The sequence below is a fragment of the Bacillus sp. UNC125MFCrub1.1 genome (genome assembly GCF_000701305.1).
Classification (GTDB): domain Bacteria; phylum Bacillota; class Bacilli; order Bacillales; family Bacillaceae; genus Bacillus; species Bacillus altitudinis.
Genome location: NZ_JNIG01000009.1, coordinates 287,955 through 401,381 on the forward strand (window position 1 = coordinate 287,955; position 113,427 = coordinate 401,381).

A 113,427-nucleotide genomic window follows, 5' to 3' on the forward strand; every position below is an offset into this window, starting at 1 on the left:
AAATGGCTCGCTGATGGAGATGATATTCCCTGCCAATCATCAGAGGAAGCATAATAAGGATCTCCTTTAAGGCAAACTGCACAATAAAAGCAAACAGCCAGCCAATCTCTTCCGGAGTAAAGATGAATGGGAGACCTATCGTGAAACAGACAAGAAACAGGAACAAAATACCTTGTTCTTTAAACACAGCTGATCGGCTAAAATAAACAAGCTCCTGCCGCAGATGTGTGAAAAATGAAGAATCCGATCTGATTTTTTGGTAAGAAAACGACTTCACCTCTACCTTTAGCTGCAAAAACATCCGATTGACATAACAAGCCGCCAAGCCTTTCAGCCAAAACCACCCTGCACATAGAAAGATCATCAGAAATACAAGATAGATAGACGGCCATACGTGAATCATCTCAACCGCTTTTTGAAAAAGGAGAAACACGAAAGCACCGAGCGTCACAAATCCAATCGTTTGCAGCAGTAAATGCTCTTTTGTTTTTGATATAAAATGGCTCACACCAATGCGTATCAGCATCCAAGAAGCAAGCGTATACAGCGCCAATCCACAGCAAGTGATCCCTACCACAATGATCCAATACAAAGATAGTGTAACGCCGCTAATGATCAGTCCTAATAGGATGGGTAAAAAAAGCAGACCAAGCATGATGAAACAAAACAGCACTGGAAAGAAATACACACAAAGGACAAATGAGACACTTTGCATCGCACTATTCAAAAAGAAGAACTGATACTCTTGACGCTTCATTTTATGACGGGAAAAGACAATACCTGCTCCCAAAAGCAGCAGGGTCATTTTCACAAATTGAAGGTATAAAGCAACTGGTTCGCTCTCCCCTACTTGCATAAAAAAACGCAGGCTCATGACAACGTATATGGCGTAGATCAGCAATAAAAAAACGGCTGCGGCGAGAAGCTGCAAAGGATATTTTTTGCCGAGCTGCTTGATTTTCGTTGTGAGCATGCCCCATTCTATTTTATGAAGAACGTGTCGTGTCCAAGTCATTGAGCAACCTCTCCACCTGCATATAGTAATCTTGATTCACTTCTTTATAAATATCCTCAAGTGCTTGATGAGGGAATGTTTTGTTTGTTTCTTGACGTGACATATCCAGCTTGATATCACCGTTTCTTAAGATCATAAGGTGGTCATACAATGTCTCACCAAAGCCCAAATGATGGGTAGAAATGAGAATGCCTGCACCTTGATTTCTCAGCTTCATGAGCACCTTTTTTAAGATGATCATCATATCTGGATCAAGTCCATTTGTAGGCTCGTCGAATACATAATAATCACAAGACCTAAGGAGCTGTGAAATGATTTGGGTTTTCTTTTGATTGCCATGAGACAGCTGGGCAATTGGCTGATCCATATAAGGTCTCAGCTCAAACAGATCGACGAAGGCCTCTTCTCGAGGTCCATTTCGTTTGTCTGGAAGCTGGAGTAAATGAAAATATTCTCTCGGCGTTAAATAATCAAACAAAGCATGATCATCAGGAATATAGGAAACATGTTCTTTCAAAAAGGAGATATGTGCTGAGGATTGAAAATTCAGCTGTTTACCATCTAAAGAGACAACACCCGTAAATGGTGTCAGGCCAAACATAGACTGAATCATCGTGGTTTTTCCTGCCCCATTATGCCCCAAAAGCAGAAGCATACGTCCTTTCTCTACATTTAACTGAATATCGCGGAGAGAAAAGGTGCGGCTATACGTTTTTTCTGTTAAGTGTAATGTCAGCATCATGTCCCTCCATTTATTTCAGATAGAACAGATGACCTCGCATCTGTTCTCACCATTTGTTAGAAGCCGCATTTGATTTTAATATACAGGCCTAAAAACTTGAACTCTCCTAAAAATTTCGAGCCTTTTCCAAATGTTTTGCATGCCCAAATCAAAGCTGCAGCTGTCACAATGCCTAAGATAGCGGCAAGGACATAAATCCAAAATGCATTTTTCTGTACGTTCTTAGAAGTTAGAATTCGTTGCTTCCTTTCATCATATGCCGCCAGTAGGTGAAGGACATACATGTACACGCCTACTGGAAAACGAAGGCTAAAAGGATTCAGCATCTCATCACCCCCTAATATATGTAAAATGATACCACCCCCATGCAAATAGCATAAGTTCAATTCAGATCATATTTTTAGAAGAGTTTTCATGATTTATTGCTTATAAATCGTCAAGCTCATCGTTTCACCTCTGACTGAAGGATGATTTTTTACAAAAATAGGATATGACAAAGGAAGCAGAGCCTATTCGCTTGAGCCAGCTTTGCGTCTTTATTTCAACATAAAAAAAGCGCTGCGATACGCTCTTTTCAAAAGAGCGCACGCAGCGCGTTGCTTTACATTACTTATTCAAGTTGTAGAATGTAGCAATGCCGTGGTATTGAGCTGTTTCAGCCAATTGATCTTCGATGCGAAGTAATTGGTTGTATTTCGCCACACGGTCCGTACGAGATGGAGCACCTGTTTTGATTTGTCCAGCGTTAGTTGCAACTGCAATGTCTGCAATTGTGCTGTCTTCTGTTTCACCAGAACGGTGAGAGATAACAGCTGTATAGCCTGCACGTTTCGCCATTTCGATTGCATCAAATGTTTCAGTTAATGTACCGATTTGGTTTACTTTGATGAGGATTGAGTTACCAACGCCGTTTTTGATTCCTTCAGAAAGCTTCTTCGTATTTGTTACGAACAAGTCGTCTCCTACTAGCTGAACCTTGCTGCCAAGACGCTCAGTTAATAGTTTGTGACCTTCCCAGTCGTTTTCATCAAGGCCGTCTTCGATTGAGATGATTGGGTATTTCGATACCATATCTTCATACCAGTCAACCATTTCAGCAGATGTTTTCACAACACCTTCGCCTGATAAATGATATTTACCGTCTTCTTTGTTATAGAACTCAGAAGATGCAGCATCCATCGCAAGTTTCACTTCTTCACCTGGTTTGAAACCAGCTTTTTCAATCGCTTCTACGATTGTTTGAAGTGCTTCTTCGTTAGAACCAAGGTTTGGAGCGAATCCACCTTCGTCACCTACAGCTGTGTTTAAGCCTTTTGCGCTTAATACAGATTTCAGGCTATGGAAGATTTGAGCGCCCATGCGAAGTGCTTCACGGAAGTTTGGAGCACCTACAGGCATAATCATGAATTCTTGAATGTCTACGTTGTTATCCGCATGCTCTCCACCGTTGACGATGTTCATCATCGGCACTGGAAGCGTTTTGGAGTTGAATCCACCAAGGTATTGATAAAGTGGAATTTGTAAGAAATCAGCAGCCGCACGTGCTACAGCGATAGATACGCCAAGGATTGCGTTTGCACCTAATTTCCCTTTGTTTTCTGTTCCGTCAAGTTCGATTAACATTTTGTCAATTGCTACTTGTTCAGTGACATCAAAGCCTAAAAGCTCTGGTGCAATGATTTCGTTTACGTTGTTTACAGCTGTCAAAACACCTTTTCCAAGGTAACGGTCTTTGTCTCCGTCACGTAGTTCTACTGCTTCATATTCACCAGTAGAAGCACCACTTGGTACTAGTGCACGGCCAAAGCCGCCAGATTCTGTGTAAACTTCTACTTCAACTGTTGGGTTACCGCGAGAGTCTAATACTTCGCGTGCATATACGTCAACAATGTATGGCATCGTTATTTCTCTCCTTTTGAATCAATTTGTTATTTCTGAATCAATGATGTTCCTGTCATCTCTTTTGGTTTTTCAAGTCCAAGTAAGTCTAAAAGCGTTGGAGATAGATCAGCTAAAATGCCGCCTTCTCTAAGCGTCGCACCTTTTTTCGTTACGATGACTGGCACAGGATTCGTTGTATGTGCAGTATGCGGCTTTCCTTCTTCGGTAATGAGCACGTCTGCGTTACCGTGGTCTGCCGTGATGATGGCGTGTCCGCCTTTTGCAAGGATTGCGTCGACTACAGCTCCTAAGCACTCATCTACTGCTTCAATGGCTTTGATTGTTGGCTCAAGCATACCTGAATGCCCCACCATATCTGGGTTAGCAAAGTTCAGAATGATCGCATCATGCTTATCAGCATTGATGTCTGCAACAAGTGCATCCTTTACCTCATAAGCGCTCATTTCTGGCTTGAGGTCATAGGTTGCGACATCTGGTGAATTGATTAAGATGCGGTCTTCTCCAGGAAATTCTTCTTCACGTCCACCGCTCATAAAGAACGTCACGTGAGGATATTTCTCTGTTTCAGCAATCCGCAGCTGCTTCAATCCATTTTGAGAAAGTACTTCTCCTACTGTGTTATCCAAATTCACTGGTTTGAAAGCCACATAGCCATCTACCGTTTCACTGAAGTGTGTGAAGCAGACGAAGTGTAAATCCTTCGGATGTGCTTCCCCGCGGTCAAACGAGCGGAAATCTTCATTTGTGAATGTGTTTGAAATTTGAATCGCACGGTCTGGACGGAAGTTATAGAAAATCACAGAGTCGCCGTCGTTTACTTTTGCAACCGGCTCACCATTTTCTCTCGTAATGACAGATGGAATAACGAACTCATCGTAGATTCCATTTTCATAGGAGTCATCAACGACATCATAGATGTTTTGATAACTTGGGCCTTCACCATACGCCATCGCGCGATATGCTTTCTCCACACGATCCCAGCGCTTGTCACGGTCCATTGAGTAATAGCGTCCAGAAAGTGTTGCGACTTCTCCGACACCGATTTCTTTGATTTGTTCTTCAAGCTGTTTTAAGTACACTTTCGCTGTCTTCTGACCAACATCGCGTCCGTCTAAGAAGCCGTGAATGTATACTTTTGTTAAGCCTTCTTTTTTCGCTAGTTTCAGCAAGGCAAAAAGATGCTGGATGTGGCTATGCACACCGCCGTCTGACAAGAGACCGAATAAATGAAGCGCCTTGTCATTTTCTTTTGCATAAGTCATTGCATCTAGGAACGTTTCGTTTTTCTCAAATTCCCCATCACGAATGGCAACATTCACTCTTGTTAAGCTTTGGTACACGATGCGTCCTGCACCGATGTTCAAATGCCCAACTTCAGAGTTCCCCATTTGACCTTCTGGGAGGCCCACTGCCTCACCTGAAGCCGTTAAGGTTTGATGCGGGAATTCGTTCCAGTAGCGGTCGAAGTTCGGTTTCTTTGCTTGGGCAACAGCGTTACCGACTGTTTCGCCTCTTAAACCGAATCCATCTAAGATGATTAATGCAGCTGGTTTCTTACTCATATTGACCTTCCTCCAATAATTGAACGAAAGACTGAGGTTCTAAGCTTGCGCCGCCTACCAAAGCACCGTCAATATCGGATTCTGCCATATATTCTTTAATATTCGCAGGTTTCACGCTTCCGCCATATTGAATGCGAAGGCTGTCTGCCGCTTCTTGACCAAATTCACTTGCAACCGTTTGGCGAATGTGCGTACAAACATCGTTTGCATCTTTCGCTGTAGAAGATTTACCTGTACCGATCGCCCAGATTGGCTCATAGGCAATCACAGATTCAGCGACTTGCTGCTTCGTTAAACCAGCTAGTGCTTTCTTCACTTGATCAGCGACAAGTTCGTTTGTTTTGCCTGCTTCACGCTCTTCAAGCGTTTCACCTACACAGATGATTGGAACGATGCCATACTTGAATGCAGCATGTGCTTTTTTGTTCACTGTTTCATCTGTTTCAGCGAAGAATTCGCGGCGCTCTGAATGACCGATCACTGAGTAGCCGATGCCAAGATCTTTAAGCGCAGCAGGGCTGATTTCACCAGTGAATGCACCATTTTCTTCAAAGTGCATGTTTTGCGCACCAATTTTAAGGTCTGTTCCGTTAGAAAGGCTGTTCAGCTTTTCAAGGAAAAGGGCTGGTGCACAGACAATAGATTCCACTTTGTCAGGAGATGGAATAGATGACTTGACTTCTTCAACGAAGCTTACAGCTTCACCAAGTGTTTTGTTCATCTTCCAGTTCCCAGCTATAATTGGTTTTCTCATGATTGACACTTCCTTATAGCAGTTTTGGTCTTATTTATCGTTTAATGCAGTCACACCTGGAAGTTCTTTGCCTTCCATAAATTCAAGTGAAGCGCCGCCACCTGTAGAAATATGGCTCATCTGATCGGCAAGACCAAATTTCTCAACAGCTGCTGCTGAATCTCCACCACCAATGACAGAATATGTATCTTTTGCTTCTGCCAGTGCTTCTGCGATTGCTTTTGTTCCTTTAGCGAATGCATCGATTTCAAATACACCCATTGGTCCGTTCCAGACAACAAGTTTGCTGTTTTTAATGACATCAGCATACTTCTCTCTTGTCTCTGTTCCAATATCAAGTGCTTCTAGATCACTTGGAATTTCAGAGATTGGCACAATGCTTGTATTCGCATCATTTGAAAAGTCGTCGGCTACCAGAACATCTGTTGGAATCAGGAAGTTCACGCCTTTTTCTTTTGCACGGTCCATAAAGGATTTCGCTAAATCTACTTTGTCTTCTTCTAATAGAGATTTTCCTACTTCGTGGCCAAGTGCTTTGACAAATGTATAAGCAAGTCCGCCGCCGATGATCAGGTTGTCCACTTTATCAAGAAGACTTTCAATTACACCGATTTTATCCTTTACTTTTGCGCCACCGATAATCGCTGTAAATGGGCGATCAGGGTTTGAAATGGCTTTCCCTAGAACCTCAAGCTCTTTTTGCATGAGGAAGCCTGAAACAGCCGGAAGATACGCTGCAATACCAGCTGTGGATGCATGTGCACGGTGTGCAGCACCGAACGCATCATTGACATACACATCGGCTAAATCAGCAAACGCTTTTGATAATTCAGGATCGTTCTTTTCTTCACCAGGATAGAAACGAACGTTTTCAAGCACTAGCACATCTCCTTCTTTTAAGTCAGAGATTTGCTTTTTCACGTTGTCGCCGTAAGCTTCATCTGCTTTTTTCACTTCTTGTCCAAGAAGCTCTTGCAGACGTTTTGCTACAGGTGTCAGACGCAGTTCTTCAGTAACTTGACCTTTCGGACGACCCAAATGACTAGCTAGTAGTACCTTTGCGCCTTGTCCTGTTAAATACTCAATCGTTGGTAATGCTGCGCGAATACGAGTATCATCCGTCACTTTTCCGTCCTTCATTGGAACGTTAAAATCTACGCGGCAGAACACAACTTTACCTTTTACGTCAATGTCTTTTACTGATTTCTTATTCATGCTCGTCAGGAGATCCTCCTTTATTCTGGTTTCCTTACGCATTGGACAAGTCTCTCTTTATCCTTTTCCCATTTTGCCCTCATCAAAACGAGAAATCGTGCAGAACGGATAAATACAGAGAAAAAGGGAAAGGGATGCTTCCCCTTCCCTTGTCCGTCTTCATTATATCGTGTCTCTAGGAAAGAACCAAGTGAGTTCCTTCAGTGTGAGAAATTAAAGACCCTGTTTTGCAATGTAAGCTGCAAGGTCAACAACGCGGTGAGAATATCCACTCTCGTTATCGTACCAAGAAATGACTTTCACCATGCTGCCTTCCATTACCATTGTAGAAAGAGCATCGATTGTTGAAGAGTTTGCATTACCATTGTAGTCACCAGATACTAATGGCTCTTCGCTGTAGCCAAGGATTCCATTAAGTTCTCCTTCAGCTGCTTCTTTAAGTGCTGCATTTACATCTTCAGCCGTTACATCTTGATTTAATTCAGCAACAAGATCAACTAAAGAAACGTTAGGTGTTGGAACACGCATAGCGCCACCGTTTAATTTACCTTTAAGTTCAGGCAATACAAGTGAAACAGCTTTCGCAGCACCTGTAGAAGTTGGGATGATGTTTTCCGCAGCTGCACGAGCACGACGGTAGTCTTTGTGCGGAAGATCAAGAATTTGTTGGTCATTTGTGTATGAGTGAACAGTTGTCATCATACCGCGTTTGATACCAAATTTATCGTTAAGTACTTTTGCAAATGGAGCTAAGCAGTTTGTTGTACAAGATGCATTAGAGATGACATCGTGGCTAGCTGCATCGTATTTGTCTTCGTTTACACCCATAACGATTGTGATATCTTCTTCGTTAGCAGGAGCAGAGATGATGACTTTTTTAGCGCCAGCTTCTAAGTGTTTAGCAGCGTCTGCACGTTTTGTGAAGAATCCAGTAGATTCAACAACGATTTCTACGCCTTGTTTACCCCAGCTTAATTTCGCAGGGTCACGCTCAGCTGATACTTCGATTGTTTTACCGTTCACTACTAAGTTCGTACCGTCTACAGAAACCTCTGCATCTAGTTTTCCGTGAACAGAGTCATATTGTAAAAGATGTGCAAGCATGTTAGCGTCTGTTAGATCGTTAACCGCTACTACCTCAACTTCAGGATTGTTTAATGCTGCACGAAATACGTTACGTCCAATACGTCCAAATCCGTTAATACCGACTTTTACTGCCATGATGTTTCCTCCTTTTATAGGTCACAATGTTTTATATTGAGGGATCTATTGACTCCCTTAATAACTCTTTTGCGGCTCCTTCGTCTGTGACGAGAACCGTTCGGCGGGGTTTTTTGAAATAAGCTTCAATGGCCCCAGCCTTTGATGATCCACCTGCAACAGCAATGATGTGTGGAATGCTTTCTAAATCATCTAGCTGCATGCCGACGGAGTGCACTTTGTGGACGACCTCACCATCACGATTAAAGTAATAGCCAAAGGCCTCTGTCACTGCGTCATGCTCATCAATCTTTTTTAAATCTTCAGCGGGTGTGTTTCGTCTCATCGCCATTGTTTTTGCTTCACCGATTCCATGAATAAGCATCGTGGATGATTTAATTGTTTGAAGCACTTCTTTGACAGACGGCTCTTCAATAATGGAAGAGTAAGCACCTTCTGACAGCTGTCCTGGAACAAACAGCAGTTTGTAAGTACCGGAAGCTTTTTCAGCCATGTGGGCACAAATGGTGTTTGCCTGATTTTTTACATTCTCCCCAAGACCGCCTCTCGCAGGGACAAACATCATGTCGCGATTTTTGGCATCAGGGGTCATCATTTCGGCAACAGCTTCCATCGTCGTTCCGCCAGTGACGGCGACGATATTATTTCCAGTAAACCTTTTTTTCATACATTGGACAGCAGCTCTTCCCATTTCTTGCTTCACCCACGGGGATTCATCGCTGTCACCAGAAACAATGATGACTTCTTCCAGGCCTAATTTCCTCTTTAATGTATTTTCCAAAAAGGTTAAACCTAAAACGTCCTTCATCATTCCTTCAAGCATTTCAAGCAAAGCATGACCTTCAGTCGTCAGCATCATACCGCTCGTTTTGACATCCAGCAGATTTTGTTCCTTTAAGAACTGAACTTCAGCTCTTAAAATACGTTCACTCAGACCAAGACTTGTCGCAAGACTTCTGCGACCAATTGGTTCAGCTAATCTGATGTACTGCAAAATGTCGTAGCGTTTTTGCATAACTGTGAGAAGATCTGGTAATAATTTTTTTTGAGCTTCCAATAAACGATTCATGGCTAACGACCCTTTCTTTTCACGTTGGACTAAAAACGTCCCACTGTGACAAAAAACGTCCCGCCACAGCCAAAAAAAATCAATCCCTGCTTTCTTTAATTATTTTAACAGGATAATCTTGCATTTTCAACTCTTACAAACACATTTAGACAAAAAATAGACACATTTTGACCGATAACCTGCTTGTCATCTAGCTTTCCGCCATTTTATTTTTTTAAAACTATTTATTTTCTTCTATATTGAATGCATTTGTCTTTGAAAAGGTGCAGGCGGTCAAAAGCCGCCTGCTTATGTTTTCGGTATCGTTTCTTTCTCTTCATTAAATCGTTTCGCATCTTCCTTCGGTTTAATCTTGAGGTAGTAAATGATGTAGCAGGCGGCCATAAATGGAACTCCGCAATAAAGACCAATCCGCTGATCCTCAATAAAGAATAAACTGATAAGAACAATGCCAAATGCGATAAAGCCTGCTAATGGCACAAATGGATAAAAAGGCGTTCGGAAGACAAGATTCTTTACATCTCCGCCCTCTTTTATGAATTGCCTCCTAAAGAAGTATTGGGATAAACAAATCGACATCCAAACCACGACAAGCACCATACCCGAAATGGATATGAGCCAGACATATACCGTTTTTGGTGCTACAACACTCGTGAGCAGTGATAGAGCGGATACACCCATTGTCACCAATAAGGCATTGATCGGGATTTTACGCTTGGATAATTTTTTCGTGAAAACAGGTCCTTTCCCGTCTTTTGAAAGCGCCCAAAGCATACGTGATGATGCATATAATCCAGAGTTCGCTACAGATAAAACGGCTGTAATGATAATAAAATTCATGATATCTGCAGCGTATGGTATGCCGACCTTGTCCAACACCACAACAAACGGACTATCCACTGCGCCGGCGGTCTGCCATGGAAGAAGTGCTGCAAGAACCGCAATCGATAAAACAAAAAAGACCATCGTCCGCCAAATAATATTCCGAATAGAGCGCGGGAGTGTTTTTTCTGGACTTTCACTCTCCCCTGCTGCAATCCCTACAAGCTCTGTTCCTTGAAAGGAGAAATTGACTGTGACCATGGTTAATAAAATCGCAAAAACACCATTAGGAAAAAGTCCACCATGATCCGTCAAATGACGAAATAGAGGGGCTGGTTCCCCACCTTTCAAGTGAATCATTCCGAAAATTGCGCCAATTCCAATGATAATAAACAATAAGATCGCAGCAACCTTGATGGCTGAAAACCAAAACTCTGTTTCAGCGAAACTGCGTGCCGAGATGGCATTGATGGAAAATAAGATGACGCTAAAGGCAAGACACCAAAGCCAAACAGGGATATCTGGGAACCACCTTTGGAGTAGAATACCTGCTGATGTAAACTCAAGTCCAATTGTACATGCCCAGCTAAACCAATAAAGCCAGCCGATCATAAAGCCTGTGGACGGACCTATATATTTGGTTGCATACTCCTGAAAGGAACCAGCTGTCGGCATCGCCACTGCTAATTCACCAAGACAGAGCATCACCAAATACATGAGCAATCCGCCAATGATAAACGAAAGAATGGCTCCCCCTGGGCCTGCCTGATGAATAATGAGTCCTGACCCAAGGAAAAGGCCTGTTCCGATGACCCCACCTAAGGCAATCATAAAGAGATGTCTGCTTTTCATGGAACGCTCTAATTCATTATGCTGTTCTGGCTTCAAATCCGCTTCCCCACTTTCACTCTTCTATTCATCAACCTTTGACAAAATTCGCCGTTCATTGAAAGAGAAAGGGAGAATTTGAAGTCTTCTCCCTTGATCATTTATGCTTGAAATAACGCTTCGATATGAGCGATTGCCCAATCCAAGTCTTCTTTTGAAATGGTGAGCGGCGGTGCAAATCGAATTACTGTCTCATGGGTTTCTTTGCATAACAGCCCGGCTTGCTTGAGCTTCTCGCAATAGGGTCTAGCTGCCTCAGTCAGTTCCATTCCAATAAATAGTCCACGCCCGCGCACTTCCTTAATGACAGGACTTTGAATGCGTGACAGTTTGTCTTTGAAATATTCCCCAAGCTCCAATGAGCGCTCGGCAAGCTTCTCGTCGATTAAAACATCTAGTGCAGCTAGCGATACTGCGCACGCAAGAGGATTCCCGCCAAAGGTAGACCCGTGAGATCCTGGGTTAAACACACCTAAAATATCACGATTTGCTACAACACATGAGATCGGGAATACCCCACCGCCAAGTGCTTTACCAAGAATCAGCATATCCGGCTCAATATCTTCCCAGTCGCATGCAAACATCTTGCCGGTCCGAGCTAATCCCACTTGAATTTCATCTGCGATCAATAACACATGTTCCTTCTCACAGATCGCTTTTGCCTCTTTTATAAAGCCCTCAGGCGGCATGACAATGCCCGCTTCTCCTTGAATCGGTTCAAAGAGAAAAGCTGCTGTTTGCGGAGTGATTGCTTCGCGTAACGCCTCAATATCTCCATAAGGGATGAGCTTTATGCCTGGGAGCATCGGACCGAAACCTCTTTGATATTCTGCTTCCGAAGAAAGTGACACAGCCGTCATTGTACGACCATGAAAATTCCCGGTACATGCAATGATTTCTGCTCGATTCTCTTCGATTCCCTTGACATCATAGCCCCATCGTCTCGCTGCCTTTATCGCCGTTTCCACAGCCTCGGCACCCGTATTCATCGGCAATGCCATCTCTTTATTCGTTAATTTGCAGATCTTCTCATACCATGGGCCAAGCTGATCATTATGGAAGGCCCTTGATGTGAGTGTCACGCGGTCAGCTTGTGTTTTAAGCGCTTCAATAATGCGGGGATGGCGATGTCCTTGGTTCACTGCAGAATATGCACTGAGCATATCCATGTAGCGGTTGCCTTCAGGATCAGTCACCCACACTCCCTCAGCCTCTGAAATCACAATTGGCAACGGATGATAATTCGCCGCACCGTATTGTTCTGTTTGATGAATCAATGCTTTTGTCTGTGTCATCGTGTATTCCTCCTTCTATAAGCTTGCCTCTTTTGATTGGGTTCATCTTCACTCTTATGTTATGCAAGGATCATGCCAACTTAGTGATCGCTCTGTGTCTAGGATTGTGCTCATCTTTACCGCAAAAATATTTTGCATATGCAAATTTTTTTAGAGGAAACCGCAAAATTTTTCATGTAAAATAGAGGTAATGTCTGGAGGTGGCGCAAGTGAAAAAAGATCAGCATACCGCAAAGCTCGAAAATGAGATTGATCTATATAAACAAATGCTCGATTTAATTGATGTTGGGGTTCACGCCATTGACGAAAATGGCAATACCATTGTTTATAACAAAAAAATGATGGAGATCGAATCTTTAAAACGTTCTGATGTCCTTTATAAAAATGTCTTAGACCTCTTTGTGTTTCAGGATGAGATGCACAGTACACTTGTCCAAGCGCTGCGAACCGGGAAACAGACGGTTCATGCAAAGCAGACGTATCACAACTACAATGGAAAAGAAATCACAACGATTAACCATACATACCCGCTCGTTCGAGACGGTTTGATTCAAGGGGCAGTTGAAATTTCGAATGATGTCACGAAACTGGAACGGCTCATTCATCACAATATGAAGAAAAAAGGAAACACACGCTTTACATTTGATTCAATCATTGGGGAGAGTCCTGCCTTTTTAGAAGTGATTGAACATGCGAAACGAGCCACACGTACCTCTTCTTATGTGCTGATTGTTGGTGAGACAGGGACGGGGAAAGAACTATTTGCACAAAGCATTCATAATGGCAGCAGCCGTTCATCTGGACCATTTATTACGCAGAATTGTGCAGCACTGCCTGATAACCTGATTGAAAGTCTGCTTTTTGGAACACAAAAAGGGGCTTTTACAGGGGCAACAGATCAGCCGGGTCTATTCGAACAAGCACAAGGAGGTACACTGCTTTTAGATGAGATCAACTCATTACACCCAGCTCTTCAAGCAAAACTATTGCGCGTCTTGCAAGAGAAACGTGTAAGAAGGTTAGGCAGTACAAAGGAAATCGCCATTGATGTGAGAGTGATTGCTAATATGAATGAGGACCCTGTAGATGCGATCGCAGGTGGACGGATGCGAAAGGATTTATTTTACCGGCTTGGCATTGTCACCTTGTTTATCCCGCCACTCTCTGAGCGAAAAGAAGACATCCCCACATTTGTCATGCATTTTATTCAAAAATATAATGAACTGTTTCAAATGAATGTGAAGGCGGCTGATGAAGAGGTACTTGCCCTGTTCCAAACGTATCATTGGCCGGGCAATGTAAGAGAACTGGAGCATGTGATTGAAGCTGGGATGAATATGATGATGGACGAAACATACTTAAGCATGCATCACCTTCCTTACCATTTCCGTTTCAAGCAAGGAGAAGGACGTCCTAGTGAACACATGCAGATGAGTCCGCTTAATCTAGCAGCTGCAGCTGATACGTTTGTCTACACGAGCTCAGATCATACAACTGATTTCCAAACCCAAATGGAACGATTTGAAAAACAATACATCGTCCATTACTTAAATAAAATGGACGACAATATTTCACAGACTGCAAAGATATTGGGCATGAGCAGGCAAAGTCTGCAATATCGAATGAAAAAGCTGCATATTTCTCTTCAATAATAGAGCTGTGCCCTTATGTGGCACAGCTTATTGAATATCTGGCTTTCCTTCCTGTTCTTGCAGCACATCACCAAGAAGTTGTTCTACTGTTTCCAAATGTGTAAGCATCGCCCTCTCCGCTTCTTCTGGCTGCTTGTCCATGACAGCTTGATAAATACGTTCATGGTCTTTGTAAAGCTGACGTATGGACGCTTTTCTTGAGAATAACACGATTTTTCTTGTTTCTCGCATCGTTTCCATTAACAAGGTTGAGACCTGATTCATTAACGCCGCTAGTAAATGATTCTTTGAGGCTTTAGCGATGGCAAGATGAAATGTGAGGTCTGCCTCCTCACCAATTTCTTTATGCGCCTCTGCACGCTTCATTTGTTCTAGTGCCTCATGCAGTCGATGGAGGTCATCGTCTGTCCGCAGCAATGCTGCCTTTTTGACAGCACCTGATTCAATGATTGATCTCACTTCAAGAAGCTGCACGATATCCTGCTGCTTCATCAAAAAAGCAGGAGATAAACAAAATGTGAGCTGCTCAGGATCGAACTGCTTCACATATGTGCCTTCTCCTTGCTTCATCTCTATTAATCCGATCGCTTTCAGAGCGGACAGCGCCTCTCTCACAGCGGAACGGCTGACTTGAAAGTTTTCAGAAAGTGCTTGAACCGAGTCTAATTTTTCGCCCGGAAGAAGCTCCCCCGTTCGAATGGATTCGATTAATGCATCCGCAATTTCTTCATATATTTTTTTCGTTTTGATTTGTTTATATTTCAATTGGTCTCACCTCATCACTGTTGTCTACCCTATCGGCTCATGCCCTATCTTATACTTTACCCCAAAATTTCAAATCACACGTCTTCCCTTTTCTCAATTCTCAAGAAATCTTCTCTCACTCTTCCACTCATCAAAAAAGAAGCACGTGCCATTGTTTCTGGCATGTGCTTCTTTTTAATCATATCGCTTCCGCAGCGTGGAAGACGGAAGATTCATTTGTTCACGATATTTGGCAATGGTTCTGCGAGAGACGCGGATACCAAAGGTTTGCTGAAGCTGCGTCATGATTTGCTGATCCGAATACGGTTTTTTCTTATTTTCTGATTGAATCAGCTCTGCAATGTGGGTCTTCACTGTGTAGCTGGATGCTTCTTCGAGCGAATGCCCTTCTAGTTTCGCTTGGAAAAACTGTTTCATTTCCATTAACCCATAAGGGGTCTGCACCATTTTCCCTTTGACTGTTCGACTCACTGTCGACTCATGCACTTGTAATATATCTGCAACCCGCTTCATCGTAAGCGGTTTCATTTTATGCTTACCGGTCAGGAAAAAATCAGTCTGTTGTAAGATAATCTCACGAACGACATTTGTCATCGTTTGTTTTCTCTGCTTCAGCGCTTGAACAAGCCAATTGTACTGCTGATGCTTTTCCTTTAAATATGCATATGCTTCATGCCGCTTTTGATCTTGAATCATGGCGAAATACCCTTCATTCATTTCAATGTCCGGAAAAGCACGCTGGTTCAGCTCGAATGTGATGTGACCTCCCGCAGCTGTAATCAACACATCTGGTTCTATATACACATCCTGGTCTTCATAAGAGAAATGAAGGCCTGGTCTTGGTTCGAGAAGCGATACCTCATCTTGTATGGCTTGCAGGGTTTTCAACGGCATACCTGTTTTAGCTGCGATTTCCTTCCAAGCCTTCCTTGCGAAAAGAAAGAAATGCCCTTCGATGATCAGCTCTGCTTCATACCAGCGATCCTTTTTTCGTCTAAGCTGGAGCAGGATGCATTCTTGCAATGATCTAGCGCCAATACCGGCAGGCTCTAATGATTGAAGCTGATGAAGAACGGCCTCTACTTCTTCTGCCGAAGCCTGTAACACAGCGGCCATTTGGTCAACCGGTTCATTTAAATAGCCATTGGAATCAATGGACTCAATCATGAATTGAAAAATCCTTTGATTCTTTTCACTTAAATTCAAATCAATGGCCTGTCTCTTTAAATACATTTGCAGGCTTTCTTTTTGATGCGTACGATACGGCTCTGTCATTCGATCTTGCGTTCTTTTATGATAAACTGGTTGATAGCTGTCCGTGTCTTTCCGCTCAATCAGAGGGTTCTCAAGCGCTAACTGATCAAGATACTCACCCAGCTCTGCACAATTCAATTGCAGCAGCGTAATCGCCTGCCTGAGTTCTTGTGTGAGTACCTGCTTTAATACTAGTTCTTGTTGCAGTTTAAGGCTCATTGTCTCCCCTCCCTCTCATCATTTTACATGAAGATTGACGGACCGTATATACGAAATAGGAGTGATGTCCATGTCTGAACTTTTTTCCGTTCCATACTTTATTGATAACTTAAAACAGCACATTGCCATGAATCAACATGAAGACAAGATTCATGCCATGAACGCTTATTATCGTTCGGTGGTTTCTACACTTGTGCAGGATCAATTGACGAAAAATGCTGTTGTCTTGAAGCGAATTCAGCATCTCGATGAAGCGTACCAAAAGGTGAAAAAAGAAAGCGAATAAATGGACGACAAACAACACCCTTTGTCACGATTGCAAAGGGTGTTTATCATGTAGGAAAAGCTTTTGATCCAGCTTCGATTTGTACATCATCAAAAAGCCGGACCGCCCTACAGTATAAATGATAAAGGCAAACCATAGTCCGTGATTGTGCCATATCGGAATGACTGCCGCTTGAACAGCCACAAACAAAATCATCGCAAACAGCATTGAATTCCTGACAGGAGCAATTTCTGTCGCACCTGTAAATACACCATAAATCACCAAGCCAAAACAAGCAGCGAACGGATAAAGAACGAGCCAATCGGCATATTGCAGTGTCACATCAAGAAGCTGAGGCAAATTTGTAAACAGGCTCAAAATCGGTACTTTAAAGAAAAAGTAACCTGCCGCAATGACACATGCCATCACAACTGCCCATTGTCTCGAAAGGGTTAATGTTTTATCATAAAGCGCTCGGTCGTTCGCCCCTACTGATCTACCGACAAGGATGCTGGACGCATTGGCAAATCCATCGAACAAATAGGCCATGATGTAGTGAATTTGAAATAAAATGGCATTCGCCGCCAATTGCTCCGTTCCGAAAGACGCTCCCTTCGCTGTAAACATGTTGATCACGACAAGCAGACAGATCGTTCGGATAAACAAGTCTTTATTCACATGAAACATTTTCTTTACTGCACGTGTGTCCGTCACCTGCCGGATAGACGGCATCCGAAAACCGTTTGACGTATGCTTCAAGATGATCCAGGCACCTAACACAAAAGCAGTGAGTTCAGAGATCAATGTCGCCGCTGCCACACCTTTGACGGCAAAAGAGAACGCATGAACTAAGATCAATGCCAAGATCATATTCATGACATTGATCAAAATTTGTAAAGAAAGGGCTTCTTTCATTTTTGCCATCCCCATCAGCCAGCCGAGTATGACGTAATTCATCAAGGTAAATGGCGCTCCCCAGATCCGAATATGAAAATAGTCCGCTGCATATTCGCGCACATCAGCAGCAGGAGAGATGATCCATAATGCGGATTGAATAATGGGCCATTGAAGAGCAATAAAACAAAGCCCGACAATAATAGCCAGCAAAAAAGGCCTTAGAAAAGCAAGAACACCCTGCTCCTCGTTCTGCGCTCCGTTTGCTTGGGCGGCAAAAGCAGATGTACTTACCCGCAGAAAACCAAACAGCCAGTACAATGTACTAAAAATGAGACTGCCGACTGCGACGCCTCCTATATAAGCGGGGTTGGCAAGCTGTCCGACAACTGCTGTATCGACAGCTCCAAGTAATGGCGTGGTCATCGTTGAAATGGTTAAAGGGATCGCCAAAGCTAAATATGCTCGATGGTTCACGATGCCACCTGCCTTTCATGAAAAATAGCCTCTCTTAAAAGAGGCATTGAGGGAATGAAAAAGTTAACGAACCGGCCTGCCAATCGTTCGAGACAAAGGGTGGCTGGCGAGCGTTGCCTCCTTCATTTTCAGCACAGCTTCGTGCTCTGATATAAAGAAATCATCCTTCGATTGAAACTGAGCCACAAGCTCACCCTGATCAAGAATCGCTAATTGATCACTTAAATGATAGGCCGCTGTCAAATCATGTGTAATAAATAAGTATGCAAGCTTCAGCTCTTTCTTTAATTCGACTAACAAATCTAAAATGACTGCCTGCGTAACCATATCTAAGCTACTGACTGATTCATCCAGCACAATGAGCTTTGGCTGAAGCACCAGTGCTCTGGCGATGTTGATCCGCTGTAGCTGGCCGCCGCTAAATTGGTATGGGTACTTGGACAAATCCTGCTCACTGAGCCCCACTCTTTCTAACCAGTGAATCAGTATATGCTGACGTTTTTTTCGGGTCATTGGTTCATAGTTTTCAAGCGGCTCAGATAGAATTTGTTCCACTGTCCATCTTGGATTCACTGCTGAATATGAATCTTGAAATACCGCTTGTACATGCCGGCGGAAATGCTGATGTGTCCGCTGATCTGCACGAATGATATCCTGACCTTCAAACAGGACTTGTCCGCTACTTGGCTTCTCTAGTCCAAGGATGATGCGGCCGAGTGTACTTTTTCCTGCACCACTTTGACCTAATAATCCAAAACAAGTGCCTTCTTCAATGGTCAAATGGACGTTTTTCAGGACAGGGGCTCTCCCTTTTGTCCTCATCAGAAACGATCGGCTACCATATGAATGACTAACTGCTTTCACTTCTAATAAATGCAACGGTCTTCTCACCTCAAATCGGGCAAACAGCTGGAATGGATGGACGAGCTGCTAAAAGTTTCTTTGTATAATCATGCTTCGGGTGTTCAAAAAGCTCAAGAACTTCAGCCTTTTCAACGATTTTTCCTTGTTTCATCACCACGACCTGGTCTGCCATTTCCGCAATCACACTAAGATCGTGGGTAATGAGCAAAATCGCCGTTCCGTATTCATGACGAATTTGATTCAAGTGCTCAAGCACCAGCTTCTGATTGTGTACATCTAATGCGGTTGTCGGTTCATCTGCGATGATCAGAGGCGGATGCATACAGGCAGCCATAGCAATCATGACACGCTGGAGCATCCCCCCGCTTAATTCAAAAGGGTACTTACTCAGTAATTGATCTGGATGGGGCAGGTTCATTTTCTCTAAGGCTTCAATTGCCTGGACCCGAGCCTTCCTTTTACTGACAGATGTATGCCGGCGGATTGTTTCAATCAATTGATGTCCAATTGTCCATACAGGCGTAAAGCTATTCATTGGATTTTGCATAATATATGAGAGATCTTTGCCACGAATAGACCGCATATGCTGTTCACTCAAACCGATCAATTCTCGACCTTGTAGAGTGATACTGCCAGTCACTTCCGTTGTTTTTCGATCAAGCATGTTTAAGATCGACATACTTGTCACCGTTTTTCCGCATCCGCTCTCACCAATTAATCCAACAATTTGACCGCGCTTTACCTCAAATGCTATTTCCTGAACGAGAGAAATGGTTCCTTGCGGCGTTTTCGTATGCACATGCAGGTTCTCTATATTTAAAATAGACTCTTCCAACTGACTCATTCCTTTACACACGACGTTTGATGCCATATTTCTCTGAAAGGGCTTCTCCCAGTAAGTTGAATAGAATGACCACAGCCATAATCACAAGACCCGGATAAAGCATCAGCTGAGGATTTGTTTGAATATAAGATTTTCCTTCATGGATCATCGCTCCCCATTCAGGCGTAGGGGGCTGAACCCCTAAGCCTAGAAAAGACATGGCGGAAATGTCCATAATCGCCCAGCCCATTTCAAGTGTGCCCACAACCGCGAGTGGCGGCAGTACATTCGGAATCATATGCTTTCTCATGATATTCCAATGGGAAGTACCACTAATCTTCGCAGCTGCAATAAAGTTTTGTTCTTTTAAACTAAGGACCATCCCTCGAAAGACGCGGGCGTAATACACCCACTGAACGAGCATCAAAGCCAGCACCACTTGAGAAAGCCCCGGTCCAAAAATACCGACTAATCCGAGGATCAGTACCAAATTCGGAAATGCCATGACCCCGTCGCACAATCTCATCAATACGTGATCGATCCAGCCGCCTTTATATCCAGATATCAGCCCTACGATTAAACCGATAGATAGAGAGGAAACAAAGATTAACAACGCACAGCCTAGTGAAATACGAGCACCATATAGAATACGGGATAAATTGCATCTTCCCAATTGATCGGTGCCTAGAGGATACTCCCATGAAGAACCCTTTAGCTTCATTGCAAGATTGACAGCCGCTGGGTCATGCGGAGCGATCCATGGTGCACATATCGTCACAATGAGCAGGAGACCGAGCAGCACCACACAGATCGAGATCATCTTTTGATGATAGAAGAGGTGTTTTACTTTTGTCATCATGGCTGGCGGCCTTCCTTTCTAGAAATACGGGGGTCAATGAGCAGCTGAAGAAGATCCACTATCAAGCTGCTTAAGATAAAGATACACGCCGCCATCAACACATAAAATTGAATGACCGGCAGATCCCGGTTAAAGATCGCTTCAATAAAAAATCGTCCAAATCCAGGCCATGAAAAAACAGCCTCTACAATAATAGTCCCTGTGAGTAGCTTGCCAAGATTCACGCCAAGTCCTGTCAGCATCGGTGATATCGCCATTCTGAAGACATGTTTGAACATAATCGATTGTTCCTTTAACCCTCTCATTCTCGCATATTGAACAAAAGGCTCGTGAAGCGTCTCACTCACACTCGCTCGCAATAATCTCGTATACATCGCAATTAACGGCACAGCCAGTGTAATGGATGGCAGTACAAGATGTTCCCATGTACCAACACCTTCAACAGGTAAAAGATCGAGTTTCACTGAAAAAAAGAAGATGAGCAAATATCCCAAAACAAAGGTCGGGATAGATGCTCCTAGGAAGGAAATCATCCGGCTCACATGATCTACAACGCCGTTTTTTCTCAACCCGCTGAAAAAGCCCAGTGGAATACTGACACAAATTGCGATCAGCAGACTAGTGAACGCCAATTGAATCGTCGCAGGTATTCGATAGATCACCTCATCAAGCACAGGCTGATTGGTCATATACGACCGCCCAAAATCAAGACGGACGACTTTTTCAATCGTATGAAGGTACTGCATGTAAAAAGGTTCATCTAAACCAAATTCACTTCGTTTTTGGGCTAATACCTCATCAGTAGGCTGAATATGAGCCGCTGCTAAATATGCCTCCGCTGGATCAACTGGTGACAGATGAATCATGCCAGTTGTGAACAGTGTGGCTAGTAGAAATACAGGAATGATGGATAACATTCGTTTGATGATATAGCGGCTCATTTGCTTACCTTCCTTCTGTTACTTCAGCTTGATGCCTGTGAAAGGGTGTTCATCTCGATTCGCAGGGAAATCAAAGTCCTTCACATCTTTTTGATAAACTGCTGTCTTTTTAAAATAAGAGATTGGCACAATCGCCCCTTGATCTTGCAAGGATGATAAGACGGACGAATAAAGTGCTTTGCGTTTGTTTTCATTTGTTGTCGATGGAATCTCCGTCATTTCTTTGATCAGCTTATCTTTATTCGGATACGCTGAGATCGCCTCTTTGAATCCAAAACCATCTGATGAGACAACGTTCATAAATGTATGCGGATCATACGGCGCTCCGTAATTGCTAAAGAAGTTCATATCAAATTTGTTCGCTTTAAACCGCTGAACCTGCGTCGCCAGCTCGACACCTTCAAGTTTGACGCCAACGCCAATGGCTGCCCATTCTGCCTGCAGTGTTTCAGCCATTGTTTTTTGAATCGATTCTGCTGAGTCATACATCATACTAAACTCAAGCGTTTTTCCGTCTTTTTCCCGTATGGTTTTTCCTTTTGGAAGCGTCCAGCCCGCTTCATCCAGTAAAGCCTTCGCTTTGTCCACATCATATTGGAAAGATTTCACCCGGATGCCTGACGTATATGGCATGTTTGTCGGCAAGATGTGATCCGCTACATCCTCTAAGCCAGAGGTCACACCTTCCACCAATGATGTTTTATTGATCGCATACTGAAGGGCGTGACGCACTTTCTCATCTGACAGCTGATCGACTTTTGTGTTCATGACAAGCTGTCTAGTGGCTATGGGCTCTGACATCTTCGTTTCATACTTGCCGCTCGCCTCTAATTGTTTAAAAGCATCGAGGCTAATCGTTCCTTCTCCATAAAGTAAATCTACATCGCCTTTTTCAAATGCCATCACTCTTGTTTCGGCATCTGGAATGACCTTCACTTTGATTTCTTTGACCTTTGGTTTCTCTCCCCAGTAGTGGTCATTTCGTTCAAAAATCGCGTAATCATCTTTTTTGTACGTCTTTAATACCCAAGGACCTGTCCCCACTGGTTTTTCGATTCCTTTTGATGTATCTCCGTTTTTCGGAAAACCTGCTTCGCCTAGGAAACGAACGGGGCGCACAACAGCTAGCTCTTGAACAGTTGGATAATAAGGCTCAGTTAATGTGAGTTTAAACGTTTGCTTGTCCACTGCTTCTGTCTTTTTGATTTTCTTTATGACACCTAACCAGCTATGTACTTCTTTGTTTTTTAAAATCGTATCAAAATTCTTTTTCACAATATTCGCATTAAATTTAGATCCATCTGAGAACGTGACATTGTCTCTAAGATGGAACGTATACACCTTGCCATCCTTGGAAACATCCCATGATTTTGCTAATTCAGGTTTAAGCTTTCCATTTTTTTGATAGCTCACCAATGGTTCGTAAATCATGGATTGGGCAAACAATTGTGATGGATTGTATATGTGCGGATTCATTTCGCCAATATCTCTTGGCCATGCCATGGTGATCATATCGGGATGATCCTTGTCTCCACCTGCTCCATTATTTGCTTGAGAACAGCCTACTAGTAAGAAGATCAGTAGGATAGGTAATATTGTATTTATTTTAATTTTCGGAAAATTACTCCAAATCGACATAAGTTGGTTGCTCCTCCTAATTGATGCTGATAATCATTTTCATTTTAAGGAGGAAGGACTCTGTTGTCAATATCATATTTGAAACGAAATGACAATATATATTCCTTATTATTCCACAAATTAAGGGATTTGTTAAAAAGAGAGGCAGGCTGCTGATGAACGAGCAGCCTATGAGGAGGGTAATGCTTTCTTTTGCAGGGCGTTGTACAGTGTATCAATGACAAGCTCCTGTTCCGCGTCTGTCATGCTTGTACCAGATGGCAGGCAAAGACCTGTCTCAAATAACAACTCAGATGCAGGGACTTCATCGGCTGTTGTATAAAAAGGATAACCATGAAAGAGCGGCTGCTGGTGCAGCGGCTTCCATACACGCCTTGCTTCGATCTGCTTTTGTTCTAAAGCATCTATCATCTCTACTGGAGACATCTGTGCATGATGATCAATGGTGAATGTGGTCAGCCAGCGGTTTGATGTGGTGTCTTGATATTCTGGCATAAATTGAAGGCCTTCAATATCGGCTAAAGCATCTTGATAACGCTCGAAAATGCGGCGTTTTTGCTGAACACGCTCCTCTAACACTTCCATTTGTGCAATTCCTACACCTGCGAGCAGGTTGCTCATTCGATAGTTATATCCCTCCTCTTGATGCTCATAGTGTAGGGCATGTTCTCTCGCCTGTGACGCGAGAAATCGGCAGCGGTCGATCGCTGCTTCATCATCACTGACAAGCATTCCGCCTCCTGATGTTGTAATGATTTTATTTCCGTTAAAAGAGTAAACACCGAACCTGCCCATTGAACCGCTTTTTCTTCCTTTATATATACTGCCTAACGATTCAGCCGCATCTTCAATGATTGGCACATCATATGCCTCACACACTGCTATGATTTCATCCATTTTCGCACTTTGTCCGTATAAATGAACGACAATGACCGCTCGGGGTCTTTTCCCAAGTCGTTTTGTTTCAGCAAAGGCTTTCTCTAACGCCAGCGGACACATATTCCAAGTCTCTTTTTCTGAATCAATAAAAACAGGCGTCGCTTGTTCATATAAAATAGGATTTGCACTGGCAACAAATGTGAGAGTGGAACAAAAGACCATATCTCCCTTTTGAACGCCAAGGAGTTTTAAGGCAAGGTGAATGGCTGCTGTTCCTGAAGATAATGCTGCTCCTCTCTTCACCCCTGCATAATCCGCGACCACTTGCTCAAATTCATTTACAAGCGGTCCTAATGGTGCAATCCAATTGCTTTTAAATGCCTCCTCTATTTTCATCTGTTCTTTTCCACTCATATGAGGAGGAGATAAGTAGATTCGTTTCCTGTCTCTCATGATTTCCCACCTTCTCTTCGATCTTTGATCTCAATTGCAGGAACGCCTACAGCGACTTTCTGATCATGTATATCTCGGGTCACTGCCGCTCCTGCGCCGATTACTGCCCAGCTTCCAATGGTTCTGCCAGGTATGACAGCAGCCCCAGCTCCAATATGAGCACCCTCTCGCACAGAGACACAGCCGGTGAGCACAGCTCCCGGGGATAGGTGCGTAAAGGATTCGAGAAAGCAGTCATGCTCCACGATAGAACCGGTGTTGATAATGGCATGCTCACCGATCACTGCATCTGCTTGCACAACAGCCCTTGCCATCACAACCGTTCCCCCGCCAACCTTCGTTGACGAGCTCACAACTGCCTCTGGATGAATCAGTGTGGCAAATGCCCTCTCTTCAAATTCGAGACGTTCTTTGATCCTCTGTCTGATTTCGTTTTGCCCAATGGCAATAAGCCATTGCATATCAGGTATTTCATCTCTTACCTTTTGACTCATAGAAATCGGACCATACAGAATGCCGGTTTGAGGGTCAGCTTCCTCAAATCGATCGTCTAATACAGCACACAATGAGTACTCAGGATGCAAAAAAATCAACTCCTGAATGACCTTACTGTGTCCGCCAGCCCCTATTAAGCCAATGGGCTGCTCTTTACGTATCAGTTCCTTTGAATTTTTCAGCTGTTGCATGATTTGGCTGCTGCACCCCTTCTGTTTTGATGACTTTCAGTAAGGTCATCCATAAGATTTTCATATCGAGCCAAAACGATTGGTGCTCTACATACCAGAGGTCATAGGTGAATTTCTCCTCCCAAGAGAGAGTATTTCTTCCATTCACCTGGGCCCATCCAGTGATACCAGGCTTTACAAGATGACGCTTCGCTTGCTCCTCTGTGTACATTTGTAAATACTCCATTAAAAGCGGTCTTGGTCCAACGAGACTGATTTCCCCTTTGAGTACATTGACAAGCTGCGGCAATTCATCAAGACTGAGCTTACGAATAAAGGCGCCGGTTTTTGTTAATCGAAGATGGTCTGGAAGCAGTACGCCATGTTCATCGCGTTCCTCGGTCATCGTCCGAAATTTATAAAGCATAAACGGCTGTCCGTACAGACCAGGCCGTTCTTGTCGAAACACCACAGGCGCTCCGATTTTCCACCGAATGAGTCCATAGATGAGAAGGAAAAGAGGACTCCCTGCGATGAGCAGTGTCAGTGCCACGACCACATCTATTATTCTTTTCATCATTGCTTCTCCTTTCCACACTAGCGGGAGACAGCTCGTTCAATAGCAGCTTGTTTCACCTTACGCATGAGCTGTATCCGCTCTTGTTTTGTTCCTGCAAATTGATACAAATAGCCTAAGTAGAGAACGAAACATATTCCGCCAATACAAAATAGCTCCCACCATCTCGTCACATCATACACAGCCTGAATGCCGGCACAGATCCCCCATATGAACAGAGCCCCAAACAGCGGAACGACTGTATGTTTATAAAAGATGGTACTTTTCTGTTTCGTGATCTTGGCTGTATACAATGGGAGAAAGACGATATTTTTCATCAATAAAACAACGGCTCCTGCTGATGCAATGCCATATAACCCGAGCTGAAGTAGGTGAGTCAGTCCATAGGCGAACAGGACATTGGAACCGCCTAATATGAGTGTCACAACCGCCGGCACTTTAAATCGGTTAAAGGCAGTCGGTACATAGGTCAGCGGTAAAAACATCAACGTGAAACACAAATAAGCCGCATGAATCATCAGCAGCCATTTCAGCTCCTCAAAGGCTGGTCCAAGCCATAACAGCATGAGCGGACCGGCAAGACCTCCTAACAGAGCCGCGGGGAATGCCACAAATAAACCACTCCATTTCATGGCTTTGGCAGCGTATTGAATGAGCCCCTGCTCGTCTTGATTTGAATATAATTTTGTGATCGTTGGCGCAAACACAACCGCAAGTGTCCCTGCAAGGGTGCGCAATAATAATGGAAATTGTAAAATGGCGGCATACTGTCCAGTCGCTTCTGCCCCAATCAGTAAGTTGGTCATCAATAAATCGATTTGTAAAAACAACAAAATGCCCATTTGTTCAAATGAATGCCACACCCCTGATCGAACCAGCGTGAGACTTGAAGATAAAGAAACGTACCGCCACTTAAACGAAAACCAAGGAATGAGTTTCTTAAAATAATAGAGACCCATTCCCAAAGCGGCGAGACTCCCTATAACGGCTGCAAGCGGAATATGCCAAATGGCTGGTGTTGTCACGGTAAATAACAGAACAATCACAAGCGCCCTGCCAAACATCTGAATGGCCTGTCCAACACTCGATACATATAATTTGTTCGCATAAAATGGTGCCGCCCCAATACCAGACATGACGAAATTGAGCATAAATAAAAGACCCCCTAACACAAAGGCGATCTGTGTATCTTTTGCAAGATGAGCAGGCACATGGAGCCAGTCAACCAGCTGCTGAGACATGAATAGACAAAGTAAAAAAAGACAGATGGATAAAAAAAGAGAACTGACAAAATAGGAAGCGAGATAGCGCTGCGCTTGTTCCATCTCTCCTTTATGAGCGGCAACAGAAAAAAAACGCACCACCACAGCACTTAATGAAGCCGTAATGACCGATAAATAATTGATCATATTTTGCGTCAGATGAATCAGACCAAACGCTTCCACTCCAAGTGTATGAACAATGTAAGGCGTTAAACAAACAGACATCAGCATCATCAAGATAAACGTCATCACATTTGCACTGACATTGTAAAGAAACGCACGGTTCATGGTGATTTCACGCAGTGTTTAAGGGCCTTCATCCAGCTTCCTCTCCCTTTTGTCCGCTTGTTTTCATATGCTGATGAATGGCCTTTTTCACCGCTTCCTCCGTTGGTTCCTTCAAAAGGGTCATAAATGGCAAGTGCGCTACCCATTCATATCCTTCCATGACTTTATGATCAAACGACCTGATGACAACACACGGTGTATGTGTGATCGCACAAAAGATCATGCCATGCAGTCGATCTGTCACGACGACTTGTGCCTGTCTTAACTGCGTCCATAACGTGGATAATTCCTCTAAACGAGTCGTTCGATTCACTCGCTTCCCAATGGTTGTTGTGATAAAACCAACTTGATCATACGTTTCTTTGATATGCTCCTGCAGTTGTTCTCGTTTCTCTTTCGTGAGATATGCCTCCTTATCCTCACGCAGACAAAGCAGCACTCCTTTACGGGTTTGACTCTTTGATGTTTCGTCTAATGTCAGGACCATATCAGGCTGTTTCCACACCTCTTTATTAGGAAAATGCTGCTTCATCCATTGATAGGTGGTTTGATCTCTTGCCATCAAAAGAAGCCTCGGGTGTTGCTGATATGCTTGAATGGCGCGGCGTTCTTCTCTTTTCCCTCTCTTTGTTTCTGTAAAATGAGCAGTAGCGGGCAGCTGAATGACGGGATAGGACTTAAAGGCGTTCATGATAAATTGTCTTGTCCATTCTTCATATCGGTATAAATCGCCCATGTTGCCCCCGCCGATGATACAGACAATGTCCTCTGGGTGCCGCGCGTGCTTCAGCGGACGTGCTAGACGATACATCTCCTGCATGTCTACTTCTATGATTTGATAGTCTGGAAAATGCTTTTGTAAAAAACAGCAGCTCGCATAGGCAATCGCATGATCACCTAAGTTGTCATGTGCCGGTAGCAGCGTGAGAATGATCTTCTTCTGATGACGCAGCTCTGGCAGTCTTTGGCGGCTCAACCTATATTGAAGTGGATACTTGACCTTTAAGAGCAGCCACTCTGCGGCATGTGCTTTTAATTGCTGGAATGTCACACTCATCACCCCGATTTTCTCGTTTGATATTCAATCCATTTTTGATAGCTTGAAGCTGCGGCAGAGAGCGGATACACCCACTGCAGCCTAGCAAGGAATAAGATCATTCGCTTTCGCACAGTCAGCTTCGATGGTTCCACTTGTTTCACAGCCTTCTGAAAAGCTTCATGTGTCACCATTTCACGCATATGACCAAGCTTTTTTTGAAAGGACAGGGAATTTTGGCTCTTCCATTCATTGAGCATACAATGCAGCGTATGATTCACGATAAAAAAACAAAAAGCCTTCTCATATGGTGTCAGCTCATCATGCTCTTTTAAAAACAAACGCTGCGCGTCATAAAACGCCAGTCCATGCTGAAAATACTGCTTTTGATATCGCTGGACAATGGATGACAAATGAACCCGGTAATAATAAAGCGGCTCATGAACAAAGGCAATGACACGTGATAAAGAAAAACAGCGCAGCGTGACATATTGATCTTCAATATTCTCAAGCTCACCTCTCAACGGAAAACGGATATGATGCTTTTCGATAAATGCCCGCCGATACAGCTTATTCCATGAAAATCCCGTGATCTCACCATGTAATAACGATTCTATTAAACTTGTCTTATCGGCTTTCTGCTGAGCTAACAGCGTCGTCGGTATGATCCGTTTTGACTGTTCAAACTGAATCCAATATTCACTAACAACAAGATCGGCACCAGTGTTTTCGGCTTCTTGATATAAAGCCTCACAGTATTGAGGAGCGAGAACATCGTCTGAATCAACAAAGGCAAGATACGTTCCTGTTGCTTCTTCTATGCCCCTGTTCCTCACCGCTCCCAGCCCTTGATTGGTTTGGTGAATCACCCGAAATCGCTCATCACGCGCAGCAAACGCTTCAAGGATGTCTCCACTGTGATCGGTAGATCCATCGTTAATGAGGATGACCTCTATATCTGAAAAGCTTTGGTCTGCAATCGATTGAAGACACTGCTCCACATATTGACTAGTGTTATAGACTGCGACCAATAGACTGATAGCTGGCATGACAGCAAGCCCCACCTTTCTTCAAATCTACTTTGTAAAAATCGTTCGGTACGGTAAAACAGAAGAATCAAACGGCATCAGCATGATGCTGTACAAAATATAGCAAACCCCAATTCCGATATACATAAAAAAATTGGTTCGCTGATCAAAAATCCGTGTGAAATAAGGCAGTAAAATGAGCTGATACAGACCAAAGTAAATATGAAATCTTGCATAAATGACATCCTTCGTTGCAAGGATGCCAAACAAAAATCCAAGCAAGCAAAAATTCACAATATAATCACTCTCTGGCGTCAGCTCACGAAGTCGTTTTCGATAAAAGAACGCAAGCAATAACGGCAAAATCAAGACACCAATTTTCGTCACATTCATTCCATTCGTATTCGTTGTCAGCCACTCCTCGTAATGACCATAAGAACTCCCTTGCAGCATCACCACAAACACGGAGACAAAGCGGTCATACAGAGCGGTTAAGCCTAGAAAAATCATACATAACACAAGCATCATCCAAGACCATGCCTTTGTTCTGACGATGAAATAGACTGGAATCATAATGAGTGCCGAGGAATGAAACAGCGCGCATACAAGCACGAGCGGAAAATACCATTTCCACTGACCTTTGATGACAAATCGGATGGCATAAAAAAGAATCGCCGCCACCATATACTGCCGCATGCCATTAAACGAAGCGTAATAATGAAATGTGCCGAGAAATAGCAGCATACTAAGCTCAAATGGCCGTCCATATCGCACAAGTGTTTTGATAATAAAAAAATAGGTGATGATCCCAACTGTGATATACATGATTTGCGGCTCATGTGACAGTTGATTGAGCATCCACAAGATCAATGTAAAGCCCGGATCAGTGGCGGCCTTGTCTACACCGAATCCGAAAATATGCCAAGGCTTGTCATAGTTGACGGAGAACTCATACATTTGTCCATAGGTTACGAAATCAGTTCCTACTTTGTAGCGTATGCCCGCCACAATACAAAGAAATAAAAATGGAAAAAACACCAGAAGCTTGTTCGGCCGCCAGCCGCTTTGTATGGTATCATCACGTCTGCCATAAAATGCAGCAAAGCTCGACCATAAATAGACCATGATCATGTTCACCAAATAAACCGCCATCTGCCAATCCTTCCTTATAATCCATACACATTCATCACACGGGTGATGTTCTGTTTCACATCAAATCCTCTAATGCCAAGCTGAGAAATAATCGTCTCCTGAAGAGGAGGGTCTGCATGGTAGGCTTCTAGTATGGCTTTCATCCACTCATGTGCTGAATCTTGCAAGGACTTCCGTTTCACAAGCCCACAACCTAAATCGACTTCCTTTGTGATATGATCTGAAATCACACATGGGAGTCCAGATGCCTGCGCTTCCACTAATACGAGCGGAAGACCTTCAAACAAAGACGGCATCACAAACACATCAAATGCTTTCATATACTGCGGAACCTCTGAGACAACGCCCGTAAACACAATGTCTTCCATTAATCCTGCTTTCACTGCATACGATTCAACCACTGGCCGGAGCGGCCCATCTCCTATGAGAACTAGCTGAAAGGAGACCCCTTGTTTTTTCAGTGTCTGCGCTAATTCGATGAAAAAAACATGGTTTTTCTGCTCATGAAATCGGCCAATATGTCCAATGATCAGTTTTCTCTCGTGAAGATGGAGGTCTTTTTTCATCTTCACCTTCGCTTCTGGCTCCAACTGAAAAAAAAGGTTCAAATCAATCCCATTTGGCAAAATGTCCACTCGTCCATCGTGCATTCTTTTTTGTCCAAATAAAAAGACACCGGCATCTTCACCGCATGCAACAAGCTTCGTAGAAAAGGCAAAGATCAGCTGACGAAATCCTTTGAGCATCAAATGATCCACCCGGCTAGGAGACTGTTTCCAAGCCGTATTATGTGAATGGCAAATGCGTATCTTCACACCTGCCAGTTTCGCAGCAAGGGCAGAAAAGCCCGTTTGAAAATCTGTATGTGCATGCACCGCCTGATAAGGTCCCGTTTGCTTAATCGTCTTCGTCAACGTTTTGACAAACGTCCATGGAGAGGACGCTCCAATACTTGGGACATAAAAAATCCGCCCGCCAAGCTGACGAATTTCCTCATCGTAATCACAGACATCCTCTCGGTGGGTAATGAAATCAAATTGAAGAACATTTCGGTCGATTGCACGATAGATGTTCATGATCATCGTTTCTGCACCGCCTCTGTTCATTCCGCCCACAACATGAAGTACACGCTTTGGCTCACTCATCCCGAATCGTCCTCCTTTTCACCATAGATCCTCCAAGTTTCCGCTGATGATAAAACCTCATGATCTTTGGTGACATACAGGCACGGATGACCGGCTTAAGCGCAAAGAGATAATCAAACGGCGACAATTTTAATTGCTTGCATGCTTTTAACACAAGCCAGGCATTGTCCATTGAGTATCGGAATTTCCGGCGCTGAAAGGCCGCTTCATCCTCCCTTACAAGGTATAAGGGCTCTTGCAGATTAAAGCCTTTTCTCCCCGCAGCAAAAAAACGAATCCAAAGATCGATATCTTCCATCCGTCTGGTTGTTTTGACAGAACGATAGCCATTTAAAGCCTTGTAGGCAGACGCTCTCATCATAATCGTCCCATGACAAAAAGGCGTTCCTCTTGCTAGTACCCTTCGATCAGGCTCTGAGACAAGTGCTCGAACGCCCTTCGTCCCTGACTCATCAAACACCGTCATCGCCGTACCAACTACATCATATTCCGGATGTGCATCAAGGAAACGAACCTGTTTTTCTAATCGTGTAGACACCGATATATCGTCGCCATCCTGTCTTGCAATCAGTTCTCCATTCGTTTCAGTGAGACAACGATTTAAACTGGCGGCAAGTCTTTGATTGTGTTCATTTCGGATGAGGCGAATTCTATCGGGTTCACGCATGGTATAGTGCAGCACTTTTTCATAGGTGCCATCTGTTGATGCATCATCACATATGATGAGCTCCCAGTTTTCATAGGTTTGACGGAGAATCGATTCAATGCTTTCTTCTACTGTCTCTTGGCAATTGTAAACACCCATGATAATCGATACTTTCGGCTGACGCATGCTCACATCACCTTCTCTGTTTGATCCATATACGTTGTGTAAATTTCCTCCATTGCACTCACCGTTTGCTCCTGTGCAAATGCGTGAGCCATAGACCGTCCCGCTTTCCCCATCAGATGGAGCTGGTCCTTTTTATGATAGAGCTGCTGTAAATAAACGGCTAAACCATTCACATCATGCGGTTTGACTAAAAAGCCGTTCACTCCATGTTTGACGAGCTCACAATGCCCTCTATTTTCTGTTGCAATCACCGGCTTTTCAGCAGACATCGCTTCAAGAAGATTCATCCCAAGTCCTTCTCTCAAGCTGGTTGATACACATACATCGCTCATATGCATCCAATCTTCGATGTGTTTGCAAAATCCCGCAAACTGTACATGTTCCTCAAGATTCAGCTGACAGACCAGCTTTTCATAGGACGACCGACTTGTCCCTTCTCCAGCAAATACAATTTTCACTTGTGGTATATTCCGATACACCTGCGCGCAAGCTTTGATGAGCATTCCTTGATTTTTATTGTCATTTAATTCACCAGCACACAGCACGATAAAATCTTGCGTGGTAAAACCATATGCTTTGCGAAGGCGGTCTTTTTCTGTGTCATCAACTGGTGCAAACCGCTTCATATCGACACCCATACCGGGAACATAATGCACAGCTGCCTTCTCTTTTGACAGACGATCGGCTCTTTCATAGTCTTCTCCATTAATGGTGATGAGTGCATCTGTATATTGAACGAGCCATCTCTCAACTGGATAATAAAGCAGCCAATTTTGAAGCGGTGCCCCCTTCCAAAAGTGAAAGCCATGCGCTGTGTAAAGAACTTTCGTCCCTTTTTTGCGTGTTGTTTTCGCCGCTAGCCTGCCAATGACACTCCCCATCGGTGTGTGACAATGGATGAACTGATAATGCTCTTTTTCTAACAGCTTTTTCAGCTCCACATAAGCAAGCCGGTTGTGCAAATGAAAAGGGGAACGCTGAATCGGAATGGAATGCGCTTGATCCACATACGGCAGCTCCAGCTGGCCATTTGCCGCTGTATGCACTTCCCATCCTTGTTCCTGAAACCACCTGAAATACGGGAGATGGAACGCCTTAAAATGATAATCAACCGTTGCGCAAAACAAGACTTTTTTCTTCATTAGCAAGTGGCTCCTCCTCTCGTTGCATCGGTTCAGGCAATACATCATGCGACTCAATGGCGGCAAACAAGGCCTGTCTTAATTGATCGTCACTCATCATGTTAAATTCGTGAATAAAGCGGTTCAGCACATACGGATCACCATCCAAGGCATGGCCGATATGGATTTTCGGGAAAATTTGCTCCTGTGCTTTTTCATGCTGGTTGAGTAACTCCTCGTACATTTTCTCTCCGGGACGAATACCCGTAAATGTGATGGGAATCTGGTCTGTGGTGTAGCCTGAGAGGTGAATGAGGTTTTCTGCGAGGTCGACAATTTTGACTGGCTCCCCCATATCTAAAACAAAAATCTGCCTTCCTTCTGCTAGTGCACCAGCTTGAATAACAAGCCTTGATGCTTCTGGTATCGTCATAAAATATCTTGTCATGGCTGGGTGCGTGACGGTCACTGGCCCGCCTTTTTCAATTTGTTTTTTAAAGATTGGAATGACACTCCCCCTGCTCCCGAGTACATTCCCAAACCGAACGGCGACAAATTTCGTTTCACTGCTTGCCCCCATTTGCATAATCACCATTTCAGCAAACCGCTTTGTGGCTCCCATCACATTGGCAGGGTTGACCGCTTTGTCAGATGAGATGAGGACAAATGTTTCAACTCCGTGCTCATGTGCAGCTTCTGCCACATTTTTTGTCCCGATAATATTGTTTTTCACCGCTTCTTTCGGGCTAATTTCCATGAGCGGGACATGTTTATGAGCGGCGGCATGATAAATCATATCCGGCTGAAAATGACCAACGATTTCACTCATTTTTTGTTTATCTTGAATATCCGCAATTTGTGGATATAGGCTAATGCTATCTCCATACAATTCTTTCAGCTCTAGTAAAATAGAATGAATGCTAAATTCTCCATGTCCCACAAGCACGATCGCCCGAGGGGCAAATACACAAATTTGACGACAGATTTCTGACCCGATAGACCCGCCAGCTCCTGTCACCATAATCGTTTTTCCTTTTAGGTGAACGGATAGACGGCTTGTATCTAATTGAATCGGCTCTCTTCCAAGCAAATCCTCTGGCTGTACATCCCGCAATTGATTCAGCGCATGGGTTCCTTTTAAAATCTGTTCCATTTCCGGCATAATCTGTGTTTTGATTCCAGTCGCTACACATTCCTTATACAGTCCTTTTAATGTGTGACTGCTTTTGGATGGAATGGCGATAATGATTTTTTGAATATCCATCATCACAACAGCCGTTTGAATATGTTCTTTTCCCCCAAGAACAGGCAGCCCCATAATTTCAAGCTTATGCTTTGTTTTGTCATCATCAATGAAAGCGACCGGCTCAATATGTACATCACTCGACTGCTGAAGCTGACGAACGATAATGGTCCCGGCTGATCCAGCGCCAATGATTAGTGCCCGCTCCTTTTCAACTTGATACCGCTTCGCACCATCATGAAACAGCCTGGATGCCATACGAGATGCACCGATGAATAACACATGGAAAAGCCAGACAATAAATAAAAAGCGAAATGGCCATGTCTGCACAAAAATGTACAGCATCGTCATGGAAAATAAAAATGAACACGCAAAGGTCTTCATTAAAGAAAATAGCTCTCTAACCCCTGTATAGGCCCATACTTGCTTGTACACGTGAAAAATATACGAAAACAAATGGTGCCCGATCAGTAGACTGAGCGAAGAAATGACGAGCATTTCAAATGTATATACGGTTAACGCTGCCTCTTGAACAAATTGAAAGCCAAAAAAGACGGCTACTAAAATGAGATATGAATCTAGTGCCACGATGATTGATAATCTTTGGGCGTAAGTCAACGCTCCTCCCCCTTTTTAATGCATCACTATTCTTACATAAAATGGGCATCAAACCCGTCCTCACATCCCACTACCGATGACGAGCATCTAAGGCATATGTCATGCCCACAGCAGGATCGAGTGCCTCCGTTGTTAAAGATTAGGAGACATCACCTATCAATCTCTTTAATACATATAGTGCCTTCCCTTTTTCACTTTCTTGCCATTTAGCATCGCCCCAAGCAGTTTCCCTGTCGTCCCCTCTAATACTTCTTTTGATTTCTTCACAGCGGCAATCTTCGTTTTACCGCTTAACACCACAAGAATGCTTCCATCCGTTCGGTTCGCTAATATTTTTGCATCGGCTACAGGCAGAAGCGGTGTGGAATCAACAATCACCATGTCATACTGCTGTTCAATCTCGTAAAATAGCTGCTTCATCACAGAGGAGGAAAGCAGCTCAGCGGGATTTGGCGGAATGGTCCCACTCGGAAGCAGCTCTAAATGCTCAATCGGTGTAGGCAAAATGGCTTCCTCCAAACTGCAATTATTTAATAGCACATTGGTCAAACCGGTGTGCGGACTCAGATCAAAATATTCATGAATGGCTGGTTTACGTAAATCAGCATCCATGAGCAAAACCCGTTTTTTCTGCTGTGCAAAAACAGCTGCCAAGTTTGCAGCCGTAAATGATTTTCCTTCCTTCGGCAAGGAGGATGTGACCAATATCGACTTCAGCCTCGTTTGAATCGACGTGAATTCGATGTTCGTTCGGATCGTTCGGAATTGTTCCGCAATGACAGAGTGAGGATTTAATACAGAAATACAGGATAAATCTCTTTTTTCTCTTTTTTTCCTCTTAAAAATCAATGTTCTGTCCTCCCGTTATGACGGACTGCTTGTCTTTTTTTGCCCTCCTGTCTGCATGCATCTGATAGACACTGCCGAGCGACGGCAATCCGATCTCTTCTCTTATTTGATGTGTTCGTTTCACCGTATCATCGAGTAAATTCATTAAGAAAATGAGTGTCATTCCCCCTAATACAGAGGCGCCTAGTGCCAGAACAATGTGAACGAATTTACGTGAGTTCATCAGTATCGTGTTGGACAGCTTGGCTTCAGACAAAACATTAATGCGATCCATATTCATGGTTTTTTTGATTTCTTCTTGCAGCACCTCTGTGGCTGTATTCGCAATGGCTACTGCCTTCGCTCGGTCCTCATCTTGTACAGAAATATTTATGACCTCTGACTCATTTTCTGTACTTGTGGCAATTTTGTGTTTTAATCCTTCAGCCGATTCTGTAAGATTGAGTGTTTCTTTTACTTTTTCAATAACGATTGGACTTTTTAATAGGACTTGAAAGGTACGTGTATATTGAAGGTTCATCTGAATATCGTTTAAATTCGCTTGTGCATCACTGCTTCGTTTATGAACAAGAATTTGAGTGGTTGCCTGATATACAGGAGTCGAGACATAGAACTGATAGTAGGCTGAAATGCCCGTTACGATCAGGACAATCAGGATCAGAAGGGCCATTTTCTCTTTTATGACAGAAAACAGCTGCTTAAAACCTATATTCTCATTCATAGATACCTCCCGATTTCATCATAAAAAGGTTATATATGGTTTCTTTTTGTTAATGATTGGATTATAAAAGATAATACCCGCAAAGAAAAATGTCATAATAGGTCTTATAGTTCTTTTTAAAGAACGAAATCGTTCGTTTTCTTTTGTTTACTTCCTGTTTCTTACGTTTTTGAATTTTATAAAGAACAATTTATTTCTTATAATGAACGAAAAGGTCGCAGAACGATTCGCCGGGGAGAAGGGAGATCATATATCGAATGATAGGAAAGGTGATACGCATTTACCGAAAGAGGAAAGGATACTCAATTCAGCAGTTGGCTGAAGATGCCCATGTCTCTAAATCGTATTTGAGTAAGATTGAGCGTGGTGTCCATCGTAATCCATCTGTCCAGTTTTTAAAAAAGGTATCCTCATCACTAGACATTGATTTACAAGAGCTGTTTGATGCAGAAACGATGATGTTTCATTACGCTGAGGGCGGTGAACAGGAGTGGCGGGATCATATCGTTCATGCCGTCCAATCCGGCATGCCTAAAGAAGAACTGTATCAGCTGCTCCAAACCTACAGAAAGGAGCAGGAAGGAAAGACGTTGCATGTCAATCAGAGAAAGCTGACCGACTCAAATATGTCAGAATGGAAACGTCTCATGAGTGAAGCAAAGGCCATTGGCTTAACCATCGAGGAAGTGAAAGCGTTTCTTACCAATATGGGAGAACACCGGGCGTAAGCCACTGAGATAAAACCAATTTGCGGGGAGAAGCGCTTGTCGCTTCGATGAAATAGAGCCTTTTTGCATGAAAAGGCTCTATTCAGTTTATGGACAAAAAGCTAAAATGAACTTGATTTTAGCCCTTTGTCTTCTTTTCAGCGTGATAGAAAACCTTTGCAGTCTAGGAAGGACGAGCACCGGAGCGGAGCGAATTTGACATTCGTGAGCACCGAAGCGCAGGACTGACACCGAATGCGAGGGTTTTTCTACACGCTGATAGCCTTTTTGCATGAAAAGGCTCTGTTTTCTGTTATTCTTCTTTTTTGGTTCGTGCTTTTTTCGTAATATCATTGTTCTTCCAATAGGCCCATAGTGATGTGATGCCAAGAAAAGCTAACGTAATGAATTGCTGCACACCTTCTTCATCAATTGGAATTGGGCTTTTTCCTGCAGCGGTGAGAGCGCTGTTCACAAGTGCCAATAAAAGCAGCACAAGCCTCGCAATAGTGCCTGCACTAATTTTTTGAACCTTCAACTGTAACCCCTCCCCTTGGACGATACTGCTCGTTCCCTCTCATATGTATGCAAAAAGCGAATGAATAGAAGAATGAATCAAAAAAAGAGACATCATGCCTAGATGCGGAATGATGCCTTGATTTATGTGCTGATTATTTAGAGAACATCTTTTTTGCTTCATCCATTGCCATTTTGTTGCCTAGAGCTGAATAATCTAGCCAGGGCTGATCGGCAATCGGATACACTTGGTTTTTCTTCACAGCTTTTAGGCCTTTCCAAATCGGCGTCTGCTCTAACTGTTTGAATGCCTGTTGCGCCTTATCATCACGATTCACGACGACAAAAATAGCATCTGCATCAAAGTCAGGAAGCACTTCTTGAGAAATGACTTCAAATGGACGTTTGCTGTCCAGTTTTTTCACACCATCTACAGGTGTCAGTCCTAAATCATCGTATAAAATTGGCCCCATCGGACGTTTCATACTAAATACTCGAAGCTCTTTTGCTGTTACACGAATCGCCATCACTTTTCCATTTCCAATCTTTTTCTGGATGAGTGATTTGACTTCTTTTGCTTCTTGATTGTAGTCCTTAATATATTGATCGGCTTCTTTTTCTTTATTGACGAGCTTGCCGATTTTTTTCAAATGATCACGCCATGTGCCATCATTTAAATTAAACACTTCGGTTTTGGCAATTTTTTTGTATTTTGATAAGTCTTGTCCAGCTAGTTCTTCATCGACGTAAATGACATCTGGTTTTAAAGCAAGCAACGACTCCATATCAGGATCTGCTGCAATGCCCAGCTTTTTCGTCTGGCTGAGCTGCTTCTTCGCATGTGGAAGGAAATCTTTTAAGTCTCCCCCTACAACAGAGCCAGCAGGTTTTATACCGAGTGCTAATAAATCATTTGTTAAATGAATCGACAAGGATGCAATCTTAGGTGTTCCGTTTTCATCTTGATTTGTTGTCTTCTTTGTTTCCTGTTGACCACAAGCGGCAAGAATCAAGAAACAGAGCGTTAAACCAAACACAAGTACTTTTTTCATGATGAGTTCCTCTTTCTTATTTTGTTTTTGTTAATAAATAGAGAAAATAAGGTGCTCCGATAAAAGCCACAACCACACCTGCTGGGATGGCATTTGGGGCAAATATGGAACGTCCGATTGTATCGGCACTGACCAGAATCAACAGCCCAAGCAGGGCACTTACTGGTAAAAAATATTGGTGCAGTGAGCCGACAAGACGCCTCGCCAAATGAGGTGCAACAAGGCCAATAAAACCAATTCCGCCTGTCATCGATACACTTGCACTCGCTAGACCTACAGCTAAGGTGAGTAACAACAGACGTTTACGCTGTACACGTATTCCGACACTTGAGGCGACGGCATCACCTAACGTTAACGCATTGAGTGTGCTGGACTGCATGAGCGTAAGCGGGACAAGACATACGATCCAAGGCAGGAGCGCAAGTACATGAATCCAGTCTCTTCCCCATACATTTCCCACAAGCCACCTTGAAGCGAAGGTATATGTATCTTCATCCAGTTTCAATGACAAATATAACGTCAATGCACTAAACCCCGCAGCTACGGCAATTCCAACAAGAATCAGCCGGATAGGTACAAGCCCTTCATGCCTGTCGTACGCAAGAAGAACGATGACTGACGCCGCAAGTAGGCCTCCACCAAATGTAAAGAGCGGAATGAGTAAAGATGGATTTCCTTCTAGTACGTGAAAATACGTCACAAAGATGATTAAGCCGAATGCGGCTCCTGCATTCAGACCAATAATCCCAGGATCAGCCAGTGGATTGCGGGATAAACTCTGCAAAATGCCACCTGCGATGCCTAGACCTATTCCAGCTAGTATCGTCACGACGATTCGAGGCAGACGATAATCAAACAGCACCGTCTCACTTTGGAAATCTCCAAAGCCAAATAACGTTTTGACGACAACGAGAGGACTGAGTTTCAGCGTGCCGGTATTTAAACTATACAGCACGACAGCCGCACTCAGACAAAGCAAAACGGCTGTCACGACAAGAGCACGCCGTTTCTCTTTCATGACAGGTTCCTCCCTTCTTTTCTGGCAATATATAAGAAGAAAGGAACACCAACAAGTGCCACCATAACGCCAATGGCAAGCTCTCTTGGCGGATTTACTGTCCGGCTGGCAAGATCAGCGAAGACGAGAAGCATTGCGCCTAAAATCGCTGACATCGGAATGACGAAACGATAATTGACCCCAACCAGCTTTCGTGCAATATGTGGAATGACAAGCCCGACAAACCCAATAGACCCAACCGCCGATACAGACACGCCTGCCAGCAGAACCGCAGCAGCCATACCTAGTATTCGCACTTGCCTGGTTTTCACCCCTAAATTCGCAGCTACATCTTCACCAAGTGATAATAACGAGAGGGATCGTCCTAATAACATCGCCCAAACGATGACAATGAGAATGACTGGAGCAAGGATCATCAGCTGCGGCCATTTGACACCTGCCACACCCCCTGCATACCAAAAAGCCAGATCCTGACTGAGATCAAAGTAAATGGCGATACCCGAGCTTAGCGCATGCAGCAATGCGGCAACAACAGCTCCAGCTACAGTGAGCCGAAGTGGGGTCAGCACGCCGCCAGCCGCCCCAATGGCAAAGATCAGCAGTGTACTGAGAACGGCACCAAAAAAAGAAAATAACATCAATGCGGAATAAGGCATTCCTGGAAAAAAAGCAAAACAGAGAGCGACTACAAACATCGCACCGCCGTTAATGCCTAATATCCCCGCATCTGCCAGCGGATTTCTTGTAATGCCTTGCATCAGCGCACCTGCCACAGCAAACGCCGCTCCAACAAGCGCCGCTCCTAGCACACGAGGAAGCCTTAATTCATGAATGATCTGCTGCTCTGTCACATGAGAGTGATAGTCAAACACAGCTGTCCAGACCGTTTGCAAAGACAATGACTTTGCACCGTAGGAAACAGCCAAAAACATAGCCGCCAATAAACCAATGACAGCGAGAAAAAACAATAAAAAGAACAAAATAGGTGATGATCGTTTTTGTTGAGATGTTCGCTTATCCGGCAAAATCGGTGTCATCCTTTTCTTCATTAAAAGTCAGTTTGAAAATGAGAATCATAATCATCAAAATTATAGCCGTCAGCCTCTGAAAAATCAATGTACGGCTCAATTTTTTAATTATTGAAGGTATTGGTAGACGGCAAATAAGAGAATTCTTTCCTTCTGCTTTTTTTCGTTCTGAAAGACCTATCATTTTTTACAGTAGTTTAATAGGAAAATAGTTGACATTCCGCATGAAAATCCCCTAAAATTACAAAAGTAAGTCAAATGTTATAAAAATATTACAAACAGATGTCAAAGAAATAAAGAATGACCCGTCATGAGAGGAGAATTGAAAGTTGTGTCAGTAAAGGGAAAATGGAGTATCATCCTATTTGCGCTTGCCATCGTCATTGGAGCAGTTGCATTCTTTCAAAATCAGCAAGCAAGCGGTACAGAGAAGAAAAATGTGAAGCAGGATACGAATTATAAAAATGTTGAAATTGTCACTCTTGTAAATGACGGGAAGTTTATGAGATATGCGGTGAACTATCCACTTTTTCATCAAAAAAAGCTAGATGACAAGATTCAAAGCTATGCGAATTCAGCATTAGAGCATTTCAAAAAGACATTTAGTGAAGCAAAGGACATTGATGAAAACAAACGGTTTGAACTGAATATTGACTATGACATGGTGCACTATGCAAAACAATCTGCGGCCATTTATTTTACGACCTACACATATACAGGTCAGCAAAATGGGACCACTCATCACGTCACAATCAATTTTGATTTTCAGAAAAAAGACTTTCTTGACACAAAAGATTTATTTCAACCCAAAAAGGACTATTTGAAAAAATTATCCTATATTACATACACGGAGCTTAAAAAAGATAAAACCTTGTCTAAGGATCTATCACTCCTTCAAAAAGGAACAGCCCCTACTGATCAAAACTTCAGTCAATTCGCCTTAAAAGAGAAATATATAGAGTTCTATTTCCCAGCTTCTCAAGTAGCTGCAAAGGACTTAGGTCCGCAAACGCTGGCGATCAAAAAGACGCTGCTAAAAGATATCTTGAAGCCGGAATACATGAATAAGACCAAAAATCAGAATGAAATCAAAGAACCGAATCCAAAAAGAAAAGCCGTCAAGCTGCCGCAAAAGCCAAAGCTTGATCCGAATAAAAAAGCCATCGCACTCACATTTGATGACGGTCCAAACCCAGCCACAACTTCAACCATTTTAGCAGCGCTGAAGGAAAATAAAGGACACGCCACCTTTTTCGTATTAGGAAGCAGGGTGCAGTATTATCCTGGAATGCTTGCCGACATTTTAAAGGGCGGAAATGAGATCGGAAACCATTCATATAACCATCCTTTATTAACGAGACTCCCTCTAAAAGAAGCGGTCAAACAAGTAAAAGACACGCAGAATCTGATTGAAAAGGCCAGCGGTTATACTCCTACGCACTTTAGACCGCCATATGGAGGAACAAATCCCGACATCAATCAAGCGGTTGGCATGAACGTTTCATTGTGGGATGTCGATCCTGAAGACTGGAAAATTCGCAACAGCCAGCAGATCACAAACCATGTTCTCTCACATGCAGCAGATGGCAAAACCGTACTCATGCACGATATTTATGACAGCTCTGCTCGAGCAGCAGTGAAGATCATACATGAACTGACCAAACAAGGCTACCAGCTTGTCACAGTCAGCGAACTTGAACAATTGAAAAAAGAACGAAACGAACAGACCCCTGTGCAGTAAACACAGGGGCTTTTTTTATGACTCTAACAACTTCTTTCTTTTTAACAATGCTTGAAACGTCTCTTCAAGCTCATGAGAAGGCTCGATGCTTAAACGACTGAGCACTTCAGACAGTTGCATATCAATCAGCAGGAGCTCTTCTTCTTTCTTTGTAGCAGCTGGCTTTTCTTCCTTTTGTTTATATTCTTCATAGGTGCCATCAAAGCGTTCAATGGTCCCCTCGTGCACATGAAGAATACGATTAGCCACCTGCTCAATGAGCCGCCTGTCGTGGGAGACAAACACAACTGTGCCCGGGTAATCTTTTAAAAGTCCTTCAAGCGCTTCTACTGCCGCAAGGTCTAAAAAGTTCGTCGGTTCATCAAGCATCAGAACATTGGCATCACTGACGAGCAGCTTGGCAAGCATCGTCTTCACCCGTTCCCCGCCGCTTAATACGTTCGTCAGCTTATACACATCGTCTCCCCGAAACCCAAGTCTCGCTAAAACGGTGCGAACGATTGTCTCATCTTGAATCGCCTGTTCCAGTGCATTTTGTAAGATCGATTCATCTAGATTCAATCCTGAAAGATCTTGGCTGAAATAACCAATCTTCACGGCTTCTGAACGAAAAATCCCGGGATGACCGTTTACAAGCATTCGGAGAAATGTCGTTTTACCGCTCCCATTCTTTCCAATGATCGCGACTTTGTCTCCGCCTCTTACTTCTACATTCGCCTTTTTCCAAAGGACTTTATCTCCTGCCTTGCCATCTACATGTTCGACACGAAAAATGGTGCGGCTTGCCACTTCCTTCATGGTGTGCTGCGTCATTTGAAGAGGCTGGGCTTCCTTTACCTTCTCCACCTTTTCTAATTTTTCCATTCTTGTTTCAATAGATTTGGCTGTTTTTTGAAGCTTTTTTTGCTTGTTTGCATAATAAGGCTTTGCAATTTTAGGCCCTGAGGATTTCAGCTTTGGAGATGGCTTTGTCGCTTTGTCGGCTTTTTTCATTTTCTTTTGCAGTGCATGTTCTAACTGTTTTTTCTTCTGGGTATACGCCTCGTACGCCTCCACTTGCTGGCGATGTTCGAGTTCTTTTTGCCGGGCAAAATCGCTGTAGTTGCCTTTGTATGGTTTGAGTTTCCCATCCTCCAATTCCCAAATGTCTGTACATAACGCATCTAAAAAAGCACGGTCATGCGAGACGACAATCAGAGCACCTTGATGATAACGAAGCTTTTCTTCTAGCCACTCAATATGCTCCGTATCTAAGTGAGTCGTGGGTTCATCGGCTAATAAAAGGGCAGAAGGCCGGCTTAAAGCTCTTTCAATATAAGCTTGTGTCATCTCTCCGCCACTTTGTCTGCCATCTCCTGTCTTTAGTTGAGGAAGCAGGGTACAAGTTGTAGTGTGTGCAAATGTGCCGCTGTCTGGTTTTTCCCTCCCCGCCAGTACATGGAGCAATGTCGTTTTCCCACTGCCATTTGTCCCTACAAGGCCGATTCGGTCCCCTTGATGAATGGCAAGCTCCTCTATATCAAATAACAAACGATCCTTTCGAAATACTTTTAATTGGTGGGCTCTCAGTAACATCCAACCCTCTCCTTTCGTATCAGGAGACATGAAAAAGCCTCCCATTCTCAGAATAGGAGGCAAAATGGTGTACAAAAATAAGCGTATCGATACAGAATGACATGCGGTTCATCAAATGAGCACACATCTCCCCCGTATCCATCACTTCAATCTTTGATTCCCAAGCTGTACCATCCTATTCCGAAGCTAAAAAATGAAAACGCAGCAAACATAGCAACACATATCGTTTGCTCACTGCCTTCGTTCTTTCATTTTGCTTACAGGTCATAGGATTAGTACTTCATTGCATTGGGTCACCCTTCCGTCGTTTGTTACGTATACGATAAAAGATTGGTTATTTTTTGTCAAGCTGAAAAGGCATGAGTGAGTCTATTAGCTTGAGCGTAAATGGATGAGTCGCTTCAAACAGCTGGTCACTTTTACATTCTTCCACAAGTTTTCCCTCATGTAAAAAAAGAAGTCGATCACATAAAAAAACGGTTGCCTCTAGATCATGGGTAATCATGAGAATGGTCATATCTAACTCTTGCTTTAATGTTTCAAGAAGCTCCAATATTTGAACTTGGACAGAAACGTCAAGTGAGCTAAGGACTTCATCTAAGATGAGAATGGCTGGATTCGTCGATATGGCCCTTGCTATGCATACACGCTGGAGCTGACCGCCGCTTAGCTGATGAGCATATTGATTTAGCAAAGACGATGGAAGTCTTACTTGCTTGAGCAGGGACAACACTTTTTGATTCACATCCATGTTTCGCTTTATTATTTGCATGGGTTCTGCTATGATCTCTTTCACTGTAAAGGAAGGATGGACAGAAGATAGATAATCCTGAAAAACAACACTCATTTTCCCCCGGTTCATCTTACGCCATGTATGAGCTGGCCATCCATCTATCTTTATCTCTCCGCCGTCTAATGTTTCTAAACCAAGCAGTGTACGTGCTATTGTACTTTTACCACTGCCACTCTCACCGACTACCCCGACACATTCACCCTCTCCAATCTGAAATGAAACCTGAGCTATGCGTGCTATGGATTCCTCTTTATGAAAAAAGCGTCCTTTATCTTCTCCATGTTTAAGTAGTTGATTTGCTGTGATCAGCATGGGAATGCCCTCACTCTCTTCTGCTGCCTCAGTGCTTCAAGGGGGGTCGATAAGCGAAGCCTCGTTTCTAGTAAATGCCTCGTTTGAGGATGCTCAGGTGATGTAAATATCTCTTTTGCATGACGATGCTCAAGCATCTTCCCTTGGTGCATCACCAACAATTCATCAGCGATTGCCTGAACGACGCCTAAATCATGCGAAATGATGATCAAGGCAGCTCCTGTTTCTTCTTTCAGCCTCTGTAATTGTGTGATGACTTCGCGCCGGTTATATGCATCTAATGATGCTGTAGGCTCATCGGCAATGATCACGTCAGGAGAAAGCATGATCGTAATGGCAATCACGACACGTTGAAGCATTCCTCCCGACAGCTCATGAGGATATTTTTTCATTAACATATGCGGATTGTTTAAATGGACACGTTCTAGCCCAGTGATCGCATGTGCTGTCCCTTCTTTTCCACGTAAACCCAAATGCCGCTGGAACGTTTCAAGTATTTGATGACCAATTGTTTCAATTGGATTGAACGCATTCATAGCATCTTGTGGAATGTAGCCAATTCGCTTTCCTCTCCACTGCTGTGAAGCCTGACTTGTCAATTTTTCACCGTCAAACAAAATGGTCCCAATCATCTCTAGCGAAGGAGGGATAAGGCCAATTAATGCTTTTGCAACGGTTGATTTTCCGCTTCCACTTTCTCCAATAACGCCTAAACAACGTTGTCTATGTAATGTAAACGTGATATTTGCCACTAAATCCTTTTGTTGAATCGGATCATGTACGGACAGATTTTTTATCTCGATGAAAGGCAAACCGTCTCCCCCCTTTTTTGTTGGTAAGGTGCATGGCAGGGTTCATGACCTGCTGAAGACTGTCTCCTAAAAAATTCAGTGCCATGACCACAAATAAGATCGCAAGTCCAGGCGGGAGCATATGAGCCGGGTGCGTCACCATGACATTCTTCGCCTCGTTGAGCATCATGCCCCATTCCGGTGTAGGTGCACTCACACCTAATCCAAGAAAAGACAGAGCAGAAATATTTAAAATGACCCAGCCTGCGTCAAGTGTAGCAAAGACAGCAATCTCTCCTGAGATGCGAGGAAATAGATGTTTTCGAAGGATATAAAAAGGTGAACCCCCAGATACTTTCGCAAACTGAACAGATGGTTCATTCGTATATTGCAGGACTGACGAACGAATCATCCTTGTATACCAAGCCCATTTTGCAAGGACATTGGCCAAAATAATATTGAAAAGCCCAGGTCCCATAATGCCCACAACGGCCAAAATCATCACCTCTGCTGGAAATGACAGCATGACATCACATATTCTCATTAGAGCTCCATCAACTTTCCCTCTAAAAAAGCCAGCTACAAGTCCAAGTATCGTACCAATGAACATCGTGATACACATTGTCAGCACGGCAGCAAGCATCGTTGTCCGAATACCATATAAGAGCCGGGACAATACGCATCTCCCCAGCTGATCGGTTCCGAGGGGATATGTTAGACTCACACCAGCATATTTTTGAAGAATGTTCGTGTCAGTTGGGTCATGCGGCGCTAGAAACGGTGCAAACAGCCCAGCTAATGTGACAAGTACCAAAAGCCAGATAGACAGAATAGCCATTCGATCTTTTCTTAATTGATTCCATACGATCAAATTTTTTAGACCTCCTTTCTTAACTGCGGGTTCATGATCATTTGTATGACATCAGCAACGAGGTTGCACACAACGAACAGGCATCCCATCACAAACAAATAGGCTTGAATAATAGGGAAATCGGCATGAAAAATAGCTGTTACACACAAACGGCCAACCCCTGGCCAAGCAAAGAGATTTTCAATAATGACGGTTCCTGCAATGAGCTTTGGTACTGACATACCGAGTGCTGTTACTGCTAGTTGAAGGGCATGTCTCATCACCTTCAATTGAATGGTTCGTTCCTTTAAACCACGAGCTCTTGCATAAAAAACAAAGGGCTCGTGCTGAAACTTTAGGATTTGATTTCGAATGAGTCTCACATAGGTCGATAAGTAGCCAAGTGATAAAGTCATCGCTGGCAAAAGAATCGATTTAAATCCTTCCATTCCACTCGTGTTGACCCAGTTAAATTTGACTGAAAAAAGCCAGATAAACAAAATGCCCAACCAAAAACTAGGCATGGAAGCTGCAATAAACACAAATGCTCTCACGATTCGATCCAACCATGTATGTGCCGCATATGCACATACCATTCCGAATAACAAACTCAGCACAATAATAAACAAAAGGGACATCCCTGCAAGCTGTAAAGTCGCAGGAAGTGCCTCCATCATCAGGTCAAGTACAGGCTCATGTGTGACATAACTACTGCCAAAATCACCTGTTAATCCGTCTTTAAGCCATGTGACATAGCGTATGAAAAACGGTTGATCTAAGCCTAGCTCTTGACGCATAGATTCAACCATCTCTTCCGTTGGGGTTACTTGGTTCACACGTAAAGCGACCTCAGCTGGATCACTCGCACGCATCGCAAGTAGCACAAACGCAAAAAACGTAATGAATACAATGAGCGGCAAAAGAAGCAATAATCGTTTTATGATATAGCGTGTCATGTCTCAGCCTCCGATTTATGACGAAAAATACATTCGATCAAAGGGAATTTCATACTGAGATACATGAAAATCTACACCTTTGAGGCGCTTATTATAAACGGCCTTTGTCACAGAATAGGAAATAGGGATATACACATTTTCATCATGAATATACGTCAAAATATCTCGGTACATTTGTGCCCTCTTTTGCTCATCCGGCTCCACCAATACTTTCGTAATGGTCTCATCCAGCCACTTTTTCTTTTTCAATCCTAACTGAGCTTGATAATCAGCATGGGATGCAACACGGAATGAAGAGACGTATGTTTGAGGGTCATAAGGAAGTCCCCAAGATAGAGAGTACATAAGATCAAACTTTCCTGTTTTTTGACGATCTAAAAATGCCTGTTTTTCTTCACCTCTAATATCCAGCTTGATTCCAACCTGCTTGAAGTCCTGCTGAATCGATTCACTAATCGTTCTTTCACCTGCATTATCCGAATTATAATAAATGGTCACGCTGAGCGGCTTGTCTTTTTGATAGCGATAGCCGTCTTCTTTTAGCTTCCAGCCTGCCTCATCTAATAATGCCTCTGCTTTCTTTTTTTGATAGGTTTTCTTTTTAAGCGGAATATCTGCGTAAGGGACTGATGGGGCGAGCAGTGTATGTGCCACCTGTTCAGTTCCATTTAAAATCCCTTCTGTAATCATCTCTTTTTGAATGGCATATTGAAATGCTTCTCTTACTTTTGGATCTTGTGTTATTGGTTGATTGGAGTTGATCACAATAGATCTTGATCCAACAGGAGGACTCACGGTTACCCCATATTGACCAGCTTCTTTTAAAGCCTGAAATGAATCTCCGTCGATCATGTCACCATCAGCTCCAAATAAGAGGTCGATCTCCCCTTTTTGCAGAGCGAGTAAAATCGTTTGGTGATCCGGCATGACCTTCCATTTCACTGTTGAAATCTTTGGCTTCTTTCCCCAATAGTGATGATTCACTTCAAAAATGGCATATTGATTTTTCTTATGTTCCTTTAACACATAAGGACCTGTACCTGCATAACCTTTGACGCCTTTTGATGTGGTGCCATCAATAAAGCTTTTGGGAGAAATAAAACGGAATGGACGTGTTAAACCAAGCTCTTCTAATGTTGGATAATAGGGCTCCTTCAATGTGAGAACAAATGTATGTTCATCTACAGCCTTTGTGGATTTAATTTCTGACACGAGATTGAGCCAAGCATTTTTTTCAATATTTTTGACAACTGCATCAATATTCATTTTGACAGCCTTCGCATTAAATGGCTCACCATCTGAAAAAGTCACGTTTTCTCGAAGATGAAATGTGTAGGTTTTTCCATCTTTAGAAATATCCCAGCTTTGGGCCAGGGCAGGTTGAATGCCTTTTTCCGTATTCACAACAAGCGATTCAAACACCATATTTTGAGCGGCCATCTCCCCGCCATATAGATGGGGATTAATGTCTCTTATATCTTTTGTACTTGCATACACCAGTTCATCATCTTCTCTTCCACTTAAACTGGAAGAGGTCTTATTTTCAGAACAAGATGCCAATAGAAAACAAGCCATGACTGAAAACAGCATCAAGGTATATGTCACAAAGGACTGCTTTTTCTCGTCCTTTTTCTTTATGTAAACAGGTTGATGATTCATATGTACTTCCCCCAAATGTTCATTTTATCGTAATCATTACGATTATCAATCGAAATGATTACGAATTGAATATTAGCATACAGATCTGGGAAATACAATGTCTTTTTTCACCGAAAAAACAGACTCATGATTGAGTCTGTCAGGTTGTTGACAAAGAGCTAAAATGATCTTTATTTTAGCTCTTTGTCTTCTTTTCAGCGTGAAAGAAAACCTTTGCAGTCTAGGAAGGGCGAGCACCAGCGCACAGACCTGCGGGCGAATTCGAGGGTTTGTCTACACGCTGAGAGACTCATGATTGAGTCTGTTTCGCTTGCATAAACTGATCAATGACACGTAATGCTTTTTCTGTTCCACCTGCTGTTTGGAAACTTTCTTCAATCTTTTCAATTCCAGCACGGTACGTGTCACTTCCCAGTACACTTTCTACAGTATCTCTCAACTGCTTTGCTGTCAGCTCGTCTTTATCGAGTGCACGAGCAGCAGAGAGATCCGTCAGTCTTTTTGCCACCATCGGCTGATCTTTGTCAACTGGGATGACAACCATTGGAACATGATAATGAATACCTTCATTGACACTATTCATCCCGCCGTGGGTCACAAACACATCTGTCAGTTCAAGGACTTCAAGCTGCGGCACATAAGGCTCGATGAGAAAATGAGATGGCGCTTCTTTTAGGAGAGACATGTCGATTTTTTCACCAGTTGCGAGAATCACTTTTCCATCAAAGTCGGCAAAGGCATCAATACACATATTAAAGAATGCTTCAGTATCTCCAAGAACCGTTCCCATTGAAATAAAGACAACCTTCTCCCGCTCAAGCGCTTCTAATGGGAAATCGTGCTGGTCAGCACGTTTTAGAAAACTCGGTCCAATGAAAACAAACGAATCATCCAATGCATCAACAGACGGCTGAAAATATTCACTTGTATACACCATATTCAGCTCTCCACGGTTTTTCATGAATTGCATCAAATGCTTTGGCTGAACGCCAAAACGTTCATGTATTTCTTCTAACAGATGAGCCGCCTTCTCATCTTTTCTGTATAGAGGTGTATCAAAATGCGCCTCCTGCAGCACAAAAGAAGGATTCGAACCAATGCCTGGAATCTGTAAGTAATCCCGCACAAGCTCACCTGCTCCAAACATATCAAAATAGACCAAATCAAATGAATGCTGTTGAGAAAGAGTTTCCACCACTTCTAAAATGTCTAATGACGTTTGCAGCATGGCATGGAAAAATGGCTGCATGGACTCTAAATCGCTTTCTTCGACACTTAATGTGCGAATATAATCTGGATGTATATGTACGTGAGCGCCTAAGCGTTTGATCCGCTTTTGATAATGGACAGTTGTGACCACATGCACTTCATCACCTCGATCAACAAATGCTCTTATCATTCCTAACATTGGGTTCACATGTCCTTCAGCTGGGAACGTAATCATTAAAACCTTCGCCACAAGAATCCTCTCCTTATTGTCAATTCCCTTCCATGTTAATCATATACAGTGATCGGGCTCAACAAATACGCCTGAAAAGGGCAGAAATGAGTCTTATGGCTAGTATTTTAAGAGGATAGCAGAAAAAAAGACAAAGCCTCCTGTTTAAGTGCTTTATCTTTTTTCTATTAATTTTTGATCAGCATTTGTTTAAACGCAGCAGACTGTTTTTCAATTGAGATTGGATCAGCATAGATAAATTCATTGATTGAATAGGATAAAACATGTCCTTGTTTCACTGCTTTATTCTTCTTCCATACACCGCTGCTTGTAATATCAGGATTCGGTGCTTTTCCATCCTTTGTTGGTACAAGTAAATAGTCACCTGTATACTCATTCATCTCTTCTAATGAAATACCGAGATACCCTTCTTTTGGTAGGGCTTTCTCTGCTTTTTCAGGCAAACTGAATCCATACCCTTGATAGATAACCTCTCCTCCACGACCAAAGTCTGTACCAAATAAGTACACCTGCTTAGGCTGCACATCCATAATGGAAAACGTCTTGTCTTCACCAATTTTTGCTTTGACCTCTTTGCCGTCTTTTTTCAGCTGCTCGTCCATTTCTTGTATTTGTTTTTTCGCTAACGATTCTTTTCCAAGAATCTTTCCGATTTCAATATGCATCTCTTTGAAGCTATGCTCACTTGTTGTGAAAGTAATTGTTTTTGCGATCTTTTTATATTTCTCAACTTGATCATTTTGTGAATAAGCAATGATGAGATCAGGCTTCAGTTTGGCGATTGCCTCCACATTTTCTATCGGCACCCTCTTCACACCTGTTTCATCTAAAAAGGATGATTTAGGATAAACATCTGTCATGCCAACAGGTGTCACACCTAACTTTTTAAAATTTCCAAGCTGCGCTGTTAACACAACAATACGCTTTGGCTTGTCAGGAATGGTGATCTTTTCACCCGTTTCAGTTGTATATGTACGAGTATTTGATTCTTGTTCTTTATTGTCTTTCTGCCCGCAAGCCACCAACAATACTGCCAGCAGACTCATAAGCCAAATCATTTTTTTTCACTGACGAAACCACCTTTAATTGAGAATGATTATTAATTATAGCATAAATAGTTTGGTATAGATGTAAAGTTTTAGAAGTGAACGCCACTCTTAATGGAGAAGGGTTTGAGAGACCTTGTTCTATTGTGAACTAGGTCGAGCATGAACTCGAAGAACGTATAATTGACATTACTTGAACCAACACGATGGATGGTTATTTGAATTGAGGACAGTTATTCAAACATAGAAATTTTAGGGTCTTTATCGTAACAGTGAACAAGCATAGCGTGTACTTGCCCCCTATGATGATAAACATGTGCTAATATCTCTAACAACCATTCATACCTTGTATATGTCACACCCCAATAGGAAGTGGTACGAGACAGTAGTTCTGTGTCCGATAATTTCATATAATTATTTTTTAATGAATGAAAATTAGTCATTAAGCCATTTTCTATCGACTTTACAGTTTTATATGATACATTAGCATAAAATGTTTCCATCTCTTCTTGGGTCGCCTCATTCGCAATACGCCAGTCAGCTTCACAAATGATCGCAATGTGTTCCAGCAACTCTCCGATAGACTGCTTATGAGGTGTTGGTCTTTTTTGTAAATCAGTTTCTTCTAATTGCCTTACTATTTTTATCAATGTTTTAACAGCTACTTCAATTTGATGTAAAACACTTTCACAATTCATTAGTGCCTCCTTATGAATGAATTCTGCCCTTTTCGTTGAACAAGCTTTGAGAATATTGTTGATGCAATGATTTTACACCAATTAAACTTTATTTGATCGCTATCATAAAGAAAATTTGTCTTTTTAACAATTGTAATCTGTGTTTTTCGATAAAAAATGAACTACTTCACTTAAACGCTGATACATAGTGAAGAGTTCCTCTCAATTTACTCACACAACACCACTCATAAAAAACAAAAAACCCTTTATTTCAAAGGGTTTTCAGCTTCTTTCATAAATGATCAATCGAATCCTATCGGATACTATAGACGCGCTCGGAGGGATTCGAACCCCCGGCAGACGTGGTACCGGAAACCTATTGCGGAATTTAATACGATTCTTATTACGAAAGCCTTACGTACACTTATTTCGGATAACGGTCCGTATTATTTCGGACACGAATCCGGAATGTAATCAATGCGATTATACACCGGATTTTACATATGGTCAATTACGTTTGCCACACGATGTGGCGATCAATCCGCTTCAAGAAACGCCTCGAACGCCTCTAATTTACCACGCATTTTCCTACGTTTTGCCTCGCTTGCTGCCCGCTGGAACGAAATATACACGTAGTCATCAAAACGCATAATTTCGTTCAATTTCGCTTTGAGTATCGTCTTATGCCACGCATCTACGAAAGGCTCCGGATCATGCTCGATCATTAACGAAGGATCTACGGAAGCCTTAGCACGCAATAACAAGCCGTAATATTTATAGATTTCTGCTGCGTCAAAGTAACGACTCATAGCGTTGTAGATTTCCGTTGGCAACGAGTTTTTCAGCGCTTCAGCCGGCACCGCAGCCGTATCTTTAACGTGCTTTTGATATTTAAGATTAATAGAATCCGATGGTTCATTTTCGATTTTTGCCGTCTCAACCGTTGGTGCATCGGCATTTTCCTGCGCTGGTCGACTGGTCATTGTCGACTGGTCATTCGCAGCTAACGGTAAGATGACGATTATGTTGGCGCCCTTGCCTCCGTTGATTTTACGAGTCGTCGCGACTTTCTTTACGATGTTCAACGAGGCTAATTGATTAAGAACGCGGCGTGCCGTCTTAACGGATTTACCGATTAGGTCGGCGAGCGTTTCCGCTTTGAGATGCGCTGCGCCTGCGAACTTGACCGCATAACGTGCGATCTGCTTAAGTGCGGTTCGTGCCGTGTCGGATAGGTCGTATGAGTTTCGTTTGATGTGTTCGTAGACGGCCGTGTTTAGGGCCTGCGTCGATGAGAACGTTTGATGTTCCGCTAAGTAATGCATTTCGATTCCGCCTTTCGTAATTTACTGTTAACGTAATTATAGTTACGGAAAACAGAATTGTCAATTACGTATTGCGTAATAAATAAAAAAAGATTATACTTAGCGTAATGAATATCGGAGGTGGCTTACGTTGAGGCTTCGCATTAACGAGTTATTGCAAAAGCACGGATACACCCAGCAGAAGGATTTCGCGGAAAAGACCGGACTGTCAACACGCACTGTGAGCGAAATGTGTTCCGGAAAGATGAAAAGATACCCGAAGGATGTTCTCGAGAAGGTAATAAAAGAGTTCGAACTAACGGACGCGAACGATTTGTTTGATATTTCCGATTGATAAACGAACATATATTCGGTTATAATTTAACCGGAGGTGTCGCCTATGTGGGACGAACGGAAGGATCAGAACCGCTGGCAAATGAAGTTTATATTGCCGGAGCACAACGAAGCTTTGCGTCAGTTGCATCTTGCGAAGCAGAAAATAGAACGGCCTGTATTGAGCGAAGAACAAGTCGAAGAATTTGAGTTCGCTATTTCTTCGGCGGTGAGCGAAGACCTGCCGCTGGATTTCGAGTTATACGATGACGGCTTCATTCGCGAAGTAATTGGGCGCGTTATATACGTGGATCATCTACGGAAGGAATTTCGTGTGAAGGATAATCGAGGCGATACTAATTTCGTTAAGTTTGCGGATATACTAAACGTAAAAAACGCCCCATCCGGCTAGGGACGGGGCTTTTCGTTCAAAAGGTAATTTTTCGTTTGAAGTTTATCAAAGACTCATCAGAGGAACCGGAATCATCAAAGATAGTCACTTGTAAATCAATTTCTTTAATATTTTTATAGTCAACATCTTCCAGCGACCAGTACGTCAGACTCTCAAAAGCATCCCCTTCGTGAGCCAATTTCCGGTAACTTTTATCGTAATCAATGTAAGAAAGGTCTCTCGGGCCTAACGAAGTTTTTGAGTTCACACGTATAGCACGCGTAGCAGCAGCGATCGTATATGTATTATCTTTAGATTTATTTTGAAAAGACAAACTAACCCCTATGAGGCCCTTCGCGAAATGTACCTTATCAATAGTTATTTCCACGCCATTAATTTCACTTTTATAATTCACTTCAATAATGTGTAAATCTTTGGGTAGATCGAAATTAAGCTTACCCACCGTGCTGTCACTGAAGTCATAGCCTATATCTTCATTGAACTCAGATACTTTTACGCCTCCACACCCTGTTAGAAGTATTAGTAAACTAGTAAAAATCAAAAAATATACGGAAATCTTCTTTATATCCTCCGCCTCCCCTCCGTTTAATTATACGTTATTGTTATGTAAGACGGCTACCTACGATTTATACGTAAGCAACCGCCGAAAGTTCCGCTTATTTCTTGCCGACCTCATCTAGCGCTTTTCTTTCGCGCGCCTTCTTAGATACGTCGTTGTTTTTCCAGTACGCTAATAGCGAAGTTGCCCCGAGAAACAGCAACGCAATAAAGTCGGACACTGCCGCTTCATCTACCGGAATCGTCTGCACGCCAAACATCGTCAGCCCGCTGTTTACGAGAGCCAACGCAAGCAAAATAAATCGAGTCACCGTTCCTGCGCTAATATTCGTCTTCATACGCTATACCCCGCTTTCTTTAATGCCGCCACCAGTTTGGCGCGTGTTGCCGGTCCGTAGATGCCATCGTTTGCAATGCCGGCCTGCGTCGACTGGAATCGCTTAACTGCGTCTGCCGTTTTCGGACCGTAGATGCCGTCAATTCCATTATTCTTCGCCCCTTTGTTCGGGTAGAAATAAACGGCTGCCAGTGCGTTCTGAAGTTGCGTAACGGATGACCCACGACCACCTTGACGGATGACGCCAGTAGGTACCGTTAGTTTTTTAGCCGACGCCTTTGGTTTAGACGTTTTCACCGGCTTAGTCGCTGCGCCCGTTTTAGATGGCGCTTTGCTTCCGTTTAGCGCAGCGAGTTCTTTAGCAATCGCTTCTTTCACCGCTCCCCAACGACCTTCATCGAGTACACGGTGCGGACAATGCTTTCCGCTCCAATCTTCGTGCTTCTTCACGCGATCAACGCCCCAGCCGCGCTCTTTTAGAAGCTGCGCAATGAATTTGATCGCTAATGCTTCCGCTTTTTTGTACCGCTCGCCGCCGGATTTTGAATAACAAACCTCGACGCCAATTGACGTTCTGTTTCCGCTATTAGCGCCGCTACCGTCTCCGCAATGCCAAGCGTTTCTATTTACCGGAATCCCCTGACGAACCTCTACGTCATCCACTGCGAAATGATACGAGACCTGATTACTGTTACCGTTCATATACGAAATCTCGTTTTTTGCCGAGGCATCATTTGCAGTATTGTGGAACGTGATATACTTTGCGTCCATTGAATTCGGGCATTTAATGCCGTATTTACTCGGAGATACAAGATCCTGCGTAACTTTAATCGTCATATAATCGTCTCCCTTTTCGTTTTATCTATTTAAAAAGCGCAATGCCAACCGATAGCAATAAACCTACCACCGTCAGCATCACGCCCCATACCCATTTCGTATTTGCGCGCATGTCTGCTATGTCTGCGCGGTTTTCCTTCGCCAATGCCAGCGCTTCGTCTGCTTTCTCGTCCGCTTGGTCTGCTTTTGTTTTAACATCGTTGAAATAATCGACCTTCGTGTCAATACGAACGAGCCACTCACGAATATCCGAAATCTTTTCGTTTAATTCGGTATTGCTCGGCTCCGCCATAAGAACGTCTCTCCTTCCAAAATAAAAAGCCTACGCTTCTACGTAAGGCTCACCCGTAATTTCTTCGTATTGATCCGGCGTAATTTTCTTCATGACGACCGCGGCTGCGACTTGTTCCTTCGTCCAATCTCCGTCTGCATAAAACTTCTTGATGATCGCGAACCAATTCATTAAATCACCCCTCCCATCATTAGCGTAAAAACCAACTCGGCATGCTGCTGTCGTAGAACTTCGATTTCAGACGGCGCTGCTTCCGGAAATAGGCTGTCGATGTACTCTTGCGTTGCACCCTCGAACCACTCTTCCGTCTCCGGATCGAATGTCGCGATAAACAGACCGTCTTGTGGTTTGACGGGCGTGTATCCTTCCGGAATTTCTTCGCCGTTTTCTATATCAACGAGTATTTCTCCGGCTGCTTGCCATACATAATTTTCATCGTATTTATATACGCGTATCATTAAAGCACCTCCTATACTTTCGCCGCCCTAAAACGGAAGCCAAACGTTATAAAATCGTTCGGATTAGCCGTATTAGAACACGATTGAATGCAAACCTTGCCGTCTGTTCCGATATACGTACGGTGGTACTGCGGGACGTTTGTCGTTCCTACACTCGAAGCTACTCCGATAAAATGCATTGATTGGATCGGAAAATAATCCGGTAGCAACGTGAACGCCGCAACGTTATTGCCAAGCGCCCCACCTGCGATTGAACCGATAATCTCAACGATACCGAATGCGTCTTTCGTGTAGCGCAACGTGTGAGGAAATCCGTCCGGCGATACGTATTGCTTCCACCCATTGCCTAACGACGGCGTTTCCCAAACAACGGCGGTGTCTTTCGTATCTAAAAGGCGCCTCCATCCGCGGAAAGTGCCTGAACCGAAGGTATTGCGCCAAGTAGTTCCGTCGTTACCCATCGCCAATACTTCGCCGACATTATCCTCCGCGATCTGAAATCCGCGAAGCGAGGCCGAGTTAGGTCCGTTTGCTGACGTACTATTTCCGTAGAAAGTAGCCGTCCGAGCCGTTAGTAAATCCGTATATAAGTCCTTGCCGGCTAGGTTGAGTTTAAAAGAACCGGTATCAGCCGTTAGCTTCCGGAGCTGCCCCGCATTCCACTTCGTCTTATCGTCTGCGGTAACGTGCAGATCTAGATTGTTCGCGTGAAGATCGACTTTCTGTTGGGACCCCGACGTAGTTTCCTTCGAGTTCCATGTCGACCGCTCTTCGTTAGTTACGTGCTTTACTGCATCATTTGCGTGTGCGGTTACTTTCGCTTGGGCGCCGACCGTCGTCTCCTTGGCGTCCCACTCCGCTTTCTTCTGAGGCGTTACGTGAACATCTGTGTTTTCTGCATGCGCATCGACCTTTTCCTGCGCACCAACCTTCGTTTCAACGTTATCCAGGTCTTCAAACTTCGCTTCGATTTCCGCAACGGTTGCAACAACGTCGTCGTAAAGATCATTAATCTGACCGCGCAGTGTTTCAAAGTCATCGATGTAGTACTCCGCGACGGGGACGATGTCTTGGTCGATGAGTGACTGCTCGATGTTGAAGCCGAATTTATGAATCGAAAGCGCCTGCCCGTCCGTGTAATACAGAACCAGCTCAGCTTTTACTGCGCCGTAATGACGAATTTCGTCCGCACCTAAAACATATTCGGCTAGTCCTTCCGGCTTATTAACTAGTGTGATTGCTCGAATAAAACGGCTTCCATCCGCCATCGCAAGCACCAATTTACCTACGACCGCAGACAACGGCAAAGGGACGCCATCTTTCGTGAGTTTAAAGGACAGGCGTGCCGTGTTTATATCTTGCGTGCTGAATTGTATGGCGGCATTGATAGGCCGCTTTGTTTGCGCATTGACGTCGAAAGACAAAGCGCCATCTTTTGCTAACATCCGTTTTCCTCCCTTTAAATAACGTTCGCAGTCGAAGTGATCGGGTCGATGCTGTTGTCGTTATAGCTGTCGTCAAAGCCCGCACCTTTTACGTAATTTCCGTACGATGAAATTTGCGAGCATGTATTCGTCAGATAAATACCGTGACGCATTCCTAGACCGGTTATGTCGTTAAATGCGCACATAGATCGGGCTACGCCGGATAAGAAAATGATTCCGTCATAACCATCGCTTTCGGTCGCCCTCGTTCCGACATCTACGAGCGTATTAAAAAAGACGCGTACTCTTCGCGATTCTCCTGATACGGAGATCCCGGAAAAGCCTACGTCTTTCAGAATGTTATTTGCGACCGTTACGTTATTGCATAGGCCTTCTTCGATACGAATTCCGTTTCCTTTGACGCCCCGCAGCGTATTTGCCGTAGCCGATCCGTAGGTGCTGCGCGTTATAAGAATGCCGTGGTGTCCAACGTTATCGACTATGTTATTTCCGATCGTATAGTTGTAAACGTCGGAGATGTGTATACCGTGTCGTTCAACAACGCCGTCAATTACGTTTCCTGAGATAACTACGTCATCAATCGTCTGATAACCTTTACGGCCATATACTTGAATCGCGTGATTCTTCGTGATGTTCGTGATTGTATTTTCGGTGATAATGTGGTGCTTCGTTTTATTAACGCGCCCCGTCGGATTTCCGTTTGCATCCTGCGTATACTGCGACGTGACTCGCGGTAGTAGGATTCGGATTCCTGACGCGCAGTTGTTCAGTCTGTTTCCGCTGATTCGCGTATCATGCCACTTGTTCCCGCTTATTGCGTACTCAGTCGTGTCCTCAATCACGTTGTCTAAGATACGGATAACCGAATACCAAACGCCGTCAGTTGACGTATGAGAATCGACTGCACGAGCCCAGCCGCCGAGTTTGTTAGATTTTCCGAAATAGTTTCCACGAATGACGATGTTTCTTGTGACAGTCTGATCGTATGACCCGAACGCGCCGAAGTTTGCGGATGAGCGCATTAAATCGAGCTGAATAGCTGCCGAGAACCACCGATCGCCTACGTAGTCCGCATAGCCTTTAAATTTAACGTTCTCGATCAAGACGTTTTGGTTGCCGGCGCAGTCAAATGCATGCCCACCTACGACATCAAGTACGGTAATATCTCGAATGATAATTCCGTCAGCATGCGCAAACCCGAATACGGAGCACTGCTGCTTGATTACCGCGCCGTTACTATCGAAGGTGCCGCCGCCCTCAATTACGATGTTTCCGTGGCCGTTATAGCCGCTGAAATTATCCGTTTCAAGTCCGTTGACTAGCATAGATCCTACGAAGTTCCGTTTGATAACTGCGCCGGCCTGGACGATTAACCGCGTATTTCTGAAAATCCGAAGCGTTCGCGTTTGCGTATAGTTCCCGGGCGGAACCACAAGCGTAATAGGCGTTGATTTCGATAGGTCAAGCGCCGCTTGCATTGCGTCGTCAAAGTTTCCGTATTTCTCTAAGTACGGACGCAACGAAATAAATACGGCCATGTCTTCGATCTTTTTCAGTAGTTTAGCGAAATCATAATCGAAGCGATCTTTCGCCGTCGGGTGCGTAGATGCGTCAAGTGCCACACGCAGATCAACGACTTCTTTGACGTCCTCACCGTCATGATTAACGACTAGATTCGCAAAGCGAGCGTTTAAGTTATCAAAGCGATTAGCAGCCGTAAAAAGCCCGTGCTGTATTTGCTCGGACTTGTGTGCGGGCGATGCGTTTTTATGGGCGTTTAGCTCGGCGGTCGCTTTCGTAAAACCCTGTTCGATACTGTCGAAGTTATCGTTCAAGTTATTACGTGCAATACGATCCCAAGCCGATGCGATCCGCTTTAAAAATACGTTAGCCATTTAGTGCCTCCTTTATTTTGATTCTAGCGCGGCCACTCTCGCAGTAAGCGCCGATAAATCCGATACAAGTTTGTTAAGGTCTACGTTTGCGCCGGAAGAACTGACGATGACTTTCGATAGTTTAATGAAATCTGCCGAAGACATTAGGCCGGCTTTTGATGCGCTAGCCATGTCTACTTGCGGCTTACCGTCCGGACCGACTACAATGCTTTGTAGCTTCTGATAATCGTTCGACGTCATCAATCCGTCTGAAACCGCCGTCGCCGGTCCGTATTTCGGAATAGTTGTCGGGTCATAACCGTCGTCAAAGTTCGCATCGCTTCCGATACGTATTCCGGAACCTACCGATGTCCCTTTTACTTTTCCGGACGCATCAATCAACTTGGATACGCGCTTCTCAGTCTTCCGAAAGTTTTTCATGTCCGTTTTAATATCGCGTTTCAGCTTTCCGAATGTGTAAACTGGGGACTTATTCGGATCTGAATAGCGTTCAACTCCGACAACTTTAATCCGCTTGTTGATTCCGAACGGATCGATCATGCACCATACGTAGTCGCCTTTGCGGATGTCTTGGACGCCGAAATGTCGAAGCTCCGTATACGTCAGCGTCAAAGATAGCTCGATCGTATCCGTTAGTTCTTCCTGTAAGCGGAGTTCTAATTCGTCGGCATTCTTGTCGGTGTAAGCATCATCGCGAATAGGGGCAGCGTGCTTAATTCCGTAGATTTCGGCCAGCGGACTCGTATATTCAAGTTCGACCGCATATGCTTTCGTTTTGTCGTTCTGTTTACCGAAGCCGCGGATATACGTCTTCAACGAACTTGTATCGATCTCAACCGATTCGTCGCGCGAATTGAATTTATAACGAATCTGATAATCGGTGTCTCGAGCCAATTCCTTCGCAATGACAACCGTTTTGCCTTCGAAGGCGTATTCCGCTTTGTATTTATCGAGTATGTCTCGCAGTAAGTCGTTAGAGAAACCATCGCCGAAATCTTCGAGTTCGAACGTAGCGTCAAGGCCTTCCGGTGATATGTCGTATGAATAGCCGGACCCTTCGAGGGCGATCGCAACCATATCACCTATGGTCATCTTCTTTTTCTTGCCGGATTTGCTATAAACGTAATTGTCGGCGAGGTCAATTAACGGCTTATAGACGCCTGATGCTTCGATCTTTATCGTTTCATTAACCGTGACTGGACGCGTCTTCTTGATGACATATTCTTCGCCGTCACAAACGAGTATGTTTTCGTTCTCGATCAACCCGAATGAGTGTTCGTTGTTTCTCGTACTCAAAACCGACACGTCAAGCGATTTCTCATTCTCGGCCGTTTCCCGAACCGTACAATCGTAGTCGGTGAGCGCCTCAACTTCGCCTCTTACCGTTTTTATAAGTAGCTCCATCGCGCCACCTCCTAGAAATAATAGAATCGGAAATCGAATTTGATTTCGAAGGACCCGCTCGTTCCCGATAGTATAAATTCGTTCCAGCCCGGCTCGAGTCGAATCGTCTGCCGGTTTGTATCTCCGAAAATGCTTACACCCTCTTTTCGTGCCTTGACGCCGTCCAATACGATCGTCTCTTTAGCCGTCGAATCTCCGGTATATTGCCACGCATCCCCCGTCGTTTTGTTCGTGATCTTCAACTTAGACGAAGCGCCCTTATACGAAATGACGAACGGTAGCTCTAACGGATCAATACGAATAGCCCCCGCATTGTAAATACGGAAGCTCTTTGATGTATGTTTGTAAGTCGGAATAGTATCCGTTAGGTTTTCGCCAAACTGCCAAAGACTCGTGTCAAATGTGAACGGGTCCTGCGTCGTTCCGACCGATTCGCAATAAGGAGATGCGCTTTCGAACGTCAGTGTAAAATCGGCCACGCTTCCGCTTCTTTCCGGATCAAAAGAATCGCTCAATTCGACTCGCCATCGTTTTTTCGGATTGCCTTCCGCGACTAGATAAAACTCGGATTCCTGATAAAGAGCGTTATATATTTCGTCGCGCAGCAAGTAGAAGTCGGCTGCGTCTTCGGCATACATCGTACATTCGGCTGTGATGCGCCGATTTCCGAAATCTTTGCCTGTTCGATAAGAACCGTTTTTCCCCGGTATGTTCTCGTAGGTAATGTTTGGGGCCGGCGCCGATACAACCAAGCTACGTACTAAAACCGATAGATCCCTAGCCATATCAATGATCGTTCCATTGCGATACTGAATACGGAAGTTTGCATCCGAACGCGGGATCGCTGAAGATCGCCCGAAAACAATATCCGGCGAGAACGCATCTTCATTAAAGTTTTCGTCTATATCAACTACGGACGGTTCCGGCTTTGGTTGCGCTGGCTTATCAACGTCGGTGCTCGTATCCGTTGTCTTTTTCGTGTCATACTTCGTTAAGTTATGCGTCGCGATAATGTTGTTCAGTTTCGTCGCGTATGCTGGGTCCGTCGCATACCCGGCCTTAACGAGAGCCGCCGTCGCTTTGCGATAGTTCGTCTGACCGACGACGGCTTTATAGTGATTCGGGTCCCAACTCGTTCCGTTAATGTATAGTTTCGCGAGGTCCTGCATGGATTCGTACCAAGACGGATACTTACGGAAGTCGGCGTAAACTTGCACGTTTCTTCCGTTATACACTTCCCACGTCAACATTCGAATAGATGCGCCTTTGTACGAGCCTTTAACACCGAATAGGTTTTTCCCTTTCGTAGCCAAGCCCGAATTTCCGTAGCCGGATTCTAGGCAACCTTGCGCAATGACAAGCGACGCAAGTATATTGTAATTCCGGTATATTTTCTGCGCGTCCGGCGCTATCGCTTTAATAAAACTAGCGTTGCTCAACCGCTCACCTCCTTCCTAATAACTGCTTCGATCTATTTCGTCCATTTGCCGTCGGCTTACGTGCGGCTCGACGATACGTCCAACCACTTCGCCCTCCATGACTACCGATAGTCCTTTAAGCGACTCGATAGCAGATGCGAGGTTTGAAAGGTTCGTTTGCATTTGCGGACTATGGCCGCCGGCTGCTGAAGTTATTCGCGCCGTGTGTCCTGCATCGATGAGTCGGAATAGGTTCGCTTGCTGCGCTTCCGTTAAATACATTTCGTTTCTGAGCGCACGAATATCAACTTCGCGACTCATCGGACGATCGATAAACTTCGATGCCATTCCGCCTGAGTGAAGCTTGCCCGCTGGCTTACCAACGATTCCCCCAACATGATACTCGCCGACTGCGCGCCCACCTCCGCTGTGTACGCTAACGTCTTTGCCTCCGCCTCTATTTTGAACCGTAACAAATTCAGTTTTATTAAGCGTGATCTGCTTCGAGATGTCTTTCGCGAGTTCAGCGTTCATATTACGAGCTTCTCCGGTGATCTCTGCGACTTTAGCGCGTGCCGCTTCGAGCTTGGCGATTTCTTCTTCAATCTTTTGGACCGCACGTTTATACTCTTCACTCTTCTTCTGACCGGCTGACGTCGTGCTTATAAGCTTCTGCTTCGCCGCCTCTTGTTTTGCGATTTCTCTATCGATGACACTGACCGCTTGCTCGCGTTTGGCTTTAAGGCCAACTTGGCGCAGTTCTATATCAATTAGTTTTTTATCGACTTGGCCTAGTTTAGCTAGTTCTTTTTGGACCTCCGCTAGATTCGCTTTTTTACTCTGAAGAAGTTCCGTACTTTTAATCAATTCATTACGCATATGCTCTAGGCGTTGTTTCTCCGAGTTAAGAGTGACTAGATGTGATTGTGCCTGCGCCTCGTTCCCGCTTTTTTTAGCTTCCGCAATTCTCGATTCAATATCTTTAACTCTCGCTAGTTGTTCAGTAACGGCCTTTTCTTTCTCGACCCGCTGAGCCGCCGCTTCGTTAATATCTTTCTTTAACTGCGCCTCTTTCGCGAGGTTCCCTTCCATGTTCCGTTCGGCGATCGTCTGCTGTTTTTCGAGTTCCAAACGTAGTTCTTCGTATTTCTCCTTACTCAATGCCTTCATAGCTTCGGTATTCTTTGCGATTGCGTTACCCTGCGCAGAAAAAGCCGCTTCTGTTTCCGGCGACTTCTTGATGATTTGATCGTTTAGACGTAAAAATTCGTCGAACTCAGCGTTCGTCAGACCGGACTTTTTACGGAGTTCTTCTTGTTCCGCGTTGAGCTTCTTGATCGCTTTCGAGTCTTTTTCGTTGGCTAATTCGTCCTGTATATCTAGATAGCGCAATAACTCGTCGTTGCTCAACTGAATACGCGCTTTGAGGTCGTCGTACCCTTTGATCGTTTTGTTGATACCTTCGACTTCTTTTTGCTTCGCGTTTGCTGCTTCTAAGTTAACGGTGTTCATCGCTTTATAGCCGGCACTGACCCCGACTAATAAGCCGCCAAGTACCGAAAGGCCCGTTATGATCCATCCGGCCGGACCCATCGCTGCGAATAAGCCGCGCAATGCAAAGCCGAGTTTGACTGCCGAAGAAGCCGTCAGAGCGATCGCCGCCGACGTCCCTACCATCGCAAGACCTGTCGCTACGACGCTAGGGTTGACCTTACTGAATACTCCGACCAACTTCGTACCTTGATCGACGATTGACCGTATATGCGGTAAGAATTCGTTTCCGAGCTTAATGCCGACGCCTTCTAGTGCCGATTTAAGTTCTTCGAACGATCCCTTAAGGTTATCCATCTGCGTCTTTGCTACACGATCCGCCGTTCCGCCCGATTCTTCGAGTGCCTTCGTATATCTTCGAATCTCATCCGATCCAACCGCAAGCAACGAAACGAAGCCTGATGCCGCCTCCGTACCGACTAATGACGCAATAGCTGCAGTCTTTTCCGCCTGACCTAGATCGCCAAACTTCGAGTTTAAGTGATCGATAATGTCCGGCAACGACTTCATCTTACCATCGGCCGTTTCGACTTCGATTCCGTACCTCTGCATTACTTTGGCTGCGCGCCCTACTGGATTGGCAAGCCGCAACATGCCCGCTCTTAAAGCCGTACCTGCCATCGAACCTTGAATACCTGCGTCAGACATCTTCGCAACGGCGGCCGCTGTTTCTTCGAATGAAAATCCAAGCGCAGTAGATACCGGTGCTACGTATTTCATTGCGTCTCCGAGCTGTAATAAGTCCGTGTTGGCCGTCGTCATCGTTTTAACTAACACGTCAACTGCGTACGTTGAATCTTCCGACGCAATCCCAAAGCCGGTCATGATATTCGATACGATGTCTGCCGATGTTCCCATATCAACCGAAGCCGCAGCCGCCATGTTTAAAACGGCCGGCAGCGAGCCGACTTGATCTTTAACGCTGAATCCAGCCATCGCTAAGTATTGAAGGCCTTGCGCCGCTTCTGTCGCCGTGAATTTCGTCGTTTCACCGAGTTTCATCGCAATTTTCTGAAGGTCTTGGAAGTCCTGTCCGGTAGCGCCCGAAATCGACTGAACCTTCGACATTGCTTGCTCGAAGTCGGCTGCGGTCTTGACCGATACACCGATGCCTGCGACTACTGCGCCACCTACCGCTAGGGCTGCCGTTTGGATAAGTCCCATTTGTTTACTAAGCGACTGCGCCGAATTCCCCATCTGCTGCATTTGGTTCTCGGCCTGAGAGACGCCGGCACTAAATTGGCTTGATTCTAACGTTAAACGGGCGACGATTTCGCCTACTGTAGTACCCGACATTCGTTTTCCTCCTTTCTTCCGTTATTAAAAGAAGTTCCGCAATTGCTCGAACTTATCTCGGTCGAATTCGTTACGTTCTACATAACCGGCTTGTTTGCGAAGGTCTTTTAACATGCGTTGATAATCCGCGTCTTCCATAGCGCGCCCTTCAGTGCCGACGAGTGTCGATATCATAGAGAGCCGTTCAATTGCGTTAGACTTCGTCTTTGAACGTAGGAACTTCGGAATGTCGACCATGAAATAATCGTTTTCGATCTGTCGCTGAGTAACGCCCAGCAAGACCGCCGCGTCTATTAAGTAATCATCGATCGTGTACTCGCCTTCATCCGTTATTCTGTCGGTGCTTTCGGAAGAAGGCTTTTCAGGTTTTTTGCTACGGATTGCAGGCGGTTCTTCTCAACTACTGCGATTAGAAAATCGATTATTTCGTCAGTGCCGACGTTTTCGAGAATGTAATCTTCGTCAAGGCCGGAAAGAACCGCGACAATTTTAGCGACTTCATCCATCGCCAATTTAGCTGCGGCAACTAACGTAGAAGCGAAGTCTTCTTGTCCGCTGGTGCTTAAAACCGTAATAAATAAGTGCGGCAGACGATCGACCACCTCGAATAGCGCCTTCCATTTGACTGGCGTCAGCTTCGGAATTTGCACCGTTTTATCACCGAGTATAAGTTCGCTTGATACCTTTTTCGTTCCGATACCAAATAAGCTCATTGCGTAACCTCCTTTCAAAATAAAAAGACACCGCCGGTAAGCGATGCCTTCCGTTGTTATTCCGCCGTTTCGTCTCCCATAATAAATAGGTCGCCGTCGTTGTCCGTGTCCGGGTACGCTTTAAACGTCAGATTGGCGATACGCTCGTCGTCTGAGTTATACGTATACTCCGGATCTGACATAGCTCCCGCAAGTGGAATCGTGATGTAATCGTTTGGTGTAGTTCCGGTAGCCGTCGGCTTGATAACGAGCTTCTTGGCTGCTGCTAACATATCAAAGCCGGCTTTACCGGATACAACTAGCTTCATCTTCGCAGGGTCCGTACTATCTTTTACGAGTCGGCTATTCGGCATTGCTGCGGCTAGTCGCTCTAAGTCATGTAACGCGAACGGTACCGTCACTTCCGCATTACGGCCTTTCATCGTTGATTTAACCGGCGTGTCGCCATATTGATCAACCGTGGTATCTTGAATCGACGTTTCTGCCTTAAAGACGATGCCGCCTTTCGTGATATCAAACGTAACTAGCTCGGAACCTTCGCCAAACTCGACGATTGCCGGACCGATAGGAACGTTAATTCCTCTAATTCCTGCCGCCATCTATTTTCCTCCTTTTATATTTGCGCAAAATAAAAAGCGTCCCTAAGGACGCTCTACGCAATCGAAATTTAATGAATATATTGGACGATCGGATTCGTCGTCTCCTAAATACAATGGCGCCGAGTTATTGCAGCGCATCTGTACGATCGAGCTTTCGCCGATCTGCACTTCGGTCAAATTCGTAAGCGCATCGTATAATTCGAACGCTTTGTCTTCCGTGCCTGCGCCGTCTCTCGCTTCGCCCCGCACGAGTATTTGAAAGGACGGCCGCTTTAGTCCGGTGTACTTCGACGTCGGAAATCCACCCGTCAACTTAACCGAAATTGCGGCGCCTTTACTATCTACCGGAAATTTATTTACGTAATATTTCCCGTCGACTTTCGACTCAATGAAATCGATAAGCTCCCCCACCCGCATCAGCTCAACCCCCTATGGACTCCTTCCGCAATCCAGCGTACGTACTTCTCGGCGTTACCTTTCAACGGACGTTCAAGGTATTTGTTTCCGACTTCGTAGCCGTCGATGCCGCCTGCCGCTTGCGATGCCGGTCCAAGGTTGTAGTCCATTTCGTGGGTCCATATCGCATAGTTGAACCCACCTTCTACCGCTCGGAAAGAAACGTCCACGACCGCTTTGCCTTTCGCCAGCTTATAGTTCTTCTTGATACTCGCGCGTAAGGTTCCTTTGTCAATCGGCGCGATATTCTGCGCAATCCTGCCAAGATCGTCGCCGGAGTCACCTAGTGCCTGCGCAGCGCTTTCTAAGGCGCTTCGACTTGCGTTGTTAATGCCGGTAATGAAACTACTCGCATCAAACGTAAAACTCATAGATACACCTCCGTCAGTAACGCCTTACCGTCGATATGTCTCTTAACGTTGATTTCTTTCGGTCTCTTTTCCATCGTTTCTCCGAGTTCATTCGTATAAGAGATTACGTCGGTATAACGCACATCCGCCAGGCGATCTAATAGAATACGAGCCGATGCGACGGCTTCTTCGGATTTAACGACGCCATTGTTGCGCGCCTTGACTGCGGACGACCCTTCGTCGATACGGCATTTAAGCGTAAATTCGGCGCTGTCTGTGGTCGGATTTCCCCACCGGTCTAGCTCGTCAGATGGACGTTTTACCGTAATAGTTTGACGCATTGGAAACATCGCCATTTACAGCACCGTCCTTCTGATTCGCTTGCCGCCGAATTTGACGTCGTTTTCTTCTTCTATAGCTACGATCGATTCTTTCGGAATCAAGTCTTCGTCATCAACTCGTAAGGTATCCTTATAGTTAAACGAGCCGACTCCGGTTATCGAGAACGAGGAAATTCCGTGCTTGTTAAGTCGGTTTGTATCGTTGTACGCGATAGCCAATACGTTAACAAACTCGTAAACTGCTTTGTCGGGTATGATGTACTTAGAAAAGACGCGCGTCAAAGTCGAAGAGGCCCGATTCAATAACCGCTCCTTCTTCGCCTCGTCTGCGCCGGTCCAATCCTCGATGTCTACTAACATCGTATTGATATAATCGTTTGCACCTTCGACTGTAGCCACCATTCGCCTCACCTCCTGTTATTTTGCGGAGGATTTCTTGGCGGGCTTTTTAGCTGAAGCCGGCTTCGGTTTATCCTCCGTTTTCGGTTCGTCTACAGCAGTACAAACGGCGTCGACGAGTGCGGTTAGTACATCGATCTCTTCCGGATCTGTAGTCGTATAGACGCCGTCTGAGAACTTCCGAGGCGCACCGCCTACATAAAACGTTAATTCTTTATAGCGTGATTCAAACGTTGCCAAGTTCGCATTACCTCCGTTCTATCAAAAAAGTAAAGCCCGCGAGTGCGGGCCGTTATTACTTAGCGCCTTTGATACGTGCGTGAGCCGGTTCTTGTTGAAACTCTAGCGTGTACTCACCGACGATCATTCCTTGGAAGTAGTCGCCTTTTTTGCCGAGATACTCGTGGCTCATATCGCGAGTCTGTAAAGGACGGATTGCGATACGGTTTTTATCAACGATAAGCACTTCGTCAGCCGCCAAGTTGTCGTTGATAGATACCGGGAACTCGCCGAAGTCAGTCGTCAAGAAGTTAACAACAGTTCCACGGCTTGCTTCGCCCTGGTTAAGTCTGACTAACGTCTTATCGAATTTAGAGATTACGCGTTTTTGTTTCGCGGGCACGATGATTTCGTATTGACCGCCGGACTTGAAGCCGCCTTTAGAGTAGATCGCCTGCACAGCGTCATTGATAGCTTCTAATGAAAGCTCTTGACCCGCAAGATCAGTAACGTTAGTTTTAATGAAGCTGCGGATACCGTCCATCTGACGTACCAAGCCGTTCTCATAACGAATGCCGCCGATGAACGCTTTTTCCATTTGAAGCGCTAGTTCAAGCTGTTTCTTTTGCTTTTCATACTCGTACATATCCGCGATGCCGTAATTGGCAACAGCCGCAGCCGTACCCGAAATTTCTACAGTTTCGTCAAAGATTTGCGTAATGTTCGATACGCGCTTACGTGGCTTGTAGCGACCTTGTCTAGCGTCAGCGCCTTCCGAACCTTCTACGAATTGAACTTCGACTTTCTCATTCGCAGTAACAGCAGCCGCAGTAGTGTTAGCATAGCCTCGAACGACCGTTAACTCCTTAGCTGACTTATTTACCGCAGTAACAAGCGCTAGTTCTTCCCCAAGTTTAATAACGTGTCCATTACGGAACGGCTCAACGGAAGATACTTTTAGGACGGTCGCATCTGCTGCTGCATCGTCAGTGACGTTACCTTCATACGCAAACATTTCGTCCTCGAACCATTGGTGCTCAGTTTGCGTTACTGGATTAGAAAAGCCGAGCATCGCAAGCAACGGAGTTTGATGTGGATTTAAAAGAAGTAATTCGTCTTGTACCGATTCTGTTTTACCAATCAAATCATTAGAGAAAATCTGTGACATAAAAATATGTCCCCCTTTTTTGTTTGTATTAAAAAAGACCCCTAATTAAAGGAGTCTCATTTTCTTAACTGTCTTTTTAATTGAGCAACCGCAGCGCGATCTTCTGTACGACCGCTTTTACGTGCTTTTTCCTCGGCTTCTTTAATAAGCTGATCCGGCGTTTTGTCGATCTTATCCGTCCCCGAATTCGTACTTTGACCGATAGGTTTCGGCTTCTGCGCAATAAGAAACGGCTTTTCTTCAACTAGCGCCTTTACTATGTCATCGACTCCGACAACTTTTCCGTCTTCTACCGAAACGCCACTTAAATCAGCCAAGCGCAAGGCATCGTCAATATACGCGATACTTTCCGACGTTGCCGCCTTGATGAATGCGTTCGTAATCTTTTCTTGTTCGCTTGCCTTTTTAAGTTCCTCGATCTGCTGCGTAAGTGATTGCTCAACTTCCGACTTTGCTTCGAGTTCCTTTTTGATGCGGTCTAGTTCCGTTAGCTCTGCATCTGCCTTTTCTTGCTCCGCTTTTTCGTACGCGCTCAGCTTCTCTTTTAGCTCGCCGTAATCTGCGTATTTAGATTCCGTACGGCTAATGCGTTTGGTAATCATCGCGTCTAGTTCTTCTTGCGTAAGCTCAATTTTCTTCGGCTGATCATCGCCGTTTGGTTGCTCCGTCACTTGCTCATCGACTTGACCTCCGCCTGCTTGACCATCTGCGTCAAATAACGGCATAAATCGTTTTACAAACATATCGTCCTCCAACCGTTTTAAGGCCGTCGCCTATTAGTTAAAACAGCCGTTTAGTTTAACGTCTTAACGTTCGGACAATAAATCCTCGCTTCTGATCGGCGAATATACGTGCTTGCATCGCGGATGAAATATTTCGCCCGTCGCCTGCAATTCGTCGTAAGTTAAATAAGGACCCGGTGCATCTAGCGTAAGTTTCATGATTTCGCCCTCGTGAAATCGGCAGTAATCCGAAGCCCCATGTGATGATATTTGCGCATACAAAACGCCGCGAATAACGGCTTCATTGCTCGTTGCTTCGCGGTATGTCTGCATCATTTTCGTTCGAGTCACCATGTCGGCGTATACTTCCGGTTTCCAGCGACGTCCTTTTGCGTCGACGATTCCGGTCACGACGGATTCTTTGAGCCGCTTTTTGATATCGTCCCTGATCGTCCGTCGTCCGTTTGTACCCGCCGCCATGTTGTATTTAATAGAATCGGAAACGGCACGTCTAACCGCGGCTTTTGTTTTCCGGTCTACGTTCTGCGTGACCGCTAGAAGATCCGCTTGTGTATCCGCAATAGCAGCCGCGACCATTGCTTCGTTTAGCTCGTTGAACTTTACGATAAGAGCCGCTTGCTCTAGCGATTCAGCGACCTTAAGCGCAACTAGCGTATTAATTACGCCATCGTTTGCGGCTATAGGTACGTTTTCACTAACCCACCGCGCCGATTTCCTATCAAGGTCGGCTAAAATACTGCTGATCGACTGAAGCGTAGCGAGCGCATTGGCTCGTCGGAAGTTCGTAATATCAACGCGATCGAGCTCGGCGAGAATGTCTTTGATGGCGGAACGATAATAGCCGGCAAGCTGCTTCGTTTGATAATCGTAGTTAGGTGCCGGTACTTTTGCCATTACTCATCGTCCTCAGGTTCCGGCGGCGCTTCCGGCTCATTAAAGATCGACGCATCTACGAAGCCATTTGCGGATGTTTCGTCTTCTTCAATGCGGCGCATGATTTCGTCCGCCTTTTCATCATCGACGTCATCCATCGCTTTAATTGCGTCCCGAACGTCAAGTGTCGGCTTGCCCGCCGTTCTAATCTCCATGATCTCAGCAAGCTCTTTTTCATTCCGCGGAATACCATCGTTCCAAATAGCCCGCGGGTAAACGGCTTCGTCAATCTTGATTCGTTTGACCGCCTTCTCTAAAAGCATGCACGTCCAAAGCGCATCTCGGACCGCTTTGTCGTAGTGCGCTCGTATTCGCTTAACTTTTGATAGAATCGGCATGAACCGCGCTTTAATCGCGGCACCGTCGGTATGAGACGTTCCGGTTCCGCCGGAGTTATCGCCCGACATCGTAGTTCCGAAAAGCCACTGTGGCGTTTCCGACATCATGAATACGGTACTCAAAAGAACGTCTAATTCTTTAAAGGCCGCATCTAATTGCGCCTGCCACACCATATATCCAGGCGTCGGATCGTCTTTTGATACTGGAATATAAGCTCCACCGAAGCGAACGGTATCTCCATCGTCTTGAATCTCCGGACCATACGCTGTAGGGTCGCTGTGTTTCCATAGAATGTAGTCGATCTGCACTAAACGGTCGTTAATCGCAGCAAAGGTCGTCTCTAACTTCTCTAAGCCACCGATGCCAAAGAACTCGTCGTCAATCGACTTATACGGAACATGAAATACCGGAATATGCGGCAAATGAGTTTCTTCTATATCTTCTTCGCGACCTGTCGGCAGTTGTTCGCCAATGGTATATACGGATAAAGACATGCCAGTTGAGGTATCAACCCCGTTTTCGTACAAACGATATCGCGAGTAAAGGATATAACCTGGTACATGACGTTCGACGTTTAAAAACGGAATCTCCGTCTTCTCCGTCTCAACCCATTCAACTTGCGCAATATTGACCGCTTTTAACTTCTTAACGTTTCCGACACTAAACTCCGGAAAGACTGCGCCAGCGCTAACGTGTTCAATGATCGCTTCCATCTCGGCATCTGCCGGCACCGGTAAGCCGAGTTTCTCCACTTCCGTATAGTCTTGACGGTATCCGTAGCGCACCTTAAACCACGAATCGCCACGGAAGCCGTTCGCCGTTGCGCTTTCGTGAAGAAGCTGATTAATATCGTTCTCTTCTACGTAGCGATTGAGCGCTTTTTGTTCTTCGCTGTCATCGGGTAGGCCGCTTTCGAACTGAACCGGTTCTCCTACGAGAAGATCAGCCGGTTTCGTTACGAGAATGTCGGCAAGATTGACCGCGATATATAGCTTCTTTAATTGCTCGGCTTGCGGCGAATCCTTCAGAACGTCAGTCGCACGCTCATAGACGTCTCGTTGCTTTCCTTCGAATAGCTTTTTCATACGCCGATATTTTGCCAGACGCTCGATTGAGTCAGCCGGAGGAAATTGCGCGCCAGGTCGGATGATGCTATACGTTTTAGTATGCGATCCGTCGTCGGGTTCATGGTTGCGGTGCTTAAATAAGTCCGTAAAACCCATCGCTTATTCCTCCTTCAAAAGATCGTCTAATTCGTTAGTTAAGGCGTTTATATCCTCGATTGTTTGATTATCCGATGTGTTGTCGGTGATAATCTGTCTATCCGCTAACTTACCGATTAATTTCGTGTAAATTTCGATAGCCTTCATCGAAGGTTGTTTCCCTCGTATTGAGCGCATTAACTGACCGTAGACTTCCGCTTGGTGACTCGCTAACATCTCGTCAGCTAATAGACCCATATATTCGATGAACACGGGGTCCTGTGTTCGCCAACGATATAATCCCATACGCGACATCCCTAGTTCTTCGGCTAGTTCCGCTTGCGTTTTCTTCGCGCCGTCTTCCGGCATTATTTCATTCGTGGCACATGCAAGGGCCGCTTTCCTTTTTTCATACGATAGCTTTGCTTCTAGTTTCTTTTTTAACGACATTTAACGTCCTCCTTCCGTTACATATACTTAGGCTTCGATTGAAGCAATGTCTTAGCTCGTTTACTGACACTCACCGCCATTTCTAACGCATCAGGTAAATCATCGTGCCAGTTCGAACCATAGCGCTCAAACTGTTCGAGTAAAAGCGCCTGACTGCGATGGAATTCGATTTCCCCTTTTTCAATCTGCGGCATAAGGGCTTCTATGCGAAGTGCTTTCCGAGAACGTTGATTGATCTTGGAAACGCGTGTAGTTGCCGGATACCCTTTTAACGCTAATTCACGTTTTATAGCGTCAACGAACCATTCTTGTGCGTTTTGAGACTCCGCAGCGATACGATCCGGCTGATACTCCATAACTTTCTCGACAATTACCTTGAGAAATTTGTCAGGATGAAGTCGTTCTCCGTAAGCGTCGATGACGTGTATTTTTCCAGTCTTTTTATGCTTTGCTATCGTAACAATCGCGGAAAAGTCGCCTTTCTCTTTCCCCATCGCAAAGTCAATTCCCATATAAATAGAGAATTCTTTATGGCTAAGTCTGAAATCCGTCCAATACGAAAAGGACTCCGGTTTAAATATCTGCGAATCCTCATCGATTGGGTTATTCATAAACTCGGTATTGAAAGCCTTTGTGCCGATATTGACCTTTTCGATCATCAGCGCAGCTATAGGAAATCGTCCAGGCCACAAAACCTCGGCGCCTTCGTCCATTTCCGCTTTGTGTTCTTTGTAGAATCGCATTGCAGCGCGGGCATTTGGCGTAGACATCGTGTCTTCTGATTCCGCCTGCATCATTTCTTCGACTTCTTCATCGCTTGGTACGTATTCTTTGTAAATACGTTCGAACTCCGCCCACAAATCGGTTCTATTCGGCGGTTTGATGATCGCCGGAAAACTATTCTTAATAAAATCGCGACGTTCGTTCAATACGTAGTTCAGCAAACTATCGAAGTGTACAAGTGTTCCCATGAAAATAAACGCAGTTTTCGTAGGATCACCCGCAGGCATAAGGTCTTGGTTAAGCCAATCCTTAGCCTTCTGACGCAGTTCAGGCGTATTGTTCGAGTCAAGCGACTCCAAGTCGTCCAATAGAATTAAATCCGGCCGCTGAGAACCATTACGGAAACCACGGATCTGTGTTCCGAGCGACGTCGCTTCCATTTTGATGCCGGTCGTTGTAATAAAAGCCGTTTCGGAATCCTTTTCGTTGCGCGTTTTCTGCTCGTACAGGACTTCGCCAAAGTCTTCGCGTAGCTTTTGGTTGTATTTAAGCTGACCGGCGACCCATTTAATGAACTTGATCGATCCGGCGTTCGTTTCCGAGATAATCAAGATCATACGCCGCTTTTTATAGACGATCTCATGCACCGGAAACGCGTTCGATAGGTAAGCCGACTTTGCGTGCCCCCTCGACGCAGCCCATGCGATACGGGCCGTTTTATTACGGTTCGATACCGAGTCGAGGATAGACGATAGTTTCCGGTGAAAGTCCGGCGCATCGTCCATATCTACTGCGGTCGTCGGTACGAGATTATCCGGATTGCCCGGGTTCCGTGCCTCCGAAAAGTATTCGTAAAAGAAATACAGCATATCGGTCTCGGCGCGGTGGACCCGTTTTAGCTTTATTAGTTCGTCGCGATCCTTCCGCATAAGATCGACGTGATATTCGGTATGCTTGCCCGCTTGAATAATATCGCGTAGTTTTTTCAGCCGCTCCGTTACGGCCTCTATCCGCGCTTGCCGTTCTTCACGTTCTGAAAACTTGCCGTTAATAAACGCCAAATTACCGCCTCCTTCCCGTATATTTTCCGTTGACTCACCGAATTTGATATCGTATAATGAATATAACTTAAAAATAATTAAAGTACATTGGAGTGAAGACGTATGGCTAACGAAGTGAACCCGATCAAAAGTAAACGCGATTTCAATAAACTAAAAAACGCCCTCAAACCGGGGCGCGACCGTCTGTTATTGCAACTAGGTACGGCTTTTGGACTTCGTATTTCCGATTTACTTTCGCTAAAGGTCGGCGATCTTCGCGGCCAAACGTCTCTTAAAATAACCGAAGCCAAACGCAAGAAAACGCGTGTCATTACGTTCTCGGCATCCGTCAAAAAGCTCGTCAATGAACTCGAAGGCACTGACGATGACTACGTATTCGCAAGCCGCAAGGGCGCCAAGCCGATCAGTCGCGTTCAGGCCTACCGCATTCTAAACGAAGCCGCCGAGCGCGCTGAAATCGCTAAAAAGATCGGCAACATCGGTACTCATACACTTAGAAAAACGTTCGGCTACCGTTTGTATGAAATGAATATCGCGGTCGACCGGATCATGGCGATTCTTGGTCATTCTTCCGAAAAAGATACGCTGAAATATATTGGAATCACAGCCGACGAGATTTCGGTCGCATACGAGAGCATCGCAATTTAAGTCGTGGTGCTTTTTTATTCCGGAGGATCTTCGTAGACTCGGTCGCCCCCTTCGGCTGTGTCCAATAGAGCCCTCAATGCTTTCCCGACTTCATAACCGTTAGCTATCGTCTTCTCACCGAGACATTCAGTTATGTCCCGAAACTCAGCCAGCGCCTTTGTGGCTGCCTTCGCTTCGCGCTGAACCGCTTTAAGGCCTTTGATAGCCTCCGAAACATCTACGTCTACCTTTACGTTTAAATTGCCGACTGATTCGCGTTTGTTTTCCGCCATTCACGTCATCCCCTTTGTCCGTTTTCTTGCTGCGCATTTGAACGCAAGCACAAAAAGACCTCCGGCGCTGACCGGAAGCCTCGTTCTGATTGCGTCTATTCGTTTACCTTTTCGTATGTCTCCTCGAAAATCTCCTTTTCAACCGGATAGCGCTCGCCACGAACTCCGGTGACGATGTAATGCTTACCGACTTCAACCTCGTACCATCCTTCGAGGGTTTTGATCGCCGGCTTGTTATTCGCCTTAGGTATCGGTCCGCTTTTCGGATAAAACCCGATCAATTTGTCCGAAAACACCTGATAACTAGCGTAGCCATCTTCCATACCGCTCTCAAAAAGAACCGCTTCGACTACGACAGGCTTTTTGCGATACTTCGTCATATATCCGTCCTCCTTAAAAATCACACGAAATCAGCGCTTTTCACCGTCTGCCCTTACGAATACCCCAGTCGGCTACCGAAACGTCTAATTTCGTGCATTTTACGTGTTAAAATCGTTATGCTAGTCCGTATCGTTCCCGCAATACTTTCATATCGGCGGTTATTTCCGCTTTGAGTGCATCGATTGATTCCGTCTCTGAGCCGTCCGTAAGCCGTAGGTGCTTCAGCGCCTCAATTTTCGTTCTTAACGCGCTGTTCGTGATCGCAGTCGGGTAGTGCGTACCACAGACGATACAGTCAAAGTATGTTTCGACGACGCCTTTTCGTATGGCCCGTTCTTTTAATACGATGGCGGTGCGTTGATTGCATGCGTCGCAGGTGGAGAAAGTAGGTAGCGTGGTCATGGCCGGTCGCCTCCAACGTATCTGAAAAAGAAGACGCCTTCTTCATCCGGAAGCAACGGTATTTCTTGTGGAGTACTGTCGGAGCTTTTCGCGACTAGACGGTAATTAGCAAGAGCTGACGTCGCACCGAACGGAATAGTGTACGGATCTCTTACAAGTATGTAATCGGTCAGCTCCGTTAGATCGTCCGAATTTTCAATACCGAGTAGTTCTCGAACTCTATCGCTCGTCTCTTTCGTCAAATAGCCGTCTTCAATAAACTTGATACAGCCGTTGATTTCTTCGTTCATGATAACGCCCTCCTTGTCGTTTTTTTTTCGTCGTCCACTACTCGGCAGGACCTCTCCGTTTTGAAATTCACCTAACACCCCGAGTTTAAAAAATTGTGCGCAAGTTCTGTTCGTCAGATCCGGCGGTTTTGGACGGGGCGCTTGGGGGCGGGCGGCTTTCGTTTATTTTTCGCGATTATTATTGAATAACGCATTCATAACGTTGCATAACGAAAGTAACAAAAAGACTTTCTGTTACATTCGCGTTCATGACAAACGTTGATGTGTCGCAGTTGGCAGCCGTTCGACCAACGCAACGAAACGTATTAACTTTATGCATCGTACCAGCCCTGCCATGCCGCCATTCGTGCGGGCTACCTATGCCGGCCGTCATGCATACGATCGTGCATAAACGGATGAGCTTCGGCTTTCAACCCCCTGAGTTTTCGGAGACCTCGTCCGCCAGCGCTGTCTGCTTGGTTACGGATGTCTTCGCCTGTCTCTAGCCGTCACCCTATCGTCCGCCTTCGTACTATATTATATACACCGTCTGTGCCTGCCGTTACATAGCGGCTGTATGACGGTACCCTAATCGCTGCTCACCGTCTGCTTACCGTTAGTATGTTACGGTGCGTTACGTCTCTCTATAACGTAAGACAGCATATCCGTATGTTACACAAGTATATCTACGCAGTCCTTAACGATTAGCGACCGGTTATATGTCCGTCCTATTAACGTTATCCTTTTCGTATGTATTTAAGTACAGCGCCCTCGGCTCCGCCTCGTCCGCAAATAATAAGCCGCCGTCCTTCTATATGTATTCTATTGCGTTATCTGCGGAACGGAGTGACGCTAGGTCTTCCCTAAGAATAAGACAACGTTAACGCCTAAAAACGGCTGTATCCCACGTGGCTCTAAGCGTCAAGGCGATTTTGACGTGTTCTGTTTTCGCCACACTGAAAGGCTGTTTTGTTCTGTTTTCGCCACACTGAAACGTCGGCTCCCCGTTTTTAGACGCAAAAAAAAGAGACGCTCGCCTTGAACGTCCCTACTTTTCGTCGCTACCGTCCTCTATTTCGAACAGATCTTCGTACTTCCATCCGCCTGCTTTCATAAGCGCAACGACCTGCCAATCTTCGTGGCGCCCATTCGAATCGAACCGCGAGATAGAACCCTGTGGAACGCCCGATGCTTCCGACAGCCTTGTTTGCGTCCATCCATCAGCCTTCATAAGTTCCTTCAGACGCGGCCTTACGTTTATGCGCTTGCCCATCCGCATCACCTCCGTATTTATATAAGTAATTATACGATATCGGATATTATTTCGCAATATCCGTTGACATACGTTATACGATATCGTATAATAAAGGTACAGAAAGGAGGTGCACACGATTGATTGAACTAGCTACTAAAATATCCGTCTTGCTTGCGTCGTGGTTGGCGATCATCAAAACCGCGATGGAAATCAAGGCAATGAAAAAGCGACGGTCTCCCTCCAAGAAGAAACGTCGCAAGTAAACGGACGGGGCGATAAGCCCCGGTTCAATCAATTATACCACACATGCGCAAAATTAATACGCTTGATACGTTGCTCATCGTCGTATTGATCGCCTGGATTGCGTTCACGGATTACGCTAAATGGCAGCCGATTGACTGCGCAGCCGTTGCAACGCTAATCATTTTCGGCTTTACGGTCGCCTTAAAATCGCTAATGAAATAAGACGTCAAGCAGCCGTCCCTACCTACGCCCTAAGACGCTAATTAGACGGCGCTGACGTACTAAAAACGAGGAGGAATCGTTGAATATGATCGAGTATAACTGCCCGGACTGTTCATTTGCCCGGCTAGACGTAGAAATCGAAACGGCCGCTAAATGTCCGAATTGCGGTGGCCTTCTAAATATCGAGGAGGAGATCGCCTAGTGGACGTAAAATTGACGGCTTTAGGCGATACACAAGCGGCAGCCGATCCGCTACAGCGCGCCGCCGAACTATTTAAAAGAGAACGCGACGATGCACCTGCCGGCTTTGACTTCGGCTTTAGACTCGCTCTGATCGCGTTCGGATACGATATAAAACTCGAAGGAGATGTTGAATAATGAAACGTTTTATTACGATAACAATCGCGGTGATTCTAATGGCTCTCGGATTAACAACGCCAGCAAGCGCGGCATCGATTACGGTTAAGGTTGACGCTCCATACTACACGCCTAAAGCGACGTCAGTGGACGTTGTGGCATCGAAAAGCAGCGGTAGCCGTGTATATTACACGATGACTTTGCAGCAACAGTATACAGACGGATGGAAGTCGAAGCAATCGTTGAGCGGCGAATTCGTTAAAAGTACGCCGACCAAACGATTCTACACAGCGGCCATGACAAACGGCCAATACCGGATTAAATTGACGGCTTATAGCAACGCAGGCAAGACGAAGAAAATCGGCACTTACTACTCGAAAGACTTCGCAGTGACGAGGTGGTAGGCGCCTAAAATACGAAGGAGGACGACGATATGAAATTCCGCAGATTCTTGTACGGATGGGCACGTTTCTTAGGCGACGTGAACGCGGTGAAAAAGAACGACGTAGGCGGCCGTATCATGCGACGCAGCGTCGGAAGGGCTTTCGGAAGATTGTTTAAATAAGCGTGGAGATACGTTATAATACGAAGGTTGTGAGGTGAAAGACGTGAATAGACCGCAGCCAGGCGATTATGACGTATCTGTCGTTTATGATGTTCGCGAGATGCCCGACGTTAAGAGCGGCAGGTGCGATAATTGCGATACGTCGAAGTTTAACAGTTCGATTAAAGGCGGAGTTTTCCTCCGTAAATGTTCGAAGTGCGGAATGACTAAGCGAATATAACGCAAAAATAAAGACGCCCTCGGAGGCGTCCTTTTTCGTTTATTTAGACGCAGAACCGCCCGGCTTTACTTCGCCTGTCTTAGTGATCGCTTTGAGCATTCGGCTCACCTCCCGCTCTCATAGGATACCACTTTAAATCACTCAAAAACGAAATTATACAACCACGTACTTCGTTAGGTTCCAAAAAATCCATTTCATTTTGCAGGACAAACTCATCAAGATCCACCATCGCTATAAATTTTTCCTGATCAGTTATTTTGCTAAAATCGAGGGAACATATTTGAGTTAGGCCTTTTTCTATCAACCAATCTAAGAATAAGACATCTCCTGAGTTCTTATCCGTTATTTTAGCCGCTCGAATTAGATCATAAATATCACCGCGGTCATCTACCGACAAATATTGGACTAAAGCCTCTCTATGCAATGACAACACTCGATCTAGGGCGGATTGAGCCGCTGTCTTTTCTGAATATGGAATCATACCGAACCATTCTCTAATATTCATACTATCAACCTCCGTTTTATCGCGCTTTCTTAGCGTGGTCATCGAATAACTTTCGTACAGCCACCGTCCATTCCGTTTTAAAGCCCTCAGGCTGACGGAACATCAAATCCGGGTGCACTAAATAACGTACCTCGTTGCGGGTTCCGGTGACTAATACGGCTCCCACGCCTTGCAGCCGTCCCATTATTTTCGAAACGGTCGATGAGTCATGTCCGATTAATTCGGCGAGCGTTTCACGTCCGATGTAGTCGATGTCCGCCTTTCCTGCGTTAGGATCTGCGCAAAGGTAATACTCGCTATAATGAAAGAACGGAATGATCTTGTATAGCATGCCGATTTCGTTCAGGCGCAGGTTAGCGATGGTCTGACGAGCCTTAACCGTATACACTTTCGTAAATACTTCGTTTTTGATGCGGCCACCCATCGTATGAAAACGGCTGCTGACGTAAATGCCGTCGTCTTTCAGTTCGATCAGGCCGAGTTCAGCCAACCGACCGACCAACGCATTAGCATTCGAGCGGCTACGGTCAAGCAAACGCGCTATATCCGACTTATTCATCGGGTCTCCGGCCGCACCTTTTACGAGCTTGCCGTCGCTTTTGATACGTAGCTGAAGCATGATTTTAACCATTGCGCCAGCTTCCGTAAGTGATAGGTCGCGAATAATAGCGCTAAGCGTGTCGTTGTAAGATACGATGTAATTGCGTCCATGATGAAACCGTTTCTTTGGCGCTAGGGTCGCTCGCAGCCTTGCCTTTTCAAGTTCTTCCGGCGTTCTAATGACGGCTTTTATGGCGTCCGGAACAAATACGCCGAGTTCTCCGTCCTCATTTACTACGCGATCATACTTCATCATACCGCCCCTTTCGTATTTATCGCAAAACAAAAGACGCCTATTGAGCGTCTGACCTTACCGTTTTGATGCCGGTTGCTATATTTACGGTGAATTGTCCGCTAGACTTTCCGTTGACGAAATCGTTGTATCGTTTGCGAGCCATTTTATTACGTGCTTTTGCGTGACGGTCCGTGAATAGATTATCGTATGGCGATCGCGTTCGTCGTTTCGGTACACCGTGATTGGTGCCGGTGATATCGTATTCTTCGGCCATCTTGTCGGACGCTTCGCCGGTCTTGCGTGTCTTTTCCATACGTTCGGACATGATCGGATATTCTTCGGCCGACATTTTATTGCGGCGTGTATCCGACAGTTCTTCGTATAAAATTAAGTCGGACAGACGTTCCAACGCGTTTGATGGTGGCGTGTCGTCGTATTTCGCGATCAAGGCGCTAATTGCTGCGATACGTTCTTCGCGCTCTAAGGCGCCGGATTTTGTGCGTTCGTATAGAGCCGTAATGGCTTCGTGCAGTTCTTCCTTCGTCAATTAGGCGTCCTCCTTTACCATAAAACTAATTCACTTTTGATGATATCTACTGTGTCGCGATTAAAGCCTCCTATAATAAACATAAATAAAATGATAGGCCAAGAAGCTGGATGTAGAGCACGCAGTTTAATATCGTAACGCATCTTACCTCGAAATGGGCTGTAGCACTCAATCAGTTTTATGCTACCGACAATGTATAGAATCGTTGTAATAAGAGGTTGCCCCTCTAAGCATTCCGATTTAGTTTCGTGTTTCATTCCGACGCCTCCTCCGTATATGCGTTCAGTAAAATCGACAATACTCTCGGCGAGATTCTCGGATGGTTCATAGTGTCGTAGCACCACCGTAAGTAATCTCGTAATTGATCGATTTCTTTCTTCGTTAATTCATCCGGCATCAAACCGCCCCTTTCGTAGTTCCGTAGCCTTCGCCATGTGACGCCCAATAATAGTAGATATCGACGATCTTATTTACCGCAGCATTAATCGCATAGTCAACGGCTTGCTGCGTAATACCTAGCGCCGAGCCCGCCTGTGTTTGCGATAGGTCATCGAAATAGACTAAACGTAGGGCCTCGTATTGCTTTCCGGTCAGTGCCGCCAATTCGATGGCACGGACTAAGTCGATTAGAATATCGCAAGCAGCCGTATCCCCTAAGAAGCGCCGCTGTCTGAGCGTTGTATAATCGGCTAGAAGCGCCTTGACGCCGTCAGGTCCGTCGAGTTTGTATTGCGTATCATATCGTAAATGCTGGTCGGGCTTGTTCGTCGATGCGCCCAATAATATCGCCTCCTTCGTTTGCTTTCCGCCTATAAATCGTCTATAATCGTCTTATAATATAAGCGAGGTGTGTCCGTATGGCATTAGAATGGATTTCCGCGGTAAATGATACCGCATATATTTCGTTAGATAAGCAAGGCCGCATATACGTTAATTCGGCCGCTAGGTCTTTGATCGGCCTACCGACTAATGCGCCGTTTCAGCTTACGATCGGTTATGACACAACCGAATCGTGCTTAGTCGTTGCAAAACCGGAAAAGGTAAAGACGGACGCGCAGCCGTTTAAATTCGATAAACGCGCATACAGCAAGGCGGCTCGACGTGTTCTAGAAGGTTCCGGTATTGAAGAACGCGAATTGCCGTTACGATTCTATTTAATCGGCGACGGCGAGGCGTCTAAACAGCCGCATCTAGCCTACCCGAAAGGTACCTACGCGTTCTCTTTGAGCTGATCGGCCATAATTTCGTCTAACCGCGCGTATAGATCGCCAAGCGTGCCGTCATTTACAATCTCATAATCGACTTCGAATCCGTCAAGCGCGGTTTCTGTCGGATGGTCTAAGTCAGCCGGCTTGAATTTGTCGCCACGCCGTTTGGCACGCTCGATACGTAGTTCATCCGGTGCAGTAATACGGAGTACCTTAAAACCTTCCGCCTTGGCTCGTTCATACTCCGCAGGCTTCCGAATGTCTGTGATCAATATGCGGCTATCTCGGCAGCATCGCAGTTTCTCGTGTGCTTTTATGCGGCGGAACAGATAATCGACCCATACGTCTTTTGCGCCAGGCACGTCTAATTCGGTAATGCCGTTAATGAAATCACGCATAGGCTGGCGCTGTTTGGCGTCTCCGCGCAGTTCCGGAAACAGTTCGTAGAAGAGCGCCTTACCTTTTGCGGAAAATGTGAACGGAAAGAATTCGTACATTGCGACAAGATAATCGACAGCCACGTCTTTGCCGGCGCCTAGCTTACCCGTGATTGCGAGTTTCATAGGCCGGCCCTCGATAGACTTACGATTATCTGCGCAAGTTCATCCGTAGTAATCGCCAAGGATTTCGGGTCGTCTGCCGCCACCTTTGCGAGCTGTTCGCCGAGACGGACTTTATCTTCGTGAAGGGCGTTGATTTCCGCTTGGTGACGTGCTGCAGTACGTTTTAATTCCGCCACCTCTACGCCTAAGTCGGCAAGGACGTTGATGACGTCGGATTCTTTCGGTTCCTCTTCCTCGCGATCATCGGTGACTGGCGTTAGTTTGTACGTTTCGCCTCCACCGGAAATAATAGGAACATGCGACGCAGTCCACGGCTCGATATTGACAGGATTCCCGCCGATTTCCATAGTGAATTTAATCGCGTCCTTTTCCGGATCTTCTAAACGGTAGCGCTCGCCGTCAATGTGAACGATGTCGGTCGGTTCGAGTACGTGGTATTCACTGCGTACGATTACGCCGTCTTCGTTATAATCAGGATCTGAAACGGCCTTATCGCTTTCTACAGCTCCCCCAACTTCGCCCCATAGACGGTCCACAGTAAACACGTCGCCTTCGGAATAAACATCTCTATCACTGGGCTTTTCCACAATTACGATCTTTTCGCCGACCTCTGCGTTTCTATCCACCGCAACATATTCGCGATCAACACCGAGCTTTTCGTCCTTTAGTACGTGTATCATGTACAACCGCCTCCCTATTTCGTTATGATTTCCGCCTTTAGCCGCTGACGTCCGAATGCCTGCGCCTCAGTCACGCCCGCAACGTACAGATCGATATGTCCTTCCGTAATTGCGCCGCCTCGGTCTTCGCAAGTTCGGACGCCGATGCCCTCAATGTTTAGCCGAGTCCCAAACGCCATTGAAGGCGGACAGGCGATCGTATGGCCCGTTTTGGTACGTGCGCCGCTTGCCGTGATGCCGTAGTCGGGATGGCCGGCTGACTTACCGGTTGACTCGGCGCCGTTTGTGTACGCAGTCACTTCGTATGTTTGCGCTAGTTTTGTCGCCGCCTTCTTGCGCTTGACTGCGTGCTTCGGCGGCTTCTTAAGCGCCTTTACTTCGCTCTCTAACGTCTTGATGCGTTGATTGGCTCGCTGCAAGGCCGCTTGATCAGCCGTTAATATAGGCGCAGGCTTTTCCGTCGCTGGTTGCTGCGTACATAATAATCCGCACGCAAGCGTCATGGTCGTCATTATACCGATGCAGACACCCCCTCGAAGAATTGCGCAGTCCACGGTTCTACTTCGGTTACTTCTCGGCGTAAGGCTTCTGCTAGGTCGGCGATTTCCGCCTGCGCGCCGTTACCCTTCCGTCTTTTAGCGTAGAAGTCTAATAGAGCGCGCAGGTTAACCTTCATTACGATATTAGTGGACGCGCCTTGCGGTAAGACGGCTCTTGCATCTTCGGCTGGAACGCCCATTTCGCGAAGATCGTCGTAAACGTCTTGTAGATATTCCATCGCATTACTGAACGCAATTTGCGGAGAATAAGTTTCGGTAGTATGACCGTTCTCCGGATCGAAGAAATCGTTGTTATCCTCGTAAGTACTGTTCGCAACCTTTTCCGGCACGACGTAATCGAAACCGCCCGACCTATCATCGCTACCTAATCGTACATAACGCTGTGATTGGACGCTGAAACTAAAGCCGACACGGTGTCTCGTTAACTGCGCTAATAAGGCGCGGCTTACGCCCTCGATCGCGAAGTTGAACGTAATTCCTTCTAAAGTAGACGTATGTTTCGACGCAACAATCTGCCGAATAAGCCTATCCGCGTCTGAGCCGGAGTCGCCATCCGATGCGGCTGATCCGAAATACTTGGCGCCCTCTTTAATCGCAATTTCAGACGGCTTATTTGCGCTATAACAAGTACGGATGGCGGTCAGCGCGAGAATCTTTCCGTCAGGGGCTTCGGCAAGTTGTTCGGATGCCTTCCGTAATTTCTCTTTGAATTTCGCGCTCAATTGCGTGTGAAACATTAGCTCGACGTTCATTTTGGTTTCCGCCATCTATTCGTCCTCCTAAAATATCACTTGACTCCTATAGGATCCTATAGTAATCTATTAGTATCTTATAGAAATGGGTGATTAATAATGACAAAGAAATTCTTTCCGACTGATTGGGTAACGATTAAAGCTACTAGAGAAAATACAACTAAAACTATTGAATATAAAGCATCCGTAGGTATGGAAGAATGGAAGGATGGCGTTCATCAAAGAGTATATAAAGTACAAATGGTTATAGATGGTAAAATAAATGGAAGACAGGCACCTTCTTTTCCGTCAGATACTGACGATCTTGAAAGAGTATATGAAGCGCTTCTAGGATTGAAGAAGAAACACGGGGACGCTTAAACTCCGCTGCTCCCGAAGCCGCCCGAACCTCGCTCCGTATCTTCCAACGCATCCACAATCGTAAAGGTCGCTTGCTCTACCGGTTTAATGACCGCTTGGGCTATGCGATCTCCTTTGCGGATGATGTATCTTCCAATTCCACCCGTACTAAGTCGACGTCGATAATTACCGCCGCCCTGCGATATATTATCAACGATCACGCCGACCTCGCCCGCATATCCGCTATCTACCGTACCTAATTGAACGCGCAGTGGCGTCTTAAGCGTAATGCCTGAGCGCGGCCTGATCTGCATTTCGTAGCCTGAAGGAATCTCGAACGCGAGGCCCGTCGGTACTAATGCCGTCTCTCCCGGCTCGATAATGACGTCGGCCGCCGCGTATAAATCGAAGCAGGCGTCCGTCGAATGTGCGTATGTTGGCGTAGTTGCGTCGGCTGATAGCCGTTTAATATTTACGTTCATTTCGATTCCTCCTCCTCAACTTTTCCGTAAGAATAGGCCGAAATTTCACTTCGCTTAAAAACGAGGGTTCTTTTTGTCTTGGCACACTTTACTTCTGCGTAGTCACGTTCGTAGTACGTTACGTCGTCTTTAAACTCGTCTAGTTCGGAATCAGTTGCGTGCGCACAGTAATGAATACCGTTCTTAGTTTCGATATTTAACTTATTCATCTACTCGCCCTCCAATAGTTCGAAATCGACTGATTCCGAGTAATAGCCGTTAGATGATCCGAACCAACGAATAGTCACGTCGCCTTTGATGGTCGCGAACTTGTAAAAAGTCCACGTATATGATCCGTGATGATCTTCTTCCGGCGGCTCTTTTTCGTTAGTAACTTCCTCCGCCATCAATAACGGATGACCGATTAAGTCGGAAAGGTCCCCGCAAATATCGTTTATATGGACGTCTTCGCAACAGTTCTGATAGTGGTACATGCGGTACTCTTTTCCGCATTCTGTAACGAAAAATAATACGTCGTCTCCGTGCTGCGTAACCTCAACGAGGGTCTTACCAAGTAGGTCGGATACTTCTGCGTCGATAGCGCTCATCTACTCGCCCTCCTCCGCCTTCTTACCGTCCTCAAACGGTAGCGTCATTACGTATAGTAAGAACGGCGCACCTGCCGCCACGAACCACCAAAAGCCCGCTGCATGTGCATACCAAAAGGCCGGCACGATTGACGCCGCAATTAAAGCGCCTCGGTTAATCGTCTGTCGCATACGATCAGCTCCTTATTTTCGCTTTCACTTATACAGTCGCATGTGGGCGGCGGAAATCGGGACATTAATCGGCAGGAAAATAAAAATACCCGATTATCAGGCGCTTTTACTTCGTCCCCAATTAGACTCGCGGATGAGTTCGAAAGTCCAACCGTTGTAATCTGTGCGTTCACCACGAAGACATTTCTTAATGATCGGACGATGTAGCCCGTGTTTGGCTGCGAAGGGTCGTAGGCCGGAAACCGTAAATGATTCTCCGGAAGGCGACGTTGCTTTGAATAGTAGTTTTGTTGCCGAAACATCTCGATATTTTCTATTAATCTCTCTTGTCACGAAGCAGCACGTAGACGCTGAGTACACTCGTTTAGATTTACATAAATCGAACTGTTTTATGTCCTTATCTAACTCAAGTTTCCCTTGATCGAAAAGTTCCCTGTCGAACCCTTCAATGCCCGTAATATCATTCAAAAATAATTCGAAGGAATGCCAACGTTCACAGACGGAAACGCCAGCCCCTCCGTAGTTAGGATAGCCGCTGCTAGATTTGTCATAACAACGTTCTAATATACCCGCCCACACGCTATACTCGCGCTTATATCCAACCATCTTCGTATCTCCCAAATAACCAGTCCCGAAGACTGAACGCTGGAATCGGTCTTTTATTTTGCCTCGCTTTATCTCGACTTTTTCTACGTCTCTTTCGTAGCCAGTTTCAATAAAACGAATACGAAATACTGAAGTTCCGTTCTTTTTCCTCCCGACGAAACGCACAACTTGATACGATTGATCAGCATTGTTTTTGAAGAACCTACCGACTAACTCATCGCTAATCATCGAAAAAGAAGTCCTCGTCGCGAATTGCTTCAGCCGTAGCCTTTTTGTATCCGTTCCCTTTTAAACTAAACATATCAAAGGATTTCGTTTTCGTACTCAGTCCGTTAATCACGATCGGATTGACCGGTTCATCCGGAAAATGCGCATCAAATCCGAGGTTCATAAGCGCCTTATTCGCGTTGTACCTAACGAAAGCCTTAACATCGTGCGCCAAGCCGACCGCGCCGTAAACATCGTCCGTATATGCGACTTCGTTCTTGTACAGATCCGCTAATAACCCGACCGCCCATTCGTGTAGATCCGCCTTCGTAGCGTCCGTCTGCCGGTTATAAATTTCCTGCGCGAGCAAACCGACGTAAACGCCGTGGATCGCTTCATCACGAATGATAAGCCCGATAATCTCGCCGCTCTGCATCATGCGCCCCTGCCCGTAGAAATACAACGGGTAGTAAAAGCCGCTGTAGAATAGGAAACTTTCGAGGTACACCGAAGCCACCATCGCTTTATACAGCGAAATATCGTCGCCTTCCTTAATACCGCGATAAAGGTCAGTGATCAGCTTCGCTTTGCGCTGCAAATACCGGTTTTCTTTAACCCACTCGAAGACGGCCGTAATAGTTTCCGAAGGCGCCAACGTTAGAAAGATATTCGAATAGGACTTCGCATGGACTGCGTTCTCCATCATCGCCATGAAATTAAGGACGGCCTTGCGTTGGTGCCCGTCTACGTGCGCCATAATCGCAGGCATGCCGGTGTTGCCTTGCTCCGTATCTAATAAAGTCAGGCCGGCGAGCACTTTCATATACGTATCGCGTTCGGCCGGTTTGAGTTCGTGCCACGCGAGGAGGTCGCCATTTAGCGAAATCTCCTCTGGTAGCCAAAACTGCTTAACGTTCTGATCGTAGAACATCTGCGTGAATCCGTCGTCTTGTTGCGACCAGTTGGCCGCTGTGAATGTCGTCAATTATTCGTCCTCCATTTCGTCTTTATTCTCGCGATGATAGGCGAGCGCTAGATTCTTCATCCGATCTAAGTCCGCGATAAATTCGTCTAACATCTCCGCATCATAGAAACACTCCCCGTGATCTACGCTACACGAAATCTGACACGCTAAGTCCTCAACTTCACGTCTTATACTGCGCATGACAAGCACCCCTCCTGCCCCGTATCTTTAGTGCGCGCATAATAAAGCGTCTTGATTCCCTTGTGATGCGCGTATAGGTCAATCCGATTCAGATCACGCGTCGTCATCGTATCTTTTAAGAACAGCGTAAATGAGATACCTTGGTCGACGTGCTGCTGAATTGTTGCGATCATATCGACGACCTTAAACATATCCATGTCGTACGCTTCCTTGTAGAAGAACCAGTTTTGCGGCGATAATCCCGGCATTGGGTAGTACGTCTTCGAATTTCCGTAAGTTCGTTCCTCAATGCGCTCCATAATCGGCATGACCGAAGCCGTCGCCGACTGCACATACGAAATAGATCCGTTAGGCGCAATCGCAAGTCTATAGGCGTGGTAGAGTCCGTAGTCCTTAACACATTGCGCGAGATAGGACCAGTTCTGCTCATCCGGAAGCCAAATACGACTAAATAGCGATTTTACTTTATCCGTTTTTGGACGGTAATTTCCGTTAACGTACTTATTGAAGTAACTTCCGTCTGAGTACGAAGATCCCTCGTAGCCCTCGAACGTTGTTCCCGTCTTACGCGCTAATTCATTCGAACTCACTAACGTCCAAAAGTTAACAGTCGCGAAGAATACGTTGGCAAAGTCCCGCGCTTCTTCCGATTCATAGGCGATTCCGTTCTGCGCTAGATAGCCGTGCAGATTCATCGCGCCCAGCCCGATAGAACGCATCTCGCGGTTAGCCTTTGCGACGGCTGGCGCGTTTTTAATATTCGTAGATTCTGAGACAACCGTAAGCGCATCGACGGCCAATTTGACGGCGTTTTCGATTGAGCCACCCGCCATCACATTCGCGATATTGAGTGAGCCGAGGTTGCACGAAATGTCTAAGCCGATGTCGTCCGGTTCTCCATAGTCGGTGTACTGCGATACTTTACTGCTCTGAAGCACCTCAGAACAGAGATTAGAGAATTTAACGCGGCTGATATGATTCAACGCATGTTCACGGTTAACGTTGTCTTGAAACATCATGTACGGATATCCTGACTCGGAGCGCAGTACGGCCATTTTTTCGAGTAGCTGACGTGGGTTAATCCGTTCTTTACGCACCGCCGGATTATTTACGAGCTCATCGTACATTGCGCCAATATCCATCTCGTCAAGATGCGTGCCGTATGCTTTGTAGACCGTGTGCGGGTAGAAAACGTAAGCCGGACGATCTTCTCGCGCTAGTTCGATGAACTTATCGGGCACAACGACGCCAATCGATAACGTTTTGACTCGGACGTCTTCATCTGCCGAGATTTTTTTCGTATCTAGGAAATCGTTTATATCCGCGTGGAATACGTTTAGATACGCTGCGCCCGCACCTTGCCGCTGGCCCATCTGATCCGCATATCGGAACGCATTATCGAGCAGCTTCATTACGCCGACTACGCCTTTTGTCGCTCCGGCAACGTCCTTAATCGCCTCGCCTTTTGCGCGGATTTTTGAAAGATTAAGCGATACGCCTCCGCCTGACTTCGATAGCTGCATCGAAATGTCGATTGCGCGTGAAATATCGTTCAGCGAATCACCCACCTCAAGCAGAAAACACGACACCATCTCGCCTCTGCGTTTGCGTCCGGCATTCAAGAACGTAGGCGTCGCCGGCTGATATTCCTGGCGAATCATTAGTTTTGCGAATTCGATCGCTTTGGCGCCGTCTCCTTTTCCGAAATACAGCGCACAGCAAGCGATGCGGTCTTCGTAGCGTTCGAGGATCTTTTTGCGATCGTTCGTCTTCAGCGCGTAGTCGTTATAGAATTTGAATGCGCTCATGAACGAAGGGAATCGGAACTTTGCGGCATAGGCCGTTTTATAGACCGTTTTGATTTCCTCAAATGTATAGGCGTCTAGGAATTCCGTCTCGTAGTAATCGTTATCGCGTAGATAGTCGAGCTTCTCGCGTAAGTCGTGGAAAAATACGGTGTTTTGATTTACGTAGTCTATAAAATAAGCACGGACGGCCTCTTCGTCTTTTTCGAATTGAAACCGCCCGTCTTTTTGAATCATAATTTCGTTATTTAACTCGATGTGTCGCTTCAAAGCGCCTTCACCCTTTCCGTGAATAATCTAACGTCCTCTTCCGTCCCTGCTAATTCGAATTTTCCGATCACCGGCACGTTATAAAGCGTCGCAATAACGTCGGCAGCCGCGCCAAAGCCGTCGCCCCAATTGCGATTTCCCGACGCCATTACCCCGACCATCAAGTCGCCGTTATCCTTAAGCCATTCGCTGACCGTTGCGGGCGGTTGACCGAAGTCGTAAGTTGGCGTTACGAGTACGAACGGTTCCTCAACGACCTCGCCCGTCTTTAGTTCACGTGCCTGGCCGCCTAGTCCGGTCTTCGCGATGAATCGTCGCACGTTTCCCGTCAGCGAGTAGAAATATACGATCATATATTAGCTCCGGCTACGTGCGCTAGTAATACCGCAATCGGGATAAAAAGGAGTACGTAATAGAGTAAGCATCCCAAAATTTCATCGTAAGTCATCGGTGGTTTTTTCGCTAAAGCAAGAATCGCGAGGCAGAATAGCGCAATGTACGTAATCATTCGTCCTCACCTTCCGATTCATCTAGCGCGGAAAGTTCGGCTTCGAGTTCGATTAATACATCAAGTAAGCGACTTAATTCACGTTCTGAATCATCTAGTTCGTTTTTAACCGTTTCAACTCCGTCGTAAATTTCGAAAAGTTCCGTCTCTATTTCTTCTCTCGTCCTCATCTGCGTCCACCTCTCCGTTCAATTTCCGCTTCTAATTCCGCAATCCTAGCAGCCGTCCGGTCACGTTCGATTTCCGTCTCAATCCGTTTAGATTCGAGTCGACTTAGGCGGTACTCATGATCGATCAAATCGACTTCTAAGCGACGCTTCATATCGGTTAAATTTGCGATAGGCACTTTGTACATTTCCGCATACTCAGCCGCGCTAACTTTGTGTTTATCCGCCGCTTCAATCACGTCTCCATATCGTTCATTAACGACCTTTAACGTCTCTTTTGAATACGAGAAGAACGCGTTAGCAAACTCGGCTTCTTCAGGCGTAATGACCGCCGTTTTATCCGCTTCTTTTTGCCGCAACTGATTGACCAGCGCAACCGAAGCGTTTATCAGATTATCGTATGACTCCTGCGATATAGTAACGTTAGGCGTATCTTCCATCGTTATTTACCTCCGATCGTGTCGAGGATTTCTTTGATTGCGTAGTATTCCGGACTCAGCATTTTCATGACACCGATAGGTATCGTCACCATTCCGGTAATTAAAGTCGCGACGGTGACGACGATGATTACGATAAACAAACCTCCGTCACCCACATTCCGCAGCTTATAGTAAAACGACTCATCTTCACCCCACGCAGGCCGTTCTCCATTTGCGATGATTAAATATGTCAGGCGAACTAAAGCCGCAAATATCACGAACGAGGCAACGCCTACGGCCACGTTGACGATTCCGAAGACGTGTTGCTGCTTAACGAGCACCCCGTAAACATGTTCCGCCGCCACTCCGAGCTTTGCGGCTAATTTGTCGATGTAAGCCATCGCTTTATCCATTTGCGCCCGCCTCCTTTACCGTCATTATGTTTTCGTATTTAGATAAAAACGGAATACGGAAACCTATCGTCTTAAACTCGTAAGTCTTGCCGACTTCAATCTTCGCGTAGAGATCACTAGAATTAAACTTACGAGCAAACAGAGCGTCGGTATTTTCGAAAACTTTTTCGTTCCCTTCGTCGTCAATGCCGAAAATCAGATACTTAGAGGACTCTTTGGAATTCTTCGTTTCTTTTTCCGTCACCTTAATTTCGTACGAGTTCTTATTGGCGTAGGAAGCAATCGTATATACTGGCGCTACAATTACGACAAAAAACAGAACTAGCGCAATCCACACAACGACCCCGATATTTAGCAAACGGTCCATCTATTTCGCCCCTTTCGGTTTCTCAATTACACCCGCATCGATCAGCCACGCCAGCCCAATCGCAGCCGCATCCGATTCATCGAAGTTTGCGAAGGCGCCCTCGTAGCCTGTTAGCCGTCTTACGCCCGCCTCTACTTCGTCTTTTTCTGCGTTGCCCGATCCGGCGACTAACGACTTGACCCGCGTCGCAGATATGCCGAGGTCTTCCGTCTTCTTGCCCGGCTTCTTATATTTATCGAAGGTCAGCCCGAAGCGCGACGTCGCTCGTTCACACGCGTTCCATGCGCTGAGTACCGGATAATTCGACCGCGATGTCTTGCCGGCAAAGTCTTCGCGCACCACGTAATCAAAGCCGGACGCGCTTACGTGTTTGTCGAGAAACATCATCGCCCATCCTTCGATGACCTCGGCCCTGTGCGCATGTGACCGACTCGTATTCGGCTTGACGTGGCCTAGCGCCTTGATTGTCGGCTTACCTTTGCGGACTTCTATGATCGCGACGCCCGGACAGGTCATCGATGTGTCGAACGCAAGGCACCGGATAGGCTTGGAGGCGGTCATGCGGATTCTCCTTCTCGTACTCTTTCGATAAACGCAAGTGCTTCCGCGTACTGTTGCTTCGTGCTCGCGTACATGCCCGACCTACGTACTTGCGCTACTTTTTCGCGGATGGTCTGTAGTTCCTCGTCCTTCAGCGACTTAGCAATCGTCGTCTTATAGTTGTTGAACGTCCATGCTCCTAGATCAAGCGCTGGCGGCGTACCCGCATCGACCGCGTTTCGGATATCTACGAATCTATCAAGAATCGCGTCGATGTCGTGCGGTTTGATTTCGATGCCGAATGCTCGGATGTCCGGCGACTTCTCGAACTCGCCTTCCGGATACACCCACGATTTCTTGGACGCATTGACGTACAAAATAACGTAGTAATCGACGCCATACATCGGTCCGTAAGTCACGCATTGTGCTACGTGTTTTGCTTCCGGTTCACGCATCGAGTGTAGCGATGTCTTGGCTGCGGTCGTTTGCTTCGACTTGATTTCGAGGCCAACCCGTAAGATTTCGCCGTCTACCGTCACGTACCGCAGAATACCGTCGCAGGTCCCGTATAGATAAAACGTCTGCCCGCCGCGCTCGATCTTATGATTCCGTTTGGCGAAGTCCTCAAATACCGGCGTTCCGTCTTCGTTGCGTTCGAAGTCAAACGGACACACGCGACCGGTCTTTTTACCGAAGTGCTTCGCCATAAATAAGATATCTCGCTGGATCATATCGCCTATCGCCGTCCCTAGACGCGTCCATCGTCCTTGATATGGCGGCTTGGCTTCGACGTCCTTCTTCGCGTTCAATGCCTTGTGATATAGTTCGCGCGGACATGCGTTTGCTGCCGACGGTGAGAAATACGGGCGCTTCGGAAATACGTTTGGTGCTTCCGAATACCATCGGTGAATATCTGCGTCTAGTTGGTTATCCCACGTCTCAGGCAGCGAGTGCCATTCGTTAAGATACGATACAAGTTCATCCGCGATTGATTGCGCAAATGATGGCTCGGAAGAACCGTCGTTACTAAGTAATTGAGCCGCTAATTTTCGTTTGTCTGCCGTCAATTAATCACGTCCCTTCATATTGCGCTCGATGATAGAACCGATCTTTAACGACATCGCTTCGTTATCTCTTAGCGCCTGGTAAATACGCAACAGATCCGCTTTAGCTAGCGCAACCATCTGAACCTCCCAAACGATGGCGTGCTTGGGAACGAATTTCAACGGTCGGTCCGGCGCCTCCATAACTACGTTCGCAAATTCGTTATATTCCTCGGCTACTCGCGGCAAATACCTACGGAAAACTTCGATCGTTGCTTCTACGTCATTTAGCGCACGATGATGTCCGGCTAGTGAAATGCCGTTTCGTTTAGTAACGTCTTTTAAAGACGCCGATAATTCCGGTTCTACAAAGCGCGCCATAGCTCTCGTACAATAGAAGCGTTCCGGCTCGATGCCGCCGCGACTAATGAACGAAAGATCAAACGGTGCGTTCTGCGCAACAACGATAGCGTCTCCGATGAAGTTTTGTAATTCGTCCAGCGCGTCCCACTCTTCCGGGGAGTCTTCGAGGTCGGTCTCGGTGATCCCAGTTAAATTCGTAATGAATTCGGGTAGATCGCGACCTTCTTCTAATGCGACCATCGTATGAAAACGGCTTACTTCTTCGAATGCACATAGTCGCCCGCCAAGTCGAATTTTAATTGCTCCGATCTCGATAATCTGATCCTTTTTATGATCGAGTCCTGTCGTTTCTAAATCGAGCACTACGTATGTTTGTGGAATCATTAAACCGCCCCTTTTCCTTGCCAGCCTTCGCCGACAATCCGTTTTTGTTTTTCGTAATCTTCCACGTTCGGATAATCTCCGCGACTTACCTCACCGCTGAAAAACTCGTCGATCTTCAAACCCTCGCCCCATCTACGGCTTATCTCGATGTCCGTCTTATTCGGTATGTTTCCGAAAACATACGTATTGACCATTACATCCTCGAAGTCTTTTACGTCTTGCTGCGTAAGTGTATCCGGCACTAATAAAAGCGCCTCGTCATGAACAACGCACCATAAGCGCCATTCTCCCCGTCCTTCAGCCGTCTTTCTATCGCATAGCTCCTGAAGCGCAATCATGGTCGCCTTTGTTTGAATCGCGGCCGATCCTTGAACACGTGCATTCGTTGACTGCGTAAATACCGCCGAGTAGTGCCCTTTTGCACCTCGATCTTTTGCGTCAGGCAGGCGTCGCTTCCGCTGTAAATGATCCATCCAAACGAAGCCGTGTTTTTTCACGAACGCCTGGTTCGATTCGACCCATTCCTTTACGACCGGAAATCTCTCGAAGAAGCTGTCGAGGAACTTTTGCGCCTCATGCTTTTCTACGCCGATCGCGTCTTTTAACATGTTCGCACCGCCTCCGTAAGCAACCGCAAGCATAATTACCTTCGCCTGTTTACGATAGACTGAACCATCTCCGCATTCTTCGATTGGCTTGCCGAATACTTCTGCCGCGATAGATGCGTATAAATCGTCACCGCGGAAATAGTTATCGACCAACTTCGGATCTTGCGTAAAGTACGCTAGGCATCGGTATTCTTGTTGGCTCCAGTCACCGCCTAGTATTGCGTAGCCTTTAGGTGCCACGAATAACTTACGAGCTTTTTTCGGCTGATTCTGAAGGTTAACGCCTGTGCCGCCGGAACTGAACCGACCCGTCTTCGCTCCATTCGGATTGAAGTTCGTGTACAGCTTGCCGGTCTTTTGATCGATTAGCTCCGGCAATGCGTTGATATACGTTGAATACAACTTAAAGCTGTCTTTATATTCGAGTAGCTTCTTAACTACCGGATACTTTTTCGCGAGTGGTTTAAGTACCTTTTTCGCATCGGTTGACGCTAGTGATTCACCAGTCACCCGTTCAAGTGCCGGCTTTAACTGCGCCGGAGAATTTATGTTGACGTCGCCTAAAGCTGCGATTAATTCATCGTATAAACGGTCTAAGCCGTCCTTTAATTCGCGCCCATATTCCTCGGCGTATTCTAAATCAATATCGAAGCCGGTCGTCTCCATCTGCTGAACTACGCCAATCAACGGAACTTCTACTGTTTTGTAATAACACAGCACTTCCGGCATCTTTGCGAGGTATGCTCGTTGGAAATCCCGCAGTTTAAGCGTCACGTCACCGTCTTTAGCCGCATAGGAAAGCGCAATATCTAAGTCGTCTACTTCGTCAAAGCCAATCTTTCCGAATAAATCCCCGTAAGTGCTCGACTCGATGCGTAGGTACTTTGTAACGAGATTCTTTAGCGCAAATGACGGTTCGTTTTCGTTTAGAAGTCGCATAGCTTCCTGCGTATCCCACGTAAGTCCGCGCAGATTAATGCCTTCGCGATCAAGCATATGAATATCGAACTTAGCGTTGTGGGCGAGTTTGCCGACGGTCGGATCTTCGTAGTAAGGTCGTAGCGCTTCGTTTACTAGGTCTCGGCTCAATTGCGGTCGATCCGTTTTATGTCGCGTTGGAATATAAGCGTGTACGTCCGCTTTGATCGCCGTGATCACATGGCCGACAATATAATCGTTCCACACGTCTACGCCGGTCGTTTCTACGTCAAATACGATTTCTTCTTCGTTTTTGAGCAGCGCGACAAATTCTGCGAGCCGCTTTTCATCCGTTATTAACCAGTAATTATCTGGCGTCTCTTCGACCATCTTGCGCAGTTTTTCCTCGCGGGCCTGCGCTTGCACCGTTTTCCAAAGACGCAGCGCTTCCGCCTTGCTGAATTTCTTCGGCTTGCCCGCCTTATTAACGCAGTCAGAAGGATCGCGCGCCAAGCGTCCGTCCTCCATAGCCGCCTTGACTTCGTCTAATTTCTGCCGGTCCGAATCGCTAAGTTTGCTTGCGTAGATGCGACGCCATGCATCCTCGATTGGCTCGACGGCGTTGGCCGCTTGCTTACGTTTAGCAACTTCGGTCGCCGGCGCCGCTTTGCCCGCATTTACGTTTAGTTTTAACGGCTTGATTTCCACGTCGCGTCCTCCCTTCTTCGTTAAAAGTCGATAGTTTCCGTCCACTTCCGTCTATGATCCGTTTCATTTTCCGCATAAAACTCCGACCAGCAATCGCCGTCGCAACAATATACATCGTAAAGTGAGTCGTAAACGGCGGACTGGCCTTCGTTAATGGGCGCTTGGCAGTCGGCGCATTTAGCTGCGATCAAAACGTGCCTCGACCGGAGTGATTAGCGTTAGTTTTTCCGGATCTAAGCAGTAATTAAGGCGTGTTCCTCTGCTATTTGTCGCATCTACGCGGGTGTAGTTATTTTCGTTAGTAGCCTCGGTTACTTCTCCGATGCCTGAATTACCGAACCAAGCCTGGTCATCATACGCAACAATATCGCCGACTTTATACTCGTCAACTTTACGTCCGATCTTCGCCCATTTCGCTTCGATAGATCGTTTTGCTTCCGCTTCTTTGGCGGCTGCGACTTCGTCTTCGGTTGCGAGGACTAGCTCGGATTCACATGCCCAGAACCAGTCTCCGGTTCTACGGCCTGTAATAACGTCACATCTATAAGGAATATTACCGTGATCATCAGCCGAAATCTTAACGATATTTCCCGCATCACCGATAATACATCCGTCAACTACCTTCGCATAATCACCGACTTTTAGCCGTACGTGCTTCTTACGGAATAGCTCATACAACCCGGCCGTCCAACGATGATGATTACCGCAGTTCTCCATAACAATTACATCTCTATCAATAACCGAGATTACGGCGTAGAATCCGCCGGGAATTGCATGTTTATACGAATTACCTGGTAGACGAATAATATCGCCAACCTCCGCCTCCCCCTCAACGCGCTCATACTCCGCACCTTCATACGCAACTTTCGTAATTTCACCGTCCACCATATCGAGCGTCTTTACGCCTTTTAATGCCGCCATCGTTTCGTCCTCCTTTTATTGACCGTCCGACCCGTTTAGGTCAAACCGCCTCCGCTTCGTTTTCTAATGCCGCCAGGTATGCGCGGTCTAAGTTAAGTTTAAGTTCGTGCCATGCCCGGACGCCTTCGTTCTTACGCGGCATCCAATAGTCCGTAATATTTCGACATTCAAACATATACGCTTTAGTCTCGTTGTCTTCGATCAGCACGCCGATAAAATAATCCGTATCAGATTTCGTATAAGCCTGACCGGTGTTCTTCCGTCCGCTGACCGTTAAGCACCCGCGGCTGTCCCGACGGTCACGAATCGTCTTTACCTGGATACGTTTGATTGCGCCCGTGATCGGCTCGGCTGCGAGAATATCATACGGCTCTTCGGTTTCCGGCTTACTAACGCCTGACCAGCCGGCCGCCATTAAGGCAGCGCGTGCGATCAGTTCGGCGAATTTGCCGATCGTTTCTTCTTTGTGCGCCATCTATTCGTCCTCCTTCAGAGGCAGATAATTACGTAAAATACCGTCTGCATTATCCATTAATTCATGCGTTTTCGGAATATTCCCCGCAATTAGGTCGGCTACGCGGTTATAAGGGCCGCACGTTGCGATAGCCTCCTCCACATCGTCTTGTGCGCATTCATATAGTGAAGCGGAAATTACGATCAACTCCGCCAACGAAACTTCTACGGTGACCTTTTTCGATAAATCTAACGTCTGCGCTTCCGTTTTAATTTCTCGCATCTATGCGTCCTCCTTAAAATTCGAATTTTTCTTCGGCTGGTAGTTCTTCGTCTACTGCGCTGCCATCAAGCGATTCGCCGATCAACGCCAAGTTAAAGCCGGCCGCGACAAGGTTTTCGAGCATTTCCTTTTCGTCAGCTTCGTAAATTAAGCCGTCAAATAAAGCCATATCGAATTCTTTACCGTCTTGGTTCGCAAAATGCTTGCGTTCAGCTTCCGTCAAGTCTTCTTCCATATCGATAAGAGGCGTTAATGAAACGACTGTGTTCGTGCCTGAACCGGACTTCTCCAATTCAAACGCGATGCGACCGAGTTTCTTTTCCTGCTTTTTAATAACCGCATGAACCGTCGTAGCCTGCGTTTTAGAAAGGTCGACGATGATCGGTTGGCCTGTTTCAAGGTTAATAAAACCGAGCGCATATCGTTCTTTGACGCGATACTTGGCCGCCTCTTGCTTAGCTGCCTCTTCCGCTTTGGCGTCGCCTCGATCAGCCGCCGCTTTCTTTTGGTCTTGGTAATACTTCCACGCGCGATCCCATGACGTTAGATTCGACTCAGGAAAGCCGTTTTTGTTTAGCGTACTTGGATTAGCCGCTGAGAACGAATTTACTTTCTTATAGATTCCGTATGAAAAGAAGCGAATTAGATCGAAAGCACTCATAACGCGTACCTTATAAACCGTGCCCGTCTTGAAGCTCGCAAACTCGGCGCTATTACCTCCGCCGCCTCCTTCATTTGTTGCGTTCAATGCGTTTAGAGCGTCAGCTCCGCTAGTGTACTTTGTCATCCGATTACCTCCGTTAATTTGTTTTAGGGTTTGACCCTCGCAAAACACCGGTATCTGCGCCCGAGACGCCGCCAGCGCACGGCATAGCGACGCGACAGTTTTACTTAACGAACGCCCCGGTATTCTCCGAGCGTCGGCGGTCACTTGCCGCCTTTATGCCGTCTTTCTTCGCGCACAATCGACCAATACATGCCGCCGATAATAAAGGCCGAGATGCTACCGACGAATGCGAAGTACATTAGGAAGTCGTCAAACATACGCGGCAACTCCTCTCGCATAGCGTGTTACCTTGCGCTTGATTTCGAGCGATTCGGTAGGCAGTTCGTTGAAGCGCATCTGAACGGCGTTAATTCGAGCTTGTAGCGCCATTCTTTTGGCTTTCGATCGCGTACGTTTGAGTTCTTCGTCTAGCCAGCGTATTTCTTCGTCTAATTCAGCCGAAAATGATTCGTATTGACTAATCGTTTCAGTTGCGTTCTTTTGTACGATATTATAGGCGTCAATAAGTAAATGCTTGGCTTTTGATCCGGCATTATCTTTTTCCTTATAAACGGTAATAACGACGTTTGAATCTACCGCAAAATGAAAAACTACGCCTTTACTCGCGTACATACGAGCCTCTTTTCCGGATTCATCTACGGTAATTCCAAGATACCGAGCGTGTTCCATCTTCTGCGCGATCCAATTGCATGCGACGTGTTGGTTATCGATGCCAAACCGTTCTCTAAATCGCTTCTTTGCGTGGTGGGTTATGGTTATTTCGGAAGGTTTCATCCGACGCGCACCGCCTTAATGGTCGCAGGACGATAAAAGTCAGCCGGATCATCTTCGCGGTTCAATGAACCTTCGTATTGTAATTCCGTTAATTTTTGGATATTGATTGCGGGTGGGAAATCGTTTGTAGGTTGTTTCATAGTACGTTAGTCTCCTTTTTGATTAGGTTAAACGTACTAGACGAAGGGTTGTTCGCATGGTGTTCGCTTGAAATTCGATTCTCAATCGATTATCATTAAAATACGTAGCGAAGCCCTCGTGCCTAGATACGTGGTTATGCTGTTAGTTCGCGCTGGCAGTGTAAACGGAAACGACGGATGAACTTGCGATGTGCTTCGAAATTTCCTCCAATACGTTGCGTCAACAACGTGGAGATTTCGGCCATATTCGTACATCCTTCGCTCCAACACTTGAGTATTAATTCTTTGCGGAGATCGCCTTGCGTCAACAGGGCGGTCTTTTCTTTTAACAAAACTTCGCCTTCGACGTCCGTCAAAACGTCTTGAGGCTCCCACGAGACATTACCGTCATCTCGCATTCCTTCTATTGATAGTGCCACTTCTTTTCGTGATGCCTTCAGGTACTTATTTCGTTCCCTTACGATAATGCGCTGAATTAGCGCTTTTTTATCGCGGCCATTTCCTTCGTACCGTTCCAGCCAGTAGCCTATTGAGTTTAAGCAACGCTGCTCGAACGATGTTTGGTCGGGAACTAAGTGTGCGATTCGTTGCGATTCTCTTTGTACATACGGAATCGCTCCGTAATCTGCGGCTAATTGAAGTCTATTAAATTTTTGTTTATTCAAGTGTTTTTCTCCTCCCGTCCCTTACACTTATACAGTCGCATATGGTCTGTTAGAATCGGGACATTTGATTTAAAGTTTTTTATAATTTTTCTTCCATGTCCATATAGTACCAAAAGCAACTATGTAATATTTGAAAGTTGAAAAACTAAAAAAAGATTTTGATTTTAAACTAGATTCTATTTTTAGACAAAAAAAAAGAAGCCTAATGGCCTCGTTATCCTCCTGGACGAATGTCTGCTGTTTTGTATGGTTGCTCTGCTTCTAGCGCCCCGTCCGTTCCTTTGTTAAGCTGTACAGTTGATACCGCGATTGCTGAAATCAATAAAACACTCAATAAAATCTTCTTCAAAATAAAGCATCCCCTTTTTCGTGTAGTTGTAGTTTGAAAATGTATCAATTAGGTACTTAGGCACCCCAGCGTCTTTAAAATCTCTCATTACCAACGCTGAAAAGAAAAAGTCTGAATTGAATAGAAATTGACGATGGCATTCGAATAGCCCTTCGACACTACCTTTTTTATATTTTTCGAGGTATATGTAAAAGTCGTCCGTTCTCTCTTCGTATATCACCTCCTTTAATTGATCTAGTAATGCTGACAGTTTATCGGGGTCTTTTCTATTAACATACGCTTCTGCAAGTAGGAAGTTGTTTTTTGCGTTTGTAATAACGAAATCAACACCTGTTTTATAAGCGTATTTATAACTCTCTTCAAATATGGCCATCGCATCTCTTTTACCTTTTGACATCGCAATCATGCCTAAAATATAGTTCGCGTCAGAAACGGATTTATTCGAGATGTTTCCGTTCTTAATTATGGTTGCGTAGTGTTTGGCTGCGCCGAGATTATTTAAACGTAAGTACACAGGCGACATCAACTCAGCGAATCGATGCACGTAGCACTCTTTTATGAATAGCTTCTTCTTATCGCCTAATGACTTGATGCTGTCTCCGATTGAAGGCGCCAGCTCTAGGATCGAGTGAATCTGACCCTTTCCATAATAACCATAACACATATAGATCGAAGATAATATTCGTAATTCTTTGTGCTTACTCTTTGAAAAAAGGCTCATTGTTTCGATCATATCATCAATACTAATTTCCGCATTAATGTAATTCAAGATAGTTTTGTAAATTTGAACATGGTCTTCTAAACCGAATGTCTTTTTGTGAACATTGATTAACGAGTTTAATAAATTTGTGTTTCTCGTAACTGCTGCGTACTCCATCATTTGTTTTAAGTAATCATTGTTATCAGTCTTTTGAATCGACAAACACCATTCGGAAATTTTTTTATTTGAGTTGTTCGGAAAAAGGAAGTGTGCGAGGATTACAAGTGCTCTAAAGCTAATAGTTCCATTATTCCGGAAGTGCGTCATGGTTGATTTATCTGCTCGAATGATTTTTGCGATTTCGTTATACTTCAAATCATTGTCTTCAATCAAACTACATAATTCTCTTCTGATCGATTCCAAAAGCTCTGACCCCCTTCGTTTGTTCTTGTCTTTTTATATAGGTTGAGTATAATTGAAGTATACAATAAATGTTCGCGTACGTAAACATTTATTTTAAATATTTTTCCAATAAAATACGGAGGTGGTTGAATTGGTTGATTTCTCGCCGCTTTTTGACACTTTAAAAGAACAAGGCAAATCAAAAAGTTATTTGCGCAATTTTATGTCGTCGTCTACTCAGGCTAAGATTACAAAGGAACCTGCGATGAATGGCGCTAACTTAGAGTTTCGAGTACTGGAACGTATTTGCCTCGAATTGGACGTGCCTATCGAAAAGGTTGTCCGTATTCTTCCAAATCCGCCCGAATGACCATTTAATCGGCGCGGTTATGTGGTATAATTTCCTTCGTAAAGCACGCGTCATTTTGCTTTGCGGAGGTGTTTATCTCGCAGTATTCGGTCGTCAATTGCCGGATAAAGGAACTGTGTTATAGACGTGGTTATACGCTTATCCAACTCGCAGAAATGGTCGGTATCTCAAAAACGCAGCTTTCCGATTACATAGCGCTTAGAAACGTCCCTAACGTTGAAATGGCGTATTCTATTGCGCGCTGCCTCGACTGCCCGGTCGAAGCCTTATATAATTGGCGTCCTTTATCCGGTAGCAACACGGAGGGTTAAGACAACCTCCGCCGACCGAAAGTTCGGATATTCCCGAACCTCACGTTAATACTTACCGCCTCCGCACGATCAACAACTCGCTTAAGAGCGTCCTCACCTTCCGCTATTAATAATTCATTTGCGTCTTTGTACTTCGTTATATAACCGTGCGCAAGCCTGACTTTGCCGCGCATCTTTAGCTCGACCTCCTTCCGCAATTTCTCACCGGCTTCGTCGTTGTCAGATACTACTATTAAATATTCGATCGGTGACTGCGCAATTATGTCCGCCTTTCGGTCGGAAAATTTACTTCCGCCTGTCGCAATGCCGCAAAAGCCCGCCGTTCGCCACGAATGCGCATCGATTTCGGCCTCGGCTAGTACTGCTGCTTTAGCGTGATCAGTATAAACGGTGTCTATGCCGTATATTAATTCGCGAATCGGCAAACCGTCTTTGGCGTACCAAAACGCTTTATTGCGAGTCGATCGGTATTTTACGTTTGCCAGGCGCTTATTAGGCAGCCGCCACGGTATCACTACCGTTTGTCCGATTAGACCTACGCCTGATTTGCGCTGGACTTCTTCGCTTATTCCGCGATTAGACAGATACTCATTTGGCCCAATTTTAACGTCGTCCAATAAATCCTCGGCTAATGGCCGTCTAGGCTCAACGATTTTTAAACGAGGAACACGGAGTTTTAGGCGTTCTTCGCCTTCGCGGGTACCATAAGTCTCGGCGAGGTACAAAACCGTTTCTTCTTCGGTTTCTTCGCGCAGAAACGCAAGCAGTTTAATAAATCCGCCGCGTTCTCCCGTGCCGCTATCTCCGAAATAGCCGGCTTTTGCGGTCGGAGTGTCTTCGTAGTAAACGTAAAAACTAGGAGTCCGATCGTCGCGAAAAGGGCTTGCCGCCGTTAAACGGTCAGCGTGCCACGTTGGACGATCCCATTCGTATTGTTCTAATTCTTCTCGAATATCTACGTCCGTAGGGACGCCATTGATCGTAAGAATCGACATGTATATACGGCTCCTTTCGTTATATTACACTATTCTTATGTGTTTTTCCGTCGTAATTTGTCGAAAATATTCAGATATTTATGGTGTAATTCATGGTATTGGTTCCATTTAAAACCATTTATCTAGAATCCAAAAGCATCTAGTGCAGTCTCTCCGGCCGCCACTTGCTTGATTAGTCCGACTTGCGGCAGATAAACGATCTCTACGACTTCATCCTCGCCGCCATCGCGTCCCTTATTTACACCAATCAAGCCGCGTCCTTCTCTTGCATTCGTATCAACCGGAATTAATACCGCCGCATCTTCCAGCAACGCGGACGTTTTCTTTACGTCTTTTCGTTTCGGCAGCTTAATTTCACGATTTCCGCCCTCGTCCTCAGTCGCGTCATCTTCTCCCGCTTGCGTAATTGCGAAAATGACAACGTCCATCGTTCCGGCTAAACGGCGCATCTTTTTAGACGTATCGGCAGCCGCACCGCCCGTCGTTTTATTCGAGTTTGATTCGTAGTCGAGATAGTAGAACGGATCGATCATAACAACGTCTGCTTTCGTTTGTTCAATGTCCGCTTTAATGTCTTTTAACGAACGAGAATCGAAGTCTTTGTCGTCCACAGCACGAACCGTAATAGAACCGGCTATTAGCGTATTCAGCGTCGCGATAAATTCCATAAAGCCCGCCTCGAACTCTTCCGGTAACTTGCCTTGGCGGACGTCCCTCGAATCAAATCCGGCTTCCATTTGTTGACCGTCGATTTCGGTTAAAGCAACGCCTTGATCACCCGAAAGTGATACGTAGATTCGTACGAGGACCTCAAACCATCCCATCTCCATCGACCAAATAAGAACGTTAGCGCCTTGGATTGCGCAATTAATAACTTCTTCGAGCGTAATGGCCGACTTGCCGCGTCCTGACTTTCCGTACACAACGTACATGTTCGAGCTGACGTAGCCGCCGATCGCTTTGTTAAGCGCCGGAAACTTGCTATTCCATATGCGGAAAGACTCGCCAGCCTTGCGTTTTTCGTATTCGGCACGGAACTTATCGACGTCTGTCACGACGTTTGTTCCTACCGTTTTACGAACTCTTGTTCTCATTATATTCTGTTCTGCGATGATTTTCAACCAATCAAAAAATTCCTGCGGATTTCCGTTTTCCTGCGCTTGATTGAACCGTTTTGCCAGCTCGGAATCTGCCGTATTAGCAAAGTCATTCATAGCAGCCGTTTCCTTCGCCTTCTTAGCTAAGTACTCGAACGTTGCGTCGATACTGAACTCCGGCTGGAAGGTCGGAACTTCAGTCGCTACCATCTCGGCGGTTGGCGCTTGGTTTCCGTTCTTTTCCGCGTAGGCGCTGATGTACTCGAAGGCTGCCCGTTCGCCGTCCGTTTGGAAATCCTTGCGTGTTAGGCCATACCGCAATAAAGCCGACGGGTCGTTTGCTTCGATTACTTTCGATAATAAACTGGTCCCGAAACTCATCGGCGTTCAGCTCCCTCGCCGTTCAATTTCGCCATTACTTCGCCCATCTTCGCCTTAAACGCTAAGTCACCCGTCTTGACATACTGTGCCTCGTTCCAGTTGTAAATGTCGAGTAGGTTATCGGTTTGGGCCGCCGCCTCTTTACGTTCCTGCTTACGCTTTTCCGCTTCAATCGCGCTTAACTGTCTCGGTGTTTTCGGCTGTTCTTTTGCCGCCATAGTAGCCGCCTCCTTTTCGTAGTTTATTAGATAAACGGTACTTCTTGCTGGCGGATAGTCTTCGAGGTTGAAGTCCGCCAAGAAATCCTCCGCAACAAGCGCATCTGCAATGAGCGCCATATCCGCCTCGAACGCTTCGAGCCATTCGCCGTTGATTGCGTCGTACAGGTCATATTCAATAAAATTAAAGACGGCCTCTTTCGACGTTTCCTCGATGTACCTAGCGCAGTCAATGTAGAAGACGCGTCCTTTATAGCCTTCGACGGAAACTAGGTCGCCAGTTTTATAGACTGGCGTATGATCCGCAAATTCAAGCGCATCTAGTTTATCGAAAATGGCGAGCTTGGCGGTGCCCTCTCCGTTAGCCAACGAATCCGCAACGAGTAGGTCACGTAAGTATTGAATTTCCGTCAATGATAATCCGCTCATTTACAACCGCCTCCTTTTTGATCCGCCTGCGAAGACGATTTCTTTGCACTGGTCGGCGATACGGTCCGCCAGTCGCCCTTCTCCGAATACTTCCGGTAGATCCGCCATTTTTATGTTCGACGTATAAACGGTCGGCATACGGTTCGTCACGCGGTAGTTGATTATCGTGTGTAAATCGCCGCGGAATCCGTCCGTTGCGTCTCGTACGCCTATATCATCCAGGACAGCGAACGGCGCCCGTTTGGCTGCTTCTAGCGCGGCATAATATCGTTTGGCTGCCGGCTCTGCGATTGCGTCCGGAACTCGCGGTCTATTAAACTCGTTGTATTCGTTTTGCCACGCATTAACATCGAGAAAATAAGCCGGACGCTGGTCGGGTTGTATGCCGCGCTTTAGTGAGCCGATGTAATGGACCGTTAAATATTCGTTTAGAAGAGCCGCCGTCGTCGTAGTTTTGCCGGTCCCTGGCGAATTACTGTAGAGATACAACGATTTAATGCGATCAGCTTCTGCGTCGAATTGGCGTTCGAATGTCTGCGCATAAGAATCGGCAGCTCGGTAAACTTCGTATTGATCTGCGCGTGCCGGCGAGTTTTGAAGCGTCACTAGACGATAATCTTCCGCCAAGCCAGCCGCCCCCGACCGTCCGCCGCCGCCATCTAAGCCGTGCAAGCCGAGGTACAGTTCGCAGTGTTTCGTACAATTAACACCGCCAGCTTGGGCGCATTTGCTTGCGAGTAGGCATCGTGATTCATTCGTCATTCATAGTCGCCTCCTTTCGGTTTAGTTTTCTACGATGTTGAGAACGTGAGCCTTTCCGTTAATTTTCTCAACGAAAATATAAACGACACAATTAGTACCTTCGACTACCCGTAACGTCCCTTCCGTATAATCTAAATACGGTTCGATGGTTTTATGGTCGAAAATCATTCGCCCTCACCCGCTCTCGAATCGTCAATGATTACGTAGCCACCACCGGAGCCTTGTAGTGCGCTAATTCTTATAGTTGATACTGGTTTTGCGCCCGGTATATGACTGTCATCAACGACTTCAAGAACGTAGGCATTACGATAATTAACAACGTCACCCACACGAACATCTGTCGGCTGCGGCACGTTTAAGTACTCCGATGGCACTTCGAGACCTAACGCACGTCTTAGCGCAATAGCCTTACCGATGTGTGCGTTGAAGCAGTCGTCAGGGTCGCATTTGGCGATTCCTTTAGAGATTACGCGACCGTCCCTAAGCATCTTACGCAATGATACGACGGTTCTTTTTTCAGCATTTACGATAAATTCGGTTCTAGCTGTGGAGCATCGTCTGACCACATATTCTACGTCCTCTTTCGCCTGCTTTACGACCTCATCCCGTTTATGCTGATTGGACTTCTCATACGTACCGTGCACCGCCTCAATTTCCGCATCAAAACGTCCTTGATCGTAGCCGTTCTTATATGAGCGTGTTCTTATCGTCTTCATTACGGCTTCGCTTAGCGAAACTAATTCGTCATAGCTCAATTCGTCTAGGTTCGGTGCTGGCGATTGTTCTCCGATGATGACTTCGTATTCGTGGTGCCAAATTATCGGCTCTGTACCTACCATTACCCCACTAATACCGACGCTATTTACGGTAAATACATCACCGTTTTCATACGATGACCATGCGTATTCAGCACGTGTAATCAAGATCCGCTCTCCGACTTTGGCGTTTCGAATTTCCGTCTTATATTGCGTCATACTAAAACAACTCCCCGTAGTTTATTTGCGACTGTGCAGCCGCCCTTTGATCGTCTTCTTCCGACTGCTTAACCGTCTTTTGCTTTAAGAGTAACGGCGGCAGGTGACGGTCTCGCATATACGAAAACATAAAGCCGAAGTTGCAACCGGGCCATTGAGCCGTCGGCTTCTTATACGCAAAGCAGGCGTCGATGAAGTCCCGTACAATACCCGCCCCATGTTCGTCGATCATCGTCTTTAGGTTCCGTGCTTCCATGCCGCGATTATTGGCGACGTACTTAATGCCGTAGACTTCGAGATGGCGATCGTGCAGATAGACGATGAAGTCGCGCGCCGTCCATTTTTCGATGGGTTTATTTATTTCGGTCATTCTCCCGTTCCTCCTTACGTTTGGCGTCCGGGTTATATTCGAGCTTCAATCGGCATAGGCCTCGCGTTGAGATCGTAACTTCACCGTGACAAGTCCGATAATTATCGTTCCAAGTCGTATCAAACGTTATGAAGGCGCGATTTATTAAACGTTCGGTACCTACCGCCTTCAGTCGTTTATATTCCTCTTCGGTCGTATAGTACGAAAAGTTTCCGCCTACTCGATATGAACCTTTTACGATATATAACGGTGTATCGTACATTACGCATTCACCCCTTCGATTTTGATGCCGAGATGGTTAAGCGTTTGTCTGATTCCCCAATCGGTTCCCGCCGTATAATGGTCCTCGGGACTTAGCGCCTCAGATCGTTCATGTTTTTCGTGATTATAATCGTAAAACTCCCGCACCTTTTGCTCCGGCGACTTTTCGATCTCATATCCGTTGATTAATGCGGCCGCTAACGATACGAGACTTAATTTGTTTAGTACCGCGCAATTCATAATATATTCGCGATGGTTACGCAAAATATATTCGTCGTCCCTGCTGAGTCCTCTTAAATACGTTATAGCTTCCGCCTGCTTTTTCGTGATTTCAGGCTTCATTTTAACGCCTCCATTAGATTAAGTGTTTTCCAAAACGTATCCTTATTCTCTTCCGTTAGTGCGTGTTCGAAATGATCTTCGGCAGTAGTTTCCTCGCTTATCACAACGAATAAATCTCCCGTGTTTTCATTAATCGCAACGGTTTGGATATCGTTCGTCCAGTCGTCTCCGTCCCATTTCACGTGAATATATTCGTATCCGCCGTCTTTGTAAGTAACGTCTACAGCAACTATGTCGGAATTTTCTCGAAGTCGATCGAATGGGGTAGTTGTTTGATCGTCCCACGTATCCTCGTACGCACTCATTACGTTGGCCTTCTCCGAAATCTGCAAAAACACCGCTTCCGCTTCTAAATGGTCGCTTATACTATTTGAAGCACTTCTGAAAATCGATCGTGAAACGTTTGCCATACGAAATCGTCCGATATGCTGTCGTTCTATTTTTATAACTTCGCAATTTTCGGTTACGAGTTCGATAAAAGCTAATTCACGCCCCATTCTAACTCCTCCTTCATTCGGTCTAGTATGAATTTAACGTAATCCTTAACGTGCTCAGGCGAGCTGATCGCGAGTAAATGTTCGGTCGCATCCCGATCATCAAATTCCTCCGGCTTCATTTTAGCGCCTCCTTTGCGTGTAAGTTAATTTCATATAGAATAATTATCGAAAAGGTATCGACGTCTTCGTCAACTACATCCGACTTCCATTCGATTAATTTCAGTAGGCGCTCCATACGCTCATTTTCCGCAATAAGCGCCGCCATTGCCTGACGTAATTCTGCGATTTCTTGATCCTTCGTTTTAGGCATTACGCACCTCTCAGTTATTAATATATAACTTAGCTAGATTCGCCCGCATTTCATCCGGCGTTAAGGCACTGTAGTATTGCGGATAATATAGCTTGCTCTTCTTCCGTCCTGCGTAATTGTACGCAGTTTCGAGAAGTCCTACCGCCTCTAAGACTTTCGATAGATGGTTAATGCGGTTCTTCCCGATCATTAAGTCGGCTGCTATCTTATCGACTGGTGTAGGTGCCGCCATATACCAACCGCTTCCCTTTTGACCGTTTGTGTGCGCCAATAGGTACGTATAAAATGATCCGATGGATACGTTCTTCTTATCGAATTCACGCGCGATAGGTACGATAGTTCTCCAAAGATCATGCGTCACTGGCGCACTCCATGAATGGCCGTCCTCTGTCTGAAGTACAGACGCTTTTAACTTCCGTATTTCTGCGTTTTCTTGCATCTTCGTCCTTTCCACGTTTTAACCGCCTCCTAGCCGTTTTATTTGTCGGTAGTATTAGCGCCCTCGATCGTCAGTGCCGCCGCTAATTCCCTGCGAAATTCCCGTACCATTTGCGCGATCTCCGCCAGTGTTTCCGCATCCGACGTTTTGATCTGTCGGTTCATTACGTCCAAGACGGCGCGATCAACCGTAGCGTGATACGAGACTTCTCGCCAGCGCTCGACGGGCGTTGGGTCGGCGTTAGGGTTCTCGGCCAGTTTCTTCGCCCAGCCAGGCGCTTTGGTCGGGTCGGTGAAATAGCGTTCATTTACGATGATGTTGTGGACGTCAGATGTAAGTCGGTAATCGGGTGATATCGGAATGTTAATCGCCATGATTATCGGACTCCTTTTCGTTTATTGATTTCCGTGACTGTTCCGTCTTTATAGAAAATGCGCGCGTCAGGCGTTGTCCATCCGTATTCGTCAGCCAAAAACTGTGCGTATTCTTCGATATTGCGGAATTTAATCTTTCCGCTGAATTTACGGAAGATTGTTTTTTGCCAATTAGGCTCCGTATGAATTTCGTAAGCTCCGTAGCCATCACGCCAAACTTTCTCCGCGTCGCCTAACCCGTCGTAAACCGAAACCTCGTATCCATTCTCATTGATTTCTGATAGATCGACTTCATCTCCGGAATACCAACGATCTCCACAACAGCCGCAGTCAAACCCGTCATCTACTCCGTTAAAATAAACGCCTAGGTCCTCCGCAATAGATTCGGATTCAGAGTAACTATCCGCTTCGATAAATAATCGGTGACATAACTTTTCGCTTACTTCGAAATGTCCTCCGCTGTTATTCTGCGTGTACTCATAAAACGTCATATTACCGCCTTCTTTCCGTTTATTATTTAAAATCGTAGCAATTCGTTCGCTTACGCTCACTCTTTGCAGATAACTTTATCGCGATAGATATATCATTTAAGTATTTATTTGCGCGAAAGATTTTATTTGAGCGCTATTATTAGTCTAGTTAAATAAGTATAGTTAAGTGAGTTTAGTTCGTCTTCAAACTGTGAAGTACCTTACTTCAAATCTTGCAGGGGGCTATTATCGTTTTTTGAAGTGCCGGTCTCAACGAACCATTCCGGCGGCTCCCACAACGTATATTCATTCGATGTCTGACCGTTTGCATTTTTACGTTCTTTGACGTCAATGAGATCGAGTTCCTTCAACCTACGC

General features: G+C 45.4%; 139 protein-coding genes (2 of these 139 running past the window's edge). 16 read left to right on the forward strand and 123 right to left on the reverse strand.

Translation table 11 applies throughout. From position 1 onward, the window contains the following. The 11 genes from N521_RS01680 to N521_RS01730 form a co-directional block, all read right to left on the reverse strand. Positions 1-1,015 carry the 5' portion of a hypothetical protein gene (locus tag N521_RS01680; protein ID WP_035389422.1) on the reverse strand. 383 nt of this gene lie to the left of the window's left edge, so 1,015 of the gene's 1,398 nt are visible here — the first part of the coding sequence; the start codon lies at positions 1,013-1,015; its stop codon lies beyond the left edge, outside the window. Next, the gene (locus N521_RS01685; RefSeq protein WP_008347699.1) at positions 987-1,754 is read right to left on the reverse strand and encodes an ATP-binding cassette domain-containing protein; all 768 of its coding nucleotides are present in this window, start codon (positions 1,752-1,754) and stop codon (positions 987-989) included. The genes N521_RS01680 and N521_RS01685 overlap by 29 nt, the downstream gene beginning before the upstream one ends. A gap of 59 nt (positions 1,755-1,813) precedes the next feature. After that, complete coding sequence (locus tag N521_RS01690; RefSeq protein WP_008347702.1) at positions 1,814-2,083, reverse strand: hypothetical protein; 270 nt, start codon at positions 2,081-2,083, stop codon at positions 1,814-1,816. 280 nt (positions 2,084-2,363) lie between these two features. Further along, positions 2,364-3,656, reverse strand: a complete 1,293-nt coding sequence (gene eno, locus N521_RS01695; protein ID WP_003212752.1) for a phosphopyruvate hydratase — start codon at positions 3,654-3,656, stop codon at positions 2,364-2,366. A 29-nt stretch (positions 3,657-3,685) separates the two neighbouring features. After that, the gene (gene gpmI, locus N521_RS01700; RefSeq protein WP_017359214.1) at positions 3,686-5,221 is read right to left on the reverse strand and encodes a 2,3-bisphosphoglycerate-independent phosphoglycerate mutase; all 1,536 of its coding nucleotides are present in this window, start codon (positions 5,219-5,221) and stop codon (positions 3,686-3,688) included. After that, a complete protein-coding gene (tpiA, locus tag N521_RS01705; RefSeq protein WP_035389424.1) occupies positions 5,214-5,975 on the reverse strand; it encodes a triose-phosphate isomerase in 762 nt (253 codons plus the stop codon). Before tpiA ends, gpmI begins: the two co-directional genes overlap by 8 nt. A 30-nt stretch (positions 5,976-6,005) precedes the next feature. Then, a complete protein-coding gene (locus N521_RS01710) occupies positions 6,006-7,190 on the reverse strand; it encodes a phosphoglycerate kinase (protein ID WP_017359212.1) in 1,185 nt (394 codons plus the stop codon). 213 nt (positions 7,191-7,403) lie between these two features. Continuing rightward, positions 7,404-8,411 carry a type I glyceraldehyde-3-phosphate dehydrogenase gene (gene gap, locus N521_RS01715; protein WP_012011304.1) on the reverse strand — a complete coding sequence of 336 codons (1,008 nt, stop codon included), beginning with the start codon at positions 8,409-8,411 and terminating at the stop codon, positions 7,404-7,406. Between the two features lie 31 nt (positions 8,412-8,442). Next, positions 8,443-9,480, reverse strand: coding sequence for a sugar-binding transcriptional regulator (locus N521_RS01720; protein WP_008347711.1), 1,038 nt, complete (start codon positions 9,478-9,480; stop codon positions 8,443-8,445). Positions 9,481-9,768: 288 nt separating this feature from the next. Then, on the reverse strand, positions 9,769-11,154 hold the full coding sequence (locus N521_RS01725; protein WP_051632367.1) for an amino acid permease: 1,386 nt from the start codon (positions 11,152-11,154) through the stop codon (positions 9,769-9,771). 137 nt (positions 11,155-11,291) lie between these two features. Next, positions 11,292-12,485, reverse strand: coding sequence for an ornithine--oxo-acid transaminase (locus tag N521_RS01730; protein WP_035389429.1), 1,194 nt, complete (start codon positions 12,483-12,485; stop codon positions 11,292-11,294). A gap of 209 nt (positions 12,486-12,694) precedes the next feature. Here N521_RS01730 and N521_RS01735 point away from each other — a divergent pair, with 209 nt between their 5' ends. Continuing rightward, complete coding sequence (locus N521_RS01735) at positions 12,695-14,137, forward strand: sigma-54 interaction domain-containing protein (RefSeq protein ID WP_035389431.1); 1,443 nt, start codon at positions 12,695-12,697, stop codon at positions 14,135-14,137. A gap of 27 nt (positions 14,138-14,164) precedes the next feature. Here the strand turns inward: N521_RS01735 and N521_RS01740 are convergent, their stop codons facing one another. Both N521_RS01740 and rpoN read right to left on the reverse strand, forming a co-directional pair. Beyond that, a complete protein-coding gene (locus N521_RS01740; RefSeq protein WP_035389433.1) occupies positions 14,165-14,902 on the reverse strand; it encodes a FadR/GntR family transcriptional regulator in 738 nt (245 codons plus the stop codon). Between the two features lie 174 nt (positions 14,903-15,076). Beyond that, complete coding sequence (gene rpoN / locus N521_RS01745) at positions 15,077-16,375, reverse strand: RNA polymerase factor sigma-54 (RefSeq protein WP_024719845.1); 1,299 nt, start codon at positions 16,373-16,375, stop codon at positions 15,077-15,079. 70 nt (positions 16,376-16,445) lie between these two features. On the opposite strand from rpoN, the gene yvfG reads away from it, so the two are divergent. Further along, positions 16,446-16,661, forward strand: coding sequence for a protein YvfG (gene yvfG, locus N521_RS01750; RefSeq protein WP_017359206.1), 216 nt, complete (start codon positions 16,446-16,448; stop codon positions 16,659-16,661). Between the two features lie 24 nt (positions 16,662-16,685). Here the strand turns inward: yvfG and N521_RS01755 are convergent, their stop codons facing one another. The 19 genes from N521_RS01755 to N521_RS01845 form a co-directional block, all read right to left on the reverse strand. After that, on the reverse strand, positions 16,686-18,011 hold the full coding sequence (locus N521_RS01755; RefSeq protein ID WP_035389436.1) for an MATE family efflux transporter: 1,326 nt from the start codon (positions 18,009-18,011) through the stop codon (positions 16,686-16,688). A gap of 63 nt (positions 18,012-18,074) precedes the next feature. After that, entirely contained in the window at positions 18,075-18,890 is an 816-nt protein-coding gene (locus N521_RS01760) for an ABC transporter ATP-binding protein (RefSeq protein ID WP_035389438.1), read from the reverse strand. 13 nt (positions 18,891-18,903) lie between these two features. After that, positions 18,904-19,719 (reverse strand): nickel import ATP-binding protein NikD, encoded by an 816-nt coding sequence (gene nikD, locus N521_RS01765; RefSeq protein WP_197025605.1) that lies wholly within the window; start codon positions 19,717-19,719, stop codon positions 18,904-18,906. A 4-nt stretch (positions 19,720-19,723) separates the two neighbouring features. Then, on the reverse strand, positions 19,724-20,557 hold the full coding sequence (gene nikC / locus N521_RS01770) for a nickel ABC transporter permease subunit NikC (RefSeq protein ID WP_035389442.1): 834 nt from the start codon (positions 20,555-20,557) through the stop codon (positions 19,724-19,726). Further along, the gene (gene nikB / locus N521_RS01775) at positions 20,554-21,498 is read right to left on the reverse strand and encodes a nickel ABC transporter permease subunit NikB (protein WP_035389444.1); all 945 of its coding nucleotides are present in this window, start codon (positions 21,496-21,498) and stop codon (positions 20,554-20,556) included. Before nikB ends, nikC begins: the two co-directional genes overlap by 4 nt. Positions 21,499-21,516: 18 nt before the next feature. Continuing rightward, on the reverse strand, positions 21,517-23,136 hold the full coding sequence (gene nikA / locus N521_RS01780; protein ID WP_035389446.1) for a nickel ABC transporter substrate-binding protein: 1,620 nt from the start codon (positions 23,134-23,136) through the stop codon (positions 21,517-21,519). 168 nt (positions 23,137-23,304) lie between these two features. Further along, entirely contained in the window at positions 23,305-24,468 is a 1,164-nt protein-coding gene (locus N521_RS01785; protein ID WP_008347739.1) for a DegT/DnrJ/EryC1/StrS family aminotransferase, read from the reverse strand. Continuing rightward, positions 24,465-25,154, reverse strand: a complete 690-nt coding sequence (locus N521_RS01790) for an acetyltransferase (RefSeq protein WP_046344511.1) — start codon at positions 25,152-25,154, stop codon at positions 24,465-24,467. The genes N521_RS01785 and N521_RS01790 overlap by 4 nt, the downstream gene beginning before the upstream one ends. Next, on the reverse strand, positions 25,117-25,710 hold the full coding sequence (locus N521_RS01795) for a sugar transferase (RefSeq protein ID WP_017359198.1): 594 nt from the start codon (positions 25,708-25,710) through the stop codon (positions 25,117-25,119). Before N521_RS01795 ends, N521_RS01790 begins: the two co-directional genes overlap by 38 nt. 20 nt (positions 25,711-25,730) lie before the next feature. Beyond that, positions 25,731-27,260 (reverse strand): MATE family efflux transporter, encoded by a 1,530-nt coding sequence (locus N521_RS01800; protein ID WP_035389448.1) that lies wholly within the window; start codon positions 27,258-27,260, stop codon positions 25,731-25,733. A 28-nt stretch (positions 27,261-27,288) separates the two neighbouring features. After that, positions 27,289-28,317 carry a polysaccharide pyruvyl transferase family protein gene (locus tag N521_RS01805; protein ID WP_017359196.1) on the reverse strand — a complete coding sequence of 343 codons (1,029 nt, stop codon included), beginning with the start codon at positions 28,315-28,317 and terminating at the stop codon, positions 27,289-27,291. Next, entirely contained in the window at positions 28,317-29,345 is a 1,029-nt protein-coding gene (locus tag N521_RS01810) for a glycosyltransferase family 2 protein (protein WP_017359195.1), read from the reverse strand. The genes N521_RS01805 and N521_RS01810 overlap by 1 nt, the downstream gene beginning before the upstream one ends. Positions 29,346-29,372: 27 nt before the next feature. Further along, a complete protein-coding gene (locus N521_RS01815; RefSeq protein WP_017359194.1) occupies positions 29,373-30,476 on the reverse strand; it encodes an EpsG family protein in 1,104 nt (367 codons plus the stop codon). A gap of 14 nt (positions 30,477-30,490) precedes the next feature. Beyond that, entirely contained in the window at positions 30,491-31,621 is a 1,131-nt protein-coding gene (locus N521_RS01820) for a glycosyltransferase family 1 protein (RefSeq protein WP_035389450.1), read from the reverse strand. Beyond that, positions 31,614-32,453: a glycosyltransferase EpsE gene (locus N521_RS01825; RefSeq protein WP_017368088.1), complete on the reverse strand. Its 840-nt coding sequence runs from the start codon at positions 32,451-32,453 to the stop codon at positions 31,614-31,616. The genes N521_RS01820 and N521_RS01825 overlap by 8 nt, the downstream gene beginning before the upstream one ends. Before the next feature lie 2 nt (positions 32,454-32,455). After that, entirely contained in the window at positions 32,456-33,595 is a 1,140-nt protein-coding gene (locus tag N521_RS01830; protein WP_017368089.1) for a glycosyltransferase family 4 protein, read from the reverse strand. Continuing rightward, positions 33,561-35,435 (reverse strand): polysaccharide biosynthesis protein, encoded by a 1,875-nt coding sequence (locus tag N521_RS01835; RefSeq protein ID WP_017368090.1) that lies wholly within the window; start codon positions 35,433-35,435, stop codon positions 33,561-33,563. Before N521_RS01835 ends, N521_RS01830 begins: the two co-directional genes overlap by 35 nt. 165 nt (positions 35,436-35,600) lie before the next feature. Beyond that, positions 35,601-36,284 (reverse strand): CpsD/CapB family tyrosine-protein kinase, encoded by a 684-nt coding sequence (locus tag N521_RS01840; RefSeq protein ID WP_008347761.1) that lies wholly within the window; start codon positions 36,282-36,284, stop codon positions 35,601-35,603. Continuing rightward, on the reverse strand, positions 36,274-37,005 hold the full coding sequence (locus tag N521_RS01845) for a YveK family protein (RefSeq protein WP_007500132.1): 732 nt from the start codon (positions 37,003-37,005) through the stop codon (positions 36,274-36,276). The genes N521_RS01840 and N521_RS01845 overlap by 11 nt, the downstream gene beginning before the upstream one ends. A gap of 257 nt (positions 37,006-37,262) precedes the next feature. On the opposite strand from N521_RS01845, the gene slrR reads away from it, so the two are divergent. Continuing rightward, a complete protein-coding gene (slrR, locus tag N521_RS01850) occupies positions 37,263-37,733 on the forward strand; it encodes an HTH-type transcriptional regulator SlrR (protein ID WP_017368091.1) in 471 nt (156 codons plus the stop codon). A gap of 292 nt (positions 37,734-38,025) precedes the next feature. On the opposite strand, the gene N521_RS01855 is transcribed toward slrR, so the two are convergent. From N521_RS01855 to N521_RS01870, 4 genes are all read right to left on the reverse strand, one after another. Further along, positions 38,026-38,250 (reverse strand): phage holin, encoded by a 225-nt coding sequence (locus N521_RS01855; protein ID WP_008347764.1) that lies wholly within the window; start codon positions 38,248-38,250, stop codon positions 38,026-38,028. Between the two features lie 133 nt (positions 38,251-38,383). After that, positions 38,384-39,280, reverse strand: a complete 897-nt coding sequence (locus tag N521_RS01860; protein ID WP_007500130.1) for an iron-hydroxamate ABC transporter substrate-binding protein — start codon at positions 39,278-39,280, stop codon at positions 38,384-38,386. Between the two features lie 16 nt (positions 39,281-39,296). After that, positions 39,297-40,298, reverse strand: coding sequence for a FecCD family ABC transporter permease (locus tag N521_RS01865; RefSeq protein ID WP_035389452.1), 1,002 nt, complete (start codon positions 40,296-40,298; stop codon positions 39,297-39,299). Then, positions 40,295-41,347 carry a FecCD family ABC transporter permease gene (locus N521_RS01870; RefSeq protein WP_035389454.1) on the reverse strand — a complete coding sequence of 351 codons (1,053 nt, stop codon included), beginning with the start codon at positions 41,345-41,347 and terminating at the stop codon, positions 40,295-40,297. Before N521_RS01870 ends, N521_RS01865 begins: the two co-directional genes overlap by 4 nt. Before the next feature lie 310 nt (positions 41,348-41,657). Between N521_RS01870 and N521_RS01875 the strand changes: the two genes are divergently transcribed. Continuing rightward, positions 41,658-43,067, forward strand: a complete 1,410-nt coding sequence (locus tag N521_RS01875; RefSeq protein WP_035389456.1) for a polysaccharide deacetylase family protein — start codon at positions 41,658-41,660, stop codon at positions 43,065-43,067. A 15-nt stretch (positions 43,068-43,082) separates the two neighbouring features. On the opposite strand, the gene abc-f is transcribed toward N521_RS01875, so the two are convergent. The 10 genes from abc-f to N521_RS01925 all read right to left on the reverse strand — a co-directional run bounded on the left by abc-f (position 43,083) and on the right by N521_RS01925 (position 54,510). Next, a complete protein-coding gene (gene abc-f / locus N521_RS01880) occupies positions 43,083-44,642 on the reverse strand; it encodes a ribosomal protection-like ABC-F family protein (RefSeq protein ID WP_197025606.1) in 1,560 nt (519 codons plus the stop codon). A 334-nt stretch (positions 44,643-44,976) separates the two neighbouring features. Beyond that, the gene (locus N521_RS01885; protein ID WP_035389460.1) at positions 44,977-45,747 is read right to left on the reverse strand and encodes an ABC transporter ATP-binding protein; all 771 of its coding nucleotides are present in this window, start codon (positions 45,745-45,747) and stop codon (positions 44,977-44,979) included. Beyond that, a complete protein-coding gene (locus tag N521_RS01890) occupies positions 45,741-46,559 on the reverse strand; it encodes an ABC transporter ATP-binding protein (RefSeq protein ID WP_035389461.1) in 819 nt (272 codons plus the stop codon). The genes N521_RS01885 and N521_RS01890 overlap by 7 nt, the downstream gene beginning before the upstream one ends. Next, the gene (gene opp1C, locus N521_RS01895; protein ID WP_035389463.1) at positions 46,522-47,409 is read right to left on the reverse strand and encodes a nickel/cobalt ABC transporter permease; all 888 of its coding nucleotides are present in this window, start codon (positions 47,407-47,409) and stop codon (positions 46,522-46,524) included. The genes N521_RS01890 and opp1C overlap by 38 nt, the downstream gene beginning before the upstream one ends. Before the next feature lie 5 nt (positions 47,410-47,414). Continuing rightward, complete coding sequence (gene opp1B / locus N521_RS01900; protein WP_035389465.1) at positions 47,415-48,344, reverse strand: nickel/cobalt ABC transporter permease; 930 nt, start codon at positions 48,342-48,344, stop codon at positions 47,415-47,417. 15 nt (positions 48,345-48,359) lie between these two features. Then, positions 48,360-50,003, reverse strand: coding sequence for a nickel ABC transporter substrate-binding protein (nikA, locus tag N521_RS01905; RefSeq protein ID WP_035389467.1), 1,644 nt, complete (start codon positions 50,001-50,003; stop codon positions 48,360-48,362). A gap of 289 nt (positions 50,004-50,292) precedes the next feature. Continuing rightward, positions 50,293-51,462, reverse strand: a complete 1,170-nt coding sequence (locus N521_RS01910) for a macrolide family glycosyltransferase (protein WP_035389468.1) — start codon at positions 51,460-51,462, stop codon at positions 50,293-50,295. A gap of 167 nt (positions 51,463-51,629) precedes the next feature. Further along, entirely contained in the window at positions 51,630-52,520 is an 891-nt protein-coding gene (locus tag N521_RS01915) for an ABC transporter substrate-binding protein (RefSeq protein ID WP_035389469.1), read from the reverse strand. Positions 52,521-52,741: 221 nt separating this feature from the next. After that, positions 52,742-53,206 (reverse strand): DinB family protein, encoded by a 465-nt coding sequence (locus tag N521_RS01920; protein WP_035389470.1) that lies wholly within the window; start codon positions 53,204-53,206, stop codon positions 52,742-52,744. 515 nt (positions 53,207-53,721) lie between these two features. Further along, entirely contained in the window at positions 53,722-54,510 is a 789-nt protein-coding gene (locus N521_RS01925; protein ID WP_035389472.1) for a helix-turn-helix domain-containing protein, read from the reverse strand. A 130-nt stretch (positions 54,511-54,640) separates the two neighbouring features. Here N521_RS01925 and N521_RS01930 point away from each other — a divergent pair, with 130 nt between their 5' ends. After that, entirely contained in the window at positions 54,641-54,844 is a 204-nt protein-coding gene (locus N521_RS01930; RefSeq protein WP_035389474.1) for a helix-turn-helix domain-containing protein, read from the forward strand. A 45-nt stretch (positions 54,845-54,889) separates the two neighbouring features. Next, positions 54,890-55,234, forward strand: coding sequence for a YolD-like family protein (locus N521_RS01935; protein WP_035389476.1), 345 nt, complete (start codon positions 54,890-54,892; stop codon positions 55,232-55,234). Between the two features lie 16 nt (positions 55,235-55,250). Here the strand turns inward: N521_RS01935 and N521_RS01940 are convergent, their stop codons facing one another. The 24 genes from N521_RS01940 to terL all read right to left on the reverse strand — a co-directional run bounded on the left by N521_RS01940 (position 55,251) and on the right by terL (position 76,421). Then, positions 55,251-55,775 carry a hypothetical protein gene (locus N521_RS01940; protein ID WP_035389478.1) on the reverse strand — a complete coding sequence of 175 codons (525 nt, stop codon included), beginning with the start codon at positions 55,773-55,775 and terminating at the stop codon, positions 55,251-55,253. Between the two features lie 115 nt (positions 55,776-55,890). Beyond that, positions 55,891-56,130: a phage holin gene (locus N521_RS01945; protein WP_035389480.1), complete on the reverse strand. Its 240-nt coding sequence runs from the start codon at positions 56,128-56,130 to the stop codon at positions 55,891-55,893. Beyond that, on the reverse strand, positions 56,127-56,966 hold the full coding sequence (locus tag N521_RS01950) for a peptidoglycan recognition protein family protein (protein WP_035389482.1): 840 nt from the start codon (positions 56,964-56,966) through the stop codon (positions 56,127-56,129). Before N521_RS01950 ends, N521_RS01945 begins: the two co-directional genes overlap by 4 nt. Positions 56,967-56,991: 25 nt before the next feature. Then, positions 56,992-57,258 carry a hemolysin XhlA family protein gene (locus N521_RS01955; protein ID WP_024426116.1) on the reverse strand — a complete coding sequence of 89 codons (267 nt, stop codon included), beginning with the start codon at positions 57,256-57,258 and terminating at the stop codon, positions 56,992-56,994. Between the two features lie 30 nt (positions 57,259-57,288). After that, a complete protein-coding gene (locus tag N521_RS19015) occupies positions 57,289-57,429 on the reverse strand; it encodes an XkdX family protein (protein ID WP_081832161.1) in 141 nt (46 codons plus the stop codon). Further along, positions 57,429-57,716 (reverse strand): hypothetical protein, encoded by a 288-nt coding sequence (locus tag N521_RS01960; RefSeq protein ID WP_035389484.1) that lies wholly within the window; start codon positions 57,714-57,716, stop codon positions 57,429-57,431. Before N521_RS01960 ends, N521_RS19015 begins: the two co-directional genes overlap by 1 nt. An 11-nt stretch (positions 57,717-57,727) precedes the next feature. Then, positions 57,728-59,161 (reverse strand): phage baseplate upper protein, encoded by a 1,434-nt coding sequence (locus tag N521_RS01965; protein ID WP_035389487.1) that lies wholly within the window; start codon positions 59,159-59,161, stop codon positions 57,728-57,730. A gap of 14 nt (positions 59,162-59,175) precedes the next feature. Beyond that, complete coding sequence (locus N521_RS01970) at positions 59,176-61,056, reverse strand: right-handed parallel beta-helix repeat-containing protein (protein WP_035389488.1); 1,881 nt, start codon at positions 61,054-61,056, stop codon at positions 59,176-59,178. A gap of 12 nt (positions 61,057-61,068) precedes the next feature. Further along, positions 61,069-62,460 (reverse strand): phage tail protein, encoded by a 1,392-nt coding sequence (locus N521_RS01975; RefSeq protein WP_035389489.1) that lies wholly within the window; start codon positions 62,458-62,460, stop codon positions 61,069-61,071. A gap of 11 nt (positions 62,461-62,471) precedes the next feature. Beyond that, complete coding sequence (locus N521_RS01980; RefSeq protein WP_035389490.1) at positions 62,472-63,899, reverse strand: glucosaminidase domain-containing protein; 1,428 nt, start codon at positions 63,897-63,899, stop codon at positions 62,472-62,474. 15 nt (positions 63,900-63,914) lie between these two features. Next, a complete protein-coding gene (locus N521_RS01985; RefSeq protein ID WP_081832162.1) occupies positions 63,915-66,725 on the reverse strand; it encodes a phage tail tape measure protein in 2,811 nt (936 codons plus the stop codon). Between the two features lie 329 nt (positions 66,726-67,054). Then, the gene (locus N521_RS01995; RefSeq protein WP_035389491.1) at positions 67,055-67,438 is read right to left on the reverse strand and encodes a hypothetical protein; all 384 of its coding nucleotides are present in this window, start codon (positions 67,436-67,438) and stop codon (positions 67,055-67,057) included. Between the two features lie 56 nt (positions 67,439-67,494). Beyond that, positions 67,495-68,037, reverse strand: coding sequence for a hypothetical protein (locus N521_RS02000; RefSeq protein ID WP_035389492.1), 543 nt, complete (start codon positions 68,035-68,037; stop codon positions 67,495-67,497). A 42-nt stretch (positions 68,038-68,079) separates the two neighbouring features. Then, positions 68,080-68,454 (reverse strand): minor capsid protein, encoded by a 375-nt coding sequence (locus N521_RS02005; RefSeq protein WP_035389493.1) that lies wholly within the window; start codon positions 68,452-68,454, stop codon positions 68,080-68,082. Beyond that, positions 68,454-68,864 (reverse strand): hypothetical protein, encoded by a 411-nt coding sequence (locus tag N521_RS02010; RefSeq protein ID WP_035389495.1) that lies wholly within the window; start codon positions 68,862-68,864, stop codon positions 68,454-68,456. Before N521_RS02010 ends, N521_RS02005 begins: the two co-directional genes overlap by 1 nt. Beyond that, positions 68,861-69,199 (reverse strand): hypothetical protein, encoded by a 339-nt coding sequence (locus N521_RS02015; protein ID WP_035389497.1) that lies wholly within the window; start codon positions 69,197-69,199, stop codon positions 68,861-68,863. Before N521_RS02015 ends, N521_RS02010 begins: the two co-directional genes overlap by 4 nt. Next, positions 69,200-69,586 carry a hypothetical protein gene (locus N521_RS02020; protein WP_035389499.1) on the reverse strand — a complete coding sequence of 129 codons (387 nt, stop codon included), beginning with the start codon at positions 69,584-69,586 and terminating at the stop codon, positions 69,200-69,202. Between the two features lie 15 nt (positions 69,587-69,601). Beyond that, on the reverse strand, positions 69,602-69,823 hold the full coding sequence (locus N521_RS02025) for a hypothetical protein (protein WP_035389501.1): 222 nt from the start codon (positions 69,821-69,823) through the stop codon (positions 69,602-69,604). Between the two features lie 55 nt (positions 69,824-69,878). Further along, a complete protein-coding gene (locus N521_RS02030) occupies positions 69,879-70,970 on the reverse strand; it encodes an SU10 major capsid protein (protein WP_035389503.1) in 1,092 nt (363 codons plus the stop codon). Positions 70,971-71,026: 56 nt separating this feature from the next. Continuing rightward, positions 71,027-71,725 carry a phage scaffolding protein gene (locus N521_RS02035; RefSeq protein ID WP_197025607.1) on the reverse strand — a complete coding sequence of 233 codons (699 nt, stop codon included), beginning with the start codon at positions 71,723-71,725 and terminating at the stop codon, positions 71,027-71,029. A gap of 51 nt (positions 71,726-71,776) precedes the next feature. Continuing rightward, positions 71,777-72,607: a phage minor capsid protein gene (locus tag N521_RS02040; protein ID WP_035389507.1), complete on the reverse strand. Its 831-nt coding sequence runs from the start codon at positions 72,605-72,607 to the stop codon at positions 71,777-71,779. Further along, the gene (locus N521_RS02045; protein WP_035389509.1) at positions 72,607-74,208 is read right to left on the reverse strand and encodes a phage portal protein; all 1,602 of its coding nucleotides are present in this window, start codon (positions 74,206-74,208) and stop codon (positions 72,607-72,609) included. Before N521_RS02045 ends, N521_RS02040 begins: the two co-directional genes overlap by 1 nt. Positions 74,209-74,211: 3 nt before the next feature. Further along, entirely contained in the window at positions 74,212-74,637 is a 426-nt protein-coding gene (locus N521_RS02050) for a phBC6A51 family helix-turn-helix protein (RefSeq protein WP_035389511.1), read from the reverse strand. Between the two features lie 17 nt (positions 74,638-74,654). After that, a complete protein-coding gene (terL, locus tag N521_RS02055; protein WP_035389513.1) occupies positions 74,655-76,421 on the reverse strand; it encodes a phage terminase large subunit in 1,767 nt (588 codons plus the stop codon). A 102-nt stretch (positions 76,422-76,523) separates the two neighbouring features. On the opposite strand from terL, the gene N521_RS02060 reads away from it, so the two are divergent. Beyond that, positions 76,524-77,069 (forward strand): tyrosine-type recombinase/integrase, encoded by a 546-nt coding sequence (locus tag N521_RS02060; protein WP_035389514.1) that lies wholly within the window; start codon positions 76,524-76,526, stop codon positions 77,067-77,069. 14 nt (positions 77,070-77,083) lie between these two features. Here N521_RS02060 and N521_RS02065 read toward each other — a convergent pair whose 3' ends face one another. The 5 genes from N521_RS02065 to N521_RS02085 form a co-directional block, all read right to left on the reverse strand. Further along, a complete protein-coding gene (locus N521_RS02065) occupies positions 77,084-77,341 on the reverse strand; it encodes a hypothetical protein (protein ID WP_035389516.1) in 258 nt (85 codons plus the stop codon). 95 nt (positions 77,342-77,436) lie between these two features. Beyond that, positions 77,437-77,721: a hypothetical protein gene (locus tag N521_RS02070; protein WP_035389518.1), complete on the reverse strand. Its 285-nt coding sequence runs from the start codon at positions 77,719-77,721 to the stop codon at positions 77,437-77,439. A gap of 115 nt (positions 77,722-77,836) precedes the next feature. Next, complete coding sequence (locus tag N521_RS02075) at positions 77,837-78,124, reverse strand: hypothetical protein (RefSeq protein WP_035389520.1); 288 nt, start codon at positions 78,122-78,124, stop codon at positions 77,837-77,839. Continuing rightward, positions 78,121-78,414: a hypothetical protein gene (locus N521_RS02080; protein ID WP_035389522.1), complete on the reverse strand. Its 294-nt coding sequence runs from the start codon at positions 78,412-78,414 to the stop codon at positions 78,121-78,123. Before N521_RS02080 ends, N521_RS02075 begins: the two co-directional genes overlap by 4 nt. Positions 78,415-79,441: 1,027 nt before the next feature. Beyond that, positions 79,442-79,666: a helix-turn-helix domain-containing protein gene (locus N521_RS02085; protein ID WP_035389524.1), complete on the reverse strand. Its 225-nt coding sequence runs from the start codon at positions 79,664-79,666 to the stop codon at positions 79,442-79,444. Positions 79,667-79,785: 119 nt separating this feature from the next. On the opposite strand from N521_RS02085, the gene N521_RS19845 reads away from it, so the two are divergent. The 6 genes from N521_RS19845 to N521_RS19755 all read left to right on the forward strand — a co-directional run bounded on the left by N521_RS19845 (position 79,786) and on the right by N521_RS19755 (position 81,255). Further along, positions 79,786-79,911 (forward strand): hypothetical protein, encoded by a 126-nt coding sequence (locus N521_RS19845; protein WP_254965504.1) that lies wholly within the window; start codon positions 79,786-79,788, stop codon positions 79,909-79,911. Between the two features lie 43 nt (positions 79,912-79,954). Continuing rightward, positions 79,955-80,113, forward strand: coding sequence for a hypothetical protein (locus tag N521_RS19520; protein ID WP_155924082.1), 159 nt, complete (start codon positions 79,955-79,957; stop codon positions 80,111-80,113). Between the two features lie 201 nt (positions 80,114-80,314). Continuing rightward, the gene (locus tag N521_RS19525) at positions 80,315-80,491 is read left to right on the forward strand and encodes a hypothetical protein (protein ID WP_155924083.1); all 177 of its coding nucleotides are present in this window, start codon (positions 80,315-80,317) and stop codon (positions 80,489-80,491) included. Positions 80,492-80,529: 38 nt separating this feature from the next. Continuing rightward, positions 80,530-80,874: a hypothetical protein gene (locus tag N521_RS02090; protein WP_155924084.1), complete on the forward strand. Its 345-nt coding sequence runs from the start codon at positions 80,530-80,532 to the stop codon at positions 80,872-80,874. Positions 80,875-80,903: 29 nt separating this feature from the next. Continuing rightward, positions 80,904-81,035: a hypothetical protein gene (locus N521_RS19850; protein ID WP_035389526.1), complete on the forward strand. Its 132-nt coding sequence runs from the start codon at positions 80,904-80,906 to the stop codon at positions 81,033-81,035. A 43-nt stretch (positions 81,036-81,078) separates the two neighbouring features. After that, positions 81,079-81,255 carry a DUF8096 family protein gene (locus tag N521_RS19755; protein WP_428828982.1) on the forward strand — a complete coding sequence of 59 codons (177 nt, stop codon included), beginning with the start codon at positions 81,079-81,081 and terminating at the stop codon, positions 81,253-81,255. Between the two features lie 79 nt (positions 81,256-81,334). On the opposite strand, the gene N521_RS02100 is transcribed toward N521_RS19755, so the two are convergent. The 5 genes from N521_RS02100 to N521_RS02120 form a co-directional block, all read right to left on the reverse strand. Then, positions 81,335-81,760 (reverse strand): hypothetical protein, encoded by a 426-nt coding sequence (locus N521_RS02100; RefSeq protein ID WP_051632356.1) that lies wholly within the window; start codon positions 81,758-81,760, stop codon positions 81,335-81,337. Positions 81,761-81,776: 16 nt separating this feature from the next. Next, positions 81,777-82,613, reverse strand: a complete 837-nt coding sequence (locus N521_RS02105) for a MarR family transcriptional regulator (protein WP_051632357.1) — start codon at positions 82,611-82,613, stop codon at positions 81,777-81,779. A gap of 40 nt (positions 82,614-82,653) precedes the next feature. Next, entirely contained in the window at positions 82,654-83,142 is a 489-nt protein-coding gene (locus N521_RS02110; RefSeq protein ID WP_035389530.1) for a hypothetical protein, read from the reverse strand. 14 nt (positions 83,143-83,156) lie between these two features. Beyond that, positions 83,157-83,399 carry a hypothetical protein gene (locus N521_RS02115; RefSeq protein WP_035389532.1) on the reverse strand — a complete coding sequence of 81 codons (243 nt, stop codon included), beginning with the start codon at positions 83,397-83,399 and terminating at the stop codon, positions 83,157-83,159. 139 nt (positions 83,400-83,538) lie between these two features. After that, positions 83,539-83,922, reverse strand: a complete 384-nt coding sequence (locus N521_RS02120) for a sigma factor-like helix-turn-helix DNA-binding protein (RefSeq protein ID WP_081832164.1) — start codon at positions 83,920-83,922, stop codon at positions 83,539-83,541. A gap of 77 nt (positions 83,923-83,999) precedes the next feature. Here N521_RS02120 and N521_RS02125 point away from each other — a divergent pair, with 77 nt between their 5' ends. Next, positions 84,000-84,374, forward strand: a complete 375-nt coding sequence (locus N521_RS02125; RefSeq protein ID WP_035389536.1) for a hypothetical protein — start codon at positions 84,000-84,002, stop codon at positions 84,372-84,374. On the opposite strand, the gene N521_RS02130 is transcribed toward N521_RS02125, so the two are convergent. The 4 genes from N521_RS02130 to thyX are packed head-to-tail and all read right to left on the reverse strand — an operon-like array spanning position 84,353 to position 86,920. Further along, the gene (locus N521_RS02130; RefSeq protein ID WP_035389538.1) at positions 84,353-84,913 is read right to left on the reverse strand and encodes a nucleoside/nucleotide kinase family protein; all 561 of its coding nucleotides are present in this window, start codon (positions 84,911-84,913) and stop codon (positions 84,353-84,355) included. The two genes, N521_RS02125 and N521_RS02130, sit on opposite strands and share 22 nt — an antisense overlap. Next, entirely contained in the window at positions 84,910-85,593 is a 684-nt protein-coding gene (locus N521_RS18940) for a hypothetical protein (protein WP_051632358.1), read from the reverse strand. Before N521_RS18940 ends, N521_RS02130 begins: the two co-directional genes overlap by 4 nt. Positions 85,594-85,607: 14 nt before the next feature. Further along, on the reverse strand, positions 85,608-86,105 hold the full coding sequence (locus N521_RS02140) for a 3D domain-containing protein (protein WP_051632359.1): 498 nt from the start codon (positions 86,103-86,105) through the stop codon (positions 85,608-85,610). Continuing rightward, positions 86,105-86,920, reverse strand: a complete 816-nt coding sequence (gene thyX / locus N521_RS02145; protein WP_081832165.1) for an FAD-dependent thymidylate synthase — start codon at positions 86,918-86,920, stop codon at positions 86,105-86,107. Before thyX ends, N521_RS02140 begins: the two co-directional genes overlap by 1 nt. Before the next feature lie 84 nt (positions 86,921-87,004). Between thyX and N521_RS02150 the strand changes: the two genes are divergently transcribed. After that, a complete protein-coding gene (locus tag N521_RS02150) occupies positions 87,005-87,265 on the forward strand; it encodes a hypothetical protein (protein ID WP_035389540.1) in 261 nt (86 codons plus the stop codon). Here N521_RS02150 and dut read toward each other — a convergent pair. From dut to N521_RS02260, 25 genes are all read right to left on the reverse strand, one after another. Beyond that, entirely contained in the window at positions 87,262-87,726 is a 465-nt protein-coding gene (gene dut / locus N521_RS02155) for a dUTP diphosphatase (RefSeq protein ID WP_035389542.1), read from the reverse strand. The genes N521_RS02150 and dut overlap by 4 nt on opposite strands. Then, complete coding sequence (locus tag N521_RS02160) at positions 87,723-87,935, reverse strand: hypothetical protein (protein ID WP_035389544.1); 213 nt, start codon at positions 87,933-87,935, stop codon at positions 87,723-87,725. Before N521_RS02160 ends, dut begins: the two co-directional genes overlap by 4 nt. Continuing rightward, a complete protein-coding gene (locus tag N521_RS02165; protein WP_035389546.1) occupies positions 87,936-88,313 on the reverse strand; it encodes a DUF7448 domain-containing protein in 378 nt (125 codons plus the stop codon). 267 nt (positions 88,314-88,580) lie between these two features. Beyond that, positions 88,581-89,318, reverse strand: a complete 738-nt coding sequence (locus N521_RS02170) for a hypothetical protein (RefSeq protein WP_035389548.1) — start codon at positions 89,316-89,318, stop codon at positions 88,581-88,583. Then, on the reverse strand, positions 89,311-90,282 hold the full coding sequence (gene nrdF, locus N521_RS02175) for a class 1b ribonucleoside-diphosphate reductase subunit beta (protein WP_035389550.1): 972 nt from the start codon (positions 90,280-90,282) through the stop codon (positions 89,311-89,313). Before nrdF ends, N521_RS02170 begins: the two co-directional genes overlap by 8 nt. Next, a complete protein-coding gene (locus tag N521_RS02180) occupies positions 90,283-90,462 on the reverse strand; it encodes a hypothetical protein (protein ID WP_035389552.1) in 180 nt (59 codons plus the stop codon). Continuing rightward, positions 90,450-92,504: a class 1b ribonucleoside-diphosphate reductase subunit alpha gene (nrdE, locus tag N521_RS02185; RefSeq protein WP_051632368.1), complete on the reverse strand. Its 2,055-nt coding sequence runs from the start codon at positions 92,502-92,504 to the stop codon at positions 90,450-90,452. Before nrdE ends, N521_RS02180 begins: the two co-directional genes overlap by 13 nt. A 29-nt stretch (positions 92,505-92,533) precedes the next feature. After that, positions 92,534-92,890, reverse strand: a complete 357-nt coding sequence (gene nrdI, locus N521_RS02190) for a class Ib ribonucleoside-diphosphate reductase assembly flavoprotein NrdI (RefSeq protein WP_035389556.1) — start codon at positions 92,888-92,890, stop codon at positions 92,534-92,536. After that, complete coding sequence (locus N521_RS19530) at positions 92,887-93,045, reverse strand: hypothetical protein (RefSeq protein ID WP_155924085.1); 159 nt, start codon at positions 93,043-93,045, stop codon at positions 92,887-92,889. The genes nrdI and N521_RS19530 overlap by 4 nt, the downstream gene beginning before the upstream one ends. Beyond that, positions 93,042-93,215 (reverse strand): hypothetical protein, encoded by a 174-nt coding sequence (locus N521_RS19535; RefSeq protein WP_155924086.1) that lies wholly within the window; start codon positions 93,213-93,215, stop codon positions 93,042-93,044. The genes N521_RS19530 and N521_RS19535 overlap by 4 nt, the downstream gene beginning before the upstream one ends. Beyond that, a complete protein-coding gene (locus N521_RS02195) occupies positions 93,212-93,571 on the reverse strand; it encodes a hypothetical protein (RefSeq protein WP_155924087.1) in 360 nt (119 codons plus the stop codon). The genes N521_RS19535 and N521_RS02195 overlap by 4 nt, the downstream gene beginning before the upstream one ends. Positions 93,572-93,654: 83 nt before the next feature. Next, entirely contained in the window at positions 93,655-94,044 is a 390-nt protein-coding gene (locus N521_RS02200; protein ID WP_035389560.1) for a hypothetical protein, read from the reverse strand. Beyond that, positions 94,037-94,411, reverse strand: coding sequence for a hypothetical protein (locus N521_RS02205; protein ID WP_035389562.1), 375 nt, complete (start codon positions 94,409-94,411; stop codon positions 94,037-94,039). Before N521_RS02205 ends, N521_RS02200 begins: the two co-directional genes overlap by 8 nt. After that, positions 94,412-94,972 carry a RuvC family protein gene (locus N521_RS02210; protein WP_035389564.1) on the reverse strand — a complete coding sequence of 187 codons (561 nt, stop codon included), beginning with the start codon at positions 94,970-94,972 and terminating at the stop codon, positions 94,412-94,414. Then, positions 94,969-96,018: a hypothetical protein gene (locus N521_RS02215; protein ID WP_035389566.1), complete on the reverse strand. Its 1,050-nt coding sequence runs from the start codon at positions 96,016-96,018 to the stop codon at positions 94,969-94,971. The genes N521_RS02210 and N521_RS02215 overlap by 4 nt, the downstream gene beginning before the upstream one ends. Then, the gene (locus tag N521_RS02220; protein WP_035389568.1) at positions 96,019-96,741 is read right to left on the reverse strand and encodes a 3'-5' exonuclease; all 723 of its coding nucleotides are present in this window, start codon (positions 96,739-96,741) and stop codon (positions 96,019-96,021) included. After that, a complete protein-coding gene (locus N521_RS02225; protein ID WP_035389570.1) occupies positions 96,741-98,975 on the reverse strand; it encodes a DNA polymerase in 2,235 nt (744 codons plus the stop codon). Before N521_RS02225 ends, N521_RS02220 begins: the two co-directional genes overlap by 1 nt. A gap of 177 nt (positions 98,976-99,152) precedes the next feature. Next, complete coding sequence (locus tag N521_RS02230) at positions 99,153-99,896, reverse strand: hypothetical protein (protein ID WP_035389572.1); 744 nt, start codon at positions 99,894-99,896, stop codon at positions 99,153-99,155. Between the two features lie 40 nt (positions 99,897-99,936). Beyond that, positions 99,937-100,371: a group I intron-associated PD-(D/E)XK endonuclease gene (locus N521_RS02235; protein ID WP_035389574.1), complete on the reverse strand. Its 435-nt coding sequence runs from the start codon at positions 100,369-100,371 to the stop codon at positions 99,937-99,939. Further along, on the reverse strand, positions 100,372-100,632 hold the full coding sequence (locus N521_RS02240; RefSeq protein ID WP_035389576.1) for a hypothetical protein: 261 nt from the start codon (positions 100,630-100,632) through the stop codon (positions 100,372-100,374). A 13-nt stretch (positions 100,633-100,645) separates the two neighbouring features. Further along, positions 100,646-101,293 carry a hypothetical protein gene (locus N521_RS02245; RefSeq protein WP_231493280.1) on the reverse strand — a complete coding sequence of 216 codons (648 nt, stop codon included), beginning with the start codon at positions 101,291-101,293 and terminating at the stop codon, positions 100,646-100,648. 375 nt (positions 101,294-101,668) lie between these two features. Next, positions 101,669-102,193, reverse strand: coding sequence for a hypothetical protein (locus tag N521_RS02250; protein WP_035389580.1), 525 nt, complete (start codon positions 102,191-102,193; stop codon positions 101,669-101,671). Beyond that, a complete protein-coding gene (locus N521_RS19620) occupies positions 102,190-102,333 on the reverse strand; it encodes a hypothetical protein (protein WP_197025608.1) in 144 nt (47 codons plus the stop codon). The genes N521_RS02250 and N521_RS19620 overlap by 4 nt, the downstream gene beginning before the upstream one ends. 134 nt (positions 102,334-102,467) lie before the next feature. Further along, positions 102,468-102,998, reverse strand: coding sequence for a hypothetical protein (locus tag N521_RS02255; RefSeq protein ID WP_035389581.1), 531 nt, complete (start codon positions 102,996-102,998; stop codon positions 102,468-102,470). Positions 102,999-103,282: 284 nt separating this feature from the next. Continuing rightward, a complete protein-coding gene (locus N521_RS02260; RefSeq protein ID WP_035389583.1) occupies positions 103,283-104,470 on the reverse strand; it encodes an AimR family lysis-lysogeny pheromone receptor in 1,188 nt (395 codons plus the stop codon). A 417-nt stretch (positions 104,471-104,887) separates the two neighbouring features. On the opposite strand from N521_RS02260, the gene N521_RS19985 reads away from it, so the two are divergent. Continuing rightward, positions 104,888-105,130 (forward strand): helix-turn-helix domain-containing protein, encoded by a 243-nt coding sequence (locus tag N521_RS19985; protein WP_099496836.1) that lies wholly within the window; start codon positions 104,888-104,890, stop codon positions 105,128-105,130. Here the strand turns inward: N521_RS19985 and N521_RS02270 are convergent. The 14 genes from N521_RS02270 to N521_RS19860 all read right to left on the reverse strand — a co-directional run. After that, the gene (locus tag N521_RS02270) at positions 105,127-106,125 is read right to left on the reverse strand and encodes a toprim domain-containing protein (RefSeq protein WP_035389587.1); all 999 of its coding nucleotides are present in this window, start codon (positions 106,123-106,125) and stop codon (positions 105,127-105,129) included. The two genes, N521_RS19985 and N521_RS02270, sit on opposite strands and share 4 nt — an antisense overlap. Before the next feature lie 122 nt (positions 106,126-106,247). Next, positions 106,248-107,603 carry a DnaB-like helicase C-terminal domain-containing protein gene (locus tag N521_RS02275; protein WP_035389588.1) on the reverse strand — a complete coding sequence of 452 codons (1,356 nt, stop codon included), beginning with the start codon at positions 107,601-107,603 and terminating at the stop codon, positions 106,248-106,250. Beyond that, positions 107,600-108,250 carry a hypothetical protein gene (locus tag N521_RS02280; RefSeq protein WP_035389589.1) on the reverse strand — a complete coding sequence of 217 codons (651 nt, stop codon included), beginning with the start codon at positions 108,248-108,250 and terminating at the stop codon, positions 107,600-107,602. The genes N521_RS02275 and N521_RS02280 overlap by 4 nt, the downstream gene beginning before the upstream one ends. Then, on the reverse strand, positions 108,251-109,012 hold the full coding sequence (locus N521_RS02285) for a P-loop NTPase family protein (RefSeq protein ID WP_035389590.1): 762 nt from the start codon (positions 109,010-109,012) through the stop codon (positions 108,251-108,253). Positions 109,013-109,176: 164 nt separating this feature from the next. After that, a complete protein-coding gene (locus N521_RS02290; RefSeq protein WP_051632360.1) occupies positions 109,177-109,986 on the reverse strand; it encodes a hypothetical protein in 810 nt (269 codons plus the stop codon). Position 109,987: 1 nt separating this feature from the next. Further along, complete coding sequence (locus N521_RS02295) at positions 109,988-110,356, reverse strand: hypothetical protein (protein ID WP_051632361.1); 369 nt, start codon at positions 110,354-110,356, stop codon at positions 109,988-109,990. A gap of 261 nt (positions 110,357-110,617) precedes the next feature. Next, entirely contained in the window at positions 110,618-110,959 is a 342-nt protein-coding gene (locus N521_RS02305) for a hypothetical protein (RefSeq protein WP_035389592.1), read from the reverse strand. Continuing rightward, positions 110,956-111,369, reverse strand: coding sequence for a hypothetical protein (locus N521_RS19540; RefSeq protein ID WP_197025609.1), 414 nt, complete (start codon positions 111,367-111,369; stop codon positions 110,956-110,958). Before N521_RS19540 ends, N521_RS02305 begins: the two co-directional genes overlap by 4 nt. A 71-nt stretch (positions 111,370-111,440) precedes the next feature. Beyond that, a complete protein-coding gene (locus N521_RS19855; RefSeq protein WP_269320974.1) occupies positions 111,441-111,575 on the reverse strand; it encodes a hypothetical protein in 135 nt (44 codons plus the stop codon). Then, positions 111,572-111,766, reverse strand: a complete 195-nt coding sequence (locus N521_RS02315) for a hypothetical protein (RefSeq protein WP_051632362.1) — start codon at positions 111,764-111,766, stop codon at positions 111,572-111,574. Before N521_RS02315 ends, N521_RS19855 begins: the two co-directional genes overlap by 4 nt. A 10-nt stretch (positions 111,767-111,776) precedes the next feature. Next, positions 111,777-112,220: a hypothetical protein gene (locus tag N521_RS02320; RefSeq protein WP_231493281.1), complete on the reverse strand. Its 444-nt coding sequence runs from the start codon at positions 112,218-112,220 to the stop codon at positions 111,777-111,779. A 23-nt stretch (positions 112,221-112,243) separates the two neighbouring features. Next, positions 112,244-112,579 carry a hypothetical protein gene (locus N521_RS02325; protein WP_035389596.1) on the reverse strand — a complete coding sequence of 112 codons (336 nt, stop codon included), beginning with the start codon at positions 112,577-112,579 and terminating at the stop codon, positions 112,244-112,246. A 2-nt stretch (positions 112,580-112,581) separates the two neighbouring features. Continuing rightward, on the reverse strand, positions 112,582-113,070 hold the full coding sequence (locus N521_RS18945; protein WP_051632363.1) for a DUF7296 family protein: 489 nt from the start codon (positions 113,068-113,070) through the stop codon (positions 112,582-112,584). Positions 113,071-113,270: 200 nt separating this feature from the next. Then, positions 113,271-113,427 carry the 3' end of a helix-turn-helix domain-containing protein gene (locus N521_RS19860; protein ID WP_035389598.1) on the reverse strand. 221 nt of this gene lie beyond the right edge of the window, so only the last 157 of its 378 coding nucleotides appear in the window; its start codon lies off the right edge, out of view; its stop codon occupies positions 113,271-113,273.

Excerpts from the sequence above, each read along its gene's own strand:
- N521_RS01685 (WP_008347699.1), bottom strand. The coding sequence starts at position 1,754 with ATGCTGACATTACACTTAACAGAAAAAACGTATAGCCGCACCTTTTCT.
- N521_RS01690 (WP_008347702.1), bottom strand. The coding sequence starts at position 2,083 with ATGCTGAATCCTTTTAGCCTTCGTTTTCCAGTAGGCGTGTACATGTAT.
- eno (WP_003212752.1), bottom strand. The coding sequence starts at position 3,656 with ATGCCATACATTGTTGACGTATATGCACGCGAAGTATTAGACTCTCGC.
- gpmI (WP_017359214.1), bottom strand. The coding sequence starts at position 5,221 with ATGAGTAAGAAACCAGCTGCATTAATCATCTTAGATGGATTCGGTTTA.
- tpiA (WP_035389424.1), bottom strand. The coding sequence starts at position 5,975 with ATGAGAAAACCAATTATAGCTGGGAACTGGAAGATGAACAAAACACTT.
- N521_RS01710 (WP_017359212.1), bottom strand. The coding sequence starts at position 7,190 with ATGAATAAGAAATCAGTAAAAGACATTGACGTAAAAGGTAAAGTTGTG.
- gap (WP_012011304.1), bottom strand. The coding sequence starts at position 8,411 with ATGGCAGTAAAAGTCGGTATTAACGGATTTGGACGTATTGGACGTAAC.
- N521_RS01720 (WP_008347711.1), bottom strand. The coding sequence starts at position 9,480 with ATGAATCGTTTATTGGAAGCTCAAAAAAAATTATTACCAGATCTTCTC.
- N521_RS01725 (WP_051632367.1), bottom strand. The coding sequence starts at position 11,154 with ATGAAAAGCAGACATCTCTTTATGATTGCCTTAGGTGGGGTCATCGGA.
- N521_RS01730 (WP_035389429.1), bottom strand. The coding sequence starts at position 12,485 with ATGACACAGACAAAAGCATTGATTCATCAAACAGAACAATACGGTGCG.
- rpoN (WP_024719845.1), bottom strand. The coding sequence starts at position 16,375 with ATGAGCCTTAAACTGCAACAAGAACTAGTATTAAAGCAGGTACTCACA.
- yvfG (WP_017359206.1), top strand. The coding sequence starts at position 16,446 with ATGTCTGAACTTTTTTCCGTTCCATACTTTATTGATAACTTAAAACAG.
- nikD (WP_197025605.1), bottom strand. The coding sequence starts at position 19,719 with ATGAGTCAGTTGGAAGAGTCTATTTTAAATATAGAGAACCTGCATGTG.
- nikC (WP_035389442.1), bottom strand. The coding sequence starts at position 20,557 with ATGATGACAAAAGTAAAACACCTCTTCTATCATCAAAAGATGATCTCG.
- nikB (WP_035389444.1), bottom strand. The coding sequence starts at position 21,498 with ATGAGCCGCTATATCATCAAACGAATGTTATCCATCATTCCTGTATTT.
- nikA (WP_035389446.1), bottom strand. The coding sequence starts at position 23,136 with ATGTCGATTTGGAGTAATTTTCCGAAAATTAAAATAAATACAATATTA.
- N521_RS01785 (WP_008347739.1), bottom strand. The coding sequence starts at position 24,468 with ATGAGAGACAGGAAACGAATCTACTTATCTCCTCCTCATATGAGTGGA.
- N521_RS01790 (WP_046344511.1), bottom strand. The coding sequence starts at position 25,154 with ATGCAACAGCTGAAAAATTCAAAGGAACTGATACGTAAAGAGCAGCCC.
- N521_RS01795 (WP_017359198.1), bottom strand. The coding sequence starts at position 25,710 with ATGAAAAGAATAATAGATGTGGTCGTGGCACTGACACTGCTCATCGCA.
- N521_RS01800 (WP_035389448.1), bottom strand. The coding sequence starts at position 27,260 with ATGAACCGTGCGTTTCTTTACAATGTCAGTGCAAATGTGATGACGTTT.
- N521_RS01805 (WP_017359196.1), bottom strand. The coding sequence starts at position 28,317 with ATGAGTGTGACATTCCAGCAATTAAAAGCACATGCCGCAGAGTGGCTG.
- N521_RS01810 (WP_017359195.1), bottom strand. The coding sequence starts at position 29,345 with ATGCCAGCTATCAGTCTATTGGTCGCAGTCTATAACACTAGTCAATAT.
- N521_RS01815 (WP_017359194.1), bottom strand. The coding sequence starts at position 30,476 with ATGGCGGTTTATTTGGTGAACATGATCATGGTCTATTTATGGTCGAGC.
- N521_RS01820 (WP_035389450.1), bottom strand. The coding sequence starts at position 31,621 with ATGAGTGAGCCAAAGCGTGTACTTCATGTTGTGGGCGGAATGAACAGA.
- N521_RS01825 (WP_017368088.1), bottom strand. The coding sequence starts at position 32,453 with ATGCGTCAGCCGAAAGTATCGATTATCATGGGTGTTTACAATTGCCAA.
- N521_RS01830 (WP_017368089.1), bottom strand. The coding sequence starts at position 33,595 with ATGAAGAAAAAAGTCTTGTTTTGCGCAACGGTTGATTATCATTTTAAG.
- N521_RS01845 (WP_007500132.1), bottom strand. The coding sequence starts at position 37,005 with ATGAATGAGAATATAGGTTTTAAGCAGCTGTTTTCTGTCATAAAAGAG.
- slrR (WP_017368091.1), top strand. The coding sequence starts at position 37,263 with ATGATAGGAAAGGTGATACGCATTTACCGAAAGAGGAAAGGATACTCA.
- N521_RS01860 (WP_007500130.1), bottom strand. The coding sequence starts at position 39,280 with ATGAAAAAAGTACTTGTGTTTGGTTTAACGCTCTGTTTCTTGATTCTT.
- N521_RS01865 (WP_035389452.1), bottom strand. The coding sequence starts at position 40,298 with ATGAAAGAGAAACGGCGTGCTCTTGTCGTGACAGCCGTTTTGCTTTGT.
- N521_RS01870 (WP_035389454.1), bottom strand. The coding sequence starts at position 41,347 with ATGAAGAAAAGGATGACACCGATTTTGCCGGATAAGCGAACATCTCAA.
- abc-f (WP_197025606.1), bottom strand. The coding sequence starts at position 44,642 with ATGTTACTGAGAGCCCACCAATTAAAAGTATTTCGAAAGGATCGTTTG.
- N521_RS01885 (WP_035389460.1), bottom strand. The coding sequence starts at position 45,747 with ATGCTGATCACAGCAAATCAACTACTTAAACATGGAGAAGATAAAGGA.
- opp1B (WP_035389465.1), bottom strand. The coding sequence starts at position 48,344 with ATGACACGCTATATCATAAAACGATTATTGCTTCTTTTGCCGCTCATT.
- nikA (WP_035389467.1), bottom strand. The coding sequence starts at position 50,003 with ATGAATCATCAACCTGTTTACATAAAGAAAAAGGACGAGAAAAAGCAG.
- N521_RS01915 (WP_035389469.1), bottom strand. The coding sequence starts at position 52,520 with ATGATTTGGCTTATGAGTCTGCTGGCAGTATTGTTGGTGGCTTGCGGG.
- N521_RS01920 (WP_035389470.1), bottom strand. The coding sequence starts at position 53,206 with ATGAATTGTGAAAGTGTTTTACATCAAATTGAAGTAGCTGTTAAAACA.
- N521_RS01925 (WP_035389472.1), bottom strand. The coding sequence starts at position 54,510 with ATGCATTACTTAGCGGAACATCAAACGTTCTCATCGACGCAGGCCCTA.
- N521_RS01935 (WP_035389476.1), top strand. The coding sequence starts at position 54,890 with ATGTGGGACGAACGGAAGGATCAGAACCGCTGGCAAATGAAGTTTATA.
- N521_RS01945 (WP_035389480.1), bottom strand. The coding sequence starts at position 56,130 with ATGAAGACGAATATTAGCGCAGGAACGGTGACTCGATTTATTTTGCTT.
- N521_RS01950 (WP_035389482.1), bottom strand. The coding sequence starts at position 56,966 with ATGACGATTAAAGTTACGCAGGATCTTGTATCTCCGAGTAAATACGGC.
- N521_RS01955 (WP_024426116.1), bottom strand. The coding sequence starts at position 57,258 with ATGGCGGAGCCGAGCAATACCGAATTAAACGAAAAGATTTCGGATATT.
- N521_RS19015 (WP_081832161.1), bottom strand. The coding sequence starts at position 57,429 with ATGAATTGGTTCGCGATCATCAAGAAGTTTTATGCAGACGGAGATTGG.
- N521_RS01960 (WP_035389484.1), bottom strand. The coding sequence starts at position 57,716 with ATGATACGCGTATATAAATACGATGAAAATTATGTATGGCAAGCAGCC.
- N521_RS01965 (WP_035389487.1), bottom strand. The coding sequence starts at position 59,161 with ATGTTAGCAAAAGATGGCGCTTTGTCTTTCGACGTCAATGCGCAAACA.
- N521_RS01970 (WP_035389488.1), bottom strand. The coding sequence starts at position 61,056 with ATGGCTAACGTATTTTTAAAGCGGATCGCATCGGCTTGGGATCGTATT.
- N521_RS01975 (WP_035389489.1), bottom strand. The coding sequence starts at position 62,460 with ATGGAGCTACTTATAAAAACGGTAAGAGGCGAAGTTGAGGCGCTCACC.
- N521_RS01985 (WP_081832162.1), bottom strand. The coding sequence starts at position 66,725 with ATGTCGGGTACTACAGTAGGCGAAATCGTCGCCCGTTTAACGTTAGAA.
- N521_RS01995 (WP_035389491.1), bottom strand. The coding sequence starts at position 67,438 with ATGAGCTTATTTGGTATCGGAACGAAAAAGGTATCAAGCGAACTTATA.
- N521_RS02000 (WP_035389492.1), bottom strand. The coding sequence starts at position 68,037 with ATGGCGGCAGGAATTAGAGGAATTAACGTTCCTATCGGTCCGGCAATC.
- N521_RS02005 (WP_035389493.1), bottom strand. The coding sequence starts at position 68,454 with ATGCGGGTGGGGGAGCTTATCGATTTCATTGAGTCGAAAGTCGACGGG.
- N521_RS02010 (WP_035389495.1), bottom strand. The coding sequence starts at position 68,864 with ATGAGTTTTACGTTTGATGCGAGTAGTTTCATTACCGGCATTAACAAC.
- N521_RS02015 (WP_035389497.1), bottom strand. The coding sequence starts at position 69,199 with ATGGCGATGTTTCCAATGCGTCAAACTATTACGGTAAAACGTCCATCT.
- N521_RS02020 (WP_035389499.1), bottom strand. The coding sequence starts at position 69,586 with ATGGTGGCTACAGTCGAAGGTGCAAACGATTATATCAATACGATGTTA.
- N521_RS02030 (WP_035389503.1), bottom strand. The coding sequence starts at position 70,970 with ATGTCACAGATTTTCTCTAATGATTTGATTGGTAAAACAGAATCGGTA.
- N521_RS02040 (WP_035389507.1), bottom strand. The coding sequence starts at position 72,607 with ATGGCAAAAGTACCGGCACCTAACTACGATTATCAAACGAAGCAGCTT.
- N521_RS02045 (WP_035389509.1), bottom strand. The coding sequence starts at position 74,208 with ATGGGTTTTACGGACTTATTTAAGCACCGCAACCATGAACCCGACGAC.
- N521_RS02050 (WP_035389511.1), bottom strand. The coding sequence starts at position 74,637 with ATGTCGTTAAAAAAGAAACTAGAAGCAAAGCTATCGTATGAAAAAAGG.
- N521_RS02060 (WP_035389514.1), top strand. The coding sequence starts at position 76,524 with ATGGCTAACGAAGTGAACCCGATCAAAAGTAAACGCGATTTCAATAAA.
- N521_RS02065 (WP_035389516.1), bottom strand. The coding sequence starts at position 77,341 with ATGGCGGAAAACAAACGCGAATCAGTCGGCAATTTAAACGTAAAGGTA.
- N521_RS02070 (WP_035389518.1), bottom strand. The coding sequence starts at position 77,721 with ATGACGAAGTATCGCAAAAAGCCTGTCGTAGTCGAAGCGGTTCTTTTT.
- N521_RS02075 (WP_035389520.1), bottom strand. The coding sequence starts at position 78,124 with ATGACCACGCTACCTACTTTCTCCACCTGCGACGCATGCAATCAACGC.
- N521_RS02080 (WP_035389522.1), bottom strand. The coding sequence starts at position 78,414 with ATGAACGAAGAAATCAACGGCTGTATCAAGTTTATTGAAGACGGCTAT.
- N521_RS02085 (WP_035389524.1), bottom strand. The coding sequence starts at position 79,666 with ATGGGCAAGCGCATAAACGTAAGGCCGCGTCTGAAGGAACTTATGAAG.
- N521_RS19520 (WP_155924082.1), top strand. The coding sequence starts at position 79,955 with ATGCGCAAAATTAATACGCTTGATACGTTGCTCATCGTCGTATTGATC.
- N521_RS02090 (WP_155924084.1), top strand. The coding sequence starts at position 80,530 with ATGGCTCTCGGATTAACAACGCCAGCAAGCGCGGCATCGATTACGGTT.
- N521_RS19850 (WP_035389526.1), top strand. The coding sequence starts at position 80,904 with ATGAAATTCCGCAGATTCTTGTACGGATGGGCACGTTTCTTAGGCGAC.
- N521_RS02100 (WP_051632356.1), bottom strand. The coding sequence starts at position 81,760 with ATGAATATTAGAGAATGGTTCGGTATGATTCCATATTCAGAAAAGACA.
- N521_RS02105 (WP_051632357.1), bottom strand. The coding sequence starts at position 82,613 with ATGAAGTATGATCGCGTAGTAAATGAGGACGGAGAACTCGGCGTATTT.
- N521_RS02115 (WP_035389532.1), bottom strand. The coding sequence starts at position 83,399 with ATGAAACACGAAACTAAATCGGAATGCTTAGAGGGGCAACCTCTTATT.
- N521_RS02125 (WP_035389536.1), top strand. The coding sequence starts at position 84,000 with ATGGCATTAGAATGGATTTCCGCGGTAAATGATACCGCATATATTTCG.
- N521_RS02130 (WP_035389538.1), bottom strand. The coding sequence starts at position 84,913 with ATGAAACTCGCAATCACGGGTAAGCTAGGCGCCGGCAAAGACGTGGCT.
- N521_RS18940 (WP_051632358.1), bottom strand. The coding sequence starts at position 85,593 with ATGATACACGTACTAAAGGACGAAAAGCTCGGTGTTGATCGCGAATAT.
- N521_RS02140 (WP_051632359.1), bottom strand. The coding sequence starts at position 86,105 with ATGACGACCATGACGCTTGCGTGCGGATTATTATGTACGCAGCAACCA.
- thyX (WP_081832165.1), bottom strand. The coding sequence starts at position 86,920 with ATGGCGGAAACCAAAATGAACGTCGAGCTAATGTTTCACACGCAATTG.
- N521_RS02150 (WP_035389540.1), top strand. The coding sequence starts at position 87,005 with ATGACAAAGAAATTCTTTCCGACTGATTGGGTAACGATTAAAGCTACT.
- dut (WP_035389542.1), bottom strand. The coding sequence starts at position 87,726 with ATGAACGTAAATATTAAACGGCTATCAGCCGACGCAACTACGCCAACA.
- N521_RS02160 (WP_035389544.1), bottom strand. The coding sequence starts at position 87,935 with ATGAATAAGTTAAATATCGAAACTAAGAACGGTATTCATTACTGTGCG.
- N521_RS02165 (WP_035389546.1), bottom strand. The coding sequence starts at position 88,313 with ATGAGCGCTATCGACGCAGAAGTATCCGACCTACTTGGTAAGACCCTC.
- N521_RS02170 (WP_035389548.1), bottom strand. The coding sequence starts at position 89,318 with ATGATTAGCGATGAGTTAGTCGGTAGGTTCTTCAAAAACAATGCTGAT.
- N521_RS02180 (WP_035389552.1), bottom strand. The coding sequence starts at position 90,462 with ATGCGCAGTATAAGACGTGAAGTTGAGGACTTAGCGTGTCAGATTTCG.
- nrdE (WP_051632368.1), bottom strand. The coding sequence starts at position 92,504 with ATGATTCAAAAAGACGGGCGGTTTCAATTCGAAAAAGACGAAGAGGCC.
- nrdI (WP_035389556.1), bottom strand. The coding sequence starts at position 92,890 with ATGATCGTATATTTCTACTCGCTGACGGGAAACGTGCGACGATTCATC.
- N521_RS19530 (WP_155924085.1), bottom strand. The coding sequence starts at position 93,045 with ATGATTACGTACATTGCGCTATTCTGCCTCGCGATTCTTGCTTTAGCG.
- N521_RS19535 (WP_155924086.1), bottom strand. The coding sequence starts at position 93,215 with ATGAGGACGAGAGAAGAAATAGAGACGGAACTTTTCGAAATTTACGAC.
- N521_RS02200 (WP_035389560.1), bottom strand. The coding sequence starts at position 94,044 with ATGGATAAAGCGATGGCTTACATCGACAAATTAGCCGCAAAGCTCGGA.
- N521_RS02205 (WP_035389562.1), bottom strand. The coding sequence starts at position 94,411 with ATGGACCGTTTGCTAAATATCGGGGTCGTTGTGTGGATTGCGCTAGTT.
- N521_RS02210 (WP_035389564.1), bottom strand. The coding sequence starts at position 94,972 with ATGACCGCCTCCAAGCCTATCCGGTGCCTTGCGTTCGACACATCGATG.
- N521_RS02220 (WP_035389568.1), bottom strand. The coding sequence starts at position 96,741 with ATGATTCCACAAACATACGTAGTGCTCGATTTAGAAACGACAGGACTC.
- N521_RS02230 (WP_035389572.1), bottom strand. The coding sequence starts at position 99,896 with ATGGCGGCATTAAAAGGCGTAAAGACGCTCGATATGGTGGACGGTGAA.
- N521_RS02235 (WP_035389574.1), bottom strand. The coding sequence starts at position 100,371 with ATGGCGCACAAAGAAGAAACGATCGGCAAATTCGCCGAACTGATCGCA.
- N521_RS02240 (WP_035389576.1), bottom strand. The coding sequence starts at position 100,632 with ATGCGAGAAATTAAAACGGAAGCGCAGACGTTAGATTTATCGAAAAAG.
- N521_RS02245 (WP_231493280.1), bottom strand. The coding sequence starts at position 101,293 with ATGAGTGCTTTCGATCTAATTCGCTTCTTTTCATACGGAATCTATAAG.
- N521_RS02250 (WP_035389580.1), bottom strand. The coding sequence starts at position 102,193 with ATGAAACCTTCCGAAATAACCATAACCCACCACGCAAAGAAGCGATTT.
- N521_RS19620 (WP_197025608.1), bottom strand. The coding sequence starts at position 102,333 with ATGAAACAACCTACAAACGATTTCCCACCCGCAATCAATATCCAAAAA.
- N521_RS02270 (WP_035389587.1), bottom strand. The coding sequence starts at position 106,125 with ATGTCGATTCTTACGATCAATGGCGTCCCTACGGACGTAGATATTCGA.
- N521_RS02275 (WP_035389588.1), bottom strand. The coding sequence starts at position 107,603 with ATGAGTTTCGGGACCAGTTTATTATCGAAAGTAATCGAAGCAAACGAC.
- N521_RS02280 (WP_035389589.1), bottom strand. The coding sequence starts at position 108,250 with ATGAGCGGATTATCATTGACGGAAATTCAATACTTACGTGACCTACTC.
- N521_RS02285 (WP_035389590.1), bottom strand. The coding sequence starts at position 109,012 with ATGACGAATGAATCACGATGCCTACTCGCAAGCAAATGCGCCCAAGCT.
- N521_RS02290 (WP_051632360.1), bottom strand. The coding sequence starts at position 109,986 with ATGACGCAATATAAGACGGAAATTCGAAACGCCAAAGTCGGAGAGCGG.
- N521_RS02295 (WP_051632361.1), bottom strand. The coding sequence starts at position 110,356 with ATGACCGAAATAAATAAACCCATCGAAAAATGGACGGCGCGCGACTTC.
- N521_RS02305 (WP_035389592.1), bottom strand. The coding sequence starts at position 110,959 with ATGAAGCCTGAAATCACGAAAAAGCAGGCGGAAGCTATAACGTATTTA.
- N521_RS19540 (WP_197025609.1), bottom strand. The coding sequence starts at position 111,369 with ATGGCAAACGTTTCACGATCGATTTTCAGAAGTGCTTCAAATAGTATA.
- N521_RS19855 (WP_269320974.1), bottom strand. The coding sequence starts at position 111,575 with ATGAAGCCGGAGGAATTTGATGATCGGGATGCGACCGAACATTTACTC.
- N521_RS02315 (WP_051632362.1), bottom strand. The coding sequence starts at position 111,766 with ATGCCTAAAACGAAGGATCAAGAAATCGCAGAATTACGTCAGGCAATG.
- N521_RS02325 (WP_035389596.1), bottom strand. The coding sequence starts at position 112,579 with ATGGCGATTAACATTCCGATATCACCCGATTACCGACTTACATCTGAC.
- N521_RS18945 (WP_051632363.1), bottom strand. The coding sequence starts at position 113,070 with ATGACGTTTTATGAGTACACGCAGAATAACAGCGGAGGACATTTCGAA.